The following is a 112,882-nucleotide window of genomic DNA, read 5'->3' as shown; positions in this document are numbered from 1 at the left end:
GCGGGCGCAGGAACAGGACGAGCGGCATGACCACCAGGATGCCCATGGCGAGCAGCCAGAACAGGTCGTTGTAGGTCATCACCATCGCGTCGCGCTGGATCGTCTGGGCGGCCAGGCGGATCGCCACATCCGGCCCGCCCAGCGCCTGTCCCAGCCCGGCGAGATAGCTTTGCACGTCCACCGAATTGGCGTTGAACGTTTCCTCGATCCGGCGCGTGTGGAGCCAGTTGCGCTGGTCCTGAAGCGTCGCGATCGCGGCGAGGGCAAGCGATCCGCCGATGTTGCGAGCCGCGTTGAAGATGCCAGCGGCATCCCCGGCATATTTCGGACTGACCGACGACACTGCCGCCTGGTTGAGGAACAGGAAGCCCAGGATCGTGCCGACGCCGCGCAGCAGCTGCGAGTCCACGAACGCGCCGCCGGTGGATTCCGCGGTCAGCGCCGTATCGATCCAGCAGCTGGTCGCCAGGATCGCGAGACCTGCGCCGACCGCAATCCGGATGTCCAGGTGCCGGATCAGAAGCGGTGTGAACGGCATCAGGATCAGGCTGGGGATCCCCGACAGCAGCACAATCTTGCCCGACTGCAGCGCGTTATAGTCCGCCACCTGCGCCAGGAACTGCGGGATGACGTAGGACGTGCCGTAGATCACCATGCCGATGACGACGCCCATCAACGCCACGCTGCCGAACTGACGGTCGAGCAACAGGCGCAGCCGGATGACCGGGCGATGGGCGACGAACTGGCCGGCGAAGAGCAGGCCAAAGCCGAGGATCGAAACAGCCGTAAGCTCGAGGATCTCGCTGGACTGGAACCATTGCTCCCGCTGTCCTTCCTCCAGCACCACCGTCAGTCCGCCAAGCCCCAGGGCAAGGCCGGCGATGCCAAGCCAGTCGGCGCGAAGCAGATCGTCGAGATGTGCCTTTTGATGCGGCAGCCCGACCAGCAGCAGCGTGACGAGCAGCACACCCACCGGCAGATTCAGGAAGAAGGCATAGTGCCAGCTGATGCTTTCGGTCAGCCAACCGCCGATCAAGGGTCCCAGCACTGGTCCGAGGATGGCGGTGACCCCGAACATCGCCGTGCCGATCGGCTGTTGATGCGGGGGCAGGCGAGTGGCGATGATCGTCATCGCCGTGGGGATCAAGGCGCCCCCCGTGATGCCCTGGCCCGCACGGCCGATGATCATCATCGTCAGGTTGGTCGAGATGCCGCACAAAACGGAGAAAGCGGTGAACAGCACGGCCGCGATTAGCAGCAGCGTGCGCAGACCCAGCACGCGCTCCAGCCACGCCGACAGCGGGATGATGATGATCTCGGCCACCAGATAGGAGGTCGCGATCCAGGTTCCCTCGGTCCCGCTCGCGCCGATCTCGCCCTGGATGGTCGGCAGCGCCGAGTTGACGATCGAGATGTCGAGGGTCGCCATCAGCGCACCCAGGCTGCCGGCACCCACCGCCATCCAGGCAGCCGCATCGGCGTTGGCCGGCTGGCTGCCGGCGCCGGCGCCAGGCTTAGTCATGGCCCCGCTGCTCGTTGTAGCGTTCCTGCTCCTTGCGGATCCGCTCGCGTGCGTCGCGGGCCGCGCGGGTGTCGACCGTCGGGCTCACCGACATGCCCGGCACCAGCAGCTTCAGCGTTTCCGGCCCGGCGTCGATTGCGATGCGGACCGGCACGCGCTGAACGATCTTCGTGAAGTTGCCGGTCGCATTCTGCGGCGGCAACACCGAGAATTGTGCGCCCGTTCCCGGCGACACGCTTTCAACCCGCCCGTGGATCTCGACACCCGGAAGCGCGTCGACTTCCAGCGTCACCGGCTGCCCGACCCGCATGAGGCCGAGCTGCGTCTCCTTGAAGTTCGCCTCCACATAGAGCTGGCGGGTCGGGACGATCGACATGGTCCGGGTCGCCGGCTGGAGGAACTGGCCGACACGCACCGTCTTGTCGCCGATGCGGCCATCGATGCTGGCGCGGATCAGCGTGGACCCGACGTCGCTCTGCGCGCTGGCGAGCTGGGCGCGGGCGCCCTTGCCCTGCGACTGCGCCTGGTTGACCTGAGCCTCAAGCGTACCCACGCGGCGCCGCGCGCTGGTGAGGGCTGCGGCTGCGCTCGCGACCTGGGCATTCGCCTGGCGCGCGTCGTTCTCCAGCTGGGCAAGGCGTTCCCGGCTCTCTGCGCCACTTGCGGCGAGCGGCCGGTAGCGAGCGACCTCCGCGTTGGCGAAGCTAGCGCGAGTGCGCGCGGCCGCAAGGTCGGCCTGGGCACGCTCGATCGCGGCGCCCTGCTCGCGGATCTGCGCCCGGACGCCTTCGGCATTGGCCTCGGCCACGTCGATCTGCGCCTGATACTGCTCAGCGCGGGCGCGATAATCGCCCGGATCGATCTGCAGCAACGGCTGTCCGGCACGAACCTGCTGATTGTCGGCAACAAAGACGCGTTCGACATAGCCCGCGACCTTGGGCGACACGATCACCGCGTCGGCCTGAATATACGCGTCGTCCGTGCTCTGCATGAAGCGCCCGACGTTGCGATACTGAATGTACCACAGCAGACCGCCCACCAGGATGACGGCCAGAATGACAAACAGGATGATCCGGATCCGCCGCTTTTTGGCAGGAGAGGCCGGAGTGCTGTCGTTCTGCTCGTCGTCGCGGGTGGCGTCTTCGTGCGTGTCGGTCGGCTGCTCGTGTCGATCGGCCATGTACCTGCCTTCGGTTTCAGTCCCGGGCGGGGACGTGCTCGCAGTTGCGAAACAAAGCAAGGGACTTTATGGAGGCCCCTCATCAAATGGCTGCTCCAGACGATCTCATCAGCGACTTTGGTCGCTTGTTCCTCCGCCTGCGGCGCATCGCCGATGCGCAGCTCGCGCGGGAGGGCGTGTCGCTGGCGCGAATGAAGCTGCTGATGCACCTGAACTGCAAGCACAGCAGCGCCCGCGCCGCGGACATCGCCAGCTTCTTCGGCTATTCCCCGCGAACGGTGAGCGAAGCGATCGAAGGCCTTGAGCGAGACGGTCTGGTCCAACGGGTGCCGGACCCGCTGGACGGCCGTGTAAAGCGGATCTCGCTTACGCCGGAGGGGCAGGCGGTCATCACCGCAGCGGAACCGCTTCGAACCCAGCTGAACCAGACGATCTTCGGCGTGCTAGATGCAGAAGAGAAAGCGCAGCTCCGCGAAATACTCGCCAAGCTCGCGGGTGCCGCGGACGGCATGGAGCGGGAAGGCGGCCTGGAAGCATGGCCGAGCCCGTCCCGCGGCGGGAGCATCGGCGAAGCCGGCTAGCGCCCCGGGGGTGGGCAGCAGGCGGCCAGCCGGGTGCCGCCTGTCGCCTATGAGTCCGCGCGCTTGTTCGTGTCCCTCGGCTCCCGTGCGATCGTCAGCGGCTCCGGCAAATGCAGCGTGCGCGTCGGAAAGGCGAGGCCGAGCCCGGCCGCTTCCAGTCGCTCCATCATCGTCAGCAACAGGTCCTGACGGACATTCAGACCTTCCACAAAGTCCGCAACGGTGATGTAGGAGAAGACCTCGATCATCAGCGCGCTTTCGCCGAAGCTGCTGAAGCGCGCGCGTGCCCCGTCCTGGTCGATGCTCGGATGTTCTTTCAGGACCCCCTCGATGATGGCGACGCCCTCGCGCAGCTTTTCCGCGGAGACGCCGTACTCCAGCCCTATCGTGGGGTTGAAGAGATACCGGTCGCGGGTGGCGAAGTTCTCGATCTGGAGCGACGAGAAGCTGCCGTTGGGGATGGTCACCACGGTCCGGTCATTGGTGCGGATCCGGGTCGAGCGCATGCCGATGTCCTCAACGGTGCCGGTCACGTCGCCCACCTTGCAGAAGTCGCCGACCTGCACCGGCCGGTCGACGATGACGGTGACGCTGCCGACGAGGTTCTCGACCGTCTTCTGCGCGCCCAAGGCCAGGGCGATGCCGCCGATGCCAAGCGCCGCAATGCCCGTGGTGACGTCGATCCCGAAGGTGTCCAGGATGGCAACGGTGGCAAGGGCCAGGAGGAGGACCTTGGCCGATCGGCGCAGCAGGGTGATGACGGAAACCGCCTGCCGCCGCTGCGACCGCTGCATTCGCGCGATAATCAGCCGGCTGAGCGCGTCGATGAAGCGAAGCGCGAACCAGGCCAGCGCGATCGATGCGACGATGCCGGCGTAGCGCAGCAGCGTCTGGCGCGCGACGATCGAGACCGGAAGCGTGTCCGCATAGGCGTAGAAGCCTATTACGGCGACAAACAGGCTGAGCGGCGGAAGTGCTGCATGCGAAAAGCGGTAGGCAGGGCTCTGCTCCTGGTTGCGCACCACGCGCCGGAGCATGAACAGGACCAGGGCGGCGAGCAGGCGAAGCGCAACAAAGCTTGCCGCCGCGAGGCCCAGCAGCAAGGCCCAGTCCACAAGCGGCGCACCGGCGACATTGGTCTCGGTGATGTTCTCGGCCGGCGCCGGCGCCGCCGGCTTCGGGGTCTGGGTCTGCAACAGCTGCGACGTCTGGCGGGAAATCCGCCAGAGCTGCTGCCCTTCGGCAACCTGCCCGCGCGTGAGAAGGAGCGGAACGTCCTTGTCGTCCACCTTCAGGGTGCCGACCTGTTCCTGCTCCGGCGGCAGATCGTCATCGATCCGGCCGGTAGCTTCGTTCGAGAGGCCGCCGAACGGGATCAGCGATCCGCCGTTGTCCAGCGCGGTCTGAAGCCGCAGGGCGAGGTCCGAAGCTGCCTTCGCCGCGGCGGGGCTGGTCGGCGGCGCGAGGTCGAAGTAATTGGCGGCTCGCGCATAATCCTGTTCGCCAAGCGCACGCACCAGCCCGGTGATGGACGATCGTGGCGTTTCGCGCCCATAGGTGTCGGCGAGAACGGTGGGCGCAGCAGCGGCTTGGTTGCCCGCTGCCTCCTGCGCCAGGGCGGGCGCCGACGTCGCCAGCGCGAACCACAGAACGACCAGTAACCTTTTGAAAACCAGCATCAACAAACCTTCATTGCACCTGCTCGTGCCTAGCGGGCGGCCGGACATGAGAACAGTTCATCGCGCTCAAAGGAGCCACTCGATCGGCAGACGGGCAACAGCACGCAGTGCCAGCTGCGGGATCGGCCCCAATCCGGGTTCGCGGTGGTGGATGCGCTCGCCGGCATCGTCCTGCTCGGCCCAGACGAGTTCTCCCGCTTCGTCGAGCCGAACCTCATAGGCCAGATGCGCTACCTGGTCCGCGAACACGTCCGCCACCTGGCCGGCGAGTTCCGGGCTTTCGATCAGGAACCCCAGTTCCGTGTTCAACGCGATGGAGCGGGGATCGAGGTTGAAGGAGCCGATGAACAGGCGTTCGCGATCCACGGTGAAGGTCTTGGCGTGGAGCGTCGAGGCACCCGAGCGCAGCGCGGCTGTCGATCCCGTGCCGGAGCCACGGAAGTTGCTCGCGACGCCCAGGCGGACACCGCGGCGGCGCTCGCGACGGCGGGGCGCGTCGCGGGCCTCGCGCCGCATCTCGAACAGGCGCACGCCGGCCTCCAGCAGCCGCTTGCGATACGGAGCATAGCCGGCGTGGACGACGCCCACGTCGGTCGCTTCATAGGCATTGGTGAGGACTGAGACCGAGACACCCTGCTTGGCCAGTCGGCTGAACTCGGCACATCCGCGCTTCCCCGGCACGAAATAGCTGGAAATCAGCCCGAGCTCGCGTTCGGATGTCTCCAGGACGGCACGCAGCCGGTCGCTGAGCAGGTCGCGCTTGCGGGCGCGACCCAGCGCCTTGGCGGGATCGTCGCTGATCATGCGGACCTCCGCCCAGGTGAGGGGCAGGTGGCCCTCGATGAGCCGGTGGACCAGCGGCAGGTCGCGCAGCGCCTGGACGTAGCGGCGGGCGGACGGGTCGCGTTCGACGATGGAGGCGCGCTTGTGCAGGCGGCGGCGCTGGCGCTCGCGCACCGGCGGCAGGATCTCGGCCGCTGGATAGGCGGAACCGCAGCACCAATAGCGTTCGAAGTCGGCGGACACGTCCGCGACGATCGGTCCGATCGCCAGGGCGTCGAGGTCCGCGAACAAGCCGCCATCCGCTGCGCCGAAATATTCGTCGCCGATGTTCCGCCCGCCGACGATGGTCACGCTGTTGTCGGCGGTGAAGCTCTTGTTGTGCATTCGCCGGTTGAGGCGGGTGAACTCGGTCAGGTACCCGATCGGCTTGGGCCAGCGGATGCGGAAGGGATTGAACAGCCGCACCTCGACATTGGGATGCAGGTCGAGCGCGGCGAGTGCGGTGTCGAGGCCGGAAATGCCATTGTCGTCGAGCAGGAGCCGGACGCGTACGCCACGTTCCGCTGCGGCATGCACCGCCTCCAGCATCAACGTGCCCGAACGATCGCCGTGCCAGATGTAATATTGCAGGTCGAGGCTGCGCTCCGCAGCGCGGGCCAGTGCGACCCGCGCCGCAAATGCTTCCCGCGCGTCCGCCAGCAGTTGGATGCCGGAGAGGTTGGGGTTGGCGGCCCGCTCCCGCGCGACCCCGCGGCCTAGCGCCGTGTCGGCGGTGTCACCGACATCTTTCGGTGCAGGCTGGCTCACGTTGGCAGGCAGGCGATTGAGCCACCACAGGCCGGCGGCGACAGCGCCTGCCGCGATCCACCCAGTCCATCCACGCTTCACTGCACCGGCTCTCCCGAATGACGCACCGGCCGGCGCCGGTCAGATACCGCCTCAACGGTTACGGTGCCGAGACGATCCCTCAAAGCAGGTCGCACGCTTCCGCGATGGCAGCATAGACACGGTCGAGGTCGGCTTCGTCGATACAGAAGGGCGGCATGACATAGACGGTGTTGCCAAGCGGACGGAGCAGCAGGTCGCGCTCGCGGAAGTGCGCCAGCAGCCGGGGAGCAAGGTCCGACAGGTAGCCCTCGTCGCCGTCGATCTCGAGCGCTGCGATCGTTCCCAGGCGGCGGGCGCCCCGCACCCGCGGGTGCCGCGCAAGCGCGTCGAGCCGCAGCTGCTGGCGTTCACTCAGCAGGCGGATCCGCTCGGCTACGGGTTCTTCTTCCCAGATCAACAGGTTGGCGCGGGCGGCGGCGCAGGCGATCGGATTGGCGGTGTAGCTGGACGAGTGAAAGAACATCCGGGCGCGCTCGGGGCCATAATGCGCCGCAAAGATCGGCTCGGTCGCCATGGTCACGGCCAGCGGTACCGCGCCGCCGGTCAGCCCCTTGGACAGGCACAGGATGTCCGGCACCACCCCCGCCTGTTCGCAGGCGAGCAGCGTGCCGGTGCGTCCCCAGCCAGTCATCACCTCGTCGGCGATGAACAGGACGCCGTGGCGTGCGCAGATCGCGCGCATCTCGCGCAGCGTGTCGGGCGAGTAGAAGTGCATGCCGCCGGCGCCGAGCACCAGCGGTTCGACGATGAAGGCGGCGGCACCAGACACGCAGGCCTGCTCCAGCGCGTCGAGCGTCTCCTGCTCGCGGTCCGGGCGCGGGAAGGGGATGGTTCCGACATCGAACAGCAGCGGCTCGTAGGCGCGGTTGAACACGCCACGCGCGCCGACCGACATCGCGCCGATCGTGTCGCCGTGATAGCCATGTTCGAGCACCAGGATGCGGGTGCGCGCCGGATCATGCTCGCGCCAGTAGCCGAGCGCCATCTTCAGCGCGACCTCGACACTGGTGGAGCCGGAGTCGGAGAAGAATACGCGCGTCAGTTCCTGCGGCATGATGGCGCGCAGACCGCGCGCGACTGCCTCCGCAGGCTCGTGGGTCCAGCCGGCAAAGATGATCTGGTCCAGCGTTTCCGCTTGCTCGCGAATGGCCGCGACGATCCGCGGGTGCGCGTGGCCATGGGTCGTCACCCACCAGGAGGAGATCGCATCCACGATCCGCCGCCCGTCCGCGGTGTGGAGCACCGCACCCTCGGCGCGGGTGACCAGCGGAATGGGCTCGCCCAGGCCGTGCTGGGTGAAGGGATGCCAGACCGGGGAGGTCACCGGAAGTCCTCCAGATCGAAATGGTGGCGGAAGGCGGCGGCAAGCGTCTGCGCATCCAGGAGGTCGAGCCAGGGGAGGCGGCCCAGCCGGCGGACGCCGCCGATCTCGGCGATGGTCGCCTCGCTGTCCTCTACCGCGTCACCGACGAAGGCGATGCCCAGGATCGGAACGCCGCGCGACCGCAGCGCCTCGATCGACAGGAGGCTGTGGTTGATCGTCCCCAGTGCCGTCCGCGCGACCAGCACCACCGGCTGGCTCCAGCGCGCGAACAGGTCCGCGTACAACAGCGTTCGGGTGACCGGCACCAGAACGCCGCCGGCACCCTCCACCACCAGCGGGACTCCATCTTCGGGAAGGGACAGACGCGCCGGGTCGATCAGCACCCCGTCGATCTCGGCGGCCAGATGTGGCGAGCAGGGAGTGGCAAGCCGATACGCCTCCGGAACGATGCGCCCGGGCGCTACGCCGAGGGCCTGGACGCGTGCGGCATCGCTGCCGCCGTCGAGGCCGGATTGCACCGGCTTCCAATATCGTGCGTCAAGCGCGGCGGCGAGGCCGGCCGCAAAGACGGTCTTGCCGATGTCGGTGTCGGTGCCGGTGACGACGAAGGTCCTGCTCATCGCGCGACCTCTTGCAGCAGCGCGGCAAGCGCGTCCACGTCGTCCGGCGTCACATTGAGGGTGAGCGACAGCCGGAGCCGGGATGTGCCCTTGGGCACGGTCGGCGGGCGGATCCCCCGGACGTCGAAGCCGCCCTGTTGCAGCGCCTCTGCCATTCGCATCGTCTCTGCGTCGTCACCGATCACCAGCGGCAGGATCTGCGATCCTGTCGGTTGGACGCCCACAGGCGCAAGTGCCCGTTCCGCATGCGCGATCAGGGCGCGAAGCTGGTCCCGCCGATCTTCCTCGTCGGCCAGGATGCGCAGGCTTTCCTGCGCCGCGCGCGCCATCAGCGGGGAGGGGGCCGTCGAGAAGATGAAGCCGCGCCCCCGGTTGACCAGAAAGTCGCGAACGATCCGCGGCCCGCAGACGAGCGCGCCCTCACAGCCCATCGCCTTCCCGCAGGTGCGCAGCGTGACCACGTTCTCTCGCCCTTCCAGCGCTTCGGCAAGCCCGCGCCCTCCAATGCCGAACACGCCGGTCGCATGCGCCTCGTCGATCAGGAGGATCGCGTCGTGGCGATCGGCGACGTCGGCCAGCGCCATCAGCGGCGCACGATCCCCGTCCATGCTGTAGAGGCTTTCGACCGCGATCCAGGGCGTGCCCATCCCCCCGGCCTCACGCCAGCGGCGGATCTGGTCCTCGAAAGCCTCGGGCCGATTGTGCGCAGCAGGGAAGCAAGGCGCTCGGCCGAGCCGCATCCCCTCGTGCGCGCTGGCGTGGATCAGCGCGTCATAGACCACCAGGTCGTCGCGTTGCGGCAGGGTGGCGAACAGCGCGGCATTGGCGGCGAACCCGCTTGCGAAGAACAAGGCTGTCTCGCTGCCGAAAAAGGCGGCTGCCGCTGCTTCCAGCGCCTCATGCTCGTCGCAGTTGCCCCGAAGCAGGCGGGAGCCGCCCGAACCGACCGGGACCCCCTCCGCGAGCGCAGCCGCAACCGCCGCGCGCAATCGCGCTGACCCGGCGAGCGCCAGATAGTCGTTGGAGGCGAAGTCGATGCCCCGGCGGGGCAGGAGCCGGCGGATACGATGGTGTTCCGTCAGCTGCGCCAGATCGGCGCGATGGGCTGCAAAGCTCGGCATGGCGGGGGCTGTAGCCGCATCGTCGCACGATGCCGACCCCCGCCATGCCGGTGGCGCTTAGTGGTTGTCGCGCGGCAGACCCATGGTCTGGGCGATGCGCTGGTACTTCTCGGCACCTTCCAGAATGGCGCCGGTGTTCATCTGGCCGACGACGGCGCGCTGGATCTCCTGCCACGGCGTCTGCGAGGCGGGGTACTTGTAGCCGCCTTCGGCTTCCAGCTTGGCGCGGCGATCCGCCAGTTCCTCGTCGGAGATCAGCACGTCGGCCGTTCCCTTGTTGAGGTCGATGCGAACGCGGTCGCCGGTCCGGATCAGCGCCAGGCCGCCCATCGCTGCTGCCTCGGGCGAGGCGTTGAGGATCGAGGGGCTGCCGCTGGTACCCGACTGACGGCCGTCGCCGATGCACGGAAGCGCATGGATGCCCTCGCGGATCAGATACGCCGGCGGCCGCATGTTCACGACCTCGGCCGCGCCCGGATAGCCGATCGGGCCGGCGCCGCGCATGAACATCAACGTTTCGGGCGTGATGTTGAGCGAGGGATCGTCGATGCGGTGGTGATAATCCTCCGGACCGTCGAACACGATGGCCGGGCCCTCGAATGCTTCCGGGTCATTCGGGTTGGACAGGTAGCGCGCGCGGAACTCCTCGCTGATGACGCTGGTCTTCATGATCGCGGCATCGAACAGATTGCCCGACAGCACGATGAAGCCGGCTTCTTCCTTCAGCGGCTGGTCGAACGGGCGGATGACCTTTTCATCCTCGATCGCGACGCCGCGGCAGTTGTCGCCGATCGTCTTGCCGTTCACGGTCAGGACGTCCTCGTGGATCAGGCCCTGATCCATGAGCTGCGACACCACGGCCGGCACGCCGCCGGCGCGGTAATAGTCCTCGCCCAGATACTCGCCGGCCGGCTGCAGGTTCACCAGCAGCGGCACCTTGTGGCCGTGCTCCTGCCAGTCGCGGATGTCGAGCTCGACGCCCATGTGGCGGGCGAGGGCGGCCAGGTGGATCGGCGCGTTGGTCGAGCCGCCGATCGCCGAGTTGACGACGATCGCGTTCAGGAACGCCTCCCGGGTCATAATGTCGGAAGGCTTCAGGTCCTCCGCCACCATCTCGACGATGCGCTTGCCGGTCTCATAGGCGACCTCCTGCCGGTCGCGGTACGGCGCCGGAATCGCGGCCGAACCCGGCAGCTGCATGCCCAGCGCCTCGGCGAGCGAGTTCATCGTCGTCGCGGTGCCCATGGTGTTGCAATAGCCGGTCGACGGCGCGGAGGAGGCGACCAGCTTCACGAAGCCTGCATCGTCGATCTCGCCGGCGGCCAGCATCTGGCGCGCCTTCCAGACGATGGTGCCGGAACCGGTGCGCTCGCCCTTGTGCCAGCCGTTGAGCATCGGACCGACCGACAGGGCGATCGCCGGGATGTTCACGGTCGCTGCCGCCATGAGGCAGGCGGGGGTGGTCTTGTCGCAGCCGATCGTCAGCACGACAGCGTCGAGCGGATAGCCGTAGAGCACCTCGACCAGCGCCATATAGGCGAGGTTGCGGTCGAGCCCGGCGGTGGGGCGCTTGCCGGTCTCCTGGATCGGGTGGACCGGGAATTCGAGCGCGATGCCGCCGGCCTCGCGGATGCCTTCCCGCAGGCGCTCGGCGAGCACCAGGTGGTGGCGGTTACAGGGCGACAGATCGCTGCCGGTCTGGGCGATACCGATGATCGGCTTGCCGGACTGAAGCTCGGCCTGGCTGATCCCGAAGTTCATGTAGCGCTCGATGTAGAGCGCCGTCATGTCGATGTTCTCGGGATTGTTGAACCAGGCGCGGGAGCGAAGCGTGTTGGTCGGGGTGGCAGTCATGAGAGGATGTCCGGTCAGCGGGTCGTGGAAAGGCGATAGATCATGACATGCCGGTACGGCTTGCCGGGATCCACTCGGGCGGAAACGAAATCGGGATGATTGGGCGAATCCGGAAACTTCTGCGGCTCCAGGGCGATGCCGTCGCCCATGCGGTAGAGGTGCCCCTTCTTGCCCAGATAGGTGCCGTCAAGGAAATTGCCGGTATAAAATTGCACGCCCGGTTCGGTGGTGAGCACTTCGAGCACCCGGCCCGACTGAGGATCTTCCAGACGGGCGGCAAGTTCGGGCTGCGCCGTGAGGCCCTTGTCGAGCGCGAAATTATGATCGTAGCCCTGGCCGTAGCGGATCTGCTGGTCGTGGCCGTCGCGAATGCCGTCGGCGACCACCCGCGGGCTGCGGAAGTCGAACACGGTGCCGGCGACCGGGCGGCGCTCGCCGGTCGGGATCAGCTTTGCGTCGACCGGCGTATAGGCAGCCGCCGGAATGGTGAGGCGGTGACCGGTCGCACCCATGGGCGATCCTTCGCCGGCCAGGTTGAAGATCGCGTGGTTGGTCATGTTGACCACCGTGGGCTTGCTGGTCTTGCCCTCGAACGCGATCGTCAGTGCGCCCTTGTCGTCCAGCGAATAGGTGACGGTCACGTCGAATTGACCCGGGTAGCCGGAGTCGCCGTCGGGGCTGCGATGTGCCAGCACGACGCTGGCGACCGGGCCGTCCTTCACCGAGACGACGCGCCAGACCTGCTTGTCAAAGCCCTTGCCGCCGCCGTGAAGCGAATTCGTCTTGTCGTTCTGGGGCAGCTGAAAGCGCTTGCCGTCGAGCGTAAAGCTGCCACCGGCGATGCGGTTGGCATATCGCCCCACGGTCACGCCGAAATAGTTGGGATGATCCACATAGTCGGCAAGATCGTCATAGCCGAGAACGACGTCCGCCTTGTTGCCGTCGCGGTCCGGCGCGATCAGCGACTGGAGCGTCGCGCCATAGGTGAGGATGCGGGCGGAAACCCCGTTGGCGCCGGTAAGCGTCACCGCCTCGATCGCCGTCCCATCCTTCAGGGTTCCTGCCGGCGCGCGCTGCACCTGCCCAGCCGATGCCGTTCCGGCCGTCAGCGCCGCTGCCGCGACACCTGCCAGCGCCCGCACAACCCGATCGCTACCCACCTTCCGCATCATCCAATCCTTGTGTATCGACGCCGTTGACGCGCCTTTCGGGGCTATATAGTCAGACAATATTCAACAGGGCAAGCCGCGCATCAGACGCTGGGCAACAGCGCATCTGCTTCGGCTTCCACACAGGAGACAGGATGCATGGCGTTGCCGCCAACCTCTTCCGTCGCTTCGCCCGGCGCGCACCACGCGCCAGGCGCCAGCTACAAGCCCGCGCTGACGCTGCTTGCCAGCCTCTTCTTCATGTGGGGCTTCATCACCGTCATCAACAATACGCTGCTGCCGCATCTCAGGAGCGTGTTTGAACTCGACTACACCCAGACAACGCTGATCGAGTCGGTCTGGTTCATCGCCTATTTCGTGGCGTCCATTCCTTCGGCCAAGCTGATCGAGCGGATCGGCTATCAGAAGTCGATCGTCACCGGCCTGCTGATCATGGCCGCCGGTGCGCTGCTGATCGTCCCGGCGGCCAAGCTTCCTTCCTATGGCATGGTGCTGGCCGCACTGTTCATCATCGCCAGCGGCATCACCCTGTTGCAGGTTGCAGCCAATCCGTACGTGGCGGTCATCGGCCCGCCGGAGACCGGATCCTCGCGCCTGAACCTGGTGCAGGCGTTCAACTCGCTCGGCACCACGCTCGCGCCGTTGTTCGCGGGCTATCTGATCCTGGGCCGCTCCAAGGGCGGCACGGCAGGGGCCGGCGTCACGCTGACCGCCGCCGAGCGTTATGCGGATGCGCAGTCGGTGATCCTGCCGTATCTGATCGTGGCGGCGGTGCTCGTGGTGCTTGCGTTCGTGATCGCCCGCTTCCCGCTTCCCGCAATCGGCCAGTCCACGCAGCGCGTGTCGCGTGAGGAGCGCCGCGGCATGTCGCTGTGGAAGCACCGGAACCTCGTGTGGGGCGTCCCGGCGATCTTCATCTACCTGATCGCCGAGATCGGGGTCGCCAACCTGTTCATCAACTTCGTGTCGCAGCCAGAAATCGCCGCGATCACCCATGAGGAGGCATCGCGCTATCTGGCGATCCTGTGGGGCGGCATGATGGTCGGCCGTTTTGCCGGCAGCTTCATCATGCAGAAGGTTCCGGCCGACAAGGTGCTGGCCGCTTTTGCCGTCGGCGCGTTCATCGTGATGCTGCTGGCGACCTTCACCACCGGTCACGCCGCCATGTGGTCGCTGATCGCGGTCGGCCTGTTCCACTCGATCATGTTCCCGACGATCTTCACGCTCGGCATCAAGGGCCTTGGCCCGCTGACCGAAGAGGGTTCGGGCCTGCTGATCATGGCGATCGCCGGTGGCGCGCTGGTGGTGGTGCAGGGCTGGCTCGCCGATACCGTCGGCCTGCAGACTTCGTTCCTGCTGACCGCCGCCTGCGAACTCTACATCCTGTTCTACGCACTGTGGGGGTCGAAGCCGACCCACGCGCTGCCGGAGCCGGAAGTCGTCGGCTAACAGGCCGATCCTTTGCACTCGAAGGGCGCTCCCGCACATCCGCGGGAGCGCCCTTTTTGTTTCATTCCATCGCGTGGCGCGTGTCCTCCAGCGCCAGTTCGACAAGGGCGCGCATCGCGGCGCCTGCTGCTTCCGGGTCGCCGGCGGCGATGCCGTCATAAACGCGGATGTGGTCGGGGAGGGGGTCGCGGGGCAGGGCGCGCGCGCGCTGCTTGAACTGCGTGGTCCAATTCACCGCCGCGCCAATGCTGGCACTCAGCACCACCAGCGCATCGTTGCGGGTGGCGCGCAGGATGGCGTCGTGAAAGTCACGGTCTGCAGCCAGGCCGGCTTCGGTAGCGAGCGTGTGCCGGCGCATCGCTCCAAGCGCGTCCTTCATCGCTTTCAGATCCGCGCGGTCCCGGCGCTCGGCCGCAAGCCGTGCCGCTGCCGGTTCGACGATCGCGCGAAGTTCGAACAGGCTGCGAATGAACTGTACGTCGGGATCGCCCGCGAACGCCCAGGCGACCACATCGGGGTCGAGCAGGTTCCAGCGGCTTCGCGGCAGCACACGCGTGCCCGCCTTGGGGCGACTTTCGACCAGACCCTTGGCGGTCAGCACCTGCACCGCTTCGCGATAGGCGCTGCGCGAGACGTCGAGCGCTTCCGAAAACGCGATCTCGCCGGACAGCGTATCTCCGGGCGCGTATTCGCCCGAGACGATCGCCAGGCCAAGCTTATGCGCAATCGCGCCGCGCAGCCGCCGACCCGTGCCACGCGGCTGGCGAGTTGTGGGCGTGGCTGCATCGACCGGCTTGGCCTCGCCCTTTGCATCGGTCATCCCTATCTCCCCCGCTAGGCTATGCTTGTGTTCTGAAGGGCGATCGAGCGATTGCCAAGCCGGCACGGCTTTAATATGTCAGAGTAAATAAGGAGCCACCCATGATGAACGACACGGCAACCCTCGATCGGACCGACGCGACCGGCTTTTATTCGATTTCGGCAGACAGCGGCGAACCCTTTGGCAAGCCGTTCGACGTCCATGGTGCGGCGGACGTGGAGGCTGCCTGCGCCGCAGCTGAGGCTGCGTTCGACACCTATCGCGCGACCGATCGCGAAACTCGCGCAGCGTTCCTCGAGAAGATCGGCGAGGAAATCGTGGCGATCGGGGACGCGCTGATCGAGACCGCGATGCGCGAGAGCGGCCTGCCGCGCGCTCGTCTGGAGGGCGAGCGTGGCCGCACGGTCGGCCAGCTCAAGATGTTTGCCAGCGTCGTCCGCAAGGGTGGCTGGCTCGGCCTGCGCCTCGACCCGGCGCTGCCGGATCGCCAGCCGCTGCCGCGCCCCGACCTGCGCCTGCGCATGATCCCGCTTGGCCCGGTTGCCGTGTTCGGCGCGTCCAACTTCCCGCTCGCCTTCTCGACCGCGGGTGGGGACACCGCCTCCGCACTCGCCGCGGGCTGCCCCGTTGTCGTCAAGGGCCACCCTGCGCATCCGGCCACCGGCGCGCTGGTCGCCGAGGCGATCCGCCGTGCGGTTGTCGCTTCGGGTCTGCCGGACGGCGTCTTTTCGCACTTGGTGGGTCCGGGCAATGAGCTCGGCTCTCAGCTGGTGCAGGACTCGCGCATTACCGCAGTCGGGTTCACCGGCTCGCGCGGCGGTGGCCTCGCGCTCATGAAGCTGGCGCAGGCGCGCGAAGTGCCGATCCCGGTCTATGCCGAGATGTCGAGCATCAACCCCGTCCTGCTGATGCCGGAAGCGCTGAAGGCCCGCGGCGCGGCGCTGGGCACTGCCTTCGTCGGCTCGCTGACGATGGGCGCTGGCCAGTTCTGCACCAACCCGGGCCTGCTGCTCGCGATCGAGGGCGACGGGCTGGACGCGTTCGTCGATGCGGCCAAGACCGCGCTCACCGACGCGGGCGCCAGCACCATGCTGACCCCCGGCATCCACAAGGCCTATTGCCAGGCGGTCGAGCAGCTTGCCGGCCATGCCGAGGTCGAGACGATCGCACGCGGCAAGGTGGGCGAGGGCGTCACCCAGGGCCAGGCCGCGCTGTTCGCGACCACGGCCGAGGCGTTCCTGGCCGACAAGGCGCTGGGCCATGAGGTGTTCGGTGCCGCATCGCTGCTGGTGCGCTGCCGCAACGAGGAAGAGTTGCGCCAGGTGCTGGTGGCGGCCGAGGGTCAGCTCACCGCCACGATCCACATGGACGCCGACGATGCGGCACTTGCCGCGCGCATGGTGCCGGTGCTGGAGCGCAAGGCGGGCCGCATCCTTGCCAATGGCTGGCCGACCGGCGTCGAGGTGACCCATGCGATGGTGCATGGCGGTCCGTTCCCGTCGACGTCCGATGGCCGCACGACGTCGGTCGGCAGTCTTGCGATCGACCGCTTCCTGCGGCCGGTGTCGTACCAGAACCTGATCCCGGAGCTGCTGCCGCAGGACCTGCGCGACGGCGCTCAGGCCGGCTTGCCGCGCCTGATCGACGGTCAGCTCCACAACGATTGATCAATCCCGGCGACCGCAATCGCGGCGTTCCATTTGGGGAGGTATTAGGATGACGTTGCGTTTGTTGCAGCACCGTGGGGCCGACGGCACGCGATCGGTGATCGCGGCTGAGGGCGACCGGGCTGCGGTCGTGCCGGGTGTCGACAGCGTGCGGGCGCTCGCCGCCCGCGCGATCGCCGATGGCACCAGCCTGGCCGATGCAGTCGCCGCATGCGGCGAGGGCGCCTCGATCGACCTGGCGGCGGAGTTCGCCGCTGGCCGCTTCGTCGCGCCGATCGATCATGAGGATCCGGCGCACGTCGTGATGACGGGCACCGGCCTCACCCACCTCGGCTCGGCCGAGGGGCGGGACAAGATGCACCGCGAGGCTGCCTCTGCCGAAAAGCAGACGGACTCGATGCGCATGTTCCTGGAAGGCGTGGAGGGCGGCAAGCCCGCCGCCGGCCAAATCGGCCAGCAGCCGGAATGGTTCTACAAGGGCGACGGCTCCCAGCTGGTCGATCCGGGCGCAGCGCTGTCGATGCCGGCGTTTGCCAAGGACGGCGGCGAGGAGCCGGAGCTCGCCGGCATCTACCTCATCGGGCCGGACGGCACGCCGTTCCGCCTGGGCCTGTGTCTCGCCAACGAATTCAGCGACCATGTGACCGAGCGCCACAATTATCTGTGGCTGGCGCATTCCAAGCTGCGCCAGGCGTCGCTTGGGCCGGAGATCGTCGTCGGCACCCCGCCGTCGGACGTGCGCGGCACCAGCCGCATCCTGCGCGACGGCGAGGCCTTGTGGGAAAAGCCGTTCCTGTCGGGCGAGGACAACATGTCCCACACCCTGGCGAACCTGGAGGCGCATCACTTCAAATATGCGCTGTTCCGCCGCCCGGGCGACATCCACATTCACTTCTTCGGCACGGCGACCCTTTCGTTCAGCGACGGCGTGACGACGCAGACGGGCGACGTGTTCGAGATCGAGGCGGCACCGTTCACCCTGCCGCTGCGCAACCCGCTCGCACGCGACGCGGAGACCGAGGTCACCGTTCGCGCGCTCTGATCCGGCCCGTCCTGCTCCCGGCGGGAGCAGGACGGTTGCCGATCGATTGAAGGGGCTTGCGGCGGGGGCGTTGAACCACGACGAGGGGTGCCGGCGCGGCTTCCCGCGCGCGTCCCTGCACAGGATCTCCGATGGCCGTCAACGACATCGCCACCCGCACCTACGAGCATAACTTCCGGCTCGACCCGATCGTCCGGAGCCTGCTCGATACGGATTTCTACAAGCTGCTGATGCTGCAGATGATCCGGCATGTGCACCCGGACGTCGACGCAACCTTTTCCGTCATCAACCGCACCAAGTCGGTCCGGCTCGCCGAAGTGATCGACGAGGCGGAACTGCGCGCGCAACTCGATCACGCCCGCACGATCCGCTTTGCCAAGAAGGAGCTGATCTGGCTCGCCGGCAACAGCTTCTACGGCACCGCCCGGATGTTCAGCCCGGATTTCATCCGCTGGCTCGCCGACTTCCGGCTACCGCCCTACGAGCTGGAGAAGCAGGACGGACAATATGTCCTGCACTTCGACGGGCGCTGGACCCACACGACCATGTGGGAGATCCCGGCGCTCACCATTATCAACGAGCTGCGCGCGCGCGCCGCGATGCGCGACAAGGGGCGGTTCGCGCTCGACGTTCTCTACGCGCGTGCCAAGGCGAAGCTCTGGCAGAAGGTGGAGCGGCTGCGCACGCTGCCGGACCTGGTGCTCTCCGACTTCGGCACTCGCCGCCGGCATGGCTTCCTGTGGCAGCGCTGGTGCGTGGATGCGCTGAAGGAAGGACTGGGCGACCGGTTCATCGGCACCTCCAACGTACTGCTGGCGATGGACGCGGATCTGGAGGCCATCGGCACCAACGCGCATGAGCTGCCGATGGTGGAGGCTGCCCTGTCGAACAGCGATGCGGAGCTCGCCGGGGCGCCGTATCGCGTGCTGGAGCAGTGGCGTCAGCATTATGGCGGCAATCTGCTGGTGGCGCTTCCCGATGCATTCGGCACCACCGCCTTCCTTGCCAACGCTCCGGCCTGGGTGGCGGAGTGGACCGGCTTTCGACCGGACAGCGCGCCGCCGATCCAGGCAGGGGAGCAGATCATCGCCTGGTGGCAGCAGCACGGCGTCGATCCGCGCAGCAAGCTGCTGATCTTCTCGGACGGGATGGATGTCGACACGATCGAGCAGGTCTACCGCCACTTCGACGGGCGCGTGCGGATGAGCTTCGGCTGGGGCACCAACCTCACCAACGACTTCCGCGACTGCGATCCTGACGGGGCGCACGGCCTGGAGCCGATCTCGCTCGTCTGCAAGGTGACGCGCGCCAACGGGCGGCCCGCCGTGAAGCTTTCCGACAACAAGGCGAAGGCCACCGGCGAGCCAGACGAAATCGCGCGGTATCTGCGGGTGTTCGGGGGCATGGACCGCGTTCAAAGCGCGGTCGAGGTCTGATCGGGGAGAGCGCATGCCGCCTGCGGAAGCCGAAAAGCTCCGCAGGCGGCACGCCGGCTACTGCGCCCTCGTCGTGTCGGTCGGCGAGACCTGTCCCGAGGACCCCTCAACGCCCATCTGCTTGGCGTGGTGCATGTTGTACCCCACGAAGATGATCGCCCAGAGGGCTGCGATGATCACCAGGATGATCGCAAAGCGCCGGATCGGTGGTCGCTTCCGGGGATCGGGTGGCACGGGCATGATGGTATCCTTCGGCAGGGGCGCAGGTTCACAGCGGCTTAGTGGCTCGCATCTTCCCCGGCGACGCGCAGGTCGACAAAGGTGCGCATCACGTGCGGAATGCCGCCGATCACGAACTGGGCCATCGACTGTTCCTCGGCGAGCGACTGCTCGAGCAACGAGGTGACGCTGCCGAAGCCGCCGTCCTGCGCCAAGGTGATGAGGCCCGTGTAGCTCGCGATCTCGAAGTTCTCGAACGCGAAGTTGGCGAAGCTGTTCTTGATGATCTCGTCACCGGCGACCGTGTGGCTGAGCGCGGCGAGGTTGCCCGAGATGCTCAGGCCCAGGTCCTTCAGGCCGGAATGGCTCTCGCCCAGGTCAGCCAGGATCTGTTCGACGCGCGTGATCTGCTCTTCGGTTTCGGCGCGGTGGCTGCGCAGCCGTGCCTCGACGTCAGGATAGTGGGCGAGACGGTCCAGCTGCCGATCGATCAGCGCCAGCGCCTGATGCTCCACTGCGTGGACGTCCCGCAGGCCGGTGATGAAAAGCGGACGGATGACTTCGTTCGTGGTTGCCATGGGCACCTCCTATCGTTGCCCGCTGAAAGCGCGCGGAGGGAAGCAGAGGTTCCCTGGCCAAGGGCGCAGCGTGCCGGCGACGTGGTCGCCCCGGGTTGCGCCACGGCGAAAAGGGGCCGTGCGAGTTTGAAGACGAGCCCGGGGCGAAGGTCGAAGGGGCCACGGCTTGCCTGTTCGGTGAGCGCGGGGACATGCTTTCGGGAAGTGGCTAGCAAGAACGGGGCGTGCACGGTTATGCCGCTGCCATGACGATGCCGACCGATGAGGAACTCGCAGCACTGGGGGAGGCGTTCGACCTGTTCACGCGCCGCTACAAGCTGGCGGAGGCGCTTTCCCCCGAAAAGCCGCTCAACGAACTGGACAAGCAGGTGCTGTTCTACGTCGCCAGACACCCGAATTGCGGGCCGTCCGACGCAGCGCGCTTCATCGGGGTCGCGAACACCACCATCTCCTCGGCGACCGATCGTCTCGCCAAGCGCGACCTTCTCGAACGCCACCGGCCCGAGGCGGATCGCCGCTCCGTGGCGCTTCGCCTCACCACAGCCGGACAGCAGCGGGTGAGCACGATGTCGGCGATGTACGGCGAACTTCACCGGCGTATGCTGGAACCGCTGAGCGCAGGGGAGCGGCGACAGCTCATCGCGATGATGGCAAAGATCATCTCATACGACCCTTGAATAGTACGAAGTTCGCCGTATCATTTCCGCAGCGCAGATCACGCGCGACCGGGAGTGGCGTATGGCTATCAGGATAAACGGAACCGACGTCGCGCCGCCGGACGACGCGCGCGTGTCGCTGCTGGATCTTCTGCGCGAACGGCTGCACCTGACCGGCACCAAGATTGGCTGTAACCAGGGCGCCTGCGGTGCGTGCACCGTGCTGGTCGACGGCAACAGGGTGCTCTCCTGCCTCACACTTGCCGCGCAGGTAGACGGTCGCGCGGTCACCACGATCGAGGGTCTGGGCGCCGATGGCCTCCACCCGCTTCAGGCGGCCTTCCTCGAGCATGACGGCCTTCAGTGCGGCTATTGCACGCCCGGGCAGATCTGTGCGGCGTCGGCCATGCTGGCGGAGGTCGAGGCGGGCGTGCCGAGCTACGTCACGCGCGACCTCTCCGGCCCCGTCCGGCTCTCGCGCGACGAGGTTCGCGAACGGATGAGCGGCAACCTGTGCCGGTGCGGGGCGCACAACGGCATCGTCGACGCCATCCTGGCGGTCGCAGCGGAGCGCGTTGCATGACGCCGGTCTCCTACCTGCGGGCGGCCAGCGCTGCCGATGCGGTCCGGCTGAGCGCGGCACAGGGGCACCGGCTCCTGGGCGGCGGGACCAACCTGGTGGACCTCATGCGCAAGGGTGTTGAGCAACCTGCGGTGCTGGTCGATGTCACGGGTCTGTCGACGCGGATCGAAGAGGCGGATGACGGCAGCGTCGTGATCGGTGCCGCTGCGCGCAACAGCAGCGTGGCGGCGCACCCGCTGGTGCGGACGCGCTACCCGATGCTGTCGCGCGCGATCCTCGGCGGCGCCTCCGCACAGATCCGAAACATGGCGACGATCGGCGGCAATCTGTTGCAACGGACGCGGTGCCTGTACTTCGCCGATGCCGCCGGATCGCGGTGCAACAAGCGAGAACCCGGCAGCGGGTGCGACGCCCGCGGCGGGTTCACGCGCTACCATGCGATCCTGGGTGCATCGCCGACGTGCATCGCCACGCACCCGTCCGACATGGCCGTCGCGCTGGCGGCACTCGATGCCCGCGTACATCTCGCCAGCGGGGAGGGCGTGCGCACGCTGTCCCTGCTTGATCTGCACCGGCTGCCGGGCGATCGCCCGGACCTGGAGACGGTGCTGGCGCCGGGCGAGATGATCGTCGCGGTCGAACTCCCGCCGTCGTCGGTCGCGGCCCGTTCCACGTACCGCAAGGTGCGTGATCGGGCGAGCTACGCCTTTGCGCTCGTCTCGGTGGCAGCAGGGCTCGCGCTGGAGGGCGACCGGATCGTCGACGTGCGGATCGCGCTGGGTGGCGTTGCAGCCAAGCCGTGGCGCGCGTTGCGGGCGGAGGCGGCGCTGCGCGGCGGCCCGGCCACGGCCGAGGCATTTGCGCACGCTGCGGAGGTGGAGCTTGCCGACGCGGCGCCGCTGCCGGGCAACGCATTCAAGGTGCCGCTGGCGACGCGGACAATCGCGGCAGTCCTCACCGAGCTCAGCGGAGAGCAGGCATGAGCAGGGTACAGAACGTCCTCGTCGGCTCGGTCCGCACGGCGCTTGGCTGGGTTCCGGCGCAGTGGCTGCCCGGCGGCACCCCCGACCCGTTGATCGGGCGGCGCGGCGAGATCGGCCGGCAGGCACCGCGGGTTGATGGTGCGCTGAAGGTGCAGGGGCAGGCACGCTTCTCCGCCGAAGTGGCGATGGACGGGCTGTGCTACGCCGCCCTCGTGCACAGCACGATCACGCGTGGGCGGATCGCCCGGCTCGACACGGCTGCGGCGCAAGCGGCACCGGGCGTGCTGCTGGTCGTCACCCATCGCAACATGCTGCGGGTCGCCAGCCCGTCGCTGATCTCGATGACCGACCCAACCGCCACCGGCAACAGCAGCCTACCGATCCTGCAGGACGATCAGGTGCACTATAACGGCCAGCTCGTCGCCGCAGTGGTGGCTGAAACGCAGGAGCAGGCGGACCATGCCGCGTCGCTGATCGCGATCGACTATGAAGCCGCGCCGGCCGAAACGCGCTTCGAAGAGGCGAAGGCCGGCGCCCGCGTGATCCCGTCGCTGCTGATCGAGCGCAATCACCTGTCGTTCGGGCGCGCCGAGCGCGAACTGGCGCGATCCCCGCACAAGGTCGACCATCGCTATCGAACGCCGTGGCAGAACCACAATGCGATCGAGCTCCACGCGCTGACCGTCGCCTGGGGAGAGGACGACCTCACCGTCCACGACACGACCCAGATGATCGCACCCGAAGCTGCGACGCTGGCCAAGCTGTTCGGGCTCAAGCGCGAGCAGGTGCGGGTGCTCTCGCCCTTTGTCGGCGGCGGGTTCGGCGGCAAGGGGTTCTGGGACCACCAGGTCGTTGCCGTCGCGGCCGCGCGCATGGTTCGCCGACCGCTCAGGCTCCAGCTGAGCCGCGAGGGCGTGTACCGCATTATCGGCGGCCGCAGCCCGACGGAACAGCGGGTCGCCATCGGTGCCGACGAAAACGGCCGCTTCACCGCGTTGCTGCACGACGGCTGGTCGGTGATGCCGCCCTATGGTGCGTGCCCGGAAGCCTATACGCTGGGCACGCGTGCCGCCTATCGCGCAAAGAGCTTCGAGATCCTTCAGCGGCACGTCGACATGGCCGTGGTGCCCAACACCTTCATGCGCGCGCCTGGGGAGGCGATCGGCACCTTTGCGCTGGAAAGCGCCGTCGACGAACTGGCGCATGCGCTGGCGCTCGACCCGATCGAGCTGCGTCTGCGCAACCTGCCGGACAAGCATCCGATCACCGGCGCCCCCTTTTCGCAACATGCGCCGGCCAAATCCTGGACGGACGGTGCCGCTCGCTTCGGGTGGGAGCGCCGGTCGCCGACGCCGGGCGCGCGGCGCGAAGGCGAGTGGCGGATCGGCATGGGCTGCGGGAGCGGCAGCTTCCCCTATGTGCGGATGCCCGGCGCTGCCGTTCGCCTCTCGGTTCGTCATGATGGCACCGCCAGCCTGGCCTGTTCGGGGCAGGAGATGGGGATGGGAACGGCGACGGTGCTCGCCCAGCAGGTTGCCGACCGGCTCGGATTGTCGCTGGACGCGGTGACGATCGAAATCGGCGACTCCGCGCTGCCGGCCGCGCCGTTGGCGGGTGGGTCGGGTCAGACGGTTTCAATCGCCGGCGCGATCCTGGCCGCGGCCGAGAAGTTGCCCGTCGAACTGCTGCGCCTGGCGGGCAACGACAGCCCGCTAGCCGGGTTGTGGCCGGGCGAGGTCCGGTTGGGACAAGGCGGCCTCTCCAGTGCCGACGCACCGGACCGGCACGAGAGCTTTCGGTCGATCCTGACGCGCGCCAACCGTGACGAGGTGAGCGTCACCGCTTCCGGCACGCCGCCGCTCGAGATGCTGAAGTTCGCGATGCACAGCACCGCCGCGATGTTTTGCGAGCTGCGCGTCAGCGACGTGACGGGGGAGGTGCGGGTGGACCGGCTCCTCGGGTCGTTCGACTGCGGCGCGATCCTCAACCCGCGCACGGCGGCGAGCCAGTTTCGCGGCGGCATGATCATGGGTCTCGGCCTCGCCTTGACCGAGGAGACGCTGTTCGACGAACGCAGCGGCCGGATCATGAACCCGACGCTGGCCGACTACCATGTCCCCGCGCACATGGACGTACCGGAGATCGAGGTGATGTGGACCGACATCCCGGATCCGCGCTCTCCCCTCGGCGCACGCGGCATCGGGGAGATCGGCATCACGGGCGTGGCGGCGGCGGTCGCCAATGCCGTATTCAACGCGACCGGCAAGCGGGTGCGCGACCTTCCGATCACCCTCGACAAGCTGTTGTGAGGGTTGGAAATTGCGTTCCGGTGATCGGCGACGGACCCCACCTGAATGGAGGACCGGTTCTGAGCACCGGCCGACTGGGCCTGAGTGGCTTAACTCGGGTCCTTCGCCCCACAAGCTGCCGGTCCGCTTCCGCCCAGAGGCGGACATTCGTCGCTTGCAACGCCTCGGCCGAAAGCGGACGGTACGCTTTCAGCCGAGGGGGCAACTGCGCCAAAGGCGGTAAGGGGCCTGATTGTCGTGTTGACGCCATCGCTCCAGTCGGACGGCGGCCACCAAAGTGAGTGTCTGATGCGACGTTCCACCAGTTCTTCGTTGAAAATGATGTTCTACAGTATCGTAGGCGCGACGGGTGTGTGGTCTCTGGCATTACCGATGCCCTGGCGGTTTATCTGGGTTGCCACGTCCTGTGTCTGCGCGGTGCTGCTGATCGGCTCCATCAAGAGGCGACCGTGTCAGCACGGATTCATCAACCAGCGCGGGGCGAGCTTTTACCCGTGGGTGGTAGATCCCTGTCCGAAGTGCGGACTGAGTATCGACGATGAAGCAAAATTTAGGCCCTGACGCCATAGACAGGAACGCCTGCTAACGCCCACTTGCGGCCGTTGGTTCAGCTAGCTCATACTGCGGCAACCAACATGAAGGGGCGGAGTATGGGTGCGTCTCGGCGAGTGATCGGATTGGCCGGCCTTCTGGTCACCGTAGCGCTGGCCGCCTCGTATTGGTCAGTGATCGAACTCGATTCCTCCCTAGAGAGCTTGATGTTCGCATCCCTAGTGATCGGGCTCTTGGCTCTGACAACCCTCGAATGGGCAGAGAGAGTTAGGCGTTCTACTGAGCAGGCTGACGCGCGCTAACGCCCACTTGCTGACACTCCGCAGCGCTGCCATCTTGGCGGCGTGCTCCTGCCGGTCATCCTGCTGCTGTTCTGGTTACCGGCTCTACTCCTATGGTCGCCGTTTACGCGCTTGCTCGCTGCCGCCCTGCTCAGGGCACCACGCGGCGCTATGCCTGGCTCTGGGCGTGGATGCTTCCTGCAACCCTGGCAGTCGTGATCCTTGGATTGATCGGCTTCATCGGTGACGTGCTCGGCTCTGTGTAGCCGCCTCCGGGGATGGCCGCTTTCCACCACTTCCAGACCCTTTGAAGGTTAGTTCGGCACGCCGGAGGCGGCGGTGTTCTGCAATTCGGATTGGGGGTGGCGGAGAGAGTGGGATTCGAACCCACGGTGAGCGTGAACCCACGGCGGTTTTCAAGACCGCTGCCTTAAACCACTCGGCCATCTCTCCGGATATGGTGCGCTTACGGCGGCTGGTCGGGTTTGTGCAAGCCCGAAGGCGGTTAGGGGGTTTCGCCCGGCGTCTCGGCTGTGGCACAGAGCCGCTTCACGTGCGGGAGCCGAGTATGCGTAGATGGAGCAAGGGGCTGCTCGCCCTTGCGGCAATGATGTCGGTCAGCGGTTCGGCCGCCGCTCAGGACGAAGCAGGGTTCCAGGCCTATCTTCAGGGGGTTGCCGCCAAGGCTCGCGCGGAGGGCGTCAGTGAGCGGGCGATCGGTGCGGTGCTGAACGGGCTCACCTATAATCCACGCGTGGTCGAACTGGATCGCGGGCAGCCGGGCGGCGGGCCGAATGCCACGCCGAGCATCCCGACCTTTGCTCCCTACAAGGCGCAGCATGTTGACACGGCGCGGATCAACCGCGGCCGCGACGCGTATCGCGCGCAGCGATCCCGGCTGATGCGGATCGAGCAGGAGACCGGCGTTCCCGAATCGATCATGGTCGCGATCTGGGGGCATGAGACCAACTATGGCGGCTATACCGGCAATTTCGACCTGCCGCGTTCGCTCGCGACGCTCGCCTATGAAGGGCGCCGCCGCGCGCTGTTCGAGCCCGAGCTGATCGCGACCATGAAGATGGTCGATCGCGGGGTGCCGCGCGAGCGGCTGCTGGGAAGCTGGGCCGGCGCGACCGGTTATCCGCAGTTCCTGCCGTCGATCTACCTCCGGCTGGCACGCGACGGCGATGGGGACGGGCGCGCTGATATCTGGACCAGCCCGGCCGACGCCCTGGCCTCGATCGGCAATTATTTCACCAACGCCGGGTGGCGGCCGGGGCAGCCCTGGGGCGTCGCCGTGAACGTGCCGGCGAGCCTCGACCGCGGACCGCTGACGTCGCCCACGCGCTCGCCACGCTGCCCCAGGGTGCACGAGCGCCATACGCGCTGGCGGAGCATGGCGGAGTGGCGCCAGCTTGGCGTCTTGCCCCAAGCCGGCCGCTGGCCCGATGACAGCATCCAGGCGACGCTGCTCGAGCCCGATGGTCCGGGCAAGACCGCCTATCTGCTCACCGGCAACTACCGGGTAATCCTGGATTACAACTGCTCGAACTTCTACGCCTTGTCTGTGGGGCTGCTGGCCGATGAAGTCGCACGGTAGCGCGGTTGCGGCAGTGCTGCTGGCGGGCTGCTCGACGGGCAGCCTGCCGCCCGCGCCGGCCGAGCCGGCCATCGGCAGCCTGGACGCGGCCGCGCCCCGCGCATCCGCAACGCTGGAGGCGCGCTATGACGCCGTCGGCTGGGCAGGCGCAGCCGCGCCTGGAGGGGGGGACACGGGGGTGTTCGTCACCCATCCGAGCTTGCCGGCGGGGAGCTTCGTGGAATTGACGCTTCTGGAAAGCGGCCGGACGACCGTGTTCAAGGTTGCTCGCCAGGGCGCGGTCGCACCTGGCTATCTGCTCACGCTGTCGCCGGTCGCGGCACAGGCACTGGGGGTCGGCACCCAGGCCGTACCAATGCGCGTTCGGCAGGTCCTGCCGGCGTTGCACGAGCAGGCGGCGGCTGAGGGCGGGAGCCTTGCGCGCATGGACGCGCCGCAGGTGCTGCTGGCGGCACTGCGCAAGCGGTTGCCGCCGGCGCCAGTCGGCGATGGCGCGACTGCACCCGCTGCCTCCGCCTCGGAAGAGCAAGCGCCGCCACCTGCGGGTGCACGCCCGATCCAGACCGTCGCCTTGCCGCCGACTACGGTCTCCCCGCTGCCTCCGGCGCCGGTCACCCATGTGCCGACACCTGCCGCTCCTGTAGCACCCCGCAGGACTGGCGGTTGGGTGGTGCAGGTCGCGGCGCTGTCGAACCTGGGCCGAGCGGAGGCGCTGGCGCACGCGCTGGGCGGCTTTACGGATCGCGCCGGCACGCTGGTGCGCGTGCGCACCGGCCCATATTCCAGCGTCGCCGGCGCCGAACAGGGGCGTGCGAAAGCCGCCGCGCGCGGCTATGGTGACGCAAAAGTTCTTCGCAACGACTGACCAAGGCCCTGGACAACCAACGATGAAGAAGCTGCTTACCGCCGTCCTGCTCTCCGCCGTCGCCGTCACGCCGTCGGTCGCTGCCGCGCCCCCGTTCGACACGCCGGCGCCGGTCGCCTTCCTGACGGACCTTTCCTCGGGCGCGACGCTGTATTCCAAGGATGCCGACCGGCGCATGCCGCCGGCCTCCATGGCCAAGATGATGACCGCCTATGTGGCGTTTGACCTGATCAAGAAGGGTGAGCTGAAGCTTGACCAGAAGTTCCAGGTGCGCCCGGAGACCTGGCAGCGCTGGCATGGTCCCGCGGCGGGATCGACCATGTTCCTGTCGGTCAACGAGCAGGTCAGCGTCGACGATCTGCTGAAGGGGATCATCACGCTTTCGGGGAACGACGCCTGCGTCGTGCTGGCAGAGGGTATCGCGGGCACCGAAGAGTCGTTCACCAGCCTGATGAACCAGCGCGCCAAGGAACTGGGGCTGACCAACAGCCACTTAGGCACGTCGAACGGTTGGCCGGACGAAGGCCGCACCTATGTCAGCGCGCGCGACCTGGCGAAGCTGGCGTCCGCGACGATCCAGAACTTCCCCGATCTCTACAAGCGCTTCTACTCGCTCGAGAGCTTCACCTGGGGCAAGACGCTGGGTGCAGGCAACGACATCACCCAGGCCAACCGCGATCCGCTGCTGGGGCGCGTTGCAGGCGCCGACGGCCTTAAGACCGGCCATACCGAGGAGGCCGGATACGGCTTCACCGGTTCGGCCGAGCAGAACGGTCGCCGTTTGGTGATGGTGCTGGCGGGGCTTACCAGCGCCAACCAGCGCATCAGCGAGTCGGTCCGCTTCATGGAATGGGGCTTCCGCGCCTGGCGCGCCCGGCCCATCGCGAAGAAGGGCAAGCGCGTCGAGACGGCCGATGTCCAGATGGGCGATAGCAGCACGGTTGGCCTGGTCGCGCCGAGCGACCTGACCGTGACCGTGCCCGCCGGTGCGGCAACCGAGCTCGCCGGCACGGTCGTCTATCAAGGCCCGATCAAGGCGCCGATCAAGGCGGGCCAGCACATCGCGGATCTGGTCATCACCTCGCCCGGCATGGATCCCCAGCGCCTGCCGCTGGTGGCGGAAAAGGATGTGGACGAGGCAGGCTTCTTCGGGCGCGCCTGGGCCGGCCTGATGGCGCTGTTCGGCGCTTGATCGGCCAGTTCATCTCGCTGGAGGGCGGCGAAGGCGTCGGCAAGTCGACCCAGACCGCCCGGCTCGCCACCGCGTTGGAGGCGCGGGGCGTGCATGTGCTCGTCACGCGCGAGCCGGGCGGCAGCGAGGGCGCGGAGGCGATCCGCGGCCTGCTGATGCAAGGCGAGGTCACGCGCTGGAGCCCGCATACCGAGGCGCTGCTGTTCGCGGCCGCGCGCGCGGATCATGTCGAAAAGCGCATCCGCCCGGCGCTGGAGGCAGGACAGTGGGTGCTGTGCGACCGCTACATCGACAGCACCCGCGCGTATCAGGGCGGGCAGGGGATCGACGACGCCGCCATCCTGGCGCTGCATGGCTTTGGGTCCAAGGGGCTGCTGCCTGACCGCACGCTGTTGCTGACGCTACCCCAGGGTGCAGGCGAGGAGCGGGCGCTGGTGCGCGACCAGGGTGTGGCGGATCGCTTCGGCGCGCGCGGGCGCGACTTCCATGCGCAGGTCGCTGCCGCCTTCGACCGGATTGCAGCCGCGGAGGGCGACCGCGTGCGCGCGGTGGACGCCAGCGGTGCGCCGGAAGCCGTCACCGATCGGCTGATGGAAGCGCTCGCCGACCTGCTGCCATGATCGACCTGGTCGGCAACGGTGCCGCGCACGACGCCTTCTTCACGGCGGCCGAGCGCGGCGGGCTGCACCATGCCTGGCTGCTGGCCGGGCCAGAGGGCGTCGGCAAGGCAAGCTTCGCGCGGCTCGCCGCCAGTCGGCTGCTCGCCCATGGCGTCCAGCCTCGCATCCCGGTGCGGGGCGGGTCGCTGCCGCCTGAGGATCGCACCGCGGCGCTGATCGCGGCGGGATCGCACCCGGACTATCGCGAACTGGCGCGCCAGCCGAAGGACCCGGCCAAACCGGACGAAAACCTCGCGCGCAGCATCCCGATCGCCCAGGTTCGCGCGCTGCAACCGCTGTTCGCGACCAAGCCGTCGCTGTCGGAACGACGGGTGGTACTGATCGACGCAATCGACGATCTGGAGACCGCCGCGGCCAATGCGCTGCTGAAGAACCTGGAGGAGCCGCCGGCGGGGACGATCTTCCTGCTGGTAAGCCATGCGCCCGGCCGGCTGCTGCCGACCATCCGATCGCGCTGCCGGCTGCTGCGGTTCGAGCGGCTGTCCGATGCTGATGTCGCTCGCGTTATTCGGGGTGTCATGCCGGAGGTGAGCGACGTCGAGTGCGATGCGCTCGTCCGGGGCGGGGAAGGCTCGCCGGGGCGCGCGCTTGCCTTTGCCGGGCTGGACGTCGCAGCGCTCGAGCGGGCAATGGCCGTGATCGCGGGCGAAGGGGATCCCAGCAACGTCCAGCGCAGCAAACTGGCCAAGGCGCTTGCGGGCAAGGCTGCGCAGGCGCGGTACGAGGCCTTCCTGGAGCGTGCGCCGAGCTTCATCGCGATCCGGGCGCGCGAGCGGACAGGTTCGGCCCTGCAGACCGCACTCGACGCCTATCAGGCGGCCCGTGCGCTCGCGGCGGCGGCGCCGGCCCTGTCGTTGGACGCACAGGCGACCGTGTTCGAGATGGGCGGCATTCTTGCGCGTCTGGCAGAGCAGGACGGGCTTCAATCGCGCGGAGCGATGCACTAGGGACACGGCATGGCCGAGCCCTATTACATCACCACCGCGATCCACTATCCCAACGGCAAGCCGCACATCGGCCATGCCTATGAGATGATCGCCGCTGACGCGATCGCGCGTTTCCACCGGCAAGCGGGCCGCGACGTCCGCTTCCAGACCGGCACCGATGAGCATGGGCTCAAGATGGTGCAGACCGCGCGCAAGCGGGGCATGGAAGTGCGCGCGCTGGCCGACGAAATGTCGGGCCATTTCCACGAGATGGCCGACAAGCTTGATATTTCGTACGATCGCTTCATCCGCACGGTGGAGCCCGAGCATTATGCCGCAAGCCAGGCGATCTGGCAGGCGATGGCGGATGCCGGCGACCTCTATCTGTCGCGCTACGAGGGATGGTATTCGGTCCGCGACGAGGCCTTCTACGAAGAAAAGGAACTGACCGACGGGGAAGGGGGCGTTCGCCTCTCGCCGCAGGGCACGCCCGTCGAATGGACCGCAGAGGAGACCTGGTTCTTCCGCCTGTCCAAATACCAGCAGCCGCTGCTCGATTTCTACGCCGCCAATCCGGAGTTCATTCAGCCCGAGAGCCGGCGCAACGAAGTGCTGCGCTTCGTCGAGGGGGGGCTCGCCGACCTGTCGGTGTCGCGGACCAGCTTCGACTGGGGCGTGCCGGTACCGGGCAGCCCCGGGCATGTCATGTATGTGTGGGTGGATGCGCTCACCAATTACCTGACCGGCGCGGGTTATCCAGACGGCGGCGACACGGCGCGCTTCTGGCCGGCGAACCTGCACCTGATCGGCAAGGACATCGTCCGCTTCCATGCGGTCTATTGGCCGGCGTTCCTGATGTCAGCCAAGCTCGCGCTGCCGCGGCAGGTGTTCGGCCACGGCTTCCTCCTCAACCGCGGCGAGAAGATGTCGAAGTCGACCGGCAACGTCGTCGACCCGATGGCGCTCGCCGGCCTCTATGGCGTCGACGCGCTCCGCTACTTCCTGCTGCGTGACATCAGCTTCGGCCAGGACGGCACCTTCTCGGACGAGGCGATCGTCACCCGCGCCAACGCCGATCTTGCGAACAGCTTCGGCAATCTGGCGCAGCGGACGCTGTCGTTCATCGCGAAGAACTTGGAGGGCGCGCTGCCGCTGGCCGGGCGCAGCGATCCCGCCGATGCCGTCCTGCTCGCGCAGGTCGCCGACGCGAGCGCGGCATTCCGTAAGGAATTTGCCGAGCTGTCGCTTAGCCAGGCGCTGGAAAGCTGGATGCGCGGCGTCTTTGCCTGCAACCAGTATATCGACGTGCAGGCGCCCTGGGCGCTGCGCAAGACCGATCCGGAGCGGATGCACGCCGTGCTCGGCACGCTGGTGCGGGCGATCCGCGATCTGGCGATCACCATATGGCCGGTGATCCCGACCTCGGCCGGGCGGGTGCTCGACCAGCTTGGGCAGGACGCGCGCGACCATGCCGCGCTCGCGGACGCGGAGTGGTACGAGCGGGCAGCGCAGGCAGGCTTCCGCATGGCGCCGCCAACCCCCATTTTTCCGCGGCTGGTGCTGGAAGAGGTCGTGGAGCCCGCATGAAACTCGCCGACAGCCATTGCCACCTGAACTACAAGGGCGTTGCCGAGCAGCAGCCCGAAGTGCTGGCGCGCGCCCGGGCTTCGGGCGTGGTGGCGATGCTGAACATCTCCACGCGTGAGAATGAGTGGGATGCCGTCATCGCCACTGCCGAACGCGAGCCGGACGTCTGGGCGACCGTCGGCATCCACCCCAACGAAGCGGATCGCTACCCCGACATCGGTACGGAGCGCCTGGTCGCCCGGGCCGCCCATCCGCGCGTCGTGGGTCTCGGTGAAACGGGGCTCGACTATTACTACGAGCACTCCGACCGAGCCGGGCAGCAGGCGAGCTTCCGGGCGCATCTTGCCGCCTGCCGGGAGACGGGGCTTCCGGTGATCGTCCACACGCGCGATGCCGAGGATGATACGGCCGCGATCCTGGGCGAAGAACTGGGGAAGGGGGCGTTCCCCGGGGTCATCCACTGTTTCACCGGTACCGGCGCATTCGCTCGCAAGGCGCTCGACTTGGGTTTCTACATTTCGCTATCGGGCATCGTGACGTTCAAGAACGCGCGGGAACTGCAGGAAACCGCGCGCTGGCTACCGCGCGAACGACTGCTGGTGGAAACCGATGCTCCATTCCTGGCGCCGGTGCCACATCGCGGCAAGCCCGGCGAGCCTGCCTTTGTGGCGGACACCTGCCGCTTCCTGGCAGAGCTGCGCGGCGAAGATCCGGACGAACTCGCCGACGCCACGCGCGCCAACTTCCACAGCCTGTTTGCGAAAACCCGGGCGTGAAAATCCGCATCCTCGGCTCCGGCACGTCGTCTGGGGTGCCGCGGATCGGCGGCGACTGGGGTGCGTGTGATCCCACCGACCCGCGCAACCGCCGCACCCGCGTTTCCGCTTTGGTCGAGACGGCGACCACGCGGATCCTGATCGACACCGGCCCGGACATGCGACAGCAACTGCTCGACGCAAACGTCAGCGAGGTCGACGCGGTCCTGTGGACGCATGACCATGCCGACCACTGCCACGGGATCGACGACCTTCGGCAGCTCTATCATGTCCGCGGCCAGCCTGTGCGCGGCTATGCACGGCCGGATACGCTGCAGGTATTACGCGAGCGGTTCGGCTATGTGTTCTTCGGTCGCAACGGCTATCATGCCACCGTGGAGGCAGAAGAACTGCCGGACCGGCTCCGCATCGGCGACATTGAAGTTTCCGCGACAGATCAACCGCATGGCGCGATCTTTTCCGCTGGCCTCCGCTTCGATGCCGGTGGTCGCTCGATCGTGTATGCGACCGATTTCAACATCGTGACCGACGAAATGCTGGCGCTCTATCGCGGATGCGACCTGATGGTCGTGGACGCCCTGCGCGATGCGCCGCACCCAACGCATCCGACCGTCGACGAAGCGCTCGCCCTGGTGAAGGCATGCGGTGATCCGCGGGCGGTGCTCATCCATATGGACCACAGCCTGGACTATCGCACGTTGCAGGCGCGGCTGCCGGATCATGTCGAGCCTGGCCATGACGGGCTGGAACGCACCGCATGAAGCAGGAAAGCGCCGTGCACCTGCTTTGGGGCATCGGCGCGCTGACTCTCGTGATCTCGGCACTGGCCGCACAGCGCCCCGATCGCCGCACGATTGGCCGCTCGTTGCTCGCTTGGGCAATCATCGGCACGCTGATCCTCATTGCGGTGCTGTTGCGTGAAGAACTCGGAAGCGCGGCAAGGGGTATCAGCGGGCTTGGATGAGGCCGCAGCCGTCGCACAAACAGCACCGGAGTTTACATAATGCAGATTACCGGACTTACGGACAGGTGGTTCCAGGAGAAGCTTCCATGATCGAGCGCCTGGTCGCGATCATGGCGCGGCTTCGCGATCCTGAGACCGGTTGTGAATGGGATCGCGCCCAGACGTTCGCGACCATTGCGCCCTACACGATCGAGGAAGCCTATGAGGTTGCCGACGCGATCGCCCGCGGCGACATCGCCGATCTCAAGGACGAACTCGGCGACCTGCTGCTCCAGGTCGTCTTCCACAGCCGCATTGCCGAGGAAGCCGGTCAGTTCGCCTTGTCCGACGTGGTCGCCGCCATCAGCGACAAGATGGAGCGTCGCCACCCGCACATCTTCGGCGGCGCCGATGCGAGCCCTGGCTGGGAAACGATCAAGGCTGCCGAGCGAAGCGCAAAGCCCGAGCACGACGGCGCGCTCGCCGGCGTCGCACTCAGCCTGCCGGCACTCAGCCGGGCCGAGAAGCTCCAGAAGCGCGCTGCACGCGTCGGCTTCGACTGGCCCGATCCAAGCGGACCGCGTGCGAAGATCGACGAGGAACTGCTTGAAATCGAAAGCGCAAGCGACGCCGAGCGCGCCGAGGAAGTCGGCGATCTGCTGTTCGCGGTCGTGAACTGGGCTCGGCACCTCGGCGTCGACCCCGAAGCGGCACTCCGTGCCGCCAACGTCAAGTTCGAGCGTCGGTTTGCCGCCATGGAAGCCAGTGCTGGCGAACAGTTTGCCGGCATGTCGCTGGACGAGAAAGAAGCACTTTGGGGTTCAGCCAAGGCAGCCGAACGGGCGTGACCGCCGCGAGCGGTTCCTCACTCAGCGTGTGAGGAACCGCTCGTAATCGACCGGGGACAGGCGCACGTCATACAGCGCCCGCGTATCCTCCATCCAGTGATCCAGGACTTCGCCGTGCGCATGCAGCCATGCAGCACTGGCGCCATCTTCAGGCGCGAGCGCCACCCGGTAGCGGCGGTGGCCCTGGGTCAGGCGATCGGAGATCGTCCGGAGCAGCGTCTCCACCCCCTCCCCGGTCAAGGCGGACAGCGCTACCACATCGTCACGGTGGGAGGCTTCGCCCTCCAGCTCGGTACGATCCTCCGGTTCCAGCAGGTCCAGCTTGTTCCACGCCTCGATTCGGGGCGTGGTCTCATCGACGCCGATCTCGGACAGAACGGTCTCGACATCGTCAGCCTGCGCCTGGGTGTCCGGATGCGCGATGTCGCGGACATGGATCAGGAGGTCGGCGGAGACCACTTCCTCAAGCGTCGCCTTGAACGCTGCGACGAGCTGCGTCGGCAGTTCGGAGACGAAGCCCACGGTGTCGGACAGGATCACCTTGTCGACGCCCGGAAGCGAGATTTGCCGCAGCGTCGGGTCCAGGGTGGCGAACAGCAGGTTCTCCGCCATCACCTCGGCGCCGGTGAGGCGATTGAACAGCGTCGACTTGCCGGCATTGGTATAGCCGACCAGTGCGACCACCGGCCAGGGCGCGCGCTGGCGCCGATCGCGGTGCAGCCCGCGCGTGCGCGAGACGCTATCGAGCTCGCGGCGCAGTCGCGCCATGCGATCCCGGATCAGCCGGCGATCGGCCTCGATCTGCGTTTCGCCCGGCCCGCCCAGGAAGCCGAAGCCGCCGCGCTGACGTTCAAGGTGGGTCCAGCTGCGGACCAGTCGACCGGCCTGATAATCGAGGTGGGCGAGTTCGACCTGCAAACGGCCCTCGGCCGTACGGGCGCGTTCGCCGAAGATCTCGAGGATGAGCCCGGTGCGGTCGATGACCTTGCAGCCGAGCCCCTTTTCCAGGTTACGCTGCTGGATCGGCGTCAGCGCCGCGTCAAACACGGCAAGCTGCAGTTCCCGATCGCGCACGGTCTCGGCAAGCGCGTCCACCTGGCCGCTGCCGATCAGCGTGGCGGCGCGCGGCTGCCGCACGCGCAGCGCCACCCGCTCTTCCACCTCGACCCCGATTGCAAGCGCCAGGCCCGCGGTCTCGGCCAGGCGTGCATCCGCGTCGCGCGCAGAGCCGCCCATGTCGGGAAACACCACGAGGGCCCGCGCGCCGCGCGAGAACTCCTCGACGTCGCGGTCGAACCCGGCGCTCAATCTGCGTCCGATCCGGCCTGTTCCTCGGCCAAGTTCAGGGGATGCGCCGGTTGGATCGTCGACACCGCATGCTTGTAGACCAGCTGCGACACGCCGTCGCGCTGGAGCAGCATGCAGAACAGGTCAAACGCCGCGATCTGCCCCTGCAGCATCACGCCGTTGACGAGGAACATGGTCACGCTCTCCTGGTTCTTGCGCACTGCGTTCAGGAAAATCTCTTGCAGCAGCGCGTTGCGCGCGCTCTGCTCGGCCGCGGCGGCGACGATGGGGTCAAGATCGACCTGGGCGGCCGGCATGATCGTGGAAATGGCATGCTTGTAGATCAGCTGCGACTGCCCGTCGCGCCGCAACAGCACGGAAAAATTGTCGAACCAGGTCACGATCCCCTGGAGCTTCACGCCCTTCACGAGGAACATCGTCACTGGTGTCTTGGAGCGCCGCAGCGCGTTGAGGAAGAGATCCTGGAGCGAGCTCTGCTTCTCGGCCATGTCCTGCCCTTTGTTCTTGGCGGGGTTCCCCGCAATGCCCCGTCCCCACGACGGTGCGGGGGGCGATTTAGGACGCGGAAGCCGCCGCGTCCACCTTGCTAGTCGTCGCCGCGCGTTTCCGTGATGCCGAGCAGCTTGAGCTTACGATGCAACGCCGATCGCTCCATTCCGATGAAGCTCGCAGTGCGCGAGATGTTCCCGGAAAAACGCCGGATCTGCACGCGTAGGTATTCGCGCTCGAACGACTCGCGAGCCTCGCGCAGCGGCGCTCCCATGATCGCATTGGCGCCAAGGCCCCCACTTCCCTCGCTCGGAGTCCCGAGAACTTCGGGCGGCAGCAGGTCGACGTCGATCCGGCCGATGCGGTTGCCCGGGGCCAGGATGACGGTCCGCTCCACCACGTTGCGCAGCTGGCGGACGTTGCCTGGCCACTCATAGGATTGCAGCGCCACCATCGCGTCGGGCGCGATTTCCGGCGTGGGCACGCGTCGTTCCGAGGCGTAATGGGCGACGAAATGCTCCACCAGTGCGGGAATGTCCTCCCGCCGCTCGGTGAGGGCCGGAATGGCGACGGGCACGACGTTGAGCCGATAGTAGAGATCCTCGCGAAAGCGTCCCTCGGCAATCTCGTCCTGCAGGTTGCGCGACGTCGCGGAAACGACGCGGACATCGACCTTCACCACGCGCTGGCCGCCGACTCGCGTGAAACTCTGGTCCGTCAGCACGCGCAGGATGCGCGCCTGAGTCGCGACTGGCATGTCGGCGATCTCGTCCAGGAACAGCGTGCCGCCATGCGCCTGTTCGAGCAGGCCGGGGCGGACCAGCTCGGCCCCCTCCTCCACCCCGAACAGCTCTTCTTCAACGCGTTCCGGCGTCATCCGCGCAGCGCTCACGATGATGAACGGCGCCGATGCGCGCTGGCTCCACCCGTGAAGCAGCCGGGCGGCCACTTCCTTGCCGATCCCGGCCCCGCCGGTGATGAGCACCCGGCTGCCGGTCGACGCAACGCGCTTGAGCGTCGCCCGCACCGTGTTGATGGCGGCCGAGCTGCCGGTCAGGTCCTCCTCGCGGCCCGCCGACACCCGCAGCGATGCGACTTCGCGGCGCAAGCGCTCCGTCTCGGTCGCGCGCTCCACGAGGAACAACAGCCGCTCGGCTTCGAACGGCTTTTCGATGAAATCGACCGCGCCGCGTCGGATGGCCGCGACGGCCGTGTCGATGTTGCCGTGCCCGGAGATCACCAGCACCGGAAGCGTGGGATCGCGTTCCTTGATGACGTCCAGCAGTTCGAGGCCGTCGAGCCGCGATCCCTGAAGCCACACGTCGAGCAGCACCAGCGATGGACGCCGCGCGGCAATCGCCTCCAGCGCCGCGTCGCTGTCGGCGGCACCCCGCGTGTCATAGCCTTCGTCCTCCAGCACGCCGGAGACGAGGTCGCGGATGTCGTTTTCGTCGTCGACGACAAGGATATCGAGCTTCATGAGCGGGCTGTTCCAGTACGGGTAAGCATGGCCTGGCGTTGGGTTTCTTCGGCCCCGGCAAGCGCGGATCCGGCATCCTCACCCTCCAGCGCGGCAAGGACGTTCAGATCCAGGGTAATGGTCACGACGGTGCCGCCGCCGGGACGGTCGCCAAAGGTGATGGTGCCGAAATGCTCCTCGACGATCTTTTTCACGATCGCGAGGCCGAGCCCGGTGCCGCGCACGCGCGTGGTCATATAGGGCTCGACGATCCGGTCGCGCTCGACCGGAAGGCCGATGCCATTGTCGCTCACGGTCAGCTGAAGCTGGCCCCCCTCCGAGGCGCTCAGCGCGACATCGACCCTGCCCTCGGGAGCGCCTTCGCCGCGGGCTTCGATGGCTTCCACGGCGTTCTTGACGATGTTGGTGAGCGCCTGGCCGAACTGGCGACGATCGCAGACGACCGGTGGAACGGCATCCTCCGCTGCCAGGTTGAAGGCGACCTGGGGATGCGCCACTTCGTGCAGGAACACCGCCTGCCGTGCGATGTCGAGCATCGACTCCGCGCGGAACACCGGCTTGGGCATGCGCGCAAAGGAGGAGAATTCGTCCACCATGCGGCGCAGGTCGCCGACCTGGCGCACGATCGTGTCGGTCAGCTTCACGAAGGTGCCGTCGTCATTCTCGATCTGGCGGCTGTAGCGTCGCTTGAGCCGTTCCGCGGCAAGCTGGATCGGCGTCAGCGGGTTCTTGATCTCGTGCGCAATGCGGCGCGCGACATCAGACCAGGCCGCCCGGCGTTGATCGAGCAGCTGCTGCGTGATGTCGTCGAATGTGAGGATGAAGTTCGTGCTCTGCCGCGTGACCCGAACGGCCAGGGTACGACTCTCCCCCCCTACCGAAAGTTGAACGATCGCCTCCCGCTGATCCCCAGAGAGGAGAACATGCAGCTCTGGAGCGACATCGCCGAGTGGTCGTCCAACCATGATCGTGGCAGTCGTCTTCAACAACGATGCTGCAGACGCGTTGACGAGACGAACCGACCCATTCGGATCGACCGAGATCACGCCAGCGCTGACACCAGACATCACAGCCTCAATCAACGCGCGCCGGCTCTCAGCCTCGCCGCTTGCAGCCCGTAGGGCGCTGGTCTGCTCGTTCAGACGCTCGGTCATGCGGTTGAACGCAGTCGCGAGCACACTCACTTCATCGCGTGACGGCTGCTCGCGCACTCGCGCGCTTAGGTCACCGCCTGCTACCCGCTGTGCTGCGTCGACCAGGTCCCCGATCGGACGCACAAGCCGGTCGGCCACACCGAGCGCGACGTAGACAGCCGCTCCCACGATCACCAGTGAGATGATGAGCAGCGCGACGTTGAACTGCAGCTGTAAAGACCGTGATCGATCGAGGAGCGCCTGATAATCCGCGAGCACGGCCTGTGCTCGCGTCATTCTCGTTGCCATCTCCTGAGCGCCAGAAATCCGCGCGGCATAGAGGAAAAGGTCGGTCCCGCCGATCCGGGTGATCGACTGTGTCCGCTCGCGGCTCGTGCTCACGACGCTTTTCGCGCCGGCTTTGAGTTTGGCGATAGCCGCTGGATCAATCGTACGTTCCAGCGGTCGGTCATAGGGGTTCACCAACGCCAAGGCGTTGATCTCGCCCTTGGGCCCGACGGAAAAAACAATGCCTTCAGAAAGGCTGCGTTGGTAAACGTCCTGACCGAACAATCCCGTGAACTGCGTGCTGTCGATCTCCCACCCGAACTCGTTCAGTGCTTTCGAGAGATCCACCGCCATGGCTACGTTCTCGTTGTCTACGTAGCTCAGCATCTCCTCGTATGACTGGGTGGCCAATGCCTGTGCGTTCTCCAGCATTCCACGCGCCCGGTCCGAAAACCAGAATTCCACGCCAATCTGGAACAACAGTGACGCAAAGATCGTCACAAGTAGCATCGGCACGCTGGCAAGCAGCGAGAAGCTCCCGACCAGCCGCACATGCAATTGCCCGGACCCGCCAAGCGACGATCGCGCCGCTCGCCGCATTGCCGCACGACGCCCGAGCAGCACCAAGAGCGCCATGTTTGGAATAAGGTTTGCGACGAGTAGGAGGGCGACGAGCGGCGGCTTCAGCAAGCGCTGATGTTCAGCGTCTCCCGCAAGGATGAAATAACTGCCTGTCGCGATTGCGACGGCCACCGCCAGTACCCCGACTTCGATAGCGGGAACGAAACGCGTGGGAAGCGTGAAGCTCCGCCGATCCTCCATCCTCGCGCTGTCGCCCATCCGTGGAAGCGTACAACGATACTGTTGCCAAGAAAACACAGAAACGCGCAATCAGGACGGGACGACCCGCTTCAGCGGGGAACGGTGCGCACCAGTCCCGGCTCGATCGCCAGCACATCGAGCCGCTTGCGCAGCGTGTTGCGGTTGATGCCCAGCGCCCGCGCCGCGCGCAGCTGGTTGTTGCCATGCCGCTCCAGCATCGCTTCTATCAGCGGCCGCTCCACCTCCGCTATGACGCGGTCGTAGAGGGTGCCGTCGTCGAGCGCCTGGGGCGCATCGTTGGCGAGCCGCCGCAGAAACGCGCGGACGGCGGCGTCGATCGCCCCTTCTCCTTCGGGCGGCGCGACGAACCTGCTGTTGTCCCCAAACGACCCGCGCAGTTCCTCGGCACCAATGCGCGCGTCACGCCCGAGCACGGCACAGCGGCGCATGAGGTTCTCCAGCTCGCGTACGTTGCCAGGCCAGTCGTGCCCCTCAAGCGCGGCAACCGCCTCGGCGGAAAGCGAGCGCCTGGGCAGGCCCTCCTCCGCCGCCCGGTTGAGGAAGTGGCGTGCGAGCAGGGCGATATCCTGCCGCCGCGCGCGCAGCGCCGGCAAGGACACCGGCACCACGTTGAGCCGGTAGAACAGATCTTCGCGAAAGGCGTTTGCCTGAACCAGACCGGCGAGGTCGCGGTTGGTGGCGGCAACGATGCGCACGTCCGCGCGGATCGTGCGAACGCCGCCTACGGTCGTGAACTCGCCCGATTGCAGCACGCGCAAAAGCCGCGTCTGGGCCTCCAGGGGCATGTCGCCGATCTCATCCAGGAACAGCGTGCCGCCGGCTGCACGCTCGAACTTCCCCGCAACCCGCTGCGCCGCGCCGGTGAAGGCGCCGCGTTCATGGCCGAACAGCTCCGCCTCGATCAGCTCGCGCGGGATCGCCGCCATGTTGAGCGCGATGAAGGGCGCACTGCGACGCGGGCCCAGGTCGTGCAGCGCCCGCGCCACCAGTTCCTTGCCGGTGCCCGACTCGCCGGAGATCAGCACCGTCAGATCGGTCGAGACGACGCGCGCGATAACGCGATACACGTCCTGCATCGCAGGCGAGCGGCCGATCAGTGGCAGGTTGGCGTCGATCGCCTCCCCCATGTCGGCCGGCGTGCTCGTTCGCCGCGCAAGCGCGGCGCGCACCGCCAGCCCGAGCGCGTCCAGGTCAAAGGGCTTGGGCAGATAGTCGAACGCGCCCGCTTCGTTGGCGCGCACGGCGGTCGTGAGCGTGTTCTGGGCGGAAAGCACGATGATCGGCAGGTCCGGATAGTCGCTTCGCAACGTTCCGGCCATCTCCAGCCCGTCGCCGTCCGGAAGCACGACATCGGTGATCAGGACGTCGGGCATCGACGCATCGAGCTCCACGCGCAGCTGCGCGAGCGATGCGGCGGCAACGACGTCATAGCCCTCGCGGCGGAGTGCCTGCGCGATCACGGTGCGGATGCTGGCGTCGTCGTCGACAACCAGGATGGAGGCGTCGGTCATGCGTCAGGCGCTCTCGGGAGGAGGATACGAAAGACGGTCGCGGGCGGTTCGCCCTCGCGGGCATAGCGGATCACCCCGCCCAGCTCTCCCACCAGCTTCTCGACGAGCGGCAGCCCAAGTCCCCGCCCCTCGCGTTTGCCGGAGACGAACGGCTCGAACAGATGGTCGGCGAGATCCGCGGGCGCGCCCGGGCCATTGTCGATCACGCACAGCTCGATCGGAAGCTGCCGGCGGGCCTTCCCGCGACCGCCGCCGACCGATACGCCATGGCGATAGGCGGTCGCCAAAGTGATCCGCGGTGCAGCGGTTGCGCCCAGCGCCTCGGCCGCATTCTTCAGGAGGTTGAGGAGCAGTTGCACGAACGCATGGTCGTCGAGCAGGACGTCGGGGAGCGACGGGTCGAAGCGCTCCTCGATCGCGATCCCGCTCGCGAACCCGGCGGCCGCGATCTGGCGCGCATGGGCGATCAGCGGATAGATGTTGCGCGGCTCGAGCGCCCGCGGGCGCTCATCGGTGAAATCTTCCATGCGGTCGATCAGCGCCGCGACTCGATCCACCTCGGCCGTGATCAGGCTGGTGAGCTCGCGCCGTTCCTCCGCCTGCTCGACCTGGGCCAGCAGCTGCGCTGCGCCCCGGATGCCGGAAAGCGGGTTCTTGATCTCATGCGCCAGCATCGCCGCCGCGCCGATCGCGGCCCGCGCCCCGCCCCGCTCGCTGGAGCTGGCGAAGCGAAGCGACGCGCCTTCGGGATGAATGGTGACGATCCGCCAGCCCGGCTGGTCAGGCAGGCTGCCCTCGACATAATCCGCGCGGATCGACCCTGCGCGATCCAGCACCAGCTCGACGTCATAGGCGGCGAATCCATGCCCATCCTGCCGTGCGACCGCCCCTGCCGGCAGTCGCACGAGCGAGTCGATCGCCTGGCCGCGCATCGCGCGCTCGGAATGGTTGAGGAGGTTCTCGCATGCGCTGTTGGCATGCGCGACCCTGCCGTCCGGTCCGACCACGAGCGCCGCCACCGGCAACGCCGCAAACCAGTCAGCAGGCCCCGGAGCGTCGTGCGCAGTCCGTGCCACGCCGCCCCCAGGGTCCGGGATACTCAAGCGGCCGCGCGCGAGCGCCATGGCGCATAAAATTCGGCAAGCATCCGGCGCGCCACGGTCGGGTCTGCCTCCTGGTTGACCTTGTTCCGGAACTCAGCCGAGCCATGCAGCCCCCGCGTGTACCAGCCAATATGCTTGCGCATCATGTTGACGCCGACTTCATCGCCATAATGCTCGAGCATCATCTCGTAATGCTCTGCAATCAGGGCATATTGCTCGTCCAGCGACGGGTCGGCGCGCTCGCCCTCGCCGCTCAGCGCGTCCATTACCTGGCGCAACAGCCACGGCCGACCATAGGCGCCGCGGCCGATCATCACCCCGTCCGCGCCTGACTGCGCAAGCGCGTTGCGCGCATCCTCGACCGAGCAGATGTCGCCGTTGGCGATCACCGGGATCGAGACGGCATCCTTGACGCTGCGGATAAAGGCCCAGTCCGCCTCGCCCTTGTACATCTGGTTGCGGGTGCGGCCGTGCACCGTCACCATTCGCGCCCCCAGATCCTCGGCGATGCGGGCGAGTTCGGGGGCGTTGAGGCTGGCATGGTCCCAGCCCATCCGCATCTTCACAGTGACTGGCAGCTTCACGGCCTTGACGGTCGCGTCGATCAGCGCGGCCGCGAGCTTCAGGTCGCGCATCAGGGCCGAACCGGCGTCGCCGTTGGTCACCTTGCGCACGGGGCAGCCCATGTTGATGTCGATGATCGCCGCGCCGCGCTCTTCGCTGAGCTTGGCCGCTTCTGCCATCTCGCTTGGCGTGCAGCCGACGAGTTGCATCGAAACCGGCTCTTCCGCCGGATCCCAAGCCGCCTTCTGGATCGACTGGCGTGTCTCCCGGATTGCCGCCTGGCTGGCGATCATCTCGGTGACGTTGAGGCCGGAACCATAACGGCGCACGATGCGCCGGAACGGCAGATCGGTCACGCCCGTCATGGGCGCAAGGATCACCGGCGCGGAAACGGTCACGGGACCGATCTGGATGGGAGCGAGGGTCTGCATCACATGTGCCTGAAAAACGGGCAGCCCGTACGCGAAGGGCGGTGCCGAGGCAAGGCTGGCGGCGCGCAGCCGCTTGCGCTAGGCGGCGCCGCATGAACGGCCATCGCACGGTCGCGCTGATCGTCGCCGCAGGTCGTGGCGAACGGTCGGGCAGCGCGCTTCCCAAGCAATTCGCATCGGTCGCCGGTCGGCCGATGGTGGCGCACAGCTATGACGCGCTCACCGCCCATCCGGCCATCGATGAGGTGATCGTGGTCACCGCCGCCGAGCAGTTCGAGACGGTGGCTGCGACGCTGGGAGCGGTTCGCTGCGTCGGCGGAGGAGAGACCCGGCGCCAGTCGGTGCGCGCGGGCCTGGAGGCGATTGCCGCAAGCGGCGGCGCCGACCGGGTGCTGATCCACGATGCGGCCCGTCCCTTCCTTGGACCCGCAGTCATCGAGCGGCTGCTCCTGGCCCTGGAGCAGGCTCCCGGCGCAGTGCCGGTGCTGCCGGTCGCCGATACCGTCGCTCGTGCGGACAGCGCACTCGGCGAGGTGGTCCCGCGCGACGGGCTGGTCCGGGTGCAAACTCCGCAGGCGTTCCACTTCGACGCCATCCTTGCCGCACACCGCGGCTGGTCGGGCGATGAGCCGACCGACGATGCGCAGATGCTGCGCGCGGCCGGCGGCAGCGTCGCCTTGGTCCCGGGGGATCCCATGCTCGAAAAGATCACCTATCCCGCCGACTTCGCCGCAGCGGAGGCGCGCGCCGCAACCCGGTTCCGCGTGCGCAGCGCCACCGGCTACGACGTCCATCGCCTGGAAGCCGGGGAAGAGCTTTGGCTGGGCGGTATCCTGATCCCGCACGACCGCGGCCTGTCCGGCCACAGCGATGCCGACGTCGGCCTGCACGCACTGACCGACGCGCTGCTTGGCACGATCGGCGCCGGCGACATCGGCACCCACTTCCCGCCCAGCGACCCGCAGTGGAAGGGCGCGGCGTCCGATCGCTTCCTGGTCCACGCCGCCGACCTGATCCGGGCCCGCGGCGGCATCCTCGACTTTGTCGACCTCACGCTTATCTGTGAAGCGCCCAAGATCGGCCCCCATCGCGAGGCGATCCGCACCCGCATTGCGGCGCTGCTGGAGATTGCGGAGGACCAGGTGAGTATCAAGGCGACCACTACCGAACGGCTCGGCTTCACCGGCCGCAGCGAAGGCATCGCGGCACAAGCGATCGCCACGGTCCGGATCCCGGAGGCAGGATGACGCGCTTTTTCTCCGCGGCGCTGGCAGCGCTGCTCGCGACCGCCGGCCATGCGCAGGCGCAGACGACTGCCTGCGTAACTCGCGCGGAAGCAGAGGCGCTGGTGCTGTTCGTGGCACCCGACCTCATCCGCCAGACCGGCCAGCGTTGTGCCGCCGCGCTGCCGGCCAACGCACTGCTGCGGCAGACCAGCGGACCTTTGTTGTCGAAATATGCGGCCGAGTCGGAACGTGCCTGGCCCCAGGCGCGCAGCGCGCTGCTGAAGGTTGCGGGGCCGGACGTTAGCCAGATGCTCGACTCGGCCTTTGCCAAGCCAATGATCGGCGCGCTGGTAGCACCGCTCGTCACCGGGGAGCTGAAGGCAAAGGACTGCCCGACGGTTGAGCGCGCGCTCAACCTGGTGCAGCCGCTCCCCGCCCGTAACACCGCGGCGCTGCTCGTGCTGTTCGCACAGGCCGATGCCGCCAGCCCCCGCCCGATGATGCGCCTGCCGATCTGTGCGGCGGGCAAGGAATAAGACGATGGATACGATCCTTCCTTCCGAACTGTTCGACGCTGCCCAGCGGGTGGTTGAGGAAAACCGGGCTGCCGGCCGGCGCATCGCCGTCGCGGAAAGCTGCACCGGTGGCCTTGTCTCGGCCGCGATCACGGCGATCGCCGGCTCGTCGGACGTGTTCGAGGGCGGGCTCGTCACCTACTCGAACGAACTGAAGGCCAAGGTGCTGAACGTGAGCACGGACGTGCTCGAAACCTTCGGCGCTGTGTCGATCGCCACCGCCTGGAGCATGGCCCAGGGTCTTATCGAGGTGACCGAAGCCGATGTGGGCGTTGCCATCACCGGCATTGCGGGGCCGGGCGGCGGTACGGAGAAGAAGCCGGTGGGCACCGTCGTGTTCGCGCGTGCGGAGCGCGGGGGCGATCCGCAGCACGTGGTGGCCGACTCGCGGTTCTTCCCGGTGGAAGGCCGTGGCAACGTCCGGCTTCAGGCGGCGCTGTGTGCGCTCGAACTGCTGCGTCCCGGCGTCTCCGGGTTGGAAGAGGTGGCGCCCCCCGCCCCGTAAAGGGCAGCGGCGCGTTCCTCGAACGCGCCGATCATCTTGCGCAGCGCGCGGTCAAAGACCTGGCCCGCGAGCAGCTCGAACATGCGGTTCTTGAACGCGAAGTCGACGCAGAAGTCGACCAGCGTGCCGCCCTGCCCGTCCGGCCGGAACGTCCAGTCGTTGTTGAGGTACTTCAGCGGCCCGTCGAGATAGTCGACCCGAATATGTCCGGGCCGCTCCTTGGCGACCTTGGACGTAAAGGTCTCCCGCAGTCCCTTGAACCCGACGATCATGTCGGCAACCATTTCGGTCTCGCTGTTCGAGCGGACTCGCGTCGCGCTCACCCAGGGCAGGAACTCGCCATAGCGGCCAACATCGGCCACCAGTTCGAACATCTGCTCCGGCGTGTACGGCAGGTGACGGGTTTCGGAGTGGCGCGGCATCGTATCAGCCCCGCGCCACGCCCAGCTTGGCGTCGCGCGCCGCGCGCATCTTCTCGAAATCGTCGCCCGCATGGTAGCTGGAGCGGGTGAGCGGCGAGGAAGCGACCAGCAGGAAGCCCTTGGCACGCGCGATTGCGGCATAGGCGTCGAACGCCTTGGGCGTCACGAACTCCGCCACCTTGGCATGGCGCGGCGTCGGCTGCAGATACTGGCCCATCGTCAGGAAATCGATGTCGGCCGAACGCATGTCGTCCATGACCTGATGGATTTCCAGACGCTCCTCGCCCAGGCCCAGCATCACGCCCGACTTGGTGAAGATCGAGGGATCGAGTTTCTTCACGCTCTCCAGCAGTCGCAGCGACGCATAGTAGCGCGCGCCCGGCCGGATCGTCGGGTAGAGCCGCGGTACCGTTTCGAGATTGTGGTTGTAGACGTCCGGTCGCGCCGCGACGATCGCCTCGACGGCCGCCTCGTGCTTGTTGCGGAAGTCGGGCGTCAGGATCTCGATGGTGGTGGTCGGGTTCGCGCTGCGGATCGCCTCGATCACCTTCACGAACTGCTTGGCGCCGCCGTCCGGCAGGTCGTCGCGATCGACCGAGGTGATCACGATGTGGTTCAGCCCCATCTGCGCGGCGGCATCGGCCACATTCTGCGGCTCCATCGGATCGACGGCCCGCGGCATGCCGGTCTTGACGTTGCAAAAGGCGCAGGCGCGGGTGCAGGTGTCGCCCAGGATCATCACCGTCGCATGCTTCTTCGACCAGCATTCGCCGATGTTGGGGCAGGCTGCTTCCTCGCAGACGGTGGTCAGGCTCTTGGAGCGCATCAGCGCCCGCGTCGCGGCAAAACCGGCCGAGGTCGGCGCCTTGACGCGGATCCAGTCGGGCTTGCGTTCGCGGGGCGGACGGGCGAGCGGCGTCATCTCGTTCATGGTCGCCAGATAGCGTTCGCAGGGCGTTCCCACAACTGTCGCGCGCAGCAACGCAAGATGCCCTGCGCGCATCCATCCAAGGCGCCCGCGCGGAAATTCTTTGTTACTCGCCTCCCGCCGCGGGCTTTGTTAGTTCGATGCCCATGACACGCATGAACGATCTCATCGAAGGCTATTACCGCTTCCGCGGCGGCGAATGGCAGGAAGAACGCGAGCGCTGGGCGGAGCTCAAGACGGGACAGTCCCCGCGGGTGATGATCATCGCCTGCTCGGACAGCCGAGTCGATCCGGCCACGGTGTTCGGCACCCGCCCCGGCGAGGTGTTCGTGGTGCGCAACGTCGCCAACCTCGTCCCGCCGTATGAACTCGGCGGCGGTCGTCACGGCGTTTCCGCGGCACTCGAATTCGCGGTCACCAAGCTCGAAGTCGAAGAAATCCTGGTGCTGGGCCATGGCGCCTGCGGCGGCGTGCACGCCTCGCTCACCCGTAGCCTTGAGAACACCGCCCCCGGTGAGGGTGGCTTCGTCGCCCACTGGATCGACCTGCTCGACGAAGCACGCGATCGCGTGGTCGCCAAGCATGGCGACGGCCCTGAGGGCCAGGCCGCCCTGGAGCAGGAAGGCGTCCGTGTCTCCATGGCAAACCTCCTGACCTTCCCCTTCGTGAAGGAGCGGGTCGAGAACGGTCGCCTGAGCATCCATGGCGCGGTGTTTGCGATCGCCGACGGCAAGCTGCGCATCCGCGACGAGAACGACGTCTTCTCGGCCGCCTGACCTTTACCCTCCGGCAAGCTGGTCGCGCAGGGCGGCCAGTTCGTCGGCCAGCGGCGGCGGCTCCATCGGGACCGCCGCTTCCAGGCGGTCGGCGATCGCGGTCAGGGCCGCGATCCTGGCCGCTTTCTTGTTGTTGCCGTCGATGCCGATCCATGGCGCCTTTGGCGTGTCGGTGCGGGCGAACATCTCCGCCATCGCCTCCAGATAGGCGGGCCGCTGGCTGCGGTTGTGGAAATCGTCGTGCCCTGTCTTCCAGCGCTTCCAGGGTTCGTCGATCCGCGCGCGCAGGCGCTTGTCCTGCTCTTTCTGCGTCACATGCACGAACAGCTTCACCAGCGTGGTGCCGGACGCGACCTGCTGCGCCTCGAACGCGTTGATCTCGTCATAGCCCCGCTGCCATTCGGCGGGGGTGGCAAAGCCTTCCACCCGCTCGACGAGCACGCGCCCGTACCAGCTGCGGTCGAACAGCGCGATCGACCCCGCCCGAGGCAGGTCGCGCCAGAACCGCCAGAGGAAATGACGCGCCCGCTCCCCGTCCGTCGGCGCGGCGATCGGATGGATCCGGAAGTGCCGCGGGTCCCAGCGTGCGGTCAGCCGCTGGATGATGCCACCCTTGCCGGCGGCGTCCCATCCCTCGAGCATGACGATCGCAGGCCGGCCGGCCAGGATGTGGGCAACCTGGATGCGCTGCAGGCGCTTCTGGAGCTTCTTCAGGTCCGTGGCATAGTCGCCATGATAGCGACGCCCCGTTTCGAGGTCGGAAAGGCAAAGGGTCATGAACCCTAAGCGCATGACCGGCCGCAGACGTTCCGAGCCCCGGGCCGGCACGCCACGCGGCGTGCCGGCCATAGTAGATCAGCCGCCGGCGTTCGGCGCGACGACTTCGGCAACATCCTTCTTGGGCGTGTCGGCCGTCACGCGAATGTTGAGCTCGCGCAGCTGCTTGGTCGAGACGAAGCTCGGCGCGCCCATCATCAGGTCTTCGGCCTTCTGCGTCATCGGGAAGGTGATCACCTCGCGGATGTTCGGCTCGTCAGCCAGCAGCATGACGATGCGGTCGACACCCGGCGCCGAGCCGCCGTGCGGCGGCGCGCCATATTTGAACGCGTTGATCATGCCCGCGAAGTTCGCGTCGACGTCGGCCTGCGAATAGCCGGCGATCTCGAACGCCTTGTACATGATCTCCGGACGGTGGTTCCGGATCGCACCCGACGACAGCTCGATGCCGTTGCAGACGATGTCATACTGATAGGCGAGGATGTCGAGCGGGTTCTTGGTCTCCAGCGCCTCCAGCTCGCCCTGCGGCATCGAGAAAGGATTGTGGCTGAAGTCGACCTTCTTGGCGTCCTCGTCATATTCGAACATCGGGAAGTCGACGATCCAGCAGAACTCGAACCGGCTCTGGTCGATCAGGCCGAGCTGTTCGGCGACCCGGGTGCGGGCGAGGCCGGCGAGCTTGGCGGCCTGCGCCTCCTTGCCCGCGGCGAAGAACACGCCGTCGTCCGGGCCGAGACCAAGCGCCTCGGCAATCTTGGCCATGCCCTCTTCACCGTGGTTCTTGGCGATCGGGCCGCCCCACTCGCCACCCTTGCGGGTGGCATAGCCCAGGCCTGCAAAGCCCTCGGACTGCGCCCAGCTGTTCATGTCGTCGAAGAACTTGCGGCTCTTCTCGGCCGTGGCCGGTGCTGGCACCGCGCGCACGACGTCGCCCGCTTCCACAATCGAGGCGAAGCGCCCGAAGCCAGAGCCCTTGAACAGCTCTGACACGTCGGTGATGATCAGCGGGTTGCGGAGGTCGGGCTTGTCGTTGCCGTACTTCAGCATCGACTCCCGGTACGGGATGCGGCGGAACGGCAGCGCGCTGACGCTGCGGCCCTTGCCCTGCCAGTCGGCGAACTGCTCGAACACGCCGTGCAGCACCGGCTCGATCGCGGCGAACACGTCGTCCTGCGTGACATAGCTCATTTCGAAATCGAGCTGGTAGAATTCGCCCGGGCTGCGGTCGGCACGCGCGTCTTCGTCGCGGAAGCAGGGTGCGATCTGGAAGTAGCGGTCGAAGCCCGCGACCATCAGCAGCTGCTTGAACATCTGCGGCGCCTGCGGAAGCGCGTAGAACTTGCCGGGATGAACGCGGCTGGGGACCAGATAGTCGCGCGCGCCCTCTGGCGAAGACGCGGTCAGGATCGGCGTCTGGAACTCGGTGAAGCCCTGCTCGATCATGCGCTGGCGCAGCGACGCGATCACCTGCGCACGCAGCATGATGTTGGCGTGCACCTTCTCCCGGCGCAGGTCGAGGAAGCGATAGCGCAGGCGAATATCCTCAGGATATTCGGCGTCGCCAGCGACCGGCATCGGCAGTTCCTGCGCCATCGACTGGACGGTCACGGCACGCGCGAACACCTCGATCTCGCCGGTGGCGAGGTTCGGGTTCACCGTCGCCTCGCTGCGGCGCTTCACCACGCCGTCGATCGTGATGACCGATTCGGTGCGCAGGGACTCAAGTGTCGAGAGCGCCGGAGAATCGCTATCCGCAACGATCTGCGTGATGCCATAATGGTCGCGAAGATCGATGAAGAGCACGCCGCCATGGTCGCGCTTGCGATGCACCCAGCCCGACAGGCGAACTTCCTGGCCGTCGGCATCGGCATCGAGCTGGCTGCAGTTGTGCGTACGATAGGCGTGCATGATGCAATCTCTGATTGCGCCGCCCCTGCGGAAGCCGGGATCTCGATGGACCCCAGGCCTTGCTGGAGTGGCGGGGAAAGGCAGGCCCGCCGCTTCCCTCCCCATCCCCCTTTTGTCAACCCGCCGCACCGCCTATGGGCATGCGATGCACATCCATCCGTTGATCACCGACAGCGCTGCCCTTGCCGATTTGTGCGCGCGTCTCGCCACCGCCGACTATGTCTGCGTCGATACCGAATTCATGCGCGAGAACAGCTATTATCCTGAGCTGTGCCTGATCCAGATCGCCGACGACAAGGAAGCGGCCGCGATCGATCCGATGGCGCCTGGCATCGACCTCAAGCCGCTGCTCGACCTGATGGTCGACAACCAGGACGTGCTGAAGGTCTTCCATGCCGGCGGCCAGGATCTGGAGATCGTGTACAACCTGACCGGCAAGACGCCGCATCCGCTGTTCGACACCCAGGTGGCGGCCATGGCGCTCGGCCAGGGAGAGCAGGTCGGCTATTCCAACCTCGTCGACGCATACCTCGGCATCAGCGTCGACAAGGGCGCGCGCTTCACCGACTGGAGCCGGCGCCCGCTCGACAGCCGCCAGCTCGACTATGCCATCGCCGACGTGACGCACCTGTCCAAGATCTTTCCCAAGATGGTCGCGCGCCTTCGCAAGACCGGCCGCGGCGCCTGGTTGGACGAGGAAATGGATCGAATCGCCGATCCCGCCAATTACTTCAACGATCCGGATGCCGCCTGGCAGCGGGTGCGCATCAACAGCCGCAAGCCTGACGTGCTCGGGCGGCTGAAGGCGCTGGCCCGCTGGCGTGAGCTGGAGGCGCAGGGCAAGGACCTGCCGCGCGGCCGCATCGTCAAGGACGAGGCCATCGCCGACCTGGCCGGCAATCCGCCCAGGAAGCAGGCCGATCTCGCCAAGGTGCGCGGGCTGTCGGCCACCTGGGCCGGCAACGACATCGGCGGACGGCTGATGGCGGCGCTCGCCGACGCAACGCCGCTTCCGGCCGCCGAGATGCCGGCGCGCGAGGAGCGTGGCCCCTCGCTCGGCAAGGAAGGCGCGCTGGTTGCCGACCTGCTCAAGCTGCTGCTGAAGATCCGCGCGCGCGACATCAACGTGGCGGCCCGCCTGCTCGCCCGTTCGGACGAGCTTGAGGCACTGGCGGCGGGCCAGCGGGACAAGCTGCCCATCCTGCAGGGGTGGCGCTACGAACAGTTCGGCCGCGACGCGCTGGCGCTGGTGGAGGGCCGCATGGCCTTTTCCGTCGGCGGCGGGAAGCTCAAGATGACCTTGACGGAGGATACGGAATGATCCGCCCATTGTTGCCATTGCTGATGCTGGCGGGCTGCACGCCCACCGTGGCGGACGGGGCGCTGCAGCCGGGCACGGACAAGACTGCCCCGACGCAGGGTGCGTGCCGGATCGACGGCCTGACCGATCTGGTCGGCAAGCACGCCAGCGAAGCGCTGGTCACAGATGCCCTGAAGCGCTCAGGTGCCAGGTCGTCGCGCAGCATCGGTCCCGACACAATGGTGACGATGGACTTCAAGCCGGACCGGCTCAACATCCACACGGATGCCGCTGGAACCGTCACCCACTTCCGCTGCGGCTAAGCCTCAGCAGCCCGCCGCAGCCTTCAACCCGAAGGCTGCGGCCAGCGTCTTGTGGCGCTTCTCCACGGCCTCCCCATAGAGCGCCGCGTCGGCGGGAGCATAGCCGAGCTGGATCGTCTCGCTGCTGCGCGCCAGCCGGGTGCGGTCGAGCGGGCCGGCGACGCCCCCACTCAACCGCTGCCCCAGGCGCATCGCCAAGCCCCACCGCCGCGCAGTCTCCAATGCCGCGGGCGGTGCCAGCGTGCCGAGCACTTCCGGTACGTCGCTGCCGCCTCCGAATGCCGTATGCAGCGCCTGCGCGACCATCGCCCGCCCGGCGGGATCGATCGCCACCCATTGCCCGTGCAGCGCAATCTCTACGCCGCGTTCCGCGCGAAAGTCCGGGTTCGCATCCCAGCCCACATCGCCCAGCAGGCAGGCAACGTGGCGCAACCTCGCAAGATCGGGCGCCTCGTCGGTGAACAGGGGGGCGATCCACTGATCGAGCAGATCGCCATGCTCCTCGAAGCGCGACAGACGCCGTCCTTCCGCCCGCGCCGCCGCAAGCAGCGGATCCTCCCGCTGCGCGACCGGATCGAGCGACTGGTACAGCAACCCCTCCCGCAAGCCGAACGAGGACGTGACCGTCCGGTCGCACCCGAGGCCCGACAGCACGGTTGAAAGCAGTGCCGCAGCGTCGCCCAGCATCGGGATACGCCCGGATGAAAGCTTCGGTACCGCCTTCAAATCCTGTCGCGGCATGGTCGTGAGCATGTTCGCGAGGGCACGGATCCGCGCCGCCGACATGGCATAGCCGTTGACGATCGGCAGCGGGTAGCGGGTGAGGTGCATGTCGAGCTGCGTCAGCCCGCGCCAGGAGCCGCCCACCAGATAGAAGGGCAGGCCCTTGCCCTGCCCCGTCCAGCCGCTCGTCTTGAGCACCTGTGCCACATGGCGTTCGAGCGCATCCTTGCCCTTGTCGCGGATTGCGGCAATCCGCAGGACGCCCAATGGAAAGGACGTGCGTTCCCACACCCGTCCAGCCCGCACGCGCACCAGTTCCAGGCTTCCTCCACCCAGGTCACCGACGATCCCGTCCGCCTCGGGAAACGCCGAAAGGACGCCATAGCCCGCGCCTACCGCCTCGGCCTCGCCGGGCAGGATCTCGACCTCCAGTCCTTCCGCCGCGGCAAGGGCGATCAGCTCCGACCCGTTGCTGGCGTCGCGCACGGCTGCGGTCGCGACGGTGCGGACGTCCGGAACCTCCATTTCGCGCGTAAGCCAGGCGAACCGCGCAAGTGCCGTCGCGGCCATCGACATGGCCTTGAGATCGATGCTGCCGGTGCGGCTCAGCGAGCCGCCAAGCCCGGCCAGGACCTTTTCGTTGAACAGCACCGAGGGCAGCCGCGGGGGGCCGTTGTAGACTACCAGCCGGACCGAGTTGGAGCCGATGTCGATGATCGCGTTGCGCGCGCGAACACCTTCCAGAGGGCGCGGTGCGGGGCTGCGGAGGCGGGTAAGCAGGGCCATGATCACCCGTCCTGTTCGGTAAGATGCTGCCGCAGCGATAGCTCCTGCGGCATGGTGTCGTCGAGCGCCGCGCCACGACCGGAAAGCGACGGATTGGTCATGAAATAGCGGTGCAGGTTGAAGCCCGGCCCCTCCACCTCCACCCGATGATAGCTGCCGTCGGACTGAAGCTCCCAGCTCTGTTCCTCGTCGATGAGGTTGGCGAGCATCACCTGGTCGAGCACCTGTTCGTGCACGGTCGGGTTGGTGATCGGCAGCAGATATTCCACTCGCCGGTCGAAGTTGCGGGGCATCCAGTCGGCCGAAGAGATGAACAGCAGGGCATCGTCGTTGGGCAGGGCATCGCCATTGCCAAACGCCCAGATGCGGCTGTGCTCAAGGAAGCGCCCGACGATCGACTTGACCCGGATGTTCTCGGACATACCGGGCACGCGCGGCCGCAGGCAGCAGATGCCGCGGATGATCAGCTCGATCTCGACCCCTGCGTTGCTGGCTTCATAGAGCTTGTCGATCACCGCCGGGTCGACGAGCGAGTTCATCTTCGCCCAGATCGCGCCCCGCCGCCCCGCCTTTGCATGGGTGATCTCGCCCTCGATAAGCTCGATCAGCCGGTTACGCAGGTTGCGCGGCGAGATCGCCAGCCGCTCAAGATGCGCAGGTTCGACATAGCCGGTGATGTAGTTGAACACCTGAACGGCGTCCCGTCCGATCACCGGGTCTGCGGTGAAGAAGCTCAGGTCGGTGTAGATGCGGGCGGTCACCGGGTGATAGTTGCCGGTGCCGAAATGGCAGTAGGTCCGCACGCCGCCGTCCTCGCGCCGGACCACCATCGAGATCTTGGCGTGGGTCTTCCAGTCGATGAAGCCATAGACGACCTGCACCCCTGCCCGCTCCAGCGCGGATGCCCAATAGAGGTTCTGCTCCTCGTCGAATCGCGCCTTGAGTTCGACCACGGCCGTGACGGACTTGCCCGCCTCTGCCGCGGCGATCAGCGCGTTTACCACCGCCGATTGCTTGCCTGCACGGTACAGCGTCTGCTTGATCGCGAGCACGTCCGGGTCGACCGCCGCCTGTTTCAGGAAGGCGAGCACCACGTCGAAGGTCTCGTAAGGATGGTGGACGACGATGTCCTTGGACCGGATCGCGGCAAAGCAGTCGCCTCCGAACTCGCGGATCCGCTCCGGAAAGCGTGGACTGAACGACGGGAACTTCAATTCCGGCCGGTCTTCCTCGACCAGGAAGGAGAGGTCGCCGAGCCCCAGGAACCCGCTCTTCTCGATCAGCAACGCGTCGCTGCCGCCGAGCTCCTCCTTGAGGACACTCAGCAGGTCGTCGCTGATGTCGCTTTCCACCTCAAGCCGGATGACCCGGCCGCGCCGGCGGCGCTTGATGGCGGAGCGGAAGTACAGGACCAGGTCCTCGGCTTCCTCCTCCAGCTCGATGTCGCTGTCGCGCAACACTCGGAAATCGGCCGAAGCGACCACTTCATAGCCCGGGAACAGCAGCGAGGAGAAACGCTTGATCACCGTCTCGATCGGCACGTACCGGGCGGGCATCCCCGGCAGGCGGACGAAGCGCGGCACCGCAGTGGGCAGCAGCACCAGCTCGCGCACTTCGACGCGATCCGCAATGCGGATGAGGTCGAAAATCACACTCGACCCCTGGTTCGGAATGAACGGAAAGGGGTGCGCCGGATCCAGCGCCTGGGGGGTAATCATCGGGAACAGCTGATCCTGGAAGTGGCGCCGCAGCCACGTCTCCGCCTCTCCGGTGATGGCGTCGCCTTCCAGCACGAAGATGCCGGCTTCGCCCAGCGCCTCTGCCAGATCGTCCCAGATCCGCTGCTGGCTGGCGACCAGTGCCGTCGCGTCCTCGACGATCGCGGCCAGCTGCTGCGCCGGGGTGAGGCCGTCGATCGACTTAAGCTCCACGCCCTGGAGCATCTGCCCCTTCAGGCCCGCCACCCGGACCATGAAGAACTCGTCCAGATTGCTTGCGGAGATGGACAGGAACCGCAGCCGCTCCAGCAGCGGATGCGCGGTGTTGCAGGCCTCTTCCAGAACGCGCCGGTTGAACGCTAGCCAGGAAAGTTCTCGGTTGAAATATCCTTGGCCAGTATCCGCCACGCTTCAGGCTCCCTCGTGTTCCATGCTCGCCGCCGGGCCGATCGGTACCAGCCCCGCCTTGGTCAGCACCGGCCGGGCAGTCGCGATCGAAAGGCGCCGGTTCTGTCGAACCATGGCGTCTTCCTCCAACGCTTCGACAACGCCGAGGATGCTGATGTAGCTCCGTTCGACCCGCCGAGTGATCCAGTCGATTAGCCCCGGGCCTGCGACAATTTCGCGACGTTCAAACAGATAGTCGAGGAGAGACGCCACCAGCCGTGCGTCCGGCAGGCCGAGGGTGAGCACCGGGGTGGCCCCGATGCGCGAGCGAAGGTCCGGCAAACGGATTTCCCAATCGGGCGGCGGCGCATCCGCTACGATCAGCAGCGGCCGGTGCTCCGCCTGGGCCTGGTTCCACGCGTGGAAGATGTCGACCTCGCCCTGGCGCTCGGCATCGTCCACGACCGCGCCGCCGGTACGCAGCGCGAACAACCGGGCCAGGAGCGACCGGCCCGACTTGCGCGGGCCGACCAGCAGCGCTGCCATCACCGGCCAGCTGCCCCAATGTTCCAGGTGCTGGACGGCGCGCGCGTTCACGTCGCTCACCAGGAATTCGTCCGCCCGCGCACCCACCGGCTGGCCGAGGGGCAAGTCGAGCTGCATCAGCCGCCCGCAGGTGCCGCCGGCGCGGCAGAGGGCGTCGGCGTCGGGGTGCCGGCCGCACGGCGAATGCGCAGCACGCCCCCGCCCTGCGTCACCTGCCAGCCCCGAGCCTGGAGCGCGGCGGCCAGAACCGCGGGGTCGCCGTCGAACACCACGCGCATCACCGACACGCCGCCGAGCGCCAGACTCGTCGTCACGGCCGAGCGCACGCCGGCCACCGCGCGCACCGAGGCTTCTGAAGCGGCAACGGCCCCGACACCGGGCGTGTCGAACTGGATCGACAATGTCGCGCGGCCATCGGGCGGCGTGACCGCGAGGTCTCCCATGGTCGGGTCGGTACCTTGCGTCGGCACCACCGGCGTCGGCAGCGGCTGGCCCGGCGGCGGCGCGCTGAGCGCGGCGTCGGTGCGCAGCTGCCCCTGGCGCAGCGCCTGCTGATAGGCGGCATCGATGCGGCGCACGCCTTCGTCGAGCAGGGCCGGCAGCGTCTCGGCGCGATCGACCTTCAGGGTGAAGCGAGTCAGTACGTGATGGTCGGGGCCATAACCGGCCGAGAACTCGCCGATGACGGGGCCGCCGGGCCATTGGCGGCGCAGCTTGACCTGCGGCACCAGCACATCGGCCGCGCCATATTGGTCCAGGATCGTGCGCCACCAGCCACGTCCGCGGCGACTCACCTGGCCGGCGTTGACGAGCAGCGCGTCGGGGCCGGTTCCGGTCAGGCGGACATAGTCGATCACGCTGTTGCCCGTGCGGAAGCGCGCCCAAGCCTCCTGCCAGGGCGTGGCGCGTTCGAATACGGTGCCCGCGCCGCCGGAGATCTGCAGCGGCACGACCAGCAGTGCGGGGGAGCGCAGCGTTTCGCCGGCGACGCCCAGGATGGAACCCGCCCGGCCGCGGTTGAACAGCACGCCCAGCTTCGCGATGTACCGATTGGGGCCGATCTGCTCGTCTTCGACCACGATTCCGCTGACCAGCGAATCGAGCGCCGAGTCGGACAACGACCCCGCCCGGCCGGTCAGCCGCCGCGACAGCATGTCCCAGCCCTTGCGCTGGGCGAGGCGCCAGCCGGCAGTCCGCGCAGCCTCTGCATTGGCGCCGGAAACATCGACGCGGACGCCGGAAACCTCGAAACTCCCGGAACTTGCGATCGGCGCGACGCCGCGGCCGCCGTCCTCGATCTGCGCGATCACGGCACCGCCGCTGGCAAGGAGTGCTACCAGCAGGCCGGCACGCAGGGTTCGGGGAAAGCGAGACATCGGCCGCCTTTTGACGAAGCGGGCGTGGAAATCCAAGCAGGATATGGCTAGTCGCTCGCCCATGAGCACCGAAGACGCGGGCGCGACGCCCTATACCTACGCCGGAGCCGGCGTTTCGATCGCCGCAGGCAACGCCTTGGTCCGTGCCATCGCGCCGCTTGCCCGCTCCACCCGCCGGAGCGGCGCCGACGCCGACCTGGGCGGCTTCGGCGGCATCTTCGATCCCAAGGCCGCGGGCTTCAAGGACCCGCTGCTGGTGGCCGCCAACGATGGCGTCGGCACCAAGCTCAAGCTGGCGATCGAGCACAATTCGCATGACGGCGTCGGCATCGACCTGGTCGCCATGTGCGCCAACGACCTGATCGTGCAGGGCGCCGAACCGCTGTTCTTTCTCGACTATTACGCGACGGGCAAGCTGGAGGCGGACGTCGCCGAGCGCGTGATCGCCTCGATCGCGGAAGGGTGCCGCCAGGCCGGCTGCGCGCTGATCGGCGGCGAAACCGCGGAGATGCCGGGCATGTATGCCGCCGACGATTATGACCTCGCGGGCTTCTGTGTGGGCGCGGTCGAGCGCGAGCAGCTGCTGACCAAGGGACGTGTCCAGGCGGGCGACGTGATCCTGGGTCTCGCGTCCTCGGGCGTGCACTCCAACGGCTTCTCGCTGGTCCGCCGGCTTGCGGCCGACAAGGGCTGGAAGCTCGACCGCCCGGCGCTGTTCGATCAGGAGCGACTGCTGATCGACGCGCTGATGGCGCCGACCCGCATTTACGTGAAGAGTCTGCTCCCGCTGCTGCGTGCGGAACGCATCCACGGCCTCGCCCATATCACCGGCGGCGGCCTGCTCGAGAATATCCCGCGCGTCCTGCCCGAGGGCTGCCACGCTCGCGTCGATGCCGATGCCTGGGCGCAGCCGCGGCTGATGGCGTTCCTGCAGGCGCAGGGCGCGATCGAGCCGGAGGAAATGGCGCGAACCTTCAACTGCGGCATCGGCATGGCCGTGCTGGTCGCAGCGGACGAGGCCGAGGGCGTGGCGACGGCCCTGGCCGGAGCCGGCGAGCAGGTGTTCCGCATCGGCTCGGTCGAGGCCGGCGACTGCGGCTGCACGGTGACCGGCAGCGCCGGCACCTGGAGCGCGCGCGGCGACTGGTCGGCGACTCACCTTGGCTGACGCTGTGCGGCGCAAGCTCGGCATCCTGATCTCCGGTCGCGGGTCGAACATGGCGGCGCTGGTCGAGGCTGCTGCGGCGCCGGACTGCCCGTTTGCGGTGGCGCTGGTCGCCAGTGACAAGCCCGAAGCGGCCGGTCTGACCTGGGCGGCGGAACGCGGCATCGCGACCTTCGCACAGAGCCCCAAGGGCATGCCGAAGGCGGAGTATGAGGCACGGATCGACACCGCCTTGCGCGACGCTGGCGTCGAGCTGATCGCGCTCGCTGGCTATATGCGGCTGCTGTCTCCGGCGTTCGTCGAACGCTGGGCGGGGCGGATCCTCAACATCCATCCGTCGCTGCTGCCCAAGTACAAGGGGCTCGACACGCACGCGCGGGCGATCGAGGCCGGGGACGCGGTCGCCGGCTGCTCGGTGCATGTGGTAACCGAGGAGCTCGACGCGGGCGCAGTGCTTGGCCAGGCCGAGGTCCCGATCCACGCCGGGGATACCGCGGAGACGCTTGCGGCGCGCGTGCTGGTGGAGGAACATCGGCTCTACCCCCAGATCCTAGCGGAGTTCGTGCGGAGCATGACCGACCAGCCTCTCGATCGCATTCGCAGCACCGCACTCGTGCTCCCTGGTGCCGAGGAAGCGCCCACCGACGGGCGGCCGAGCTTCACCGTCGAACACGCAGTCTTTGCGCGCATGGCAGACGACAACACGCTGGAGGTCCGTACCGCGGACGGCTGGCGCAGCATCGCACTTGCCGGCGAAGTCGATTGGACGGCCGTGGAAGACGCGATCGCACACGGGTGGGAGGTGACGGCTCCCGCGGCGCTGCTGGAGGCCGGCGGCCGGTGAGCGAGGCACCCCGCAAGCGCTGGCGCTGGCTGACGCTGGCAGAAATTGTCGGCGTGGCCGCGCTGGTGATCTCGGCACTGACGCTGTGGAACAACGTCTCGTCGCGCAAGGATAGCCAGATCGAGCGCGCCGAGGAAGCCGCGCGTCAGGAAGCGGCTGCCAGTGCGGAGGCGCACGTCGCGCAACTCGTCACGCTGGTGGGGACGCCGGGGAACAGCGGCCGCACCCTTCAACTCAGCGATGCCAACCACCGGATCGAGCGGATCGAGGTGCAGTTCCCGCCGTCGCTGAAGGTGCCGGCCAAGGACGGCGTGCTCGACACCCGGATCGATTCGGACCGGATCGCAGCGCCGCTGCTCAAGCTGACGGACGGGGGCGCGGACGCAATCCAGGGGCGCCTGCCCGTCCGCATCGACAGCCAATATTGGGACGGCGACGTCCAGCGCGAGGACAGCGCGATCTACGAACTCGTGTTCGCGACCGAGGGCCACCTGATCGGCGGTCGTACGCTGAAGCTTCAGGGCGTCACCCTCAAGCAGCGCAAGCCCGGCGCCCAGTCGGATGCCCGGCTCGAGAGCCTGTGGGCGGCGGAACGCCGTCGCCTCGGGCTTCCCCAAACGAAATAGGGCGCCGCTCCAGATCGGAGCAGCGCCCTTTCTCGTCTCGATCGCCGCCCGTGCGAGCGGCGGCCCGATCAGCCGACGATTTCTTCCGGCTTGAAGAAATAGGCGATCTCGATCGCGGCATTCTCTTCCGAATCCGAACCATGGACCGAATTGGCTTCGATCGACTCGGCGAGTTCCTTGCGGATCGTGCCGGCGTCGGCGTTCGCCGGGTTGGTCGCGCCCATGATGTCGCGGTTGCGCTTCACGGCGTCTTCACCCTCGAGCACCTGCACGACGACCGGGCCGGAGATCATGAAGGAAACGAGGTCGTTGAAGAACGGGCGCTCCTTGTGGACCGCGTAGAAGCCCTCGGCCTGCTCCTGGGTCATCTGGATGCGCTTGGACGCGACGACGCGCAGGCCGGCTTCCTCCAGCATCTTGGTGACGGCGCCCGTCAGGTTGCGGCGGGTGGCGTCGGGCTTGATGATCGAAAACGTGCGGGTCGCGGCCATGGCCATGCGGCTCCTTGGATGGTGGCTGTTTGGAAAGTCGCGGCTCCCTAGTCGCCCAACCGATCGGATGCAAGCGAGAGCCCGCCGCGCGTCAGGCCGCCTGTTCCCAGCGGCCGCCCTCGTTCTGCTTCCAATAGCGCCGCGCGACCTCAGGCCGCTCGCCAAGCGCCCGCCACGCCTGCCGCGCTTCAACGATGCGCTCCTCGTCAAAGAAGTGGAACGCGCGGTCGAAGTCGAGCGCGCCGTCCCGCCACACACCATCGGCAAGCGCGATGTTGCGCGCCCCGTTCGCGGGCTCGATCCCGGCGGCGATCAGCACCGGCTGCCGCGCGTCGTTGTCGCCGCCCGCCTGTGCATGCGGCAGGAAGCTTTCGGGGGAATAGGCCCAAAGGCAGCGGTCGAGCGCCTGCCGCGCTTCTTCCTGCTCGGCCACCACCAGCAGGCGACCGCCCCCCGTCACCACCCGCTCGGCAATGCGCGGCAGCGCACGGTCGAGCGGGAGCTGGGTCAGGTGATAGAAGTCGACCTGCATGGCGGCTGCGCGATCAGCCTTCGAACTGGTCGCGCACGAAGCGGTCGAGGACGCGCACGCCGAAGCCGGTCGCGCCCTTGTCCCAGGCGACGCCCGGCTTGTCGGCCCAGACCATGCCGGCGATGTCGAGGTGCGCCCAGCGGACCTCCGGCTCGATGAAGCGGCCGATGAACTGCGCGGCGGTGATCGAGCCTGCGCCGCGGCCGCCGATGTTCTTCATGTCGGCGATCGGCGAGTCGATCAGCTTGTCGTAGGCCGGCGACAGCGGGAAGCGCCACAGCTTGTCGCCCGTCGCCTTGCCGGCGTCGAGCAGTTGATCGGCAAGCGAGTCGTCGTTGGCGAACAGGCCGCCATGCTCGTTGCCAAGCGCGATGATCATCGCTCCGGTCAGCGTCGCCAGGTCGACGATCGTCTTCACCTTGTGCGTCCGCTGGACCCAGGTGACCGCGTCGCACAGCACCAAGCGGCCTTCTGCGTCGGTGTTGAGCACTTCGATCGTCTGGCCGGACATGGAGGTGACGATGTCGCCCGGACGCTGGGCGTTGCCGTCCGGCATGTTCTCGACCAGGCCGCACACGCCGATGACGTTCGCCTTTGCCTTGCGCAGCGCCAGCGCCTTCATGGCACCAGCGACCGCACCGGCGCCGCCCATGTCCCACTTCATGTCTTCCATGCCGGCACCGGGCTTGAGCGAGATGCCGCCGGTGTCGAAGGTCACGCCCTTGCCGACGAGCGCGACGTCGATGTCGCCTTCGCCCTTGCCGTTCCAGCGCATGGCGAGCAGCTGCGCCTCACGCACCGAGCCCTGGCTGACGCCCAGAAGCGCGCCCATGCCGAGCTCGCGCATCGCTGCCTCGTCGAGGACGGTGATCTCGATGCCCAGCTCCTCCAGATGGCGGCAGCGCTCGACGAAGCTCTCGGGATACAGGACGTTTGGCGGCTCGCTCACCAGGATGCGCGTGAGCGCAAGACCGTCGGTCAGTGCCTTGGCATCGGTCCAGGCCGCGTCGATGCCCTCGGGAGCCGCGACGACCTCGATCCGCTCCAGCGTCGGCTTGGCGGCCGCAGGCATGCGCGTGCGGTAGATGTCGTGGCGCCAGCCGCGCTGTTCCGCTGCACCCAGCAGCCGTGCGACGGCGGTGGCACTCGTCGACGCCGACAGCGTCGAGAAGTCGATGACCAGCGTGGGAATTGCTGCCGTCAGGTAGCGGGCGGTCAGGGCGCCACCGGCACGCTCCAAGTCCGCGCCCTCACCATTGCCGGTGCCGAGCAGGATGACGCGGGCAGCACCCTCGCCCTGCGGCACAAAGATTTCGGCGATCGTCCCCGGCTCGCCATCGAAGCGCGCGCTTTCGGCGGCTCCGCGCACCAGCGCCGCCGTGGCGCCGTCCAGGCCCGCGTCGCCCAGGTTGGCGACGCCGCCCTTGCCCACCGGCAGCACCAGCGCCGCCGCGTCGGCGGGCCGCGAGGAGATGAAACGGATCTGCATCAAGAAACTTTCCCTGTGGTGAAACGGGCGCCGTGGGGCGAGTCCCCATCCTTAGGCCAGGCGCGGCGCACACGCAAAGCGACCGGAGAGCGATTGCGGTTCCGGAAAGCGGATGCGATAGGGCGCGCTTACGGATACCCCCGCGCGCTGCGGCCGCCACATGGAGAGTCATTCTAGGTGAAGCGTAGCGTCCTCCTCCTGTCGGGTGCGGTGCAGTTCTGGCTGGCGTGCGGTGGCGCCGCCATGGCGCAGGACCTTCAGGACCGTTCCATCACCCCGCCTCCGCCCCAGGCAGCCTCCACTCCGGCAGCCGAGAACGAGATCCGCTTCACGGCCGATCGGCTCGACTATGACAGCGAGGGCGACGTCGTCACCGCAACCGGGGACGTGCGCATGTTCCGCGAGGGCGACCGACTGCGCGCGGACCGGGTCACCTGGAACCGCAAATCGGGCCAGGTGGTGGCGGAAGGCGATATCGCTGTCACCAACCCGCAGGGCGACACAGCCTATGGCGACCGGATCGAGCTGACCGACTCGCTCAAGGACGGCATGATCCAGAACATGCTGGTCGTGCTGGACGAGGGCGGTCGCCTGGCCGCCCAGCAGGGAAGCCGGGATGCGAATGGCGTCATCCGGGTCCAGCAGGCCGCCTATACGCCCTGCAGCGTCACGACGTCCGAGGGATGTCCCAAGCAGCCGTCGTGGCAGATCACCGCCGTCCGCGTGACCTATGACCCGGCGGACCAGCGGATCCGCTATTCCGGGGCCCAGCTGAAGCTCTTCAGCCTGCCGGGCATTCCCCTGCCCTCGTTCAGCCACTCGGTTGGCGGCGGCAGCGCCGGCGGCGTGCTGACGCCATCCTTCCGGATCGACCGGGTGAACGGCGTCGAGGTGGTGGTCCCCTATTACTTCGCGCTGGCGCCCAATCGCGACCTGACCCTCACGCCGCACGTCTTCACCTCCGTGCTGCCGATGCTGGAGGCCGAATATCGCCAGCTGACCGACACGGGCGCGCTGCGGGTGCTCGGCTACGGCACCTATGGCCGGAGTACGGACACGGTGCTCAACACCAGCGAAGCGGCGGACAGCGAGCGCGGCTTCCGCGGTTACATCGACGCGGTGGGACGTTTCCAGCTTGACCCGAACTGGAGCGTGAGCGGATCACTGCGGCTCCAGACCGACGACACCTTCCTGCGCCGCTACGACATCTCGCGCGAGGATCGCCTGCGCAACAACATCAAGGTCGAGCGGATCGACGAAAACAGCTATCTGTCCATCGACGGTTGGGCGGTGCAGACGATGCGCACCGGCGACAGCCAGAAAATGCAGCCGATCGCCCTTCCCGCAATCGACTATCGCCGGCGGTTCCAGGACATTGCCGGCGGCGTGCTGCAATTGCAGGCGAACTCGCTGGCGCTGTTCCGGTCCGAGGGTCAGGACACGCAGCGCGCGTTCGCGTCGGCCCAGTGGGACCTGCGGCGCGTCACCGACTGGGGGCAGCAGGTGACGCTCACCGCCTATGCACGCGGCGACATCTACAACACCAACGACACGCTGGAGACGGCGATCGCCAGCTATCGCGGCGACGAGGGGATCAGCACGCGCGCCATCGGCGCGGTCGCGCTGGACGTGCAGTGGCCCTTCATCGGCGAGGCGTTCGGCGGCACCCAGCGGATCACGCCGCGGGTTCAGGCGGTGGTGTCGCCGCACATCGCCAACCTGTCGCTGCCCAACGAAGATGCCCGGGCCGTCGACCTGGAGGATTCGAACCTCTTCGCGCTGAACCGATTTGCCGGCTACGACCGCTTCGAGGATTCGACTCGCTTCACCTATGGCATCGACTATGCGCTGAGTGTGCCGGGGATCGAGGTGAACGCCACGGTCGGCCAGAGCTATCGCCTCTCCAATCGCGAGACGATCCTGCCGGACGGCACCGGCCTGGACGACCGGCTTTCCGACATCGTCGGGCGAACGGAGGTCCGCTTCCGCGACTTCGTGCAGCTCACCCATCGGTATCGGCTCGACAAGGACGGGCTTTCGGTTCGCCGCAACGAGCTCGATGCCACCATCGGCTCGCGCAAGACCTATCTGCTGCTGGGCTATCTTCGCCTGAACCGGGACATCGACGAGGTCGAGGATCTGCAGGACCGCGAGGAGGCGCGCGTCGGCGGCCGCGTGCAGTTCGCGCGTTTCTGGTCGCTGTTCGGCTCGGCCACGATCGACCTTACGGACCGCGGCGAGGACATTTTGTCCGCTGCCGACGGCTTTGATCCCATTCGTCACCGCATCGGCGTCACCTATGAGGATGATTGCCTTCGCCTGGGAGCGACCTGGAAGCGGGATTATCAGGACAATGGCGACGCCCGCAGCGGCAGCAGCTATCTGCTCACTCTGGCATTCAAGAACCTGGGCCGCTAAGCCGCGGTTCAGGGGCATAGGGGCAAGGCAGACGCTGAGACGTGTCTGCAACGCGACCCGTGGTTGATGAGGTTGAACACTTGGTGATCAAGAATTTCGTGAACGGGCGCCGGATCCGGAACGCCGCCACGCTGCTGCTGCTCGCTGGCGCCGCGACTGCCTCGACCCTGTCGGCGCAGACCGTTCCGGACGAGCAGGCGAGCCCGGCGGCCAACCTCAACCTGCCCGAGAACCCGACCATCTTCGGCAAGCAGGACCCCAACGTCCGCAAGGCGACGGCGATCGTGAACAACGCCGTGCTGACCGGTACCGACGTCGATCAGCGCATCGCGCTGGTGGTGGCGCTCAACAACATCAAGCTCAGCCCCCAGGACCGCGACCAGCTGCGCCTGCAGATCGTCCGGCAGCTGATCGACGAGACGCTGCAGATCCAGGAGGCGAAGGCCAAGGACATCGTCGTCACCCCGACGGAGATCGACCAGGGCTTTGCCCGTGTGTCGCGCAACTTCAAGCGCACGCCCGACCAGATGCGCGCCTATCTGCGCGAAGTCGGCTCGTCCGAAAAATCGATGAAGCGCCAGATCGAGGGTGAACTCGCCTGGAGCCGGTTGCTCCGCAGCAGCGTCGAGCCGTTCATCAACGTGGGCGACGAAGAGGTGAAGGCGATCCTCGACCGGCTTGAGGCGGCCAAAGGCACCGACGAATATCATCTGAAAGAAATCTATCTTTCCGCCACTCCGGACCGCGCCGGCGAAGTGGTCGAGGCGAGCAAGAAGATCATCGAGCAGATCCGCAAGGGCGCGCCGTTCGAGTATTTTGCCGGAAACTTCTCCGAGGCGTCGACGCGCGCGGTGCAGGGCGACCTCGGCTGGATCCGCCTGGCAACGCTGCCCGCGCCGATCGCCCAGGCCGCCGAAACCATGCAGGTCGGCCAGATCGCCGGCCCGATCGAGACCCCCGGCGGCTATTCGATCCTCTACCTTGCCGACAAGCGCCAGGTGCTGATGGCCGACCCGCGCGATGCTCGCCTCAGCCTGCGCCAGCTCACGAAGAACTTCCCGGCCGGCACCAGCCAGGCGCAGGCGACCAAGCTTGCGGCGCAGTTCGCGGAAGCCACCAGCAAGATCCGCGGTTGCGGTGAAGTGAGCAAGGTCGCCAGCGACCTGGGCGTCGAGGTCGTCGACAACGACTCGGTGCGCGTTCGCGACCTGCCCCCGGCGCTTCAGGAACTGATGGTGAAGCTGCAGGTCGGCGAAGCGACGCAGCCGTTCGGCAGCCCGACCGAGGGCGTGCGCGTGCTGGTCCTGTGCGGCCGCGACGACGCCCGCGCCGGCAGCCTGCCGTCCGCCGAGGCCGTGCAGCAGCAGGTGGAGCAGGAGCGCGTGAACCTGCGTGCCCAGCGCATGCTGCGCGACCTGCGTCGCGACGCCATCGTGGAGTATCGCTGATCGCCAGCGTATCGCCTCCTGGCCAGCGGGCGCTCGACGTTCCCCCGCTGGCTGTATCGATGGGCGACCCGGCAGGGATCGGGCCGGAGATCATTGCCAAGGCCTGGGCGGCACGCGCACCGCACATGCTCAGCCCGTTCTTTGCGGTCGGCGACCCGGACGCGGTTCGCCAGGTCTGGGAGGGCACGGTCGTGGCCATCAGCGACCCTTCCGAAGCGATATCGGCGTTCGAGCAGGGACTGCCGGTGATTTCGGCCGCCGATGCGGGTGAGGTCGTTCCGGGTGCGCCGGACATCCGGGGGGCACATTGCGCGCTTCAGTCGCTGGAGCTTGCCGCCGGCCTTGCACGCTCGGGCAGCGCAGGCGCGGTGGTCACCGGCCCGGTGTCCAAGAAACAGCTCTACGACATCGGCTTCACCTACCCGGGCCAGACCGAGTTCGTTGCCGAACGCTGCGGCGTGGCTCGCGAGAATGCGGTGATGATGCTCGCCGGTCCCACGCTGCGCGTGGTGCCGGTCACGACGCATATTCCGCTGCGCAGCGTTGCCTCCACGATCAGCATCGAACTGATCGTCGCCAAGGCGCGGGCCACTGCCCGGGGCCTTCAACGCAACTTCGGCATCGCCGCGCCCCGGCTTGCCTTTGCAGGGTTCAACCCGCACGCCGGGGAAGGCGGCGCGATCGGCAGCGAGGAAATCGACTGCCTGGTCCCCGCCATCGAGCAGTTGAAGGCCGAGGGCATCGACGCGGTCGGGCCGTTCGCGGCGGACACCATGTTCCACCCCAGGGCGCGTGCGCTCTATGACGTGGCGCTGTGCCTCTACCATGACCAGGCGCTGATCCCGATCAAGACCCTGCACTTCGACGAAGGGGTCAACATGACGCTTGGCCTGCCGATCGTCCGCACCTCGCCCGACCACGGCACCGCCTTTGGCATTGCCGGTCGCAACGAAGCCGAGCCGGGTGCGATGATCGCGGCGATCCGCATGGCGGCCACGGCGGCGGCCACGCGCCGCACCAGCACCGTTCAGTAACCCCCATGGACGTAACCCTGCCTCCGCTGCGGGAGGTCATCCAGCGCCACGGGCTGAGCGCGAGCAAGGCGCTTGGCCAGAACTTCCTGTTCGACGGCCAGCTTCTTGCCCGCATCGCGCGCGTGCCATGCGGTCTGGCCGACCAGGAAGTCCTGGAGGTCGGTCCTGGCCCGGGCGGCCTCACCCGGGCGTTGCTTGCCGCGGGGGCGCGGGTGACGGCGATCGAGCGCGATCATCGGTGCATTCCGGCGCTTGAGGAACTTGCCGCCGCCTATCCGGGCAAGCTCCGCCTGATCGAGGGCGATGCGCTGGAGATCGATGCGCCTGCGCTGTTCGACGGCAAGCCGCACATCGTGTCCAACCTGCCCTACAACGTCGGGACGGCCCTGCTGATCGGCTGGCTGTCCAGCGACTGGGCGCCGTGGTGGCAAAGCCTGACGCTGATGTTCCAGAAGGAAGTCGCCGAGCGCATCGTGTCGAGTGCGGGGGATGACGCCTATGGCCGTTTGGCCGTCCTTGCGCAGTGGCGCTCGACGGCGCGCATCGCAATGCCGGTGCATCGCTCCGCCTTCACGCCGCCGCCCAAGGTGATGTCGGCGGTGGTGCACATCCTGCCAAGCGTGATGCCCGATGGCGTGCGCATGCAGACCCTCGAGCGGCTGACTGCCGCCGCGTTTGGCCAGCGGCGCAAGATGCTGCGGCAGAGCCTGAAGCCGGTGGCTGGTGCGCTTGCCGCTGCGGAGCGCATCGGCATCGACACGACCCGCCGGGCAGAAACGGTCAGCGTCGAGGAGTTCGTCGAACTGGCGCGCGCCCTGGACGCGGCACGCGCCTGATCGCGCTTACGGCTTTGCGGGCGTAGCGGCCGGCGCCGGTGTGACCGACTGCTGCGCAGTCGCGGTGGCCGGCGGCCCCTTGGCGATCGCTGCTGCCAGCGCGGTCGCATCGGTGCACTGGCTGCCGCACAGCTTGCGAATCTTGGCGAGGTTTTCCTGCGCCTTGGTGACGGCGCCCTTGGCGACCAGCGCCTCTCCCTGCCCGCGCAGTGCCTGCAGGTCGGCCGGCTCGAGCGTCAGCGCTTCGCGATAGAGGCGGATCGACTGACCCGGCAGGCCCCGCGCGCGGGCGATCTCCGCAAGCACGATGAAGCCCTGCCGGTTGCGCGGATCAACGGTCAGCGCGGTCTCAACCAGGCCGGCGGCGCGGTCCAGCTGCCCGGCGGCGCGTGCCGCCTCACCCTGCTGGAGCAGCGCCATCGAGCGCGGGTTGATCTGGTCGTCCGGACGCTGCCCGCTGAGCGACGTGGAGATGCTGACGAGCGCCAGCGCGGCTGCCGCCGTCAGAGAGGTGAGGCGCATGATCTTCTCCATTGGCGTCACAAGCGCACGGCTATCATGGCCGGGCGAGCCTCGCGACAAAAAAGCCGTCCGTTCCGTCGTGTCCCGGCGTCAGCCGCACGCCGTCGCCGTGCGACCGCCCTGCCTGTGCGTCGATCGGAAGCGCCGACCATCCGGCGTGGCGGCCAAGGAAGGCGGCGACCTGATCCCGCCCTTCCACGTCCAGCAGCGAACAAACGACATAGGTGAGGGTCCCGCCCGGTCGCACCAGCCCTGCGGCGACGTCGAGCAATCGCCCCTGTACCTCGGCAAAGCGCGCCAGCCGCTCCGGGGTGAGCCGCCAACGGGCCTCAGGATTGCGCCGCCAGGTTCCGGTTGCCGAACAGGGCGCGTCGACCAGCACCAGGTCGGCCTGCCCCTCAAAGTCGGCCAGACCCTCGACTTCGCGCCTGGGGTCGAGCAGCCGGGTCTCGGCGATCGTCACGCCGGCACGCGCGGCGCGCTCCGGCAGCCGCGACAACCGCCCGCGATCGGTGTCGCTGGCGACGATGCGGCCGCGGTTGTCCATGGCAGCCGCCAGCGACAGCGTCTTGCCGCCGCCACCGGCGCACAGGTCGACGACACCCATGCCTGGCTCGGCGCCTGCGATGCTGCCGACCAGCTGGCTGCCGGCGTCCTGGACCTCGATGCGCCCCTCGCGCCAGGCGGCCAGCGGCTCGACCGGCGCGTCGGTGCCGAGCCGCAGCGCGTCCGGCGCGAACGCCAGCTGCTCGCCGCCGATCTCGGCCTGTACCTGCGCGACCTCTGCCTTCAGCCGGTTCACCCGCACGTCGACGGGCGCACGCTCCAGCAGCGCGGTGACTTCGTGCGTGTCGAGGCCAGATGCCGCAAGCGCCTCCACCAACCACGCCGGCGCCAGGCCCGGTTCGGCCGCAACCTCGTCCGGCTCGATCACGGCCGGACCATAGCCGGAGCCGTCGAACGCGGCAGCAAGCTCGGGCTGCACCCGCGCGAGCGCGACCAAGGCCGCGCGGCCATTCGCCGGCCGCTCGCCAAAGCTGCGGATCGCCTCATAGACCAGCGCGCGGATCGCCCGCCGGTCCTTGGACCCGGCGTAGCGTCGCGCAGCAAAGAAGCGCTGGGCGACCGTGTCCGCCGCAGCGCCGCCGCTCCGCGCGGCCTCGATCACTGCGTCGAGCAGGTCGATCGCGGCCTGAGCGCGTGCCGCCGGTGTCATGCCCTTGTCTCCGCTGCTGGATCAGCGGGTCGGATAATTGGGTGCTTCACGCGTGATCGTTACGTCGTGAACATGGCTTTCCTTCAGGCCCGCGCCGGTGATCCGCACGAAGCGCGCACGCTCCTGAAGCTCCGGAATGGTGCGCGAGCCGGTATAGCCCATCGCCGCCTTCACGCCGCCGACCAGCTGGTGGATGACGTCGCGGGCCGGGCCCTTGTACGGCACCTGACCCTCGATGCCTTCCGGCACCAACTTCAGCTGATCCTTGATGTCCTGCTGGAAATAGCGGTCGGCCGAGCCCTTCGCCATCGCGCCAACCGAGCCCATCCCGCGGTACGACTTGTAGGCGCGGCCCTGGTACAGGAAGGTCTCGCCCGGCGCTTCCTCGGTCCCTGCGAGCAGCGAACCGATCATCACCGCCGACGCACCGGCAGCCAGCGCTTTGGCGACATCGCCCGAGGTGCGGATGCCGCCGTCGGCGATCACCGGCACGCCCGACTTGCGTGCTTCCCTGGCCGACTCCATCACCGCGGTTAGCTGGGGCACGCCGATGCCGGCCACCACGCGCGTGGTGCAGATCGAGCCCGGACCGATGCCGACCTTGATGCCGTCAGCGCCCGCGTCGATCAGCGCGCGGGTTGCCTCGGCAGTCGCGACGTTGCCGGCGATCACCTGGACCGAGTTGGAAAGCTTCTTCACCCGCTCGACAGCGCGCGCGACCTCGCGGTTGTGGCCGTGGGCGGTGTCGATCACGATCAGGTCGCACTCGGCATCGACCAGCGCGGCGGTGCGCTCATACCCCTTGTCGCCGACCGTCGTCGCGGCGGCGACGCACAGGCGCCCGGCCGCGTCCTTGGTTGCCGACGGATAGGTCACCGCCTTTTCGATGTCCTTGACGGTGATGAGGCCGACGCAGCGATAGGCCTCATCCACCACCAGCAGCTTCTCGATGCGGCGCTGGTGCAGCAGGCGGCGCGCATCCTCCTGGCTGACACCGGCAGGAACCGTCGCAAGATTGTCGCGCGTCATCAGCTCCGCAACGGGCTGCGCAGGGTTCTCGGCGAAGCGCACGTCGCGGTGGGTGAGGATGCCCACCAGCTTGCCGGACGGATCGGTGACCGGGATGCCGCTGATGCGATGGCGCTGCATCAGCGCCTGCGCTTCGGCAAGCGGAGCGTCCGCCAGGATCGTGATCGGGTTCACCACCATGCCCGACTCGAACCGCTTGACCGCCCGGACGGCGGCGACCTGCTGCTCGATGTCGAGGTTGCGGTGAAGCACGCCGATGCCGCCCAGCTGCGCCATGACGATCGCCATGTCAGCCTCGGTCACCGTGTCCATCGCCGAGGAGAGCACCGGGATGTTGAGCGCAAGGCCGCGGGTCACCTGGGTTCGCGTGTCCGCCTGGCTGGGCAGAACGTCGGATTCTGCCGGGTACAGGAGAACGTCGTCGAAAGTGAGACCGAGAGGGATGTCCATGGGAGCGCCAGATCCTGCGGGAGTCGGAAGTTGGCGGCCCATGTAACCAAGGCGGCCCCGACGCGCTAGGGGGCGATTGGTCCCAGCGCGTCCACATGCGCCTGGAGATAGGCGCTCACCTCCCCCACCAGCGAACCCCCGAACCGCGGATTGATCTCCAGGATCTGCGGCTGGCCGTCCTCCAGCTTGTAGTTGAAGCAGCAGGTGCCTTCGTAGCCCATCGCGCCCAGGATCGCAGTGCACAGCGGCAGCGCGTCGCCTGCCTCCGCCGGCACGACCGTCCTGGCGCTCTCGGCTCCGCCCCGAACGGCCAGCGGCGTGCCCATGTCGTAGCGGTAGCAGAGCCGGAAACGGATCTGCCCGTCGATGCGGACCAAGTGAAGGACATATTCATCGGCGCCTGCAACCGCGTGCTGGTGGAACGAGGTCTCGTCGATCGGTCCTAATGCCGCGGCCGCGGCTGCGTCCCGAACCATCACGCAACCTGCGCCGAAGTTCCCCTGCCGCGACTTGCGGATATAGGGAAAGGATTGCGGCTCCGGTCCCAGCAACGCGGGCACATGCGCCCCGAAGCCCTGGGCGATCAGCCACTGGTTGCAGGCGAGCTTGTCGTCGCACAGCGCTACCAGCTCCGCTCTTGGCAGCACCGCCCGCCGGACACCGTTCGCATTGGCGGGCCGCACCTGATCAATCTGTGCGACACTGAGGGGCACGACCAGATCGAACGCTTCGAAATCCGCCATCGCGAGCTCTGCGAAGGTGGGATCGAAGCGACTGCGGTCGATGAACTGGGCGATCGCGGGCGCCTGGGTCGAATGCTCGCCGAAGAGGACGCGACGGATCATGGGCGGGCCTTCAGATGGCAGGCAGGATGGGCTGTTCTCATGCAGCGGTCATGCTAGCAAAGCGGCTCCTTTCCAAGCGGGCGCTTCGTTCGACCTCCCGCCTGCCTCCTCCTGACAAGGAAGCTGCATGACCGTCACTCGCCGCGAACTCCTGGCCGCAGGCGCCGCCACCGTCGCGATCCAGGCGCTTCCGGCCGCTGCCCGCGCCGCCTCCGGTGCGGATGCTGCGGCCGAAGCGATGCTGCAACAGATCGCCGAGTCGTTGCTGGTGGACATGCCGGAAACGGCATCTGGCCTCGGCATCGACACGGGCAAGCGCGCGGGGCTCAAGTCGAGGCTCGGAGACCGCTCGCCGGCTGGACAGGCGCTGGTGCGCCGCCACCTGGCCGAGCATGTCGCCCGTTTGAAGACGATCGATCCGGCGTCGCTTTCGCCCGCCACGCGCACCGACGTGGACGTGGTCCGCACTGCGTTTCAAACCGCGCTCGGGGGCTTCGCCCAGCCCTATGGCGACGTTGCGGTCGGCGGCTGGCGCAACACCCCTATGTGGTCGCCCAGAACGTCGGCGCCTATCTCGACACGCCACGCTTCCTCGACAGCGACCACAAGATCGAGAGCCGGGCGGATGCCGAGGCATTCGTCGAGCGGCTGGAGGCCTATCCCGGGCAGCTCGACGGCGAGGCCGAGCGGCTGCGGGCGGCAACGGCGCTGAACGTGATCCCGCCCGACTTCCTGCTCGACAAGACCCTCACCCAGATCGGCAAGAGCCATGCCGGTGCAGTGACCGACTGGGACCTCTACAAAAGCTATGCGAGCCGCACGGCCAAGGTCCCGGGCGCGGACCTCCAGGCGGTGGCGCGCCTGCTGGAGGACAAGGTCCGCCCGGCCCTGCTGCGGCAGGAAGCGGCGCTTAAGGACCAGCGGGCGAAGGCTACCGCCGACGCTGGCGTCTGGAAGCTGCCCGGCGGCGACGGCTATTACGCCTGGGCGCTGCGAGCCTCCACCACGACCAACATGACACCCGACGAAGTCCACGCAATGGGCCGCGACGAGCTCGCCCGGCTGCAGGCGGAGATGGACACGATCCTGAAGCCGCTGGGCTACACCAAGGGGACGGTCGGCGAGCGGATGACGGCATTGGGCAAGGACCCGCGCTTCCTGTTTCCCGACGACGACAAGGGCCGCGAGCAGATCGTGGCGCTGCTGACCGATCGTCTCAACGACATGCGGACCCGCATGCCGCGCGCCTTTCACACGCTGGTGCCCGGCCGCGCGGAAGTGCGTCGCATCCCGCTGGTCGAGGAAGCCGGGGCCCCTGGCGCCTATGGCGGCCCCGGCTCGATCGATGGCAGCGTGCCCGGCAAGCTGTGGATCAACCTGCGCACCACCGAGATCTGGCCCCGCTATGCGCTGCCGACGCTTGCCTATCACGAGGCGATTCCCGGCCACGTCTGGCAGGGGGAATATACCTTCCGCCTGCCGCTGATCCGGTCGCTGCTCGGCTTCAACGCCTTTTCGGAAGGCTGGGCGCTGTATGGCGAGCAGCTGGGCGACGAACTGGGCGTCTACGAAGGCGATCCGGTGGGACGGCTCGGCTACCTCCAGTCGATCGCGTTCCGCGCGTGCCGCCTGGTGGTGGACAGCGGCCTCCATGCCAAGCGCTGGACCCGCGAGCAGGCGGTGCAATGGTTCGCCACCACCAACGGCTCCAGCGTCGAGGAAGTCAGCGGCGAGGTCGACCGCTACTGCTCCTGGCCGGGCCAGGCCTGCGGCTACAAGGTCGGTCATTCGGAGATCAACCGGCTGCGGACCAAGGCTCGGCAAGCGCTGGGCGGTCGCTACGATTTCCGCGGGTTCAACGACGCGGTCATCACCGGCGGCGGCGTGCCGATGACGGTGCTGGAACGCAACATCGACGCCTTCATCCAGCGGTCGCGGGCCTAGTCGCCTTGTCGGGGTTGCCCGCGGCGTCGTGCCACTCCAGCCGACGCCGCGGCAGCGCCTCCGGCATGGCATCGCGAATATAGGCCAGCAATGCCTCGCGAATGTCGCAGCGCAGGTCAAAGGTCAGGCCGGCGTCGGCGGCAGTTGCCAGCACGCGCACCTCGATCGCGTCCGGCTTCGTATCGGTCACCTGCAGCGTTAGCGCGCGCCCGTCCCATTTGGGATTGGCGCGCACGACCTCCTCAAACCGGTTGCGCAGCCGCGGGATGTCCGCGGTCGGATCGAGCCAGAAGAATGCGGAGCCTAGCAGCTGGCTGGAGTGGCGCGTCCAGTTCTGGAAACTATCCTCCAGGAACTTCGACACCGGCACCACCAGGCGCCGCTCGTCCCAGATCGCCACCACCACATAGGTGAGGCGGATTTCCTCGATGCGACCCCATTCCCCCTCGATGATGACGACATCGTCGATGCGGATCGGCTCGGTAAACGCCATCTGGACGCCGGCGATGATGTTCTTGAGCGCCGGCTGTGCTGCTGCGCCAACGGCAAGGCCTGCAAGACCCGCAGAAGCCATGAGGGTCACACCGACCGACCGGACGCTGGGGATGCTCAGCAGCATCAGGCAGATCGTAACAAAGCCTACGCCCAGGATCGCGATGCGGCCAAGGATGGCGCTGCGGGTGCGGCGGCGGCGTGCGCGCAGATTGTCTGCCACGCTGATGTCGGCGGCGATCTCCACGGCCTGCCCGCCCGCCCGGATCATGGCGATGGCGAACCAGCCCAGGAGCGCCGGGATGATGAATCCTGCGAGCTGGTTCCACAGGACGTCGGCGCGCTCGGACAGATCGAGCGCGCGGCGGACGAAGGCCAGCGCCAGTGCGACCATGATCCACCGGCTCGGGCGGCGACCTTGCTCGACGAAGACGTCGTCCGCGCTGCCGGGCGTGCGCGCGGCGAACCGGCGCATCACGCGGTGGGCGATGGCGTGGAGGATCAGCGCAGCTGCCACAGCCGCCAGCACGACGGCCGTGTCGACAAGCGGCTCCGGCAGGTCGCGCCAGGTGCGGACGATCGTTCGGCTGAGATCTTCCATTCGGACCACAACGGCAATTCGCCGATGTCGTTCCGAACCTGGAACGAGGCACCGGGCGTCGCAGACTTCGACGGCCGCATGGTTGCAGTTGAGCAGCCTGCGCCTTTGCGATACCGCCTGAGGATGGCAGCGGAACCAAGGGACTGGCGATGACGGCGACCATCGCGCTCGTCGACGACGACCGCAACATCCTCACCTCGGTATCGATCGCGTTGCAGGCGGACGGCTTCGCGACGCGTGTCTATTCGGATGGCGAGGCTGCGCTGAAGGCGTTGATCGAGAACGCCCCGGACCTGGCCGTGCTCGACATCAAGATGCCACGGATGGACGGCCTCGAACTGCTGCGCCGGCTTCGCGAGAAGAGCCAGGTGCCGGTGATCTTCCTCACGTCGAAGGACGATGAGCTGGACGAGGCGCTGGGCCTGGCGATGGGCGCCGACGACTATATCGCCAAACCCTTTTCCCAGCGGCTGCTGATTGCGCGCATCCGCGCCATCCTGCGCCGGGCCGAGGCGCCCGCCGCCGCACAGGAGCAAGGCGAGGATGCGCCACAGCCGGTGTTGACGCGCGGGCGGCTGGCAATGGACCCGGCCCGTCACCGCGTCACCTGGGACGGCGGCGTGGTAACGCTGACGGTGACCGAGTTCCTGATCCTGGAGACGCTGGCGCAGCGGCCCGGGATCGTGAAGACGCGCAACCAGCTGATGGACGCGGCCTACCAGGACGACATCTACGTCGACGACCGGACGATCGACAGCCACATCAAGCGCATCCGGCGCAAGTTCCGGCAGGTCGACAACGCGTTCGACGCCATCGAGACGCTGTATGGCGCCGGCTATCGTTTCTCGGAGGAGTGACGAGGAGGCGCTGACCCCCCGCTGGTCGGGGAAGGTCTCGCTCACCCCGCGCATCCTGTTCGTCAACATCTTCGCCCTCGCGCTGGTCGCGGGCGGCTTCTTCTACCTGGACAGCTTCCGGGCCCGCATCCTGGACGAGCGGGTGAGCCAGACGGAGCGGGAGGTTGCGCTCACCGGTGAGGCGCTGCGGGCTGTCGTCCCGGCCGCGCGTCCCGCGCTGCTGCTCCGCATGGCGCGCGCCCAGGGTGCGCGTCTGCGTGTCTATGACGCGGCCGGCGTCGAACGGTTCGACAGCCGCGCGGCCGGCGTTCACAATTTCCGTCTGCGCGACCCCGACAAGGAGCCATGGCAGCAGGACGCGGCGCGCCTGCTCGACGCAATGATCGACACCGTCGCCGGCACGCGCCGCGCGCCACTGTACCGCGAGCGCGGCAATGCCGCCGGGCGGAGCTGGCCCGAGGTCCGCAGTGCTGCCGCCACCGGCCGGAGTGCAGCGACTGTGTGGCGGGCGCCGGATCGCTCACCCGTCATCACCGCGGCCGCGCCGTTGACCGCCGAGACCACGCTCCACTCGACGGTGGACGCGCGCGACATCCTGCAGAGCGTCCGGGCCGAACGACTGCGACTCAGCGTCGTGCTTGCGGTGGTGGCGCTCGTCTCGGTGCTTTTGTCGCTCTTCCTCGCGCGCACCATCGTGCAGCCGCTCCGCCGATTGGCACGCGCCGCGGTGCGGGTGCGGCTGGGGCGCGCGCGCGAGGTGGTGGTGCCCCGCCTGCCCTACCGCCGCGACGAAATCGGCATGCTGGCGCGGGCGCTGTCCGACATGAGCGGCGCGCTGCGCGCCCGTATCGACGCCACCGAGGCCTTTGCCGCCGATGTCACCCACGAACTCAAGAACCCGCTCGCCTCGTTGCGCTCGGCGATGGACAGCCTCGCCCATGTCCAGGATCCGGCGCTGCAGGAGCGGCTGATGGCGATCATGCGCGACGACGTGCATCGGCTCGATCGCCTCATCAGCGACATCTCCGATGCGTCCCGCCTCGACGCACAGCTCAGCCGGGCGAAGTTCGAGCCGATCGACGTAGCCGCATTGCTGGACGCGCTGGTGGGGCTGCGCGCCGAACGCAGCCCGGTTCGCGGCGTGCGCATCCGCTTCGACCGGCTGAACGACGGGCCCATGCTGGTGCTGGGCGAAGGCGCGCGGTTGGAGCGCGTATTCGAGAACCTGCTCGACAACGCCGTCTCCTTCTCTCCCGACGAGGGGCTGATCGGCGTTTCCGCTACGGTGGAAGACGAATGCGTGGTCGTGCGCGTCGAAGACGAAGGTCCGGGCGTGCCCGAGGAGGCCCGCGATGCCATCTTCCGCCGCTTCCACTCGGTGCGTCCTGCCGAGGAGGCGTTTGGCACCCATTCCGGGCTGGGGCTTGCCATCGCGCGTACCATTGTCGAAGGACATGGGGGAATGATCGCCGTCGAATCCCGTGAAGATCGCCTGAGTGGGGCGCGTTTCGTCGTGCGCCTGCCGCAGGTGGCGGCGTGACCGCGGAGTCCGAGACGCTTCACGCCTGCTGCGTCGCGATCGGGGGGCGGGGCGTGCTGATCGAGGGAAATTCCGGCGCCGGCAAATCGGACCTGACGCTGCGCCTCATCGACCGCGGTGCCGAACTGGTGAGCGACGACTATACCCTGCTCACAAGAGCGGACGCGGGCCTCGTCGGCTGCGCGCCCGACCGGATTGCCGGACGGATCGAAGTGCGCGGGATCGGCATTGTCAGCCTGCCCTTCCGCCATGAGGTCGCTGTTCAGATGATGGTGCGCATCGAACCCAATCCCGACCGACTGCCCGAACGGCCCGAGCAGCGCCGGATCGCCGGCGTGGATGTGCCCGTCGTCGCGCTCCCGGCGCTTGAGCCTTCCGCCCCGATCAAGGTGGAACTCGCGCTGCGCATGCTGGCTGAGGCTGTATGACCGACAGCAAGGACCCGCAGCGGATCCTGCTGGTCACCGGCCTGTCCGGTGCCGGCAAGTCGACCGTGCTCAAGACGCTCGAGGACTTGGGATGGGAGGTGGTCGAAAACCTCCCGCTCCTGCTCCTGGACCGGCTGTTGGCAACAGAGCAGCCCGTGACTCACCGGGAGGGCGGGCAGCCGTTGGCGCTAGGCATCGGCTCGCGCACCCGCGGCTTCGACGCCGAGAGCATCGTGCGCCGCATCAAGCTCCTGAACGAAGGCGGACAACGCGACGTCGGCACGCTGTTCCTCGACTGCGCCGGCACGGAGCTGGAGCGCCGCTACGCTGAGACGCGGCGACGCCACCCGCTCGCGCTCGACCGCCCGGCACGCGACGGCATCGCTCGCGAGCGCGAACTGCTCTCGCCCCTTCGCCGCTGGGCAAGCCAGCTGATCGACACGACCGATCTCTCGGCCTCCGATCTCGCGCAGCAGATCCGTTCTACCTATACCACGCCCGGGCATGGCGAGCCGACGCTGAGCGTTCTGTCCTTCGGCTTCGCTCGCGGGCTCCCCCGCAACGCGGACATCGTCCTCGACATGCGCTTCCTGCAAAATCCGCACTGGGTTCCCGAACTGCGTCCCGGAACGGGAAAGGATGCCGATGTCGCTGCCTATGTGGCGCAGGATCCTGCCTATCCGGCGGCGATGCAGGCGATCGAGACGCTGCTCGGCACCCTGCTCCCCCGCTATCGGGCCGAAGGAAAGGCCTATGTTACGGTCGCGTTCGGGTGTACCGGGGGGCGGCATCGTTCGGTCCACGTCGCAGAACGGATGGCGTCTTGGTTGCGCGACGCAGGTTTTTCGCCCACGGTGACCCACCGCGACCTGGGGACTTTGCCCCAGAACTCGCTGGAGGATGCACCGCAGGCTCCATGAATCGCTCGGGGGCTCGAGAGAAATGATCGGCTTGGTACTCGTGACGCACGGGCGGCTCGCACAAGAGTTCGTCGTCGCGATGGAGCATGTCGTCGGCCGGCAGGAACGGATCGCAACCGTCTGCATCGGCCCGGAAGACGACATGGAAGAACGCCGTGCGGACATCGCGCACGGTATCGAGGAAGTGAACGACGGCAACGGCGTGATCGTGCTGACCGACCTGTTCGGGGGCACGCCGTCCAACCTTGCCATTTCGCTGATGGAGACGGGCCGCATCGAGGTGATCGCGGGCATCAACCTGCCGATGCTGATCCGCCTGGGCGGCGCGCGCAAGACGATGAAGGTCGTCGAGGCGGTCGCCGCCGCGCGCGACGCGGGCCGCAAGTATATTTCCGTCGCGTCCGAGGTGCTGGGGGAAGCGGCCGCATGAGCGAAGTTCGTCGCGAAGTCCGCATTTGCAACCGGCGCGGCCTGCACGCGCGCGCCAGCGCCAAATTCGTGACGCTCGCCTCCACGCAGCCGATCTCGCTTACGGTCGAAAAGGACGGCACCGAGGTTACCGCCACCTCCATCATGGGGCTGATGATGCTGGGCGCCGCGATGGGCGACACCATTGTCATCAGCGCCAAGGGGCCTGAGGCAGATCGCATCGTTGGCGAGATGGTGGCCCTTGTCGAGGATCGTTTCGGCGAGGATTGATCCTCGTTTCGACTGCCATGCCCAGAGAAATCACCGCCTTTTCGAACCCGCTGGTGAAGCGGGTCCGCACGCTTCGCGACAAGAAGCACCGCCGCGACGAAGGAATGTTCCTGGCCGAGGGCCTGCGCATCCTGACCGAAGCGCGCGAGGCGGGCCATCTGCCGCACTACCTGTTCTACACGCGCGCCAGCGCTGACCACGCCCTTGTTCGGCCCCTGGTTGCGGCGTGCGAGGCTGCAGGCGGCGAGGCGATCGAAACCAATGCCGACATCCTGTCGAAGCTGTCAGGCAAGGACAATCCCGGCGCGGTGCTGGGCGTTTACGACGAACTGCCGACGGAGCTCGACCGGATCGACCGGAACACCGCGCCGCTATGGCTGGTGGCCGAACGCCTGCGCGACCCCGGCAATCTCGGCACCATCCTGCGCACGGCGGACGCGACCGGTGCGGGCGGCGTGATCCTGCTCGACGACTGCGTCGATCCGTTTTCGGTCGAGGCAGTGCGCGCCAGCATGGGGGCAATCTTCACCGTGCCCTTTGCTCGGGCGCGTTGGGAAGAATTCCAGCCGTGGTTGCGTTCAGGACCCGGCCAGTTGATCGGGCTGAGCCTCGACACCCAGCATGATTACCGCGCCCCGGCCTATGCGGCGCCGGCGTTCCTGCTGACCGGCAATGAAGCGCAGGGCATGCCCGCGCACATGGCCGCGGAATGCGACCTGCTGGTCAAGATCCCGATGCGCGGCAAGGCCGACAGCCTGAACGCGGCGGTGGCCACCGCGGTGATGGCCTATACGGTGCTCGACCGGCTGGAGAATGCGGGCTGAGGCCGCATGGCCACAGCCGCTCGCCTGAAACTCGTCATTCCGCCGCTTCCGGCTCCCGCGCCTCCAGCACCGCCGCCAGCTTGGTCAGCGGACGCGTAGCCTGTTCGACCACCGGCAGCGGGTCCAGCGTCTTGCCCGCGGTGTCGATGTTGAGCGCCTCGAACCGCTTTGCCGAGGTCAGAACCTGCGACTCCAGGCTGCCGACGAAGGCGTTATACGCGCTGGTCGCCGTTTCCAGGTTCTTGCCGAGTTTCGCGACGTGGCCGCCCATGGTGCACAGCCGCGCGTGGAGCTCCTTGCCGAGCTCCGCAATCTGGCGTGCCTCGCCAGCCAGCTTCTCCTGCCGCCAGACCGCAGCCACCGTGCGCGCGATCGCGATCAGGTTTGTAGGCGTCGCGATCAGCACGCGGCGATCGAAGGCGAAGTCCCACAGGTCCGGCGCATGCTCCAGCGCCGCCGACAGGAAATGCTCACCGGGCACGAACATGATGACATAGTCGGGCGTGTCGTCGAACTGCGCCTGATAGGCCTTGGCACCCAGCTGGGTGATGTGGGTCTTCATCGACCCGACATGCGCCTGCATATGCGTTGCGCGTTCCCGCTCATCGAGCGCGCCATGCGCGTCCTGATAGGCGTTCAACGATACCTTGGCGTCGATCACCAGGCTCTTGCCGCCCGGTACCTTGACGATCGCGTCGGGACGCAGCCGCCCGCCCTCGCTCTCGACGCTCACTTCCATGGCAAAGTCGGTGTGCTCGGCGAGCCCACAGGTCTCGAGCACGTTGCGCAGCTGCTGCTCGCCCCAGCGCCCCCGTGCCTTGGGCGCCGAGCGCAGCGCGTTGACGAGCTTCGCCGCCTCGCTCTTCACCGACTCCTGGCCGAGGCGCATCGCCTCCATCAGGCCGGCGAGGTTGCCATAGGCCTCCTTGCGCTCGCCCTCGACCTTGCTGACGTTCTGCTCATAGCGCTGCAGCGTCTGCTCGACGGGCGCGAGCAGCGCCTTCAGCTTCATCTCGTTGGTTTCGCCCGCCTGTTGGAAACGCTCGTTCGCGCGTTCCAGGAAGCTGCGTTGTGCGCCGTCGAGCATCACCTGCGCCGTCTCCCTGAACTGCGCGGTCATCGCGTCGCGCGCATCCTTGAACTCGTTCAGCCGTTCCTCGAACGCCGCCGCAGTCGCCTTGAGGCTGGCATGCTCCAGTCGCTCGACCTGCAGTTCGCGGCGGAGCCCCTCTACCTCCTCGCGCAGCGGCCCGACGTCCTTGGCGCGTTCGGTCGCCAGCGCCAGGTCGGCGATCGCCGCCTTGAAGTCCCCCTCCCGACGATCCCGCTCGCCGCGCGCTTCGGCGACACCGCGCTGGCTGAGATACCAGCCGAGCGCGAGCCCGGCGATCAATGCCAACACGATCACCAGCAGAACCACAGCGTCCATTCCTCAAGTCCCTCAACGCGAACGAACCCGGAACTTACCCGTGCATGAAGGAGGTCACAAGCAGAACATCCCGCACGGACTTTCCGCGCCCGGCTCGCTCGCCTAAGCGGCGGCCATGCTGACCGACATTGAAATCTCTCGCGCCGCCCGCCTGCTCCCGATCGCCCAAGTGGCCGCCAAACTCGACATCCCGGTCGAGGCGGTGGAGCCCTATGGCCATCACAAGGCGAAGATCGCGGTGGACGCGCTGCCGAAGCGTGCGGCGCGGGGCAAGCTGATCCTGGTGACCGCGATCAATCCGACGCCCGCAGGGGAAGGCAAGACCACCACGTCGGTCGGGCTGGCGGACGCGCTGTCGCGCAGCGGCCGCAGGACCGCGCTGTGCCTGCGCGAGCCGTCGCTTGGCCCCTGCTTCGGCACCAAGGGCGGGGCCGCAGGCGGCGGCTATGCGCAGGTGGTGCCGATGGAGGACATCAACCTGCACTTCACCGGCGATTTTCACGCCATCACCAGCGCGCATAACCTGCTCGCGGCGATGGTCGACAACCATATCTACTGGGGCAATGCGCTCGGGCTCGACGTGCGCCGCATCCACTGGCGGCGCGTGGTCGACATGAACGATCGGGCGCTGCGCAGCATCGTTCAGTCGCTGGGCGGCGCCAGCAACGGCTATCCGCGCGAGTCCGGCTTCGACATCACGGTAGCGTCCGAGGTCATGGCGATCCTGTGCCTGGCCAGCGACCTGGCCGACCTTGAGGCACGGCTCGGGCGGATCGTGGTCGGCTACACCACGGACCGGCGCGCCGTCACCGCGCGCGACCTGAACGCCGCCGGCGCGATGGCGGCACTGCTCGCGCAGGCGGTGAAGCCCAATCTCGTCCAGACGCTGGAAGGCACCCCCGCCTTTGTCCACGGCGGCCCCTTCGCCAACATCGCCCATGGCTGCAACTCGGTGATCGCGACCCGTACCGCGCTCGACCTTGCCGACTATGTCGTGACCGAGGCCGGGTTCGGTGCCGATCTGGGCGCGGAGAAGTTCTTCGACATCAAATGCCGCAAGGCCGGCCTGGCGCCGGATGCCGCAGTCGTGGTGGCAACCGTACGCGCCCTGAAGATGAACGGCGGCGTTGCCAAGGCCGAGCTCGCCGAACCGGACGTCGCGGCGGTCGCGCGCGGCGGCGTGAACCTCGCCCGCCATCTGGAAAATGTCGCGCAGTTCGGCGTGTCTGCCGTGGTCGCCATCAATCGCTTCGCCACCGACACGGATGCGGAAATCGCCGTCATCCGCACCATCGCCGCCGAAAACGGCTGCGAGGCGATTGTCTGCACGCATTTCACCGAAGGCGGCGCGGGTGCTGCCGACCTTGCCGAGGCGGTCGCGGGGCTGGCGGATTCGGGAACGGCGCGGTTCGTGCCGCTTTACGACGATCGCATGGGGCTGTTCGACAAGATCAACACGGTGGCCCAGCGCATATACCGCGCCGAGGAAGCGGTGGCCGACGCCAGCGTGCTCGCCCAACTCCGTCGCTGGGAGGCGGACGGGTTCGGCGACCTTCCCGTATGCATGGCGAAGACGCAGTACAGCTTCTCGACGGACCCGACCCGGCTCGGCGCACCGAGCGGCCATATCGTGCATGTCCGTGAGGTCCGGCTCGCCGCCGCAGCCGGCTTCGTGGTGGCGATCTGCGGGGAGATCATGACCATGCCCGGCCTGCCGCGGGTCCCGGCAGCCGAAGGCATCCGCGTCAACGCCGCAGGCCAGATCGACGGGTTGTCGTGAGACGGGCGGCCGGCGGGACTGTCCCGCCGGCCCGTCGGATCAGGCGACCTTGCGCGCCTTGTTGAGCTTCTTGATCACCATGTCGCGCTTCAGCCGGGACAGATGGTCGATGAACAGCACGCCGTTCAGATGGTCCATCTCATGCTGCAGGCAGGTCGCGAGCAGCCCGTCGAGCCACTCCTCATGCTCGGCACCCTGCTCGTCCAGCCACCGGACGCGGCAGCGCGCGGGGCGCTCGACGTCGGCGAACTGCTCGGGGATGGAAAGGCACCCTTCCTTGTAGACCGAATATTCGTCCGACGTTTCCAGGATCTCGGGGTTGATGAAGGCCCGCGGTTCCTTGATCGGCTTGCCCTCCTCGTCCTCCTGTTCCTGAAGATCGATGACCAGCACGCGCTTGGGCACTGCGACCTGGATCGCGGCAAGGCCGATGCCGGGCGCATCGTACATCGTCTCGAACATGTCGGCGACAAGCGTGCGAACTTCGTCGTCCACCGCGTCAACGGGCGTGGAAATCAGCCGCAGGCGCGGATCGGGTATCTCGATGATGGGCAGGATGGCCATGGGCGCTAGCTAGGTAAGCCCCCCTTCCCCGTCAAGCGATCCGCTCAGCCGACCGGGCGGCGTGCGCGCAGCGCCTGCGCCAGCGTGCCCTCGTCCAGATAGTCGAGCTCACCACCAACGGGCAGGCCGTGTGCCAGCTGGGTGATTCGCACCGGATAGGCCTCGATCCGCTCGGCCAGATAATGGGCCGTGGTCTGCCCCTCCAGGGTGGCGTTCATCGCCAGCACGACCTCGTCAATGCCGCCATCGGCGATGCGCGCGACGAGCCGGTCGATCGCGAGATCCTCCGGCCGCACCCCCTCCAGCGCCGATAATCGTCCGCCGAGCACGTGGAAGCGCCCGGGGAACAGGCGCGAGCGCTCCAGGGCCCACAGGTCCGCCACCTCCTCCACCACGCACAGCGCGCGCGCATCGCGGCGCGGGTCGGCACAAACGGCGCACGGGTCGCTGGTATCGACGTTGCCGCAGGTCGAGCAGGTCGACAGCCGCTCGCTTACCCGCTCCAGCGCGCCCAGTAGCGGGACGAGCGCGGTTTCGCGCTTCTTGATGAGGTGCAGCACCGCGCGGCGCGCGGAGCGGGGCCCAAGGCCGGGCAGCCGGGACAGCGCCTGCGTCAGCGCCTCAATCTCTGGGGAAGCCATCGCCAACCCAGATAGGGGCTTGCGTGCCGCGCCGCCAGCGTGTCGAGAGCGGCCATGCGCATCATCTTCATGGGCACGCCCGACTTCGCCGTCACCATTCTCGACGCGCTGGTCGATGCCGGACACGAACTCGTCGCCGCCTATACCCAGCCCCCGCGGGCCGGCGGCCGCCGCGGCAAGGCGCCGACCCCGACCCCGGTGCATGCGCGAGCGGAGGCGCTCGGCATCCCGGTCCGGCACCCGACGACCTTGCGGACTGCGGAGGCACAGGCCGATTTCGCGGCGCTGGACGCCGATGTGGCGGTGGTTGCCGCCTATGGCCTGATCCTACCGCAGGCGGTACTCGACGCGCCGCGGCTCGGCTGCCTCAACGTCCACGCCTCTCTGCTGCCGCGCTGGCGAGGCGCAGCGCCGGTGCAGCGCGCGATCCTGGCCAGCGACGCGGAAACAGGCGTCGGCATCATGCAGATGGAGGCGGGCCTCGATACTGGACCCGTACGGCACGAAGTGCGCACCCCCATCGGTACCGCGACCGCAGGCGAACTGACCCAGCGACTGGCGCAGCTGGGGGGTGCTGCGATGGTCGCAGTGCTTGGTAATGTCGATGCCTATCCGCCTGTCCCGCAACCGGAAACCGGCGTCACCTATGCCGCAAAGCTGGACAAGTCCGAGGCTCGGCTGAACTTCGACCTTCCGGCAGACGCAGTCGAGCGGCAGGTCCGCGCGTTTCACCCGACTGCCTTTTTCGAACTCGAAGGCGAGCGTTTCCGGGTTCTGGCGGCGGAGGTGGTGCCCAATGGCGGGGTCCCGGGCACCGTGCTGGACCGCGAGCTGACGATCGCCTGCGGCACTCACGCGATCCGCGCGACCCTGCTCCAGCGCGCCGGACGTGGTGCGATGCCGGCGGTCGACCTGCTGCGCGGCTTTCCGATCGCCGCGGGAACGCGCCTGTTGTGACTCGTTTTGCGCTGACGGTGGAATATGACGGTCGCCCCTTCATGGGCTGGCAGCGACAGTCGCATGGCCCGAGCGTCCAGCAGGCGATCGAGGAGGCGGTGTGGCGCATCACCGGGGAAGCAGCGGCGGTGCATGCCGCCGGCCGCACCGATGCCGGCGTCCACGCCCTTGCGATGCGGGCGCATGTCGAGGTGGAAAAGGCGATCCCCCCTTTCCGGCTGATGGAGGCGCTCAACGCGCATCTGCGGCCGGATCCGGTCGCGATCCTCGCCTGCGAGGCGGTGGCGGACGACTGGCACGCGCGCTTCTCGTGCGTCGGGCGGTCCTATGAATATCGCATCGCCAATCGCCGTGCGCCGCTGACCTGGGAGGCGGGGCTCGCCTGGCAGATCCCGCAGCCGCTGGATGCGGGGGCAATGCAGACCGCGGCGCAGCTGCTGGTGGGGCGGCATGACTTCACCACCTTCCGCTCGGCGCATTGCCAGGCGGAAAGCCCGGTGCGGACGCTCGATCGCCTGGATGTGGTGCGCGACGGCGACCGGCTTGCCATCCGCGCCGCCGCCCGCTCCTTCCTCCACCATCAGGTCCGCTCGATGGTCGGTTGCCTGGCGCTGGTCGGGCAAGGCCGCTGGAGCCCGGAAAGGGTCGCCGAGGTACTTGCCGCGCGGGATCGTGCGCAGCTCGGCCTCAACGCTCCATCTGACGGGCTTTACTTCACTGGGGCTGTCTACCCCGGCTGACGGCTCAGCCGCGCGACCAGCTCGACGTGGGTGGACCAGCGGAATTGGCCCACGGGCTGGATCCAGTCGATGCGATAGCCGCCTTCGCACATCGTCTTCACGTCGCGCGCGAAGCTGCTGGGATTGCAGGAAACATAGGCGACGACGGGCACCTTGCTGCTGGCGATCGCCGCCGCCTGTTCGCGGGCGCCGGCGCGCGGCGGGTCGATGACCACTGCGGCGAACCGGTCGAGTTCGGCGGGAGCGAGCGGACGCCGATACAGGTCGCGGTGTTCGGCAAAAACCGGACGGCCGCCAGCTCCCGCAGCGGCCTTCAGCGACAGGATCGGCTCGCGCGCAGCCTCACCGGCATAGACCTTCGCGCGCTCGGCCAGCGCCAGCGAGAAGGTGCCCAGGCCCGCGAAAAGATCGGCGACGACCGGCGCGCTGCCGACCGCTTCCTGCACGCCCGCCACCAGCGCCGCCTCCCCCTCGCGGGTGGCCTGCAGGAAGGCGCCCGGCTGAAGCGCAACCGGCACGCCGGCGAAGCTGACGGTGGCAGGCTCCGGCTCCCAGCGCGTCTCGGGCCCATAGCCGTCATCGACCGATAGCCGGGCGAGACTGTGGCGCTCGGCGAAGGCGGTCAGCGCCTCCACGTCGGCGAGCTTGTCGCCCAAGGCACCGGTGATCAGCACGTCGACGCCGCGGTCGGTCAGCGCCAGATGCACGTCCGCGCGGCGGTCCCCCAGCATCGCTGCCAGCAGCATGCGCAAGGGGGCGACCAGCGCGAACAGTTCCGGCAGCAGGATATGACATTCCACCATGTCGACGATGCGGTGGCTGCTCGTCTCAGTGAAGCCGAGCAGCACCTGCCGACCGCGACGCTCCGCGTGCAGCGTCGCGCGGCGGCGGGTACGCGGAGGCGAGACGAGCGCCGGGCGCACCTCTGCGGTCAGTCCCTGGCTCGCCAGGGCGCCCAGCACCCGGTCGCGCACGAACTCGGCATAGCTCGCATCGTCGAGATGCTGAAGCTGGCAGCCGCCGCATTCCGGGAAGTGACGGCAGGGCGGCAGCTGGTGATGCGGTCCCGGCTCAATGCTGTTGTCCGCGAGCAGCCGGTCGCCCGGCGCAGCGAGCGGGACGTGGCGCCCATCGCCCGAGACCCCTTCGCCGCGCGCGGCGACCCGCACGATTCCGTCGCCGCTCACAGGCATTCTCCAAGGGCGACAGGAATTTTGGCGATCAGGTCGTCCGCGGCAAAGGCGGGACCGACAAGTCGGGCAGCGCGGCTGTGCAGCCAAACGGCTTGGTCTGCGGTGCCGCCGGCAGCGTGCCGTGCCGCGACCAGGCCCGCGAGAACGTCGCCGGTCCCGGCCGTCGAAAGCCATGACGACGCGCCCGAGGCGACGACGACGCTGCCCGAAGCTTCAGCGATCACCGTATCCGATCCCTTGTGGATCACCGTCGCGCCCGAAGCGGTTGCGGCGGAGCGCGTGGCCGTGATCTTGTCGTCGGCGGTGTCGAACATGCGGGAGAATTCACCGGAATGGGGAGTAACAAGTGCTTTGGCCGTCCGCGTGCGCAGGCGCTCGGCAGCCGAGCCGGCGAGCAGGCTGAGCGCGTCGCCATCGACCACCAGATCGCGGTCGCTTCGGAGCGCTGCCTCTAGCAGATCCCGTGCCGGAGCGTCGCGGCCAAGGCCGGGCCCGATTACGACCGCGTCGATGCGGTCGTCCGTGAGCAGCGCGGCCAGCGCATCCCCGCTCGCGATCGTTCGGTGCACGATGGCGTCGGGGCCACTGGCCGGCGGGGTCGCTGTCGCCAGGCTGACATAGCCGGCGCCGCCGTGGAGCGCGGCGCGCGCAGCCAGGTGCGCGGCGCCCGTCATGCTCCCGCCCACCACGACCACTAGACCGCGAGCGTATTTGTGCGCCTCTGCCCCGGGCGCGGACAGCCGGGGGCGGGCCAGGGTGCGGCAGTCTGTCGCTGCCTCGACGCCGATGTCGGCGAGCAGGACATGACCGCACTTCGCAGCGCCGGCGCCGATCGCATGCGCAGGCTTCAAAGCGCCCAGAGCGACCGTTGCCGTGATGCCGCCAGGCGCGCCCAGATCGGCGCCGCTGTCGGTTGCAAGCCCGGAAGGCAGATCGATCGCCACCGACACGACAGCCCCGGCAACCAGCCGCGCCAGCTGCGCCGCGACCATTTCGTCCAGGGGGCGGGACAGGCCGATACCGAAGAGCCCGTCGACCAGCACCGGGCGCGGTGTCGCCTGCTCCAGTGTCTGCACCGGCCCGGACCATGCCGCCGCATAATCGGCTGCGGCTCCGGCGGTTGGCCGGCCGAGTGCGGCCACGGCCACATCGTGCCCCCACTCGCGCAGCATGGTGGCGGCGGCATAGGCGTCACCGCCGTTGTTGCCGGGACCTGCGAGCACCAGCACCGGCTGCCCGGCACCCAGCCGCGCGACCTCCCGGGCGACGGCCCGCGCCGCGCGTGCCATCAGTTCGGATTGCGATGTGCCTGCCGCAAAGCAGCGCTGCTCGGCTGCGCGCATGGCTTCCCCGCGCAGAATTGGCGCACCCGGCGGCAGCATCCTCACGCGGTTTTCCCGGGGACGCTGCGGGCCGGCAGCCGATAGCGGACGCCATCGACCGCGACTTCCATTTCTGTCGGCGATCGAAGGGTAACGGTGACCGGATCGGCGCCGTCCGCCGCAGCAACGCCGCTACCGTCCCTGGCGACCAGCAGGCGCCGGAACCCGCCATCGGGGCGATGAAGGGTCAGAACCAGCCCCTGCTCGGTGTTGCTCCGCTCGACGAAGCAGGCATCTTCGAACGTCGCGTCTCGGGTGGCGCACGCGATCCGCAGCCCCCCCGGCGGCGTCGCGGCGTCCTTGCTGCCGCCGCACCCGGCGAGCATCGCACTGAGCGCGCAGACGCCGCCAAGCTTCCCGAACGCGTTCCTCATTGCGCGAATTCCCGTTGCAGGCTGGCGATCACGTCACTCAGTGTTGCCGTCCATTCCGCCACGCCTGTGTCGTCGGCGATCAGATCGTTGCGGACTTCCACGGACATGCTCGGGATCCCGTGCGCCTCGGCATGGCGGTTGAGCGTCGCGTTGAGGTCGCGCCCTGAATAAGGCTCATTATCGCCGGTGATCAGGCCGCGTTCCTCGAGCGCGGCAATCGCCCGGTGCGCTGCCCTGCTGTCCTGGTTGTAGAGAATGCCGACCTGCCACGGCCGCTCGCGCCCGTCGCTTGCCAGCCGCGGTGTGAAGCTGTGGATCGCGACGACGAGGCGGGGTCGATACAGGAGCACCGCCTGCTCGATTGCGGCGTGATAGGGCATGTGAAAGCGCTCGATCCGTCGGTCGCGGTCGATGCCCTCGTTGCCGGGGATCGCATGCCCGTCGCTGCGCACGGGGATCAGCCCCTCATGGTGCGGCTCGCGGTGCAGGTCGATCACCAGACGGGAAACCGTGCCGAGGACCGCGGGCGCATCCAAAGCGGCCGCCAGTCTGCGGGTCAGTGCCGCGGCACCGATGTCATAGCCGATGTGCAGATCCAGCAAGGCCGGGAGCACGCCAAGCGCCACGTCCGCCGGCACGTGGTTCGACGCGTGATCGCACAACAGCAGGACACCGCCCGGCGGCCCGTCGATCTGCTCGGCTGCGGGCAGGTCTGGCAAGTCAGGCGGCGGCGCGGCAGGGCTGCGGGTGGACATGGGAGCGACCTGCCCCAGGATCGCCCGGCTGTCACCCCCCGGACGGGAGGATGGCGCCTGCGCGCGGCAGGGGCCATCCACGGACGTCCGCATTCGGCGTCTGATCCGCGCTCCGCTTAGGCCGCAGAGCGTGGGCAACCGCAATGCGGGAAACCGGGGCGGCGCCCAGGAACCCGTCCCGTCTCGGGATTGCCGGGTCAGACCAGTGTCGTTTCGAGACACCACCAGCCCGGCTGAGCCTTCTGGATCGCAGCAGCCGCTGTCGCACGAGCCTCTTCCTCGTCGAACAGCGCGAAGCAGGTCGCTCCGGAACCAGACATGCGGACCAGGCGAGTCCCAGACTGCTCGTTCAACGCCGTCAGCACGCTGTCGATCACGGGCGCCAGCGATCGCGCCGGCGGCTCAAGGTCGTTGCGGCCGGATCGAGCAACCTCGAGCATATCGCCCGAGCCGATCGCCCCCCGATCCACCCCGTCCCAGCGCCCGAACACCGCCGCGGTCGAAACGCCCACCCCAGGGTTCACGAGCAGGACCGGGGTACCGGCCAGTCCGTCCACGGGCATCAGTTCCTCGCCGCGGCCGCGGCCGACAGCCGTGCGGCTCAACAGGCAGGCGGGTACATCGGATCCGAGCCCGTCGGCACAGGCAAGCAGGTCGGGATGATCGTGCGGCACGTTCGCGCGCGTCGCCATCGCGCGGAGGGCAGCTGCCGCATCAGCCGACCCGCCGCCGATCCCCGACGCGACCGGAAGCTGCTTGTCGAGGCGGATCGCACACGGACGCTGGTCCGGGAACACGGCACGAAACCGGTCTCGCGCCCGGGTGACGAGGTTGTCGCCCTCTGCCAGCAGCGTCGCTGCGAACGGACCGGTGATGGCGAAGCTATCCTCTTCCGCATCCGACAGCGCCAGCAGATCGCCATCGCGCACGAACGCGAACAAGGTCTCCAGCGCGTGGTAGCCGTCAGGCCGCCGGTGGCGCACGTGCAGGGCAAGGTTGAGCTTCGCGCGGGCAATCTCCTGGATCATGCGCCTCGCCCCTCGACCGCAGACAGACCGCGCGCGAGTTTATCCGTCAGCCTCACCGCCATGGCCTCATCGGCATCGAGCTGCGCCGCCGACCAGGCATAGCGCGCCTCATAGCGACGCCCCAGCCGCCACAGCACGTCACCGACATGCTCCTGCACGGTGCCGCTCACATTCTCCGCCCGCGCCGCCTGCTCCAGCAGCGGCAGTGCCCGGGCAGGGCTACCCTGACGATAATAGGCCCAGCCAAGCGAGTCGGCGATGTTCGGATCCTCTGGCGCGAGGCGATGTGCCTGTTCCAGCATGGCGGTAGCGGCGGGAAGGTTCTCGCCGCGCTCGACCTGCGCATAGCCCAGGTAGTTGAGCGCAAGCGGCTCCGCCGGCGCAATCTGGACCGCCTGCTGCAACACCGCCACGGCATCACTCCAGCGTCCTGCCTGCTCCAGGGCAGCGCCCTGCTTGAGCAGCAGCGTCCAGTCGGCGGGCTCTCCCTCGCGCTCGATCGCAGTGTGATACGCGGTCGCTGCTTCCGCGAAGCGCGCCTGCTCGGCCAGCAGGTCGCCGAGCAGCCGGGCATCCTCGCCGCTCGCCCCCTTGCTTGCGGAGAGTGCAGTGGCTGCCTGGATGGCCGCGTCTTCCTGGCCATCCTGTGCGAGCACCGCGATCTCCGCGCCGCGGGCCTCGCGCGCAAAGGGGCTATCCGGTGAAACTCCGGCCAGTGCCATCCGCGCCTTCGGACCGGCCCCTTCGGACAGCAGCGCATCTGCCAGCTCGATCCTGGCGCGATCATAGCCGCGGTCGAGGATCAGCGCCGAACGCGCCAGCGTGATTGCCAGCGGCGCTGTTTCGCCCGAAGCGAGATCCCTCGCAACACGCACCAGGAAACGGGACGCGCCGAAGCGCGCGTTGCCCTTGGCACCACGACCCAGTCGCGCGCGGTAGAGCGACACCACCGGATCCTCGCCCGCCAGCAGCGTCTGCGCCGCATCGCGCTTGCCGCGCCCTGCCAGCAGCGACGCCGCAGCCATGCGAAACTGCGGGTCGGGATCCAGCGCGCCCAGTTGCGCCCGAACCGCGGCCAACCCCTCGGCAGTACGGCCGGTTGCGAGCAGGATCAGCGCGTGGTTTTCGGACGCGTAGCGCCGGTCGAGCGCGTCCCCTTCCTCGTCCTGCAACCCAAGCGCCGTCGCGGCATCCCCCGCATCCACCGCGAGCCAGGCGGCGAGGACCGGCTGGAGGAAATCGAGCGGGCCCTCGCCCAGGCTTTCCAGCGCCCGCCCGGCACGGTCGCGGTCGCCGGCGGCCAGCGCGTCCGCGAACGCCAGGACCGCTGCGTCCGGCGGCGCCACGCCTGCCTGTTCCAGAACCGCCAGCGATCGGCGGGCGAGCGCCATGTCGCCGCTCGCCAGACCCTCGCGGTAGGCGCGGATCGCGACCACTTCGCTGGTCGGGCGCGCAGCCAGAGCAAGCGCATAATAGCGCGCCGCCGTGTCGACGGCGCCGTCCGCATCCGCTGCACGCGCGCGGACGTACGCCGGCAGATTGTCCCCGCCTGCTGCGGCTGGCGAGGTTCCGAACAGCGCTCCCGACGCGACCGCTGCGACGAGCAGGCCCTTACATGTTCGGATAGTTCGGCCCTCCCCCGCCCTCGGGCACCACCCAGTTGATGTTCTGGGTCGGGTCCTTGATGTCACAGGTCTTGCAGTGGACGCAGTTCTGCGCGTTGATCACGAAGCGCGGCTTCGCGCTCTCGGTTTCCACCACCTCATAGACCCCGGCCGGGCAATACCGCTGCGCCGGCTCGTCGAACATCGGCAGGTCATAGTCGATCGGAATGTCCGGATCGCGCAACGTCAGGTGGACCGGCTGGTCCTCCTCATGATTGGTGTTCGACAGGAACACCGAGGAGAGGCGATCGAAGGTCAGCCTCCCGTCCGGCTTGGGATAGGCAATCGGTTGCACCTGGTCCTTGCGCCACAGGCTTTCGTGATCGGGATGGTGCTTCATGGTGAAGGGCATGCGGATGCCCCAATGCTCGGCCCACATGGTGACGCCGGACAGGCCCGAGCCCACGAAGTCGCCGAACTTCTTTACCAGCGGCACCACGTTGCGGACCTTGCGCAGCTCCTCATAGACCCAGCTTGTTTCATAGGCCTGCGCATAGGCGTCGAGCGTGTCTCCGCCACGGTCGGCGGTCACCGCCTGAAACGCCGCTTCGGCAGCGAGCATGCCGGTCTTCATAGCGGTATGGGTGCCCTTGATCCGCGGCACGTTCACGAACCCGGCGGAGCAGCCGATCAGCGCCCCGCCCGGGAAGACGAGCTTGGGCACCGACTGCCAGCCGCCGTCGTTGATCGCGCGTGCGCCATAGGAGACGCGCTTGCCGCCCTCCAGGATCTTTGCGATCTCGGGGTGGGTCTTCCAGCGCTGCATCTCGTGAAACGGCGAGAGGTACGGGTTGGCATAGTTGAGCCAGGTGACCAGGCCCAAAGCGACCTGCCCATTCGCCTGGTGGTAGAGGAACCCGCCGCCGTTGGTGCCGCGGGTTTCCGACAGCGGCCAGCCCTGGGTGTGGATCACCCGGCCGGGCACATGCTTGTCGGGCGCGATGTCCCACAATTCCTTGATGCCGATGCCATAGACCTGGGGCTGCGAATCTCGCGCCAGGTCAAAGGTGCGGATGATCTGCTTGCTGAGATGCCCGCGCACGCCTTCGGCAAAGAAGGTGTACTTCGCATGGAGCTCCAGGCCCGGCTGCCAGTCCGGCTTGCGGGTGCCGTCGCGTGCCACGCCCATGTCGCCGGTCGCCACGCCCTTCACCGAACCATCATCATGGTACAGCACTTCGGCTGCGGCAAAGCCCGGGAAGATCTCGACGCCCAGTCCCTCGGCCTGCTCGGCCAGCCAGCGGCACAGGCTGCCGAGTGATCCGGTGTAGGTGCCCTCGTTGGACATGAACGGCGGCAGCGCGGCATGCGGCATCTCCGTCTTGCCGGTCGCGTTCAGGATCCAGTGGTGGTTCTCCGTCACCGGCACCTCGGCCAGCGGGCAGCCCTGCTCGCGCCAGTCCGGCAGCAGCTCGTCCAGCGCGCGCGGATCGATCACCGCCCCCGACAGGATATGGGCACCGACCTCCGAGCCCTTTTCCAACACGCAGACTGCGATCTCGCGGCCCGCGTCGTTCGCCAGCTGCTTCAGCCGGATCGCCGCGGACAAGCCTGCGGGGCCCGCGCCGACGATCACGACGTCATAGGGCATCGATTCCCGCTCGCTCATGCACTCCAACTCCCGTTTCGCCGCGGCACCGTGTCGTCGCGCACCTGCAACGCCTTGTCGGTGGCGGAATTCATTCAGATTGACCGCGGCGTCAACCCGGTGCCCTATATAGCGCGATGGGGGCCGATCAGCATCTGGACTGGCGAAACGCCGCGGCAAGCACCCTCGACTGGTGGGTCGAGGCGGGCGTGGACACGCTGGTGGACGAACTGCCGCGCGATTGGTTGGTTCCCCAGGAGCGAGTCCCGGCTGCCGTCACCCTGGCTGCGGCACCCGCTCCCGAGCCGGAGGCGGCGCCCGGCTATCCAATCGATTATGCGGCATTCCTCACCTTCCGCCTGGGCGACACCGCACCGGACGCGAAATGGGCTGCGCAGCGCGTGGGGCCGTTCGGCGATCCCGCCACCGCGAAGATGATGGTGCTGACGGACCTTCCCGAAGACTGCGACGCGGCGGCCGGACGGCTGTTGTCGGGGGCCGAGGGCCGGCTGCTCGCGCGCATGCTGGCCGCGATCGGGGTCGCGCCAGAGGAGGTGCTGCTCGCCTCAGTCTGCGTCGCACGGCCGCTTGCGGGTCGTGTGCCGCGGGAAAGCGCCAGCGAGCTTGGGGCGCTCGCCCGCCACCTGATCGACATCGTACAACCCCGGCGGCTGCTGCTGCTGGGACAGACGGCAAGCCGGGCCGTGCTCGGGGCAGCCGGCGGGGCGAACGGGGATTGTTCGTCCGCGCTCAACCATGGCAATGCGGCATGCAAGGCGGTCGCGACCTACCACCCGCGGGTGTTGTTGGAGCGACCGATGTGCAAGGCGGAAGCCTGGCGCGACCTGCAGCCGCTGATTGAGGAAAACGACGCGTGAAGATCGCTCTCGCGATGGGCGCCATGCTGATGGCGACACCTCTTGCCGCGCATGCGGACGAAGTCGACGAAGGCCGGATACCGGCGCACGGAACCGCCCGACAATTGCGGGCAGAGGGCGTGCCAAGCCAGCTCACGCCCGAGGAACGGGCGAGCTACCGCTCCATTTTCGAGGCGATCCGCGGAGAACGCTGGGCGGACGCGCAGCTGCAGCTCGATGCGCTGAAGCCTGGCCCGCTGCACGCGATCGCCCGCGCCGAACTCTATACCGCGCACAACTCTCCCAAGGTCGCGCTCGACCCGTTGCTCGCGCTCCTGGCCGAGGCTCCCGAGCTTCCGGAAGCGCCGCAGCTCGCGCGACTGGCCGAGCTGCGTGGGGCCTCGTCGCTCCCCGTCCTGCCGATGCAACAGCGCCTTACCTGGTTCGACGGTGCGCCGACGCGGGTCCGCACCCGTGCGATCCGCAGCGATCAGGTGTCGGCCGAGCTGATGGTGGCGATGAAGCCCTTCGTGAAGCTCGACGACGGTCCGTCGGCCGAGGCGCTGCTCAACCAGCGCGGGGGCGAACTCACGCCGGAGGCGCTGACCGAATGGCAGCAGCGCGTCGCCTGGATCTATTTCGTGGCCGGCGACGACGGCAACGCGCGCCGGGTCGCTCGGCTTGCCCAGGCGGGCCAGGGCGAGTGGGCAGCGCAGGCGGACTGGACGCAGGGGCTTGCCGCCTGGCGTCAGAAGGACTGCGCAACCGCCCAGGTCGCGTTCGGCGACGTCGCGCGCCGGGCAACGGATACCGAGCTGCGCTCCGCCGGCCTGTATTGGGCGACCCGCGCGGACATCGCCTGCGGTCGCCCCGACCTCGTGCAGCCGCGGCTGCAGAGCGCAGCGCAATATGGCGAGACCTATTACGGGCTGCTGGCCCGCCAGGCACTTGGCATGATCGACGGCAAGTCGACACCGGAACGCGTGACGGCGGATTGGCAGATGCTGGAGCGGCGGCCGAACGTCCGCGTTGCCGCCGCCCTCGCGGAGATCGGCGAAACCGCACTGGCGGATACGGTGCTGCGCCACCAGGCCAAGATCGGCGGCGCCGGCGACTATGCCGCGCTGACCCGAGTTGCGGGCAGCATGAACCTTCCGGCGACTCAGCTCTGGCTCTCCCACAATGGCCCGGCGGGTACGCGGCCGGTGATGGAGGCGCGCTATCCGGCGCCCGACTGGACTCCGGATGGCGGTTGGCGGGTCGACAAGGCGCTGGTCTATGCCCACGCGCTGCAGGAATCAAAGTTCAACCCGCAGGTCGTGAGTCCCGCCGGCGCCTTCGGCCTCATGCAGATCATGCCGGCTGCCGCCAGCGACTTCGGCCGTGCGCGCGGCGTCACCATTGATCGCTCGGCGCTGGCCCGGCCTTCCACGAACATCGAGGTCGGGCAGAGCTATCTCGAAAAGCTGCGCGACATGCAGGCGACGGGCGGCCTGCTGCCCAAGGTGATCGCCGCCTACAATGCGGGACCCAGCCCGGTTCAGGCCTGGGACCTGCAGGCGCACGACGGCGGCGATCCGCTGCTCTACATCGAGTCGATCCCTTTTTGGGAGACGCGCGGCTACGTCATGTCGGTGCTGCGCAACTACTGGATGTACGAAAAGCAGGAGGGCAAGGCCTCTGCCAGCCGCGCTGCGCTCGCGCAGGGCATGTGGCCGAAGTTCCCCGGCGCCAAGGGTGGCGGCGCGGTCAAGATCAGCAGTGCCGGCCGGTCGCCCTTCGCCCATGCCAATTGATCCTGCGCGGACCTTTATCCCGGTCCGCATCGCTGTCCTCACGGTATCGGACACGCGCACGCTGGCGGAGGATCGTTCCGGCGACACGCTGGTCTCGCTGCTCACGGAAGCCGGACACACGCTTGCCGACCGCGCGCTGCTGCCGGACGATGTTGCGGCGATCGTCGGCCGGCTGCACGGCTGGATCGACGATCCGGCGATCGACTGCATTGTGACGACGGGTGGAACCGGCGTGACCGGCCGCGACGTCACGCCCGAAGCCGTCGAGCGAGTCGCGGACAAGATGATCCCCGGCTTCGGCGAACTGTTCCGCTGGCTGAGCTTCGCCAAGATCGGCACCTCGACCGTGCAATCCCGCGCCTGCGCCTGCGTCGCGCGCGGCACCTATGTCTTTGCGCTGCCCGGATCGACCGGCGCGGTGCGCGACGGCTGGGAAGGGATTCTCGCCACACAGCTCGACAGCCGGCATACGCCCTGCAACTTCGTCGAGCTGATGCCGCGGCTGCGGGAGCGCTGATCAAGCAGGCTTGATCCGGCGTTCCGTTTATGTTCTCCTTGCGTCATGGCTCGTGGCGCAACTCTGAACCGAACCAGCACTCGCTTCGGCTTGCCCGAGCGCGAGGCCGATGGGGACTGGCTCGACGCGCAGGAGGCGGTCGACGGCGCTCCGCCGCCCGTGCGGACCAGCGTCGCGCTGCTCACACCGCGCACGATCCTCAGCTATAATCGCTCGCCGGACATCGGCTTCGATCGCTCGGTTAATCCATACAACGGCTGCGACCACGCATACACGGTTGTGTAGTGCCAATATGCAAGCATTGACTTCGCGTGCTGCATCTCGCCATCTATCAAAACGCCAAGGATACCGAACTACATGGCGTGTTAACTAAATCAGGGGATGTTGAAGTGGCGTTCGATGCTAAAGTTCTAAAGATCTTGATTGCCAGCCCAGGCGATGTCGACGAGGAGCGGCAGGCGATCCCTGAAGTCATCGCGCGCTGGAACAACACCAACTCTGAAACATCCAAAGTGGTTCTTTTACCCGTAAAATGGGAGACGCATTCGGCTCCGTTGATGGGTGACCGAGCTCAGGGCGTGATAAACGATCAGATGGTCACGACGTGTGATATGGCGATCGGTGTTTTTTGGACGCGCTTGGGGTCTCCTACTGGCGCGAGCGAAAGCGGAACCGCCGAAGAGATCGACTGGTTCATTAAAAACAGCAAGCCGGTTATGCTCTACTTCTCGTCGCGTAGTATTGATCCAACCAAGCTTGATATCGATCAATATAAGGGACTTAAAGAGTTCGAGAAGCGTATGCAGAAAATTGGCCTGACCGGCGCCTATGCAAATCTCGCCGATTTCCGGGAACAGCTCTTCAACCAGCTATCCATTAATGTCAGAAATTACATGAGCGGAAACGCTACGCCGACTGCAACTCCAAAGGAGGTGCGGGATCGCGTTAAGTCTATCACGGCGATTGCCAAGTCCGGCAAGCTGTACATGGAAGACTATGAAAAGGATGGTCAGGTTAAGTCATTCGTCGTGAAGGGCGATACGAAACCGATCAAAGATGATCTGAAGGGGCTAGGCGGCAGGTTCAATGCGACCTTGGGTGGATGGGTGTTTTCGAAATCAAAAGAGATCGAGATCGCCGAGTTCTTGAAGAAAGCTGCGTCCGCGTAAAGGGCATCTCGACGCTGAGGCGACGGGGCACTGGGCGGGTCTGCCGCCAGTGCCCCTGAGCTCCGCGAAGGGGTTCACGGTAATGCGATGAGACAAACGCCGAGCGTCAGTTTCACCGGCAACCCCTGTCCGCTGCCCCTCACTCAGAGTGACACGCTACTCGTCCCTGGGAGCATGGCTGCATCTACTGCTTCGCGCGGCCGAGCCATGCCTATCACGACCTGTCGCCCGGCATTGATTTCGAGACCCGGCTGTTTGCCAAGCCGGATGCCCCTGCCCTGTTGCGCAGCGAACTCGCGAAGCGAAGCTATGCGGTGCGGCCGATCGCCTTTGGCACCAACACGGATCCCTATCAGCCGATCGAAGGCGAGTGGCGGATCGCGCGAGGCTGCATCGAGCTTCTGTCGGAGTGCAACCATCCGCTGACCATCACCACCAAATCGGACCGCGTTGTCCGCGACCTCGACCTGCTGGCGCCGATGGCGGCAAAGGGGCTGGTGTCGGTGGCGATGTCGATCACCTCGCTCGACCCGGTGATCGCGCGTACGCTGGAGCCGCGGGCACCGCACCCGCGCAAGCGGCTCGCGGCGATCGCCGCCCTTACCGAAGCGGGCGTCCCCTGCTCGGTCTCCGTCGCGCCCGTGATCCCGGCAATCACCGATGGTGAGATGGAGAAGATCCTGGAGCAGGCGGCGGCGGCGGGCGCGCGCGGCGCCTTCTTCCTGCCCGTCCGCCTTCCCTGGGAAGTAGCACCGCTGTTCCGCGCCTGGCTCGACACGCACTTTCCCGACCGCGCTGACAAGGTGATGGCGATCATCCGCTCCCTGCGCGGGGGGCGCGTCAACGACCCGGATTTCTTCACGCGCATGCAGGGGTCGGGCCCCTGGGCCGAGCTCATGCGCACCCGCTTCCGCATCGCCGTGCACCGCTACGGCCTGGACAAGGGGCGCATGCCCCTGCGCTGCGACCAGTTCCGCCCGCCGCGCGGGCCGCAGGGGGAGCTGTTCGACTGACCGACTTGGCACGTGGAACCGGATGTTCCAACAAACGCTCAAGCATGCCGGGAGGACTCATGAACCGTACCTGCATCACCGCCGCTGCCGCGGCCGCTCTCCTGGTCGCGCCAACCCTGCCGGCATCCGCCCAGACCGCGCGCACCATATCCCGATCCGACAAAGCGCAGGGCGCGCAGGCGCATCCGCAGCTGCTGGCCGAGTTCGGCGGCGCCTATTCCGGCCCGCAGGCTGCCTATGTCGAACGCGTCGGCAAGCGGGTCGCGGTACAGTCCGGCCTCTCGAATGCGCAGGGCGACTTCACGGTCACCTTGCTGGACTCCTCCGTCGAGAACGCCTTCGCCATTCCAGGCGGCTACGTCTATGTCACGCGCCAGCTGCTCGCGCTCATGAACAGCGAGGCGGAGCTTGCCGCGGTGCTTGGGCATGAAGTCGGGCATGTCGCGGCACGGCACTCCAACAAGCGCAACACGCGCGCCACCCTGGGCGGCCTGCTTTCGGCAGGCGTGGGGTGGCTGACCGGCAGCGACATTCTGGGACGGATCGCCAGCACGGGCACGCAGCTCTACACGCTGGGGTTCAGCCGGTCTCAGGAATATGAGGCGGACGGGCTGGGCGTGCGCTACGCCACCGCTGCGGGCTATGATCCCTATGGCATGTCAGCGATGCTTCGCCAGCTCAACGACGACCAGACCCTGTCTGCGCAGATCGAGGGGCGGCAGGCCGATGCGGTCCCCGGCTGGGCCAGCACCCACCCCAATGGCGCCGATCGTGTCGCACGCGCGCGCCAACTCGCGCAGCAGATGCGCGCGGCTGCGCCTAGCATGGCACAAGACACGACCTTTCTGCGCATGCTGGACGGCATGCCGTACGACGACAATCCGGCGCAGGGCATCATCGAAGGTCAGACGTTCCGCCACCCGCAGCTGCGGCTCCAGTTCACCGCACCGGAGGGCTACAAGATCGACAATGGCAGCGATGCCGTGACGGTTGCCGGTAGCGGCGGACAGGCGCAGTTCCGCGCGGCGGCGGCCACCACCGATCTCGCCGGCTTCGTGCGCGGGCGGCTGTCGGAGCTTGGAGCCCGCGATGCCGGCGCGGTCGAGCTGCGGTCGGGTCAGGCGAATGGCCTGCAGACGGTGCAAGGCACCGTATCGGCGACGAGCAACGGCCGCGCTGTGGACGCGACGGTGATCGCGTACCGCTTCCCCTCGGCCACCTATTCCTTTTTGGTGGTGACGCCTTCGGGCAGCCGGCTGGGCGCTTTCGCAAGCATGGTGTCGAGCGTCGCCGAACTGTCGCCGCAAGCGGCAGGGAGCATCCGCGGCAAGCGCATCCGCATCGCCACGGTGAAAGCCGGCGACACCATCGACAGCCTTGCACGCCGAATGGCGTATCCGGACTACCAGCGCGAGCGGTTCGTCACGCTCAACGGCCTGGAGGACGCAACGACGCTGGCGCCGGGCCGGCTGGTGAAGCTGGTCGTGGCGGGCTGAGCCTCAGGCGACCGCCGCGAGTCGCTTGGCGTCGGCCGCCCGCAGCTGCGCGGACACGATCCCCGGCAGCCGCTCGACATGGCTCGTCAGCTCGCCATCGAGCAGATAGTCGCGCCCCAGCAGCAGGTGCGCGGTCGTGCCGCCTGCCGCCGCTACCTCGGCCCATACTTCGCCGCGCGCGCCGCGATGGTTGGCCAGCAGCGTGGCGAGGGCAGGCAATGCCGTTGCGTCCTCGACCACCAGCTCCATCGTCAGGCGGACGCTGTTCGCCAGCGCCTCGAAGGGCTTGACCGCCTTCACCGTCACGCGGGCACTTTCGTCGCCGGGGCGGCGGTCCAGCTCCAGCGTCATGAGACCACAGCCACCCAGCTTGCCCGCTTCCTCCAGCGCTTCCGCCGCCGCGTCCTCGAAGCAGGTGGCGATGCATTGGCCGCTCGCGTCCGACAACGTCGCCATCATGTAGCGCTTGCCCCGGGCCGAAGTACGCCAACGCGCGTCCTCGACCAGCGCGGCCACGGTTGCGCCCGAACGGCCGCCTTCCGGCACCGGCGTGTCGGCAAGTGCTGCGATGCTGCGCGCGCCATGAACCTTGGCAAGATGCGCATAGCGGTCGAGCGGGTGCGCCGAGAAGTAGAAGCCGAACGCCTCGCGCTCGGCAGAGATCGCCTCGGTCATGGACCAATGCGCCCGCGGCAGACGGATCGCGGGCTCCGCCGCACCGCCGCCGATGCCGAACAGACCGCCCTGCCCGCTCAGCTTGTTCTCCTGCGTGCGGGCGGCGACGCCCAGCAGCGTCTCCGCCGCCGCAGCGACCGCCGGCCGATCCGCCACGATGCTGTCGAACGCGCCGGCCGAGGCCAGCGTCTCCAGCTGGCGCTTGTTGAGCAGCCGCGGGTCGGCGCGGTGGGCGAAGTCGTCGAGCGTCTCGAACGGGCCGTTGCCGCGCCGCTCCTCGACCAGCAGCTCCATCGCCCGTTCGCCCACGCCCTTCAGCGCGGCGAGCGCATAGCGCACTGCCAGCCCCTCGCCGTGCGGCTGCACGTCGAACTCGGCCTCGCTCGCGTTCAGGTCCGGTCCCAGGCAGGGGATGCCAAGCCGCTTCATGTCATCGACAAAGATCGCGAGCTTGTCGGTCTGCGCCATGTCGAAGCACATCGACGCGGCAAAGAACTCGTGCGGGTAATGCGCCTTCAGCCACGCGGTCTGATAGGCGAGCAGCGCATAGGCGGCGGCGTGCGACTTGTTGAAGCCGTAACCGGCGAACTTGTCGATCAAATCGAACAGCTCGTTGGCTTTCGCCTCCGGGATGTTGTTCACCTTGGCGCAGCCCTCGACAAAGATCGAGCGCTGCGCGTCCATCTCCGCCTGAACCTTCTTGCCCATCGCGCGGCGCAGCAGGTCGGCGCCGCCGAGCGAGAAGCCGGCAAGGATCTGCGCGGCCTGCATCACCTGTTCCTGATAGACGAAGATCCCATAGGTTTCGTTCAGGATCGGCTCCAGAAGATCGTGCGGATAGACGATCTCCTCGCGCCCCGCCTTGCGTGCGCCGAAGCTCGGGATGTTGTCCATCGGGCCCGGACGATACAGCGACACGAGCGCGATGATGTCGCCGAAGTTGGTCGGGCGCACCGCCGTCAGCGTGCGGCGCATGCCTTCGGATTCCAGCTGGAACACGCCCACTGTGTCACCGCGCTGCAGGAGCGCATAAACGCCCTCGTCATCCCAGGAGAGGCTGTCCAGGTCGACGGTGATGCCGCGCTTGGCGAGCAGCTGGACGGCCTTCTGAAGCACCGACAGGGTCTTCAGGCCTAGAAAGTCGAACTTCACCAGCCCCGCGCCCTCGACATATTTCATGTCGAACTGGGTGACCGGCATGTCGGAGCGCGGATCGCGGTAGAGCGGCACCAGCTCCGCAAGCGGGCGATCGCCGATCACCACGCCGGCGGCGTGGGTAGAGCTGTGGCGCGGCAGCCCTTCCAGGCGCATCGCCAGGTCGAGGAGGCGGCGGACATCGTCCTCGCGCTCATATTGGTGGGCCAGCTCCGTCACGCCGTTGATGGCGCGTTCCAGCGTCCAGGGGTCGGTCGGGTGATTGGGCACGAGCTTGGCGAGCCGGTCGACCTGGCCGTAGCTCATCTGCAGCACGCGGCCGGTGTCCTTGAGCACCGCGCGCGCCTTCAGCTTTCCGAAGGTGATGATCTGCGCCACCTGGTCGCGGCCGTATTTCTGCTGGACGTAGCGGATCACTTCGCCGCGCCGGGTTTCGCAGAAGTCGATGTCGAAGTCGGGCATCGACACGCGTTCCGGGTTCAGGAAGCGTTCGAACAGCAGGCCGAGCTTGATCGGGTCCAGGTCGGTGATGGTGAGCGCCCAGGCCACCGCCGAGCCCGCGCCCGAGCCGCGCCCCGGGCCCACGGGGATGTCGTGGTCCTTGGCCCATTTGATGAAGTCCGCGACGATCAGGAAATAGCCGGGAAAGCCCATCTGGATGATGATGCCGACCTCGAACTCCAGTCGTTCGAAATATTCCGGGAAGCGCGCGCGCAGCGCCGCCTCGTCGAGTTCCGGCCCCTCGCCGTCCTCCAACTCCACGATCTTGCGCAGCCGCATGACGAGGCCGGCACAGGCATCCTCGCGAAGCCGCGCGGCTTCGCCCTCGCGGTCGCCGGCGAGGCTGGGCAGGATCGGCTTGCGCTTGGGGGCGGCAACTGCGCAGCGCTGCGCCACGACCAGGGTGTTGGCGATCGCCTCCGGCAGATCGTCAAACATCTCCCGCATCGTGTCGGCGGGCTTCATCCAGAGGTCGGGCGAGCTGCGCTGGCGATCCTCGCTTGCCACATAGCTGGAGCTCGCGATGCAGAGCATCGCGTCATGCGCCTCATGGAAATCCGGGTCCGTGAAGCAGCAGGGATTGGTCGCGACCAATGGCAGGTCGCGGTCGTACGCCAAGTCGAGCAGCGCCGCCTCGGCGCGTTGTTCGATGTCCTCGTTGCGGCGGCACAACTCGACGTACAGCCGGCCGGGGAACAGCGCCTGCAGCTTGTCGGCATAGGCAAAGGCGGCCGTATCCTGCCCTTCTGCGAACAGCCGGGCCAGCGCCCCCTCACCGCCCGCGGTCAGCGCGAGCAGGCCATCGGTGAACCCCTCCAGCGCGGATAGCTCGACATGCGCGGGGATCTCGACCGGGCGGTCGAGATGGGCCTTGGACACCAACGCGCACAAATTCTCATAGCCGCGCATGTCCTGCGCATAGAGCGCCAGCCAGTCGAGCGGCGGCTCGACGCCCTCGGGCACCGGACGCGCGACGCTGAGCAGCGTGCCGATGATCGGCTGCACGCCCTCCGCCTTGCAGGCGTCGGAAAAGGCCATGGCGGCATACAGGCCGTTGCGGTCGCTGAGCGCGATTGCGGGGAAGCCAAGCTTGGCCGCTTTCTTGGCGATCGCCTTGGGGTCGATCGCCCCTTCGAGCATGGTGAAGGAGGAGAAAGTACGAAGCGGTACGAACCCGGAATGCGGCATTGCCTCCGCCTAGCCCAGATTGCGTGATTCTTCCAGCGGCCGCGGCCACGGAACGTCCGTTCCGGCGCATCGTTTCTGCTGCGAACCGAAAAGGGGCTTTGGCGATGACGGACTTTCGAACCACTTCCGACGGTGCAACGCAGGCGCTACCGCGCGCTGGAGCCGGCTGGGGGTGGATCCTTCTCTACGGCATCGCCTCGGCGGTGCTGGGGCTGCTCGCCTTCGCTTGGCCGTTTTCGGCCACGCTCGCGGTCACCATCGTCGTCGGCAGCTTCTTCCTGGTTTCGGGCGTGCTGGCGATCGTCGCGGGGTTCGCCGGTCGCGGTCATGACGTGCGCGGCTATTCGATCGGCTATGGGGTCCTGTCGCTGGTCGTCGGACTGATGCTGGTGTTCCGCCCGCTTGCCGGTGCGATCTCGCTCACCCTGCTGGTGGCGATCTGGCTCGCAGTGCGCGGACTGATGGAAATCCGCTGGGGCCTGAAGCTGCGCCGCAGCAAGGGGCTGATGATCACGCTGGGCGTCGTCAACCTGGTGCTCGCGATCCTGATCCTGGCAACCGTGCCGTTCTCGGCCCTGACCCTGCCGGGCTATATCCTCGGCTTCAGCTTCCTGTTGGGCGGGATCACGGCAATCCTGAGCGGCCTCAACCACCGCAAGGGCGCGCCCGCCTTCGAAACGGGCGTCTGAGCCCTCAAGCGTCGAGCAGCCGCTCGATATCTGCCGCCAGCGCCTCGGGCTTGGTCGTGGGCGCGTATCGCGCCACGACCCGGCCCGAGCGGTCGACCAGGAACTTGGTGAAGTTCCACTTGATCGACTTGCTGCCGAGCAGCCCGGGTGCCTCGGCCGCCAACGCACGAAACAGCGGCGCGGCATGCTCGCCGTTCACGTCGATCTTCGCAAACAACGGGAAGGTCACGTCGTAGGTCAGCGAGCAGAAGTTCGCGATCTCCGCCGCGTCGCCCGGCTCCTGCGCGCCGAACTGGTTGCAGGGGAAGCCCAGCACCGCCAGGCCGCGATCGGCATAGCGGCGGTGCAGCGCCTCCAGCCCCTCATATTGCGGGGTGAAGCCGCACTTGGACGCCACGTTGACGATCAGCAGGACCTTGCCTGCATGGTCGGCGAGCGTGCTGCTGCTGCCATCCGCGCAGGTAACGGCGATGTCGGTGATCGGGGTCATGGTTGCGGCTCCTGGTTCTTAGCTCAGCACGCCATCATGGAGACGGACCACCCGGTCCATCCGCTGCGCCAGGCGTTCGTTGTGCGTCGCAATCAGGGCGGCAGAGCCCTCGTGGCGAACCAGGCGCAGGAATTCGGCCAGCACCACGTCGGCGGTCGCCTCGTCCAGATTGCCGGTCGGCTCGTCCGCCAGCACCAGCGCCGGCTGAGTGGCTAGCGCACGGGCGACGGCGACCCGCTGCTGCTCGCCACCCGAAAGCTGGCTCGGGCGGTGACCCAGGCGGTGGCCAAGACCGAGCGCCGTCAGCAGCGCCTGTGCGCGCGCCTCGGCGTGCGGGCGATCACTCCCCGCGATCAGCTGCGGCAGGACGACGTTCTCGACCGCGTTGAAGTCCGGCAGCAGGTGGTGGAACTGGTAGATGAAGCCCAGCTTCTCGCGTCGCATCGCCGTGCGACCGGCGCTGTCGAGCCGCGCTGCCTCGGTCCCGCCGACCCGGATCGAACCCTCGAAGCCGCCCTCCAGCAGGCCGACGGCCTGGAGCAGCGTCGACTTGCCCGAGCCCGAGGGCCCGAGCAGCGCCACGATCTCTCCGGGCTCGACCTTCAGGTCGACACCGCGCAGCACATGGATCGTCTGTTCGCCCTGGGTGAAGCTGCGGCGCAGCGCCTGGGTCTGCAGGACGGGATCAGTCATAACGAAGCACCTGCACGGGATCGGTGTTGGCGGCCTTGAGAGCCGGATAGAGCGTGGCGAGGAACGCCAGCAGCAGCGCTACGATCGAAATGGTCGTGATCTCCACGGGATCGACCTTCGACGGCAGCGTGGTGAGGAAGCGAACGGTGGGATCCCAGATGTTCTGCCCCGTCACCAACCCGATGAAGCCGACGACGCTCTGGCGGAAGTGCAGGAAGACGAAGCCGAGCACCAGCCCTGCCCCCACGCCAAGCGCGCCCACGGTGGTGCCGACGGTCATGAAGATCCGCAGCAGGCTGGCCCGGCTCGCGCCCATCGTCCGCAGGATCGCGATATCGCGGGTCTTGGCGCGCACCAGCATGATCAGCGACGACAGGATGTTGAACACCGCGACCAGGATGATGATCGACAGCACCGTGAAGGTGACGATCCGGTCCACCGCCAGCGCCTCGAACAGCTGCGAGTTGAGCTGGCGCCAGTCGACCAGGCGCCCGCGCGATCCGACCTTTTCGGCAAGCGGCGTGACGATCTGCTCGACCTTGTCCGCATCGGCCGTGTTGATCTCGACCATGTTCACGCCGTCGCCCAGCATCAGCAGAGTCTGCGCATCCTCGATCGGCATGATCACGAACGCCTTGTCGTAATCATAGACGCCGACCTCCACGATCGCGCCGACGCGATAGCTTACCATGCGCAGCGCCGTGCCGAACGGCGTCGCCGGTCCCTGCGGGTTGATGATCGAGATGTCGCTGCCGACCGTGGCGCCGAGCGACTCCGCGAGCCGGGAGCCGATCGCGACCGTCCCGCTGTTCGGCACCAGCGACCTGAGCGAGCCTGCCTTTACATTGTCGCGGATCGTGGAGGTGTTCAGAATGTCCTGCAGCTGCATGCCGCGGACCAGCACGAAGTCCGACCGCCCCTCCAGCGTGGCGAACAGCGGCTGTTCGATCAGCGGCGTGGCAGAGGTGACGCCGGGCGTCTTGCGCGCGTCGTCCAGCACCTGCCGCCAGTCGCGCAGCACGCCGTTGTAGCCCTGCACCACCGCATGGCCATTGAGCCCGACGATCTTGTCGAACAGCTCCGCGCGGAAGCCGTTCATGACGCTCATGACGATCACCAGCGCCGCCACGCCCAACATGACGGCGATAAGGCTGATGCCGGCAACCAGGGCGATGAACGCCTCCCCGCGCCCGGGCAGAAGATAGCGTCGGGCGATCATGCGCTCGTAGCTGGAAAGGAGCATCGGCTGGGCAGGTCCCGTCGTGGAGAAGGTCCCCCGCCTGTAGGTGGGGTGGCGGGGAGAGGCAATCTGCCCTGTTGCCGAATGAACACATGGTGAAGCGATTCTCGCGCACCGGCTGTCCGGGCTGGTGACAAGGTGCCGCCGGCGACGTAGCAAGTCCCCACGAAACGCAGGCAAAAAAGGCCGTGGTTCGGGGAGGCTTTCAGGCCCCGCTGTCCTTGTGGGGAAGCAGCGTGCGGGCCGGAAGCTGACAAGGGGGCTGACGAGCGATCGTCACGCAGGCGCTCGAACCGGAAACGGTTCGAGCGTTTGTCGTTTGCGCGCAGATTTGCTGCTTTCAGACCCTCTTGAAAGCTCGATTACGGCCACCAAATCCTCTGGTGAGCGGTGCCTTCGGGGCCGCTCGGGAGCCGGGCAGATGCCGGCTTCCATCCAAGCATTTTGCTCATTGGAGGATTTGCATGCGCCAGTTTGATTTCACCCCCTATCGTCGTTCCACGATCGGCTTCGACCGCCTCTTCGACATGCTCGAAGCATCGGCGCGCCAGGCGTCGTCGGAGAATTACCCCCCCTTCAACCTCGAGCGCATTGCCGAGGATCGCTATCGCATCACGCTGGCGGTCGCAGGCTTCAAGTCCGAGGAGATCGACATCACCGCGCAGCAGAACATGCTGCTGGTGACGGGCAAGAAGGCGGCCGAGACGGATGCGCAGCGCAGCGCATTCCTGCACCTCGGGATCGCCAACCGCAGCTTTGAGCGGCGGTTCGAGCTCGCCGACTTCGTGCGCGTCGAGAACGCCAACCTGGCTGACGGCCTGCTCGTGATCGAGCTGGTGCGTGAGGTTCCGGAGGCGATGAAGCCGCGCAAGATCGCTGTGTCGACCAGCACGACTCCGGCGGTCGAGCACCGGCCGGACGACTCTCAGGTAGCTCAGGCCGCCTGATCGAGGTCACCGACTAAGGCGCGTTGCTCCCTTGCGCGCCGAAGCAGGGGCGCCCGGGCAATGGCTCGGGCGCCCTTTGCGTATCCAATTGGCGCCGGCCATGCGGAGCGACAGACGCCTAAGAACAACCGTTTGTGGTGCGTAGGCGGCTGAGCGTGTCGAAGCCCCGTATCGAAGCACCGCCGCCGGTCCTTCGATACGCCATTTCGGCTACGCTCAATGTCTACTCAGGACGAACGGTCAGCAGGTGCTGCACGCGTCCTGCCTCCGTATGAGCAGGCGGAAGCCTTAAACCAGCCGCGACTGGCGCACCGCCGCTTCGATGAAGCTCGCGAACAGCGGGTGCGGGTCGAACGGCTTGGACTTGAGTTCCGGGTGGAACTGCACGCCGACGAACCAGGGATGGTCCGGCCGCTCGACGATCTCCGGCAGCGTCTCGTCGGGCGAGGTCCCCGACACCACGAGCCCACCGCGCTCCAGCACGTCACGATAGTGCGTGTTCACCTCATAGCGGTGGCGATGCCGCTCGCTGATCTCGGTACCACCATAGATGGATGCGACAACGCTGTTGCCGGCGAGCTTCGCCGGATAGGCGCCGAGCCGCATCGTGCCGCCCAGGTCGCCGCCGGCCTCGCGCTTCTCCAGGCCCTTTTCGGACATCCATTCGGTGATGAGGCCGACCACCGGCTCTTCCGTCGCGCCGAACTCCGTGGTCGATGCCTTGTCGATGCCCTGGTCCCGCGCCGCTTCGACGCAGGCCATTTGCATGCCGAGGCAGATGCCGAAGAACGGCACCTGGCGCTCCCGTGCGAAACGGACGGAGGCGATCTTGCCCTCCGACCCGCGCTCGCCGAAGCCGCCGGGGACGAGGATGGCGTGCATCGGCTCGAGCTGGCTGGCGATGGTCGCTTCGTCACGCTCGAACAGCTCGGCGTCGAGCCAGCGCACGTTGACCTTCACGCGATTGGCGATGCCGCCATGGACCAGCGCCTCGTGCAGCGACTTGTACGCGTCCGGCAGGCCGACATATTTGCCGACGACGCCGATCGTGACTTCGCCTTCCGGGTTGGACAGGCGCTCCATGATCGTCGACCAGCGGTCGAGCTTGGGGAGTTCGCCCGGCTCGATGCCGAAAGCGCGCAGCACCTCCGAGTCGAGGCCCTGGCCGTGATACTGGAGCGGCACCGCATAGATGCTGGAGGCATCCAGTGCGGGGATCACCGCTTCCTTGCGGACGTTGCAGAACAGCGCGATCTTGGCGCGCTCGCCCTCAGGCAGCGGCTGCTCGCAGCGGCAGACCAGCACGTCCGGCTGCACGCCAAGCGCTGCCAGTTCGCGGACCGAATGCTGGGTAGGCTTGGTCTTCAGCTCGCCAGCGGCCGAGATATACGGGACCAGCGTCACGTGGACGCTGATCGACTGGCCGCGGCCCATCTCGTTCTTGAGCTGGCGGATCGCCTCGATGAACGGCAGCGACTCGATGTCGCCGACCGTGCCGCCGATCTCGCACAGCACGAAGTCGAGGTCGTCGGTATCGGCAAGCGCGAACGCCTTGATCGCGTCGGTCACGTGCGGGATCACCTGAACGGTCGCGCCCAGATAATCGCCGCGCCGCTCGCGCGCGATGATCTGCTGATAGATGCGGCCCGAGGTGACGTTGTCCGACTGATGCGCGGCAACGCCCGTGAAGCGCTCATAATGGCCAAGGTCGAGGTCGGTCTCCGCCCCGTCATCGGTCACATAGACTTCGCCGTGCTGGTACGGCGACATCGTGCCGGGATCGACGTTCAGATACGGATCGAACTTGCGGATGCGGACCTTGTAGCCCCGCGCCTGAAGCAGCGCCGCGAGGCTGGCTGCCATGAGTCCCTTGCCGAGCGACGATACCACGCCGCCGGTGATGAAAATATACCGCGCCATGGGAGGAAACGCCTAACGTGTAGCAGCCGCCTTGCGCAAGCGCGCGATGACTCGCGCACCCCGCAAAAGCGACCAATGGTTTGAAAAAATGAAGTTAGCGGGCGATCGGAACCGCGCCATTGTCGGCCGAAGCCGGTGCCGCGACGTTGCCGGGGACGCCGGCATCGACCGGAGCGACGGGTACTGCCGGCGCCGCAGCCGGGGCGGTCGGCCGGGCGAGCGAGGTGTCGATCGCGTCGTGCCGCGTTGCTGCGAGCACCGCCAGCAGGATGCTCATCGCGATGAACAGCCCCGCCAGGATCGCCGTCGAGCGCGTCAGGAAATCGGCCGCACCGCGTGCCGACATCAGGCCGGACGGGCTGCCGCCCGTGGTCAGGCCGCCCCCTTCCGAACGCTGCATCAGGATCACCGTCACAAGCAGCGCAGCGATGATGGCATGAACGACGAGCAGGAAGGTGAACATGGGGAGAAAGCGATCCGATTTTTCTGGTGTGGCGGCGACATAGGCGAGCGCAGACGGGGGATCAACCGGAACGGATCGACGGGGCCGTAACATTTCGCAAACCGCGGGAAACTTGCACCAGCAGGGGCGTTCCCCTTCCGGTCAGCTCCTTTGCGGACGAAGCTTAACGCCATGGGAGAAAACGTGAAACCGTTCTCCGAGAAATCCCTCGGGAAGTGGATGCGCGGATTGGTCGATTACGTCCGGTCCGGGGAGCCCGACCTGACGAATCGTCAGATGGCGCTGATGCTGCTTGTCTATCTCGAACCCGGACCGCATACGGTCCGCGGGCTGGCGCGGGCGCTGAACGTGTCGAAGCCTGTGGTCACGCGCGCCTTGAACAGGCTGGGCACGCTCGGCTATCTGCGCCGCCAGCGCGATGAGGCGGACAAACGCAACATCTTCGTCGCACAGACCAGCGAAGGGGCAGATTTTCTTGCAGAGTTCGGGCATTTTCTCGCGGACGACCGGGTCAGCGAGCTCGTTGCCCGAAGGGCAACCGCGTAGCCGGTTTTCACTCGCGGGGCGCTCTTCGACACTAGACGTGCGT

The 112,882-nt window shown here is 67.6% G+C and carries 102 protein-coding genes, 1 tRNA gene and 3 pseudogenes (2 of these 106 cut by a window edge); 54 read left to right on the top strand and 52 right to left on the bottom strand.

Features of this window, described 5'->3' with window-relative positions; all coding sequences use genetic code 11:
* Both LK533_RS05220 and LK533_RS05215 read right to left on the bottom strand, forming a co-directional pair.
* A protein-coding gene (locus LK533_RS05220; protein ID WP_229361689.1) for an MDR family MFS transporter crosses the window boundary here: on the bottom strand, window positions 1-1,522 show its 5' portion. 35 nt of this gene lie to the left of the window's left edge; 1,522 of the gene's 1,557 nt are visible here — the first part of the coding sequence; its start codon is at window positions 1,520-1,522; its stop codon lies beyond the left edge, outside the window.
* Window positions 1,515-2,702, bottom strand: a complete 1,188-nt coding sequence (locus LK533_RS05215) for an HlyD family secretion protein (RefSeq protein WP_229361688.1) — start codon at window positions 2,700-2,702, stop codon at window positions 1,515-1,517. Before LK533_RS05215 ends, LK533_RS05220 begins: the two co-directional genes overlap by 8 nt.
* A gap of 86 nt (window positions 2,703-2,788) precedes the next feature.
* Here LK533_RS05215 and LK533_RS05210 point away from each other — a divergent pair, with 86 nt between their 5' ends.
* Window positions 2,789-3,283 carry a MarR family winged helix-turn-helix transcriptional regulator gene (locus LK533_RS05210; RefSeq protein WP_229361687.1) on the top strand — a complete coding sequence of 165 codons (495 nt, stop codon included), beginning with the start codon at window positions 2,789-2,791 and terminating at the stop codon, window positions 3,281-3,283.
* Window positions 3,284-3,330: 47 nt separating this feature from the next.
* Here the strand turns inward: LK533_RS05210 and LK533_RS05205 are convergent, their stop codons facing one another.
* From LK533_RS05205 to LK533_RS05175, 7 genes are all read right to left on the bottom strand, one after another.
* Window positions 3,331-4,962 carry a mechanosensitive ion channel family protein gene (locus tag LK533_RS05205; protein WP_229361686.1) on the bottom strand — a complete coding sequence of 544 codons (1,632 nt, stop codon included), beginning with the start codon at window positions 4,960-4,962 and terminating at the stop codon, window positions 3,331-3,333.
* Window positions 4,963-5,028: 66 nt separating this feature from the next.
* Window positions 5,029-6,633 (bottom strand): phospholipase D family protein, encoded by a 1,605-nt coding sequence (locus LK533_RS05200; RefSeq protein ID WP_229361685.1) that lies wholly within the window; start codon window positions 6,631-6,633, stop codon window positions 5,029-5,031.
* Window positions 6,634-6,712: 79 nt separating this feature from the next.
* On the bottom strand, window positions 6,713-7,957 hold the full coding sequence (locus LK533_RS05195; RefSeq protein WP_229361684.1) for an adenosylmethionine--8-amino-7-oxononanoate transaminase: 1,245 nt from the start codon (window positions 7,955-7,957) through the stop codon (window positions 6,713-6,715).
* Window positions 7,954-8,577 (bottom strand): dethiobiotin synthase, encoded by a 624-nt coding sequence (gene bioD / locus LK533_RS05190; RefSeq protein WP_229361683.1) that lies wholly within the window; start codon window positions 8,575-8,577, stop codon window positions 7,954-7,956. Before bioD ends, LK533_RS05195 begins: the two co-directional genes overlap by 4 nt.
* Window positions 8,574-9,698 carry an 8-amino-7-oxononanoate synthase gene (locus LK533_RS05185; RefSeq protein ID WP_229361682.1) on the bottom strand — a complete coding sequence of 375 codons (1,125 nt, stop codon included), beginning with the start codon at window positions 9,696-9,698 and terminating at the stop codon, window positions 8,574-8,576. Before LK533_RS05185 ends, bioD begins: the two co-directional genes overlap by 4 nt.
* Window positions 9,699-9,755: 57 nt before the next feature.
* Window positions 9,756-11,552, bottom strand: a complete 1,797-nt coding sequence (locus LK533_RS05180; RefSeq protein WP_229361681.1) for an IlvD/Edd family dehydratase — start codon at window positions 11,550-11,552, stop codon at window positions 9,756-9,758.
* A 14-nt stretch (window positions 11,553-11,566) separates the two neighbouring features.
* Window positions 11,567-12,721, bottom strand: coding sequence for an aldose epimerase family protein (locus LK533_RS05175; RefSeq protein ID WP_229361680.1), 1,155 nt, complete (start codon window positions 12,719-12,721; stop codon window positions 11,567-11,569).
* 138 nt (window positions 12,722-12,859) lie between these two features.
* Here LK533_RS05175 and LK533_RS05170 point away from each other — a divergent pair, with 138 nt between their 5' ends.
* Window positions 12,860-14,170, top strand: coding sequence for a sugar MFS transporter (locus LK533_RS05170; RefSeq protein WP_229361679.1), 1,311 nt, complete (start codon window positions 12,860-12,862; stop codon window positions 14,168-14,170).
* Window positions 14,171-14,231: 61 nt separating this feature from the next.
* Here LK533_RS05170 and LK533_RS05165 read toward each other — a convergent pair whose 3' ends face one another.
* Entirely contained in the window at window positions 14,232-14,990 is a 759-nt protein-coding gene (locus LK533_RS05165) for a FadR/GntR family transcriptional regulator (RefSeq protein ID WP_229361678.1), read from the bottom strand.
* Between the two features lie 101 nt (window positions 14,991-15,091).
* Between LK533_RS05165 and LK533_RS05160 the strand changes: the two genes are divergently transcribed.
* The 3 genes from LK533_RS05160 (at window position 15,092) to pncB (ending at window position 19,135) form a co-directional block, all read left to right on the top strand.
* The gene (locus LK533_RS05160) at window positions 15,092-16,657 is read left to right on the top strand and encodes an aldehyde dehydrogenase (NADP(+)) (protein ID WP_229361677.1); all 1,566 of its coding nucleotides are present in this window, start codon (window positions 15,092-15,094) and stop codon (window positions 16,655-16,657) included.
* Between the two features lie 49 nt (window positions 16,658-16,706).
* Window positions 16,707-17,699 carry an AraD1 family protein gene (gene araD1 / locus LK533_RS05155; protein ID WP_229361676.1) on the top strand — a complete coding sequence of 331 codons (993 nt, stop codon included), beginning with the start codon at window positions 16,707-16,709 and terminating at the stop codon, window positions 17,697-17,699.
* A 131-nt stretch (window positions 17,700-17,830) separates the two neighbouring features.
* Window positions 17,831-19,135: a nicotinate phosphoribosyltransferase gene (gene pncB, locus LK533_RS05150; RefSeq protein ID WP_229361675.1), complete on the top strand. Its 1,305-nt coding sequence runs from the start codon at window positions 17,831-17,833 to the stop codon at window positions 19,133-19,135.
* A 57-nt stretch (window positions 19,136-19,192) separates the two neighbouring features.
* Here the strand turns inward: pncB and LK533_RS05145 are convergent, their stop codons facing one another.
* Together LK533_RS05145 and LK533_RS05140 are read right to left on the bottom strand one after the other, a co-directional pair.
* Window positions 19,193-19,375: a hypothetical protein gene (locus LK533_RS05145; protein ID WP_229361674.1), complete on the bottom strand. Its 183-nt coding sequence runs from the start codon at window positions 19,373-19,375 to the stop codon at window positions 19,193-19,195.
* Between the two features lie 38 nt (window positions 19,376-19,413).
* On the bottom strand, window positions 19,414-19,932 hold the full coding sequence (locus LK533_RS05140; protein ID WP_229361673.1) for a ferritin-like domain-containing protein: 519 nt from the start codon (window positions 19,930-19,932) through the stop codon (window positions 19,414-19,416).
* A gap of 245 nt (window positions 19,933-20,177) precedes the next feature.
* Here LK533_RS05140 and LK533_RS05135 point away from each other — a divergent pair, with 245 nt between their 5' ends.
* The 4 genes from LK533_RS05135 (at window position 20,178) to LK533_RS05120 (ending at window position 24,463) form a co-directional block, all read left to right on the top strand.
* Window positions 20,178-20,609 (top strand): MarR family winged helix-turn-helix transcriptional regulator, encoded by a 432-nt coding sequence (locus LK533_RS05135; protein ID WP_229361672.1) that lies wholly within the window; start codon window positions 20,178-20,180, stop codon window positions 20,607-20,609.
* Between the two features lie 61 nt (window positions 20,610-20,670).
* A complete protein-coding gene (locus LK533_RS05130; RefSeq protein ID WP_229361671.1) occupies window positions 20,671-21,171 on the top strand; it encodes a 2Fe-2S iron-sulfur cluster-binding protein in 501 nt (166 codons plus the stop codon).
* Window positions 21,168-22,154, top strand: coding sequence for an FAD binding domain-containing protein (locus tag LK533_RS05125; protein WP_229361670.1), 987 nt, complete (start codon window positions 21,168-21,170; stop codon window positions 22,152-22,154). The genes LK533_RS05130 and LK533_RS05125 overlap by 4 nt, the downstream gene beginning before the upstream one ends.
* Window positions 22,151-24,463, top strand: a complete 2,313-nt coding sequence (locus LK533_RS05120; protein WP_229361669.1) for a xanthine dehydrogenase family protein molybdopterin-binding subunit — start codon at window positions 22,151-22,153, stop codon at window positions 24,461-24,463. The genes LK533_RS05125 and LK533_RS05120 overlap by 4 nt, the downstream gene beginning before the upstream one ends.
* Window positions 24,464-25,659: 1,196 nt before the next feature.
* Here LK533_RS05120 and LK533_RS05115 read toward each other — a convergent pair.
* A tRNA-Ser gene (locus tag LK533_RS05115) sits at window positions 25,660-25,749 on the bottom strand.
* 115 nt (window positions 25,750-25,864) lie between these two features.
* Here LK533_RS05115 and LK533_RS05110 point away from each other — a divergent pair.
* From LK533_RS05110 to mazG, 10 genes are all read left to right on the top strand, one after another.
* A complete protein-coding gene (locus LK533_RS05110) occupies window positions 25,865-26,896 on the top strand; it encodes a lytic murein transglycosylase (protein ID WP_229361668.1) in 1,032 nt (343 codons plus the stop codon).
* A complete protein-coding gene (locus LK533_RS05105; RefSeq protein WP_229361667.1) occupies window positions 26,880-27,761 on the top strand; it encodes an SPOR domain-containing protein in 882 nt (293 codons plus the stop codon). The genes LK533_RS05110 and LK533_RS05105 overlap by 17 nt, the downstream gene beginning before the upstream one ends.
* Before the next feature lie 22 nt (window positions 27,762-27,783).
* Window positions 27,784-28,953, top strand: coding sequence for a D-alanyl-D-alanine carboxypeptidase family protein (locus LK533_RS05100; protein WP_229361666.1), 1,170 nt, complete (start codon window positions 27,784-27,786; stop codon window positions 28,951-28,953).
* A complete protein-coding gene (gene tmk, locus LK533_RS05095; RefSeq protein WP_229361665.1) occupies window positions 28,950-29,573 on the top strand; it encodes a dTMP kinase in 624 nt (207 codons plus the stop codon). Before LK533_RS05100 ends, tmk begins: the two co-directional genes overlap by 4 nt.
* Window positions 29,570-30,580: an AAA family ATPase gene (locus LK533_RS05090; protein WP_229361664.1), complete on the top strand. Its 1,011-nt coding sequence runs from the start codon at window positions 29,570-29,572 to the stop codon at window positions 30,578-30,580. Before tmk ends, LK533_RS05090 begins: the two co-directional genes overlap by 4 nt.
* Before the next feature lie 9 nt (window positions 30,581-30,589).
* Window positions 30,590-32,146 carry a methionine--tRNA ligase gene (metG, locus tag LK533_RS05085; RefSeq protein ID WP_229361663.1) on the top strand — a complete coding sequence of 519 codons (1,557 nt, stop codon included), beginning with the start codon at window positions 30,590-30,592 and terminating at the stop codon, window positions 32,144-32,146.
* Window positions 32,143-32,922, top strand: a complete 780-nt coding sequence (locus LK533_RS05080; protein WP_229361662.1) for a TatD family hydrolase — start codon at window positions 32,143-32,145, stop codon at window positions 32,920-32,922. The genes metG and LK533_RS05080 overlap by 4 nt, the downstream gene beginning before the upstream one ends.
* Entirely contained in the window at window positions 32,919-33,683 is a 765-nt protein-coding gene (locus LK533_RS05075; RefSeq protein ID WP_229361661.1) for an MBL fold metallo-hydrolase, read from the top strand. Before LK533_RS05080 ends, LK533_RS05075 begins: the two co-directional genes overlap by 4 nt.
* Window positions 33,680-33,886, top strand: a complete 207-nt coding sequence (locus LK533_RS05070; protein ID WP_229361660.1) for a hypothetical protein — start codon at window positions 33,680-33,682, stop codon at window positions 33,884-33,886. The genes LK533_RS05075 and LK533_RS05070 overlap by 4 nt, the downstream gene beginning before the upstream one ends.
* An 86-nt stretch (window positions 33,887-33,972) precedes the next feature.
* Window positions 33,973-34,713, top strand: coding sequence for a nucleoside triphosphate pyrophosphohydrolase (mazG, locus tag LK533_RS05065; RefSeq protein WP_229361659.1), 741 nt, complete (start codon window positions 33,973-33,975; stop codon window positions 34,711-34,713).
* A gap of 21 nt (window positions 34,714-34,734) precedes the next feature.
* Here mazG and hflX read toward each other — a convergent pair whose 3' ends face one another.
* From hflX to dusB, 7 genes are all read right to left on the bottom strand, one after another.
* Window positions 34,735-36,021, bottom strand: coding sequence for a GTPase HflX (gene hflX / locus LK533_RS05060; RefSeq protein WP_229361658.1), 1,287 nt, complete (start codon window positions 36,019-36,021; stop codon window positions 34,735-34,737).
* Complete coding sequence (hfq, locus tag LK533_RS05055) at window positions 36,018-36,545, bottom strand: RNA chaperone Hfq (RefSeq protein WP_324255264.1); 528 nt, start codon at window positions 36,543-36,545, stop codon at window positions 36,018-36,020. Before hfq ends, hflX begins: the two co-directional genes overlap by 4 nt.
* A 62-nt stretch (window positions 36,546-36,607) precedes the next feature.
* Window positions 36,608-37,990, bottom strand: coding sequence for a sigma-54-dependent transcriptional regulator (locus LK533_RS05050; protein WP_229361656.1), 1,383 nt, complete (start codon window positions 37,988-37,990; stop codon window positions 36,608-36,610).
* Window positions 37,987-40,251 (bottom strand): ATP-binding protein, encoded by a 2,265-nt coding sequence (locus LK533_RS05045; protein ID WP_229361655.1) that lies wholly within the window; start codon window positions 40,249-40,251, stop codon window positions 37,987-37,989. Before LK533_RS05045 ends, LK533_RS05050 begins: the two co-directional genes overlap by 4 nt.
* Window positions 40,252-40,322: 71 nt before the next feature.
* Window positions 40,323-41,765, bottom strand: a complete 1,443-nt coding sequence (ntrC, locus tag LK533_RS05040; RefSeq protein WP_229361654.1) for a nitrogen regulation protein NR(I) — start codon at window positions 41,763-41,765, stop codon at window positions 40,323-40,325.
* On the bottom strand, window positions 41,762-42,889 hold the full coding sequence (locus LK533_RS05035) for a two-component system sensor histidine kinase NtrB (protein WP_420705816.1): 1,128 nt from the start codon (window positions 42,887-42,889) through the stop codon (window positions 41,762-41,764). The genes ntrC and LK533_RS05035 overlap by 4 nt, the downstream gene beginning before the upstream one ends.
* A complete protein-coding gene (gene dusB / locus LK533_RS05030) occupies window positions 42,865-43,863 on the bottom strand; it encodes a tRNA dihydrouridine synthase DusB (RefSeq protein ID WP_229361652.1) in 999 nt (332 codons plus the stop codon). The genes LK533_RS05035 and dusB overlap by 25 nt, the downstream gene beginning before the upstream one ends.
* 92 nt (window positions 43,864-43,955) lie before the next feature.
* On the opposite strand from dusB, the gene LK533_RS05025 reads away from it, so the two are divergent.
* From LK533_RS05025 to LK533_RS05015, 3 genes are read left to right on the top strand one after another with little or no spacing between them, the layout of a single operon-like run.
* The gene (locus LK533_RS05025) at window positions 43,956-45,110 is read left to right on the top strand and encodes a bifunctional 2-C-methyl-D-erythritol 4-phosphate cytidylyltransferase/2-C-methyl-D-erythritol 2,4-cyclodiphosphate synthase (RefSeq protein ID WP_229361651.1); all 1,155 of its coding nucleotides are present in this window, start codon (window positions 43,956-43,958) and stop codon (window positions 45,108-45,110) included.
* Entirely contained in the window at window positions 45,107-45,625 is a 519-nt protein-coding gene (locus tag LK533_RS05020) for a hypothetical protein (protein ID WP_229361650.1), read from the top strand. The genes LK533_RS05025 and LK533_RS05020 overlap by 4 nt, the downstream gene beginning before the upstream one ends.
* Window positions 45,626-45,629: 4 nt before the next feature.
* Entirely contained in the window at window positions 45,630-46,169 is a 540-nt protein-coding gene (locus LK533_RS05015; protein ID WP_229361649.1) for a CinA family protein, read from the top strand.
* Here the strand turns inward: LK533_RS05015 and LK533_RS05010 are convergent.
* Both LK533_RS05010 and lipA read right to left on the bottom strand, forming a co-directional pair.
* Entirely contained in the window at window positions 46,091-46,591 is a 501-nt protein-coding gene (locus tag LK533_RS05010) for a type II toxin-antitoxin system RatA family toxin (RefSeq protein WP_229361648.1), read from the bottom strand. The two genes, LK533_RS05015 and LK533_RS05010, sit on opposite strands and share 79 nt — an antisense overlap.
* A 4-nt stretch (window positions 46,592-46,595) precedes the next feature.
* Complete coding sequence (lipA, locus tag LK533_RS05005) at window positions 46,596-47,522, bottom strand: lipoyl synthase (protein WP_229361647.1); 927 nt, start codon at window positions 47,520-47,522, stop codon at window positions 46,596-46,598.
* 143 nt (window positions 47,523-47,665) lie between these two features.
* On the opposite strand from lipA, the gene LK533_RS05000 reads away from it, so the two are divergent.
* Window positions 47,666-48,295 (top strand): carbonic anhydrase, encoded by a 630-nt coding sequence (locus LK533_RS05000; RefSeq protein ID WP_229361758.1) that lies wholly within the window; start codon window positions 47,666-47,668, stop codon window positions 48,293-48,295.
* 3 nt (window positions 48,296-48,298) lie between these two features.
* Here LK533_RS05000 and LK533_RS04995 read toward each other — a convergent pair whose 3' ends face one another.
* Complete coding sequence (locus tag LK533_RS04995; protein ID WP_229361646.1) at window positions 48,299-49,072, bottom strand: polyphosphate kinase 2 family protein; 774 nt, start codon at window positions 49,070-49,072, stop codon at window positions 48,299-48,301.
* Between the two features lie 78 nt (window positions 49,073-49,150).
* Window positions 49,151-50,980, bottom strand: coding sequence for an aspartate--tRNA ligase (gene aspS, locus LK533_RS04990; protein ID WP_229361645.1), 1,830 nt, complete (start codon window positions 50,978-50,980; stop codon window positions 49,151-49,153).
* A gap of 145 nt (window positions 50,981-51,125) precedes the next feature.
* Here aspS and rnd point away from each other — a divergent pair, with 145 nt between their 5' ends.
* Both rnd and LK533_RS04980 read left to right on the top strand, forming a co-directional pair.
* Window positions 51,126-52,301: a ribonuclease D gene (rnd, locus tag LK533_RS04985; protein ID WP_229361644.1), complete on the top strand. Its 1,176-nt coding sequence runs from the start codon at window positions 51,126-51,128 to the stop codon at window positions 52,299-52,301.
* Window positions 52,298-52,603 (top strand): I78 family peptidase inhibitor, encoded by a 306-nt coding sequence (locus tag LK533_RS04980; RefSeq protein WP_229361643.1) that lies wholly within the window; start codon window positions 52,298-52,300, stop codon window positions 52,601-52,603. Before rnd ends, LK533_RS04980 begins: the two co-directional genes overlap by 4 nt.
* A 3-nt stretch (window positions 52,604-52,606) precedes the next feature.
* On the opposite strand, the gene LK533_RS04975 is transcribed toward LK533_RS04980, so the two are convergent.
* From LK533_RS04975 to LK533_RS04960, 4 genes are read right to left on the bottom strand one after another with little or no spacing between them, the layout of a single operon-like run.
* Entirely contained in the window at window positions 52,607-54,112 is a 1,506-nt protein-coding gene (locus LK533_RS04975; RefSeq protein WP_229361642.1) for a Ppx/GppA family phosphatase, read from the bottom strand.
* Between the two features lie 2 nt (window positions 54,113-54,114).
* Window positions 54,115-56,238 (bottom strand): RNA degradosome polyphosphate kinase, encoded by a 2,124-nt coding sequence (locus tag LK533_RS04970; RefSeq protein ID WP_229361641.1) that lies wholly within the window; start codon window positions 56,236-56,238, stop codon window positions 54,115-54,117.
* A 3-nt stretch (window positions 56,239-56,241) separates the two neighbouring features.
* On the bottom strand, window positions 56,242-56,880 hold the full coding sequence (locus LK533_RS04965; RefSeq protein WP_229361640.1) for a chromosomal replication initiator DnaA: 639 nt from the start codon (window positions 56,878-56,880) through the stop codon (window positions 56,242-56,244).
* The gene (locus LK533_RS04960) at window positions 56,880-58,139 is read right to left on the bottom strand and encodes a heavy-metal-associated domain-containing protein (protein WP_229361639.1); all 1,260 of its coding nucleotides are present in this window, start codon (window positions 58,137-58,139) and stop codon (window positions 56,880-56,882) included. Before LK533_RS04960 ends, LK533_RS04965 begins: the two co-directional genes overlap by 1 nt.
* A gap of 61 nt (window positions 58,140-58,200) precedes the next feature.
* On the opposite strand from LK533_RS04960, the gene purM reads away from it, so the two are divergent.
* The 3 genes from purM to LK533_RS04945 are packed head-to-tail and all read left to right on the top strand — an operon-like array spanning window position 58,201 to window position 60,774.
* Complete coding sequence (purM, locus tag LK533_RS04955; protein ID WP_229361638.1) at window positions 58,201-59,307, top strand: phosphoribosylformylglycinamidine cyclo-ligase; 1,107 nt, start codon at window positions 58,201-58,203, stop codon at window positions 59,305-59,307.
* On the top strand, window positions 59,300-60,148 hold the full coding sequence (purN, locus tag LK533_RS04950; RefSeq protein ID WP_229361637.1) for a phosphoribosylglycinamide formyltransferase: 849 nt from the start codon (window positions 59,300-59,302) through the stop codon (window positions 60,146-60,148). The genes purM and purN overlap by 8 nt, the downstream gene beginning before the upstream one ends.
* Complete coding sequence (locus LK533_RS04945) at window positions 60,145-60,774, top strand: hypothetical protein (RefSeq protein ID WP_229361636.1); 630 nt, start codon at window positions 60,145-60,147, stop codon at window positions 60,772-60,774. The genes purN and LK533_RS04945 overlap by 4 nt, the downstream gene beginning before the upstream one ends.
* 68 nt (window positions 60,775-60,842) lie before the next feature.
* Here LK533_RS04945 and ndk read toward each other — a convergent pair whose 3' ends face one another.
* The 3 genes from ndk to LK533_RS04930 form a co-directional block, all read right to left on the bottom strand.
* Entirely contained in the window at window positions 60,843-61,265 is a 423-nt protein-coding gene (gene ndk, locus LK533_RS04940) for a nucleoside-diphosphate kinase (RefSeq protein WP_229361757.1), read from the bottom strand.
* A 91-nt stretch (window positions 61,266-61,356) separates the two neighbouring features.
* Complete coding sequence (locus LK533_RS04935) at window positions 61,357-61,797, bottom strand: DNA polymerase III subunit chi (RefSeq protein WP_229361635.1); 441 nt, start codon at window positions 61,795-61,797, stop codon at window positions 61,357-61,359.
* Window positions 61,798-61,810: 13 nt separating this feature from the next.
* A complete protein-coding gene (locus LK533_RS04930; RefSeq protein ID WP_229361634.1) occupies window positions 61,811-63,286 on the bottom strand; it encodes a leucyl aminopeptidase in 1,476 nt (491 codons plus the stop codon).
* A 177-nt stretch (window positions 63,287-63,463) separates the two neighbouring features.
* Here LK533_RS04930 and LK533_RS04925 point away from each other — a divergent pair, with 177 nt between their 5' ends.
* The 4 genes from LK533_RS04925 to rsmA all read left to right on the top strand — a co-directional run bounded on the left by LK533_RS04925 (window position 63,464) and on the right by rsmA (window position 69,022).
* On the top strand, window positions 63,464-65,704 hold the full coding sequence (locus LK533_RS04925; RefSeq protein WP_420705815.1) for an LPS-assembly protein LptD: 2,241 nt from the start codon (window positions 63,464-63,466) through the stop codon (window positions 65,702-65,704).
* Between the two features lie 83 nt (window positions 65,705-65,787).
* Window positions 65,788-67,152 (top strand): peptidylprolyl isomerase, encoded by a 1,365-nt coding sequence (locus tag LK533_RS04920; protein ID WP_229361633.1) that lies wholly within the window; start codon window positions 65,788-65,790, stop codon window positions 67,150-67,152.
* Window positions 67,152-68,186, top strand: a complete 1,035-nt coding sequence (pdxA, locus tag LK533_RS04915) for a 4-hydroxythreonine-4-phosphate dehydrogenase PdxA (RefSeq protein ID WP_324255263.1) — start codon at window positions 67,152-67,154, stop codon at window positions 68,184-68,186. The genes LK533_RS04920 and pdxA overlap by 1 nt, the downstream gene beginning before the upstream one ends.
* A gap of 5 nt (window positions 68,187-68,191) precedes the next feature.
* Window positions 68,192-69,022, top strand: coding sequence for a 16S rRNA (adenine(1518)-N(6)/adenine(1519)-N(6))-dimethyltransferase RsmA (gene rsmA, locus LK533_RS04910; RefSeq protein WP_229361631.1), 831 nt, complete (start codon window positions 68,192-68,194; stop codon window positions 69,020-69,022).
* 6 nt (window positions 69,023-69,028) lie between these two features.
* Here the strand turns inward: rsmA and LK533_RS04905 are convergent, their stop codons facing one another.
* From LK533_RS04905 to LK533_RS04890, 4 genes are all read right to left on the bottom strand, one after another.
* Window positions 69,029-69,544, bottom strand: coding sequence for a tetratricopeptide repeat protein (locus LK533_RS04905; RefSeq protein WP_229361630.1), 516 nt, complete (start codon window positions 69,542-69,544; stop codon window positions 69,029-69,031).
* Between the two features lie 34 nt (window positions 69,545-69,578).
* Complete coding sequence (locus LK533_RS04900; protein ID WP_229361629.1) at window positions 69,579-70,760, bottom strand: RsmB/NOP family class I SAM-dependent RNA methyltransferase; 1,182 nt, start codon at window positions 70,758-70,760, stop codon at window positions 69,579-69,581.
* Between the two features lie 21 nt (window positions 70,761-70,781).
* Window positions 70,782-72,239, bottom strand: coding sequence for an IMP dehydrogenase (gene guaB, locus LK533_RS04895; protein WP_229361628.1), 1,458 nt, complete (start codon window positions 72,237-72,239; stop codon window positions 70,782-70,784).
* Window positions 72,240-72,304: 65 nt separating this feature from the next.
* Window positions 72,305-73,084 (bottom strand): ATP-grasp domain-containing protein, encoded by a 780-nt coding sequence (locus tag LK533_RS04890; RefSeq protein ID WP_229361627.1) that lies wholly within the window; start codon window positions 73,082-73,084, stop codon window positions 72,305-72,307.
* A gap of 127 nt (window positions 73,085-73,211) precedes the next feature.
* Between LK533_RS04890 and LK533_RS04885 the strand changes: the two are divergent.
* Window positions 73,212-75,028: pseudogene (locus LK533_RS04885) on the top strand (DUF885 domain-containing protein).
* Here the strand turns inward: LK533_RS04885 and LK533_RS04880 are convergent.
* The gene (locus LK533_RS04880) at window positions 75,006-76,121 is read right to left on the bottom strand and encodes a mechanosensitive ion channel family protein (RefSeq protein ID WP_229361626.1); all 1,116 of its coding nucleotides are present in this window, start codon (window positions 76,119-76,121) and stop codon (window positions 75,006-75,008) included. The pseudogene LK533_RS04885 and the gene LK533_RS04880 sit on opposite strands and share 23 nt — an antisense overlap.
* 149 nt (window positions 76,122-76,270) lie before the next feature.
* Here LK533_RS04880 and LK533_RS04875 point away from each other — a divergent pair, with 149 nt between their 5' ends.
* From LK533_RS04875 to LK533_RS04845, 7 genes are read left to right on the top strand one after another with little or no spacing between them, the layout of a single operon-like run.
* Complete coding sequence (locus LK533_RS04875) at window positions 76,271-76,978, top strand: response regulator transcription factor (protein WP_229361625.1); 708 nt, start codon at window positions 76,271-76,273, stop codon at window positions 76,976-76,978.
* Window positions 76,947-78,518 carry a sensor histidine kinase gene (locus LK533_RS04870; protein ID WP_229361624.1) on the top strand — a complete coding sequence of 524 codons (1,572 nt, stop codon included), beginning with the start codon at window positions 76,947-76,949 and terminating at the stop codon, window positions 78,516-78,518. Before LK533_RS04875 ends, LK533_RS04870 begins: the two co-directional genes overlap by 32 nt.
* Entirely contained in the window at window positions 78,515-78,946 is a 432-nt protein-coding gene (locus LK533_RS04865) for an HPr kinase/phosphorylase (RefSeq protein WP_229361623.1), read from the top strand. The genes LK533_RS04870 and LK533_RS04865 overlap by 4 nt, the downstream gene beginning before the upstream one ends.
* Window positions 78,943-79,866 (top strand): RNase adapter RapZ, encoded by a 924-nt coding sequence (rapZ, locus tag LK533_RS04860; protein WP_229361622.1) that lies wholly within the window; start codon window positions 78,943-78,945, stop codon window positions 79,864-79,866. The genes LK533_RS04865 and rapZ overlap by 4 nt, the downstream gene beginning before the upstream one ends.
* Window positions 79,867-79,888: 22 nt before the next feature.
* Entirely contained in the window at window positions 79,889-80,296 is a 408-nt protein-coding gene (locus LK533_RS04855) for a PTS sugar transporter subunit IIA (protein WP_229361621.1), read from the top strand.
* On the top strand, window positions 80,293-80,565 hold the full coding sequence (locus LK533_RS04850) for an HPr family phosphocarrier protein (protein WP_229361620.1): 273 nt from the start codon (window positions 80,293-80,295) through the stop codon (window positions 80,563-80,565). Before LK533_RS04855 ends, LK533_RS04850 begins: the two co-directional genes overlap by 4 nt.
* A 17-nt stretch (window positions 80,566-80,582) precedes the next feature.
* A complete protein-coding gene (locus LK533_RS04845; RefSeq protein ID WP_229361619.1) occupies window positions 80,583-81,389 on the top strand; it encodes a TrmH family RNA methyltransferase in 807 nt (268 codons plus the stop codon).
* A 34-nt stretch (window positions 81,390-81,423) separates the two neighbouring features.
* On the opposite strand, the gene rmuC is transcribed toward LK533_RS04845, so the two are convergent.
* On the bottom strand, window positions 81,424-82,818 hold the full coding sequence (gene rmuC / locus LK533_RS04840; RefSeq protein ID WP_229361618.1) for a DNA recombination protein RmuC: 1,395 nt from the start codon (window positions 82,816-82,818) through the stop codon (window positions 81,424-81,426).
* 115 nt (window positions 82,819-82,933) lie between these two features.
* On the opposite strand from rmuC, the gene LK533_RS04835 reads away from it, so the two are divergent.
* Window positions 82,934-84,598, top strand: coding sequence for a formate--tetrahydrofolate ligase (locus LK533_RS04835; RefSeq protein WP_229361617.1), 1,665 nt, complete (start codon window positions 82,934-82,936; stop codon window positions 84,596-84,598).
* 39 nt (window positions 84,599-84,637) lie between these two features.
* Here the strand turns inward: LK533_RS04835 and def are convergent, their stop codons facing one another.
* On the bottom strand, window positions 84,638-85,162 hold the full coding sequence (gene def, locus LK533_RS04830; RefSeq protein ID WP_229361616.1) for a peptide deformylase: 525 nt from the start codon (window positions 85,160-85,162) through the stop codon (window positions 84,638-84,640).
* A 44-nt stretch (window positions 85,163-85,206) separates the two neighbouring features.
* On the bottom strand, window positions 85,207-85,803 hold the full coding sequence (gene recR, locus LK533_RS04825) for a recombination mediator RecR (protein WP_229361615.1): 597 nt from the start codon (window positions 85,801-85,803) through the stop codon (window positions 85,207-85,209).
* Between the two features lie 54 nt (window positions 85,804-85,857).
* Between recR and fmt the strand changes: the two genes are divergently transcribed.
* Together fmt and truA are read left to right on the top strand one after the other, a co-directional pair.
* The gene (gene fmt / locus LK533_RS04820) at window positions 85,858-86,760 is read left to right on the top strand and encodes a methionyl-tRNA formyltransferase (protein ID WP_229361614.1); all 903 of its coding nucleotides are present in this window, start codon (window positions 85,858-85,860) and stop codon (window positions 86,758-86,760) included.
* Window positions 86,757-87,500: a tRNA pseudouridine(38-40) synthase TruA gene (gene truA / locus LK533_RS04815; RefSeq protein WP_229361613.1), complete on the top strand. Its 744-nt coding sequence runs from the start codon at window positions 86,757-86,759 to the stop codon at window positions 87,498-87,500. Before fmt ends, truA begins: the two co-directional genes overlap by 4 nt.
* On the opposite strand, the gene LK533_RS04810 is transcribed toward truA, so the two are convergent.
* The 7 genes from LK533_RS04810 to LK533_RS04780 all read right to left on the bottom strand — a co-directional run bounded on the left by LK533_RS04810 (window position 87,488) and on the right by LK533_RS04780 (window position 95,505).
* Window positions 87,488-88,693, bottom strand: coding sequence for a class I SAM-dependent RNA methyltransferase (locus LK533_RS04810; protein WP_420705814.1), 1,206 nt, complete (start codon window positions 88,691-88,693; stop codon window positions 87,488-87,490). The two genes, truA and LK533_RS04810, sit on opposite strands and share 13 nt — an antisense overlap.
* Window positions 88,684-90,036 (bottom strand): NAD(P)H-hydrate dehydratase, encoded by a 1,353-nt coding sequence (locus LK533_RS04805; protein WP_229361611.1) that lies wholly within the window; start codon window positions 90,034-90,036, stop codon window positions 88,684-88,686. Before LK533_RS04805 ends, LK533_RS04810 begins: the two co-directional genes overlap by 10 nt.
* 41 nt (window positions 90,037-90,077) lie before the next feature.
* A complete protein-coding gene (locus LK533_RS04800) occupies window positions 90,078-90,449 on the bottom strand; it encodes a hypothetical protein (RefSeq protein WP_229361610.1) in 372 nt (123 codons plus the stop codon).
* Window positions 90,446-91,204 (bottom strand): N-formylglutamate amidohydrolase, encoded by a 759-nt coding sequence (locus tag LK533_RS04795; RefSeq protein ID WP_229361609.1) that lies wholly within the window; start codon window positions 91,202-91,204, stop codon window positions 90,446-90,448. Before LK533_RS04795 ends, LK533_RS04800 begins: the two co-directional genes overlap by 4 nt.
* 197 nt (window positions 91,205-91,401) lie before the next feature.
* Window positions 91,402-92,232 (bottom strand): 4-(cytidine 5'-diphospho)-2-C-methyl-D-erythritol kinase, encoded by an 831-nt coding sequence (locus LK533_RS04790; RefSeq protein ID WP_229361608.1) that lies wholly within the window; start codon window positions 92,230-92,232, stop codon window positions 91,402-91,404.
* The gene (locus tag LK533_RS17925; RefSeq protein ID WP_229361607.1) at window positions 92,229-93,668 is read right to left on the bottom strand and encodes a tetratricopeptide repeat protein; all 1,440 of its coding nucleotides are present in this window, start codon (window positions 93,666-93,668) and stop codon (window positions 92,229-92,231) included. The genes LK533_RS04790 and LK533_RS17925 overlap by 4 nt, the downstream gene beginning before the upstream one ends.
* 175 nt (window positions 93,669-93,843) lie before the next feature.
* Window positions 93,844-95,505 carry an electron transfer flavoprotein-ubiquinone oxidoreductase gene (locus LK533_RS04780; RefSeq protein ID WP_229361606.1) on the bottom strand — a complete coding sequence of 554 codons (1,662 nt, stop codon included), beginning with the start codon at window positions 95,503-95,505 and terminating at the stop codon, window positions 93,844-93,846.
* A 116-nt stretch (window positions 95,506-95,621) separates the two neighbouring features.
* On the opposite strand from LK533_RS04780, the gene LK533_RS04775 reads away from it, so the two are divergent.
* The 7 genes and pseudogenes from LK533_RS04775 to LK533_RS04745 all read left to right on the top strand — a co-directional run bounded on the left by LK533_RS04775 (window position 95,622) and on the right by LK533_RS04745 (window position 102,332).
* Window positions 95,622-96,362 carry a uracil-DNA glycosylase family protein gene (locus LK533_RS04775; protein ID WP_229361605.1) on the top strand — a complete coding sequence of 247 codons (741 nt, stop codon included), beginning with the start codon at window positions 95,622-95,624 and terminating at the stop codon, window positions 96,360-96,362.
* Window positions 96,363-96,376: 14 nt separating this feature from the next.
* A complete protein-coding gene (locus LK533_RS04770; RefSeq protein ID WP_229361755.1) occupies window positions 96,377-98,137 on the top strand; it encodes a lytic transglycosylase domain-containing protein in 1,761 nt (586 codons plus the stop codon).
* Complete coding sequence (gene moaB, locus LK533_RS04765) at window positions 98,127-98,654, top strand: molybdenum cofactor biosynthesis protein B (protein WP_229361604.1); 528 nt, start codon at window positions 98,127-98,129, stop codon at window positions 98,652-98,654. The genes LK533_RS04770 and moaB overlap by 11 nt, the downstream gene beginning before the upstream one ends.
* A 45-nt stretch (window positions 98,655-98,699) precedes the next feature.
* Window positions 98,700-98,921, top strand: a pseudogene (locus LK533_RS04760) (radical SAM protein); the annotation flags it as partial.
* Window positions 98,922-98,965: 44 nt separating this feature from the next.
* Window positions 98,966-99,823, top strand: coding sequence for a DUF4062 domain-containing protein (locus LK533_RS04755; RefSeq protein WP_229361603.1), 858 nt, complete (start codon window positions 98,966-98,968; stop codon window positions 99,821-99,823).
* 161 nt (window positions 99,824-99,984) lie between these two features.
* Window positions 99,985-100,836, top strand: a pseudogene (locus tag LK533_RS04750) (PA0069 family radical SAM protein); the annotation flags it as partial.
* Window positions 100,837-100,895: 59 nt separating this feature from the next.
* Window positions 100,896-102,332 (top strand): M48 family metalloprotease, encoded by a 1,437-nt coding sequence (locus LK533_RS04745; protein ID WP_229361602.1) that lies wholly within the window; start codon window positions 100,896-100,898, stop codon window positions 102,330-102,332.
* 3 nt (window positions 102,333-102,335) lie between these two features.
* On the opposite strand, the gene dnaE is transcribed toward LK533_RS04745, so the two are convergent.
* Window positions 102,336-105,851: a DNA polymerase III subunit alpha gene (dnaE, locus tag LK533_RS04740; RefSeq protein WP_229361601.1), complete on the bottom strand. Its 3,516-nt coding sequence runs from the start codon at window positions 105,849-105,851 to the stop codon at window positions 102,336-102,338.
* A gap of 104 nt (window positions 105,852-105,955) precedes the next feature.
* On the opposite strand from dnaE, the gene LK533_RS04735 reads away from it, so the two are divergent.
* Window positions 105,956-106,540: an HdeD family acid-resistance protein gene (locus LK533_RS04735; RefSeq protein WP_229361600.1), complete on the top strand. Its 585-nt coding sequence runs from the start codon at window positions 105,956-105,958 to the stop codon at window positions 106,538-106,540.
* Window positions 106,541-106,544: 4 nt separating this feature from the next.
* Here LK533_RS04735 and LK533_RS04730 read toward each other — a convergent pair whose 3' ends face one another.
* The 3 genes from LK533_RS04730 to LK533_RS04720 are packed head-to-tail and all read right to left on the bottom strand — an operon-like array spanning window position 106,545 to window position 108,966.
* A complete protein-coding gene (locus LK533_RS04730) occupies window positions 106,545-107,030 on the bottom strand; it encodes a glutathione peroxidase (RefSeq protein ID WP_229361599.1) in 486 nt (161 codons plus the stop codon).
* A gap of 18 nt (window positions 107,031-107,048) precedes the next feature.
* Window positions 107,049-107,723, bottom strand: a complete 675-nt coding sequence (locus tag LK533_RS04725) for an ABC transporter ATP-binding protein (RefSeq protein WP_229361598.1) — start codon at window positions 107,721-107,723, stop codon at window positions 107,049-107,051.
* Window positions 107,716-108,966 carry a lipoprotein-releasing ABC transporter permease subunit gene (locus LK533_RS04720; protein ID WP_229361597.1) on the bottom strand — a complete coding sequence of 417 codons (1,251 nt, stop codon included), beginning with the start codon at window positions 108,964-108,966 and terminating at the stop codon, window positions 107,716-107,718. The genes LK533_RS04725 and LK533_RS04720 overlap by 8 nt, the downstream gene beginning before the upstream one ends.
* A 461-nt stretch (window positions 108,967-109,427) precedes the next feature.
* On the opposite strand from LK533_RS04720, the gene LK533_RS04715 reads away from it, so the two are divergent.
* Window positions 109,428-109,910 (top strand): Hsp20 family protein, encoded by a 483-nt coding sequence (locus tag LK533_RS04715; RefSeq protein ID WP_229361596.1) that lies wholly within the window; start codon window positions 109,428-109,430, stop codon window positions 109,908-109,910.
* Between the two features lie 288 nt (window positions 109,911-110,198).
* On the opposite strand, the gene LK533_RS04710 is transcribed toward LK533_RS04715, so the two are convergent.
* Together LK533_RS04710 and secG are read right to left on the bottom strand one after the other, a co-directional pair.
* The gene (locus LK533_RS04710; RefSeq protein WP_229361595.1) at window positions 110,199-111,830 is read right to left on the bottom strand and encodes a CTP synthase; all 1,632 of its coding nucleotides are present in this window, start codon (window positions 111,828-111,830) and stop codon (window positions 110,199-110,201) included.
* Between the two features lie 94 nt (window positions 111,831-111,924).
* Window positions 111,925-112,293 (bottom strand): preprotein translocase subunit SecG, encoded by a 369-nt coding sequence (secG, locus tag LK533_RS04705; protein ID WP_229361594.1) that lies wholly within the window; start codon window positions 112,291-112,293, stop codon window positions 111,925-111,927.
* A 219-nt stretch (window positions 112,294-112,512) separates the two neighbouring features.
* Between secG and LK533_RS04700 the strand changes: the two genes are divergently transcribed.
* Together LK533_RS04700 and LK533_RS17920 are read left to right on the top strand one after the other, a co-directional pair.
* Window positions 112,513-112,839, top strand: coding sequence for a MarR family transcriptional regulator (locus tag LK533_RS04700; protein ID WP_125959725.1), 327 nt, complete (start codon window positions 112,513-112,515; stop codon window positions 112,837-112,839).
* Between the two features lie 37 nt (window positions 112,840-112,876).
* Window positions 112,877-112,882 carry the 5' end (the start) of an NlpC/P60 family protein gene (locus LK533_RS17920; RefSeq protein WP_229361593.1) on the top strand. 792 nt of this gene lie beyond the right edge of the window, so only the first 6 of its 798 coding nucleotides appear in the window; the start codon lies at window positions 112,877-112,879; its stop codon lies beyond the right edge, outside the window.

Source organism: Sphingomonas sp. PL-96 (assembly GCF_020707215.1).
In the GTDB taxonomy this organism is placed as follows: domain Bacteria; phylum Pseudomonadota; class Alphaproteobacteria; order Sphingomonadales; family Sphingomonadaceae; genus Sphingomonas.
This window is presented reverse-complemented; position numbering and strand designations above follow the sequence as displayed.

What these genes read in the sequence shown, in the direction of transcription:
- LK533_RS04810 (WP_420705814.1), bottom strand. Translation starts at nt 88,693, where the DNA reads ATGCCTGTGAGCGGCGACGGAATCGTGCGGGTCGCCGCGCGCGGCGAA.
- LK533_RS05070 (WP_229361660.1), top strand. Translation starts at nt 33,680, where the DNA reads ATGAAGCAGGAAAGCGCCGTGCACCTGCTTTGGGGCATCGGCGCGCTG.
- mazG (WP_229361659.1), top strand. Translation starts at nt 33,973, where the DNA reads ATGATCGAGCGCCTGGTCGCGATCATGGCGCGGCTTCGCGATCCTGAG.
- LK533_RS05080 (WP_229361662.1), top strand. Translation starts at nt 32,143, where the DNA reads ATGAAACTCGCCGACAGCCATTGCCACCTGAACTACAAGGGCGTTGCC.
- LK533_RS04775 (WP_229361605.1), top strand. Translation starts at nt 95,622, where the DNA reads ATGGGGGCCGATCAGCATCTGGACTGGCGAAACGCCGCGGCAAGCACC.
- ndk (WP_229361757.1), bottom strand. Translation starts at nt 61,265, where the DNA reads ATGGCCGCGACCCGCACGTTTTCGATCATCAAGCCCGACGCCACCCGC.
- LK533_RS04835 (WP_229361617.1), top strand. Translation starts at nt 82,934, where the DNA reads ATGCTGACCGACATTGAAATCTCTCGCGCCGCCCGCCTGCTCCCGATC.
- purM (WP_229361638.1), top strand. Translation starts at nt 58,201, where the DNA reads ATGAGCACCGAAGACGCGGGCGCGACGCCCTATACCTACGCCGGAGCC.
- LK533_RS04805 (WP_229361611.1), bottom strand. Translation starts at nt 90,036, where the DNA reads ATGCGCGCAGCCGAGCAGCGCTGCTTTGCGGCAGGCACATCGCAATCC.
- dusB (WP_229361652.1), bottom strand. Translation starts at nt 43,863, where the DNA reads ATGCAGACCCTCGCTCCCATCCAGATCGGTCCCGTGACCGTTTCCGCG.
- LK533_RS04845 (WP_229361619.1), top strand. Translation starts at nt 80,583, where the DNA reads ATGCCCAGAGAAATCACCGCCTTTTCGAACCCGCTGGTGAAGCGGGTC.
- LK533_RS05210 (WP_229361687.1), top strand. Translation starts at nt 2,789, where the DNA reads ATGGCTGCTCCAGACGATCTCATCAGCGACTTTGGTCGCTTGTTCCTC.
- LK533_RS05010 (WP_229361648.1), bottom strand. Translation starts at nt 46,591, where the DNA reads ATGCCGCGCCACTCCGAAACCCGTCACCTGCCGTACACGCCGGAGCAG.
- LK533_RS04780 (WP_229361606.1), bottom strand. Translation starts at nt 95,505, where the DNA reads ATGAGCGAGCGGGAATCGATGCCCTATGACGTCGTGATCGTCGGCGCG.
- LK533_RS05050 (WP_229361656.1), bottom strand. Translation starts at nt 37,990, where the DNA reads ATGAAGCTCGATATCCTTGTCGTCGACGACGAAAACGACATCCGCGAC.
- LK533_RS04930 (WP_229361634.1), bottom strand. Translation starts at nt 63,286, where the DNA reads ATGCAGATCCGTTTCATCTCCTCGCGGCCCGCCGACGCGGCGGCGCTG.
- LK533_RS04880 (WP_229361626.1), bottom strand. Translation starts at nt 76,121, where the DNA reads ATGGAAGATCTCAGCCGAACGATCGTCCGCACCTGGCGCGACCTGCCG.
- LK533_RS05175 (WP_229361680.1), bottom strand. Translation starts at nt 12,721, where the DNA reads ATGCGGAAGGTGGGTAGCGATCGGGTTGTGCGGGCGCTGGCAGGTGTC.
- LK533_RS04975 (WP_229361642.1), bottom strand. Translation starts at nt 54,112, where the DNA reads ATGGCCCTGCTTACCCGCCTCCGCAGCCCCGCACCGCGCCCTCTGGAA.
- rsmA (WP_229361631.1), top strand. Translation starts at nt 68,192, where the DNA reads ATGGACGTAACCCTGCCTCCGCTGCGGGAGGTCATCCAGCGCCACGGG.
- LK533_RS04700 (WP_125959725.1), top strand. Translation starts at nt 112,513, where the DNA reads ATGCGCGGATTGGTCGATTACGTCCGGTCCGGGGAGCCCGACCTGACG.
- LK533_RS05105 (WP_229361667.1), top strand. Translation starts at nt 26,880, where the DNA reads ATGAAGTCGCACGGTAGCGCGGTTGCGGCAGTGCTGCTGGCGGGCTGC.
- LK533_RS04770 (WP_229361755.1), top strand. Translation starts at nt 96,377, where the DNA reads ATGGGCGCCATGCTGATGGCGACACCTCTTGCCGCGCATGCGGACGAA.
- rnd (WP_229361644.1), top strand. Translation starts at nt 51,126, where the DNA reads ATGCACATCCATCCGTTGATCACCGACAGCGCTGCCCTTGCCGATTTG.
- LK533_RS05185 (WP_229361682.1), bottom strand. Translation starts at nt 9,698, where the DNA reads ATGCCGAGCTTTGCAGCCCATCGCGCCGATCTGGCGCAGCTGACGGAA.
- LK533_RS05015 (WP_229361649.1), top strand. Translation starts at nt 45,630, where the DNA reads ATGGATACGATCCTTCCTTCCGAACTGTTCGACGCTGCCCAGCGGGTG.
- lipA (WP_229361647.1), bottom strand. Translation starts at nt 47,522, where the DNA reads ATGAACGAGATGACGCCGCTCGCCCGTCCGCCCCGCGAACGCAAGCCC.
- secG (WP_229361594.1), bottom strand. Translation starts at nt 112,293, where the DNA reads ATGTTCACCTTCCTGCTCGTCGTTCATGCCATCATCGCTGCGCTGCTT.
- LK533_RS04850 (WP_229361620.1), top strand. Translation starts at nt 80,293, where the DNA reads ATGAGCGAAGTTCGTCGCGAAGTCCGCATTTGCAACCGGCGCGGCCTG.
- metG (WP_229361663.1), top strand. Translation starts at nt 30,590, where the DNA reads ATGGCCGAGCCCTATTACATCACCACCGCGATCCACTATCCCAACGGC.
- LK533_RS05025 (WP_229361651.1), top strand. Translation starts at nt 43,956, where the DNA reads ATGAACGGCCATCGCACGGTCGCGCTGATCGTCGCCGCAGGTCGTGGC.
- fmt (WP_229361614.1), top strand. Translation starts at nt 85,858, where the DNA reads ATGCGCATCATCTTCATGGGCACGCCCGACTTCGCCGTCACCATTCTC.
- rmuC (WP_229361618.1), bottom strand. Translation starts at nt 82,818, where the DNA reads ATGGACGCTGTGGTTCTGCTGGTGATCGTGTTGGCATTGATCGCCGGG.
- LK533_RS04790 (WP_229361608.1), bottom strand. Translation starts at nt 92,232, where the DNA reads ATGATCCAGGAGATTGCCCGCGCGAAGCTCAACCTTGCCCTGCACGTG.
- dnaE (WP_229361601.1), bottom strand. Translation starts at nt 105,851, where the DNA reads ATGCCGCATTCCGGGTTCGTACCGCTTCGTACTTTCTCCTCCTTCACC.
- bioD (WP_229361683.1), bottom strand. Translation starts at nt 8,577, where the DNA reads ATGAGCAGGACCTTCGTCGTCACCGGCACCGACACCGACATCGGCAAG.
- LK533_RS05035 (WP_420705816.1), bottom strand. Translation starts at nt 42,889, where the DNA reads ATGGCGCTCGCGCGCGGCCGCTTGAGTATCCCGGACCCTGGGGGCGGC.
- LK533_RS04965 (WP_229361640.1), bottom strand. Translation starts at nt 56,880, where the DNA reads ATGCAGCTCGACTTGCCCCTCGGCCAGCCGGTGGGTGCGCGGGCGGAC.
- LK533_RS04715 (WP_229361596.1), top strand. Translation starts at nt 109,428, where the DNA reads ATGCGCCAGTTTGATTTCACCCCCTATCGTCGTTCCACGATCGGCTTC.
- LK533_RS05205 (WP_229361686.1), bottom strand. Translation starts at nt 4,962, where the DNA reads ATGCTGGTTTTCAAAAGGTTACTGGTCGTTCTGTGGTTCGCGCTGGCG.
- aspS (WP_229361645.1), bottom strand. Translation starts at nt 50,980, where the DNA reads ATGCACGCCTATCGTACGCACAACTGCAGCCAGCTCGATGCCGATGCC.
- LK533_RS05110 (WP_229361668.1), top strand. Translation starts at nt 25,865, where the DNA reads ATGCGTAGATGGAGCAAGGGGCTGCTCGCCCTTGCGGCAATGATGTCG.
- LK533_RS05165 (WP_229361678.1), bottom strand. Translation starts at nt 14,990, where the DNA reads ATGACCGATGCAAAGGGCGAGGCCAAGCCGGTCGATGCAGCCACGCCC.
- LK533_RS05135 (WP_229361672.1), top strand. Translation starts at nt 20,178, where the DNA reads ATGACGATGCCGACCGATGAGGAACTCGCAGCACTGGGGGAGGCGTTC.
- recR (WP_229361615.1), bottom strand. Translation starts at nt 85,803, where the DNA reads ATGGCTTCCCCAGAGATTGAGGCGCTGACGCAGGCGCTGTCCCGGCTG.
- moaB (WP_229361604.1), top strand. Translation starts at nt 98,127, where the DNA reads ATGCCAATTGATCCTGCGCGGACCTTTATCCCGGTCCGCATCGCTGTC.
- LK533_RS04875 (WP_229361625.1), top strand. Translation starts at nt 76,271, where the DNA reads ATGACGGCGACCATCGCGCTCGTCGACGACGACCGCAACATCCTCACC.
- LK533_RS04710 (WP_229361595.1), bottom strand. Translation starts at nt 111,830, where the DNA reads ATGGCGCGGTATATTTTCATCACCGGCGGCGTGGTATCGTCGCTCGGC.
- LK533_RS05120 (WP_229361669.1), top strand. Translation starts at nt 22,151, where the DNA reads ATGAGCAGGGTACAGAACGTCCTCGTCGGCTCGGTCCGCACGGCGCTT.
- pncB (WP_229361675.1), top strand. Translation starts at nt 17,831, where the DNA reads ATGGCCGTCAACGACATCGCCACCCGCACCTACGAGCATAACTTCCGG.
- LK533_RS05100 (WP_229361666.1), top strand. Translation starts at nt 27,784, where the DNA reads ATGAAGAAGCTGCTTACCGCCGTCCTGCTCTCCGCCGTCGCCGTCACG.
- LK533_RS04725 (WP_229361598.1), bottom strand. Translation starts at nt 107,723, where the DNA reads ATGACTGATCCCGTCCTGCAGACCCAGGCGCTGCGCCGCAGCTTCACC.
- guaB (WP_229361628.1), bottom strand. Translation starts at nt 72,239, where the DNA reads ATGGACATCCCTCTCGGTCTCACTTTCGACGACGTTCTCCTGTACCCG.
- LK533_RS04900 (WP_229361629.1), bottom strand. Translation starts at nt 70,760, where the DNA reads ATGACACCGGCGGCACGCGCTCAGGCCGCGATCGACCTGCTCGACGCA.
- LK533_RS05170 (WP_229361679.1), top strand. Translation starts at nt 12,860, where the DNA reads ATGGCGTTGCCGCCAACCTCTTCCGTCGCTTCGCCCGGCGCGCACCAC.
- LK533_RS04980 (WP_229361643.1), top strand. Translation starts at nt 52,298, where the DNA reads ATGATCCGCCCATTGTTGCCATTGCTGATGCTGGCGGGCTGCACGCCC.
- LK533_RS04720 (WP_229361597.1), bottom strand. Translation starts at nt 108,966, where the DNA reads ATGCTCCTTTCCAGCTACGAGCGCATGATCGCCCGACGCTATCTTCTG.
- LK533_RS05140 (WP_229361673.1), bottom strand. Translation starts at nt 19,932, where the DNA reads ATGGCAACCACGAACGAAGTCATCCGTCCGCTTTTCATCACCGGCCTG.
- LK533_RS05000 (WP_229361758.1), top strand. Translation starts at nt 47,666, where the DNA reads ATGACACGCATGAACGATCTCATCGAAGGCTATTACCGCTTCCGCGGC.
- LK533_RS04745 (WP_229361602.1), top strand. Translation starts at nt 100,896, where the DNA reads ATGAACCGTACCTGCATCACCGCCGCTGCCGCGGCCGCTCTCCTGGTC.
- rapZ (WP_229361622.1), top strand. Translation starts at nt 78,943, where the DNA reads ATGACCGACAGCAAGGACCCGCAGCGGATCCTGCTGGTCACCGGCCTG.
- LK533_RS04890 (WP_229361627.1), bottom strand. Translation starts at nt 73,084, where the DNA reads ATGATCCGTCGCGTCCTCTTCGGCGAGCATTCGACCCAGGCGCCCGCG.
- LK533_RS05020 (WP_229361650.1), top strand. Translation starts at nt 45,107, where the DNA reads ATGACGCGCTTTTTCTCCGCGGCGCTGGCAGCGCTGCTCGCGACCGCC.
- LK533_RS04730 (WP_229361599.1), bottom strand. Translation starts at nt 107,030, where the DNA reads ATGACCCCGATCACCGACATCGCCGTTACCTGCGCGGATGGCAGCAGC.
- LK533_RS05215 (WP_229361688.1), bottom strand. Translation starts at nt 2,702, where the DNA reads ATGGCCGATCGACACGAGCAGCCGACCGACACGCACGAAGACGCCACC.
- def (WP_229361616.1), bottom strand. Translation starts at nt 85,162, where the DNA reads ATGGCCATCCTGCCCATCATCGAGATACCCGATCCGCGCCTGCGGCTG.
- LK533_RS04800 (WP_229361610.1), bottom strand. Translation starts at nt 90,449, where the DNA reads ATGAGGAACGCGTTCGGGAAGCTTGGCGGCGTCTGCGCGCTCAGTGCG.
- LK533_RS05045 (WP_229361655.1), bottom strand. Translation starts at nt 40,251, where the DNA reads ATGGGCGACAGCGCGAGGATGGAGGATCGGCGGAGCTTCACGCTTCCC.
- LK533_RS04870 (WP_229361624.1), top strand. Translation starts at nt 76,947, where the DNA reads ATGGCGCCGGCTATCGTTTCTCGGAGGAGTGACGAGGAGGCGCTGACC.
- LK533_RS04795 (WP_229361609.1), bottom strand. Translation starts at nt 91,204, where the DNA reads ATGTCCACCCGCAGCCCTGCCGCGCCGCCGCCTGACTTGCCAGACCTG.
- LK533_RS05130 (WP_229361671.1), top strand. Translation starts at nt 20,671, where the DNA reads ATGGCTATCAGGATAAACGGAACCGACGTCGCGCCGCCGGACGACGCG.
- LK533_RS04735 (WP_229361600.1), top strand. Translation starts at nt 105,956, where the DNA reads ATGACGGACTTTCGAACCACTTCCGACGGTGCAACGCAGGCGCTACCG.
- LK533_RS05145 (WP_229361674.1), bottom strand. Translation starts at nt 19,375, where the DNA reads ATGCCCGTGCCACCCGATCCCCGGAAGCGACCACCGATCCGGCGCTTT.
- LK533_RS04935 (WP_229361635.1), bottom strand. Translation starts at nt 61,797, where the DNA reads ATGCAGGTCGACTTCTATCACCTGACCCAGCTCCCGCTCGACCGTGCG.
- LK533_RS04855 (WP_229361621.1), top strand. Translation starts at nt 79,889, where the DNA reads ATGATCGGCTTGGTACTCGTGACGCACGGGCGGCTCGCACAAGAGTTC.
- LK533_RS05180 (WP_229361681.1), bottom strand. Translation starts at nt 11,552, where the DNA reads ATGACTGCCACCCCGACCAACACGCTTCGCTCCCGCGCCTGGTTCAAC.
- LK533_RS04905 (WP_229361630.1), bottom strand. Translation starts at nt 69,544, where the DNA reads ATGCGCCTCACCTCTCTGACGGCGGCAGCCGCGCTGGCGCTCGTCAGC.
- LK533_RS05160 (WP_229361677.1), top strand. Translation starts at nt 15,092, where the DNA reads ATGATGAACGACACGGCAACCCTCGATCGGACCGACGCGACCGGCTTT.
- LK533_RS04995 (WP_229361646.1), bottom strand. Translation starts at nt 49,072, where the DNA reads ATGACCCTTTGCCTTTCCGACCTCGAAACGGGGCGTCGCTATCATGGC.
- LK533_RS05125 (WP_229361670.1), top strand. Translation starts at nt 21,168, where the DNA reads ATGACGCCGGTCTCCTACCTGCGGGCGGCCAGCGCTGCCGATGCGGTC.
- LK533_RS04960 (WP_229361639.1), bottom strand. Translation starts at nt 58,139, where the DNA reads ATGTCTCGCTTTCCCCGAACCCTGCGTGCCGGCCTGCTGGTAGCACTC.
- araD1 (WP_229361676.1), top strand. Translation starts at nt 16,707, where the DNA reads ATGACGTTGCGTTTGTTGCAGCACCGTGGGGCCGACGGCACGCGATCG.
- LK533_RS05090 (WP_229361664.1), top strand. Translation starts at nt 29,570, where the DNA reads ATGATCGACCTGGTCGGCAACGGTGCCGCGCACGACGCCTTCTTCACG.
- ntrC (WP_229361654.1), bottom strand. Translation starts at nt 41,765, where the DNA reads ATGACCGACGCCTCCATCCTGGTTGTCGACGACGACGCCAGCATCCGC.